Origin of the sequence: Mesorhizobium loti R88b (assembly GCF_013170845.1) — a bacterium.
Lineage (GTDB): Bacteria > Pseudomonadota > Alphaproteobacteria > Rhizobiales > Rhizobiaceae > Mesorhizobium > Mesorhizobium loti_B.
Map to the genome: position 1 here is coordinate 6,848,354 of NZ_CP033367.1, position 115,343 is coordinate 6,963,696.

At 58.5% G+C, this 115,343-nt stretch carries 96 protein-coding genes and 9 pseudogenes (2 of these 105 running past the window's edge); 31 read left to right on the forward strand and 74 right to left on the reverse strand.

The genetic code is table 11. From position 1 onward, the window contains the following. The 3 genes in view from EB235_RS33060 to EB235_RS33070 are tightly spaced (at most 18 nt apart) and all read right to left on the reverse strand, a layout consistent with a single transcriptional unit that may run on beyond the window. Positions 1 to 2,924, reverse strand: the 5' portion of a protein-coding gene (locus EB235_RS33060) for a sarcosine oxidase subunit alpha family protein (RefSeq protein WP_027033260.1). 43 nt of this gene lie to the left of the window's left edge; the window shows 2,924 of its 2,967 coding nt (coding positions 1-2,924); it begins with the start codon at positions 2,922 to 2,924; its stop codon lies off the left edge, out of view. Continuing rightward, positions 2,924 to 3,199 (reverse strand): sarcosine oxidase subunit delta, encoded by a 276-nt coding sequence (locus EB235_RS33065; RefSeq protein WP_027033259.1) that lies wholly within the window; start codon positions 3,197 to 3,199, stop codon positions 2,924 to 2,926. Before EB235_RS33065 ends, EB235_RS33060 begins: the two co-directional genes overlap by 1 nt. An 18-nt stretch (positions 3,200 to 3,217) precedes the next feature. Continuing rightward, the gene (locus EB235_RS33070) at positions 3,218 to 4,468 is read right to left on the reverse strand and encodes a sarcosine oxidase subunit beta family protein (RefSeq protein WP_027033258.1); all 1,251 of its coding nucleotides are present in this window, start codon (positions 4,466 to 4,468) and stop codon (positions 3,218 to 3,220) included. A 95-nt stretch (positions 4,469 to 4,563) separates the two neighbouring features. Between EB235_RS33070 and EB235_RS33075 the strand changes: the two genes are divergently transcribed. The 3 genes and pseudogenes from EB235_RS33075 to EB235_RS33085 all read left to right on the forward strand — a co-directional run bounded on the left by EB235_RS33075 (position 4,564) and on the right by EB235_RS33085 (position 8,144). Continuing rightward, entirely contained in the window at positions 4,564 to 5,520 is a 957-nt protein-coding gene (locus EB235_RS33075) for a GlxA family transcriptional regulator (RefSeq protein ID WP_027033257.1), read from the forward strand. 45 nt (positions 5,521 to 5,565) lie between these two features. Next, positions 5,566 to 6,212: pseudogene (locus tag EB235_RS33080) on the forward strand (IS30 family transposase); the annotation flags it as partial. A gap of 742 nt (positions 6,213 to 6,954) precedes the next feature. Next, positions 6,955 to 8,144, forward strand: a protein-coding gene (locus tag EB235_RS33085; RefSeq protein WP_106406554.1) for an IS3 family transposase whose coding sequence is annotated in 2 segments (ribosomal slippage) — positions 6,955 to 7,207 and positions 7,207 to 8,144 — 1,191 coding nt in all. Because the reading frame shifts where the segments join, the coding sequence is not laid out codon by codon here. A gap of 115 nt (positions 8,145 to 8,259) precedes the next feature. Here EB235_RS33085 and EB235_RS33090 read toward each other — a convergent pair. The 3 genes from EB235_RS33090 to EB235_RS33100 all read right to left on the reverse strand — a co-directional run bounded on the left by EB235_RS33090 (position 8,260) and on the right by EB235_RS33100 (position 10,992). Next, positions 8,260 to 9,003, reverse strand: coding sequence for an amino acid ABC transporter ATP-binding protein (locus EB235_RS33090; protein WP_027033253.1), 744 nt, complete (start codon positions 9,001 to 9,003; stop codon positions 8,260 to 8,262). Between the two features lie 119 nt (positions 9,004 to 9,122). Continuing rightward, on the reverse strand, positions 9,123 to 10,097 hold the full coding sequence (locus EB235_RS33095) for an amino acid ABC transporter permease (RefSeq protein WP_027033252.1): 975 nt from the start codon (positions 10,095 to 10,097) through the stop codon (positions 9,123 to 9,125). Between the two features lie 61 nt (positions 10,098 to 10,158). Next, positions 10,159 to 10,992 (reverse strand): ABC transporter substrate-binding protein, encoded by an 834-nt coding sequence (locus EB235_RS33100; protein ID WP_027033251.1) that lies wholly within the window; start codon positions 10,990 to 10,992, stop codon positions 10,159 to 10,161. A 597-nt stretch (positions 10,993 to 11,589) separates the two neighbouring features. Here EB235_RS33100 and EB235_RS33105 point away from each other — a divergent pair. Next, positions 11,590 to 12,924, forward strand: coding sequence for an ISNCY-like element ISMlo5 family transposase (locus EB235_RS33105; RefSeq protein ID WP_027033250.1), 1,335 nt, complete (start codon positions 11,590 to 11,592; stop codon positions 12,922 to 12,924). Positions 12,925 to 13,790: 866 nt separating this feature from the next. Here the strand turns inward: EB235_RS33105 and EB235_RS33110 are convergent. The 3 genes from EB235_RS33110 to EB235_RS33120 form a co-directional block, all read right to left on the reverse strand. Beyond that, the gene (locus EB235_RS33110) at positions 13,791 to 15,020 is read right to left on the reverse strand and encodes a glycine C-acetyltransferase (RefSeq protein ID WP_051371477.1); all 1,230 of its coding nucleotides are present in this window, start codon (positions 15,018 to 15,020) and stop codon (positions 13,791 to 13,793) included. A gap of 69 nt (positions 15,021 to 15,089) precedes the next feature. Next, on the reverse strand, positions 15,090 to 16,049 hold the full coding sequence (locus tag EB235_RS33115) for an aminotransferase class IV (protein ID WP_027033249.1): 960 nt from the start codon (positions 16,047 to 16,049) through the stop codon (positions 15,090 to 15,092). 322 nt (positions 16,050 to 16,371) lie between these two features. Further along, complete coding sequence (locus tag EB235_RS33120) at positions 16,372 to 16,827, reverse strand: Lrp/AsnC family transcriptional regulator (protein WP_027033248.1); 456 nt, start codon at positions 16,825 to 16,827, stop codon at positions 16,372 to 16,374. Positions 16,828 to 17,250: 423 nt separating this feature from the next. Between EB235_RS33120 and EB235_RS33125 the strand changes: the two are divergent. Next, positions 17,251 to 17,468 (forward strand): annotated as a pseudogene (locus tag EB235_RS33125) (D-amino acid dehydrogenase); the annotation flags it as partial. A 107-nt stretch (positions 17,469 to 17,575) separates the two neighbouring features. Here the strand turns inward: EB235_RS33125 and EB235_RS33130 are convergent. Continuing rightward, positions 17,576 to 18,733, reverse strand: coding sequence for a M24 family metallopeptidase (locus tag EB235_RS33130; protein ID WP_158673669.1), 1,158 nt, complete (start codon positions 18,731 to 18,733; stop codon positions 17,576 to 17,578). 266 nt (positions 18,734 to 18,999) lie between these two features. Between EB235_RS33130 and EB235_RS35035 the strand changes: the two are divergent. Beyond that, positions 19,000 to 19,313: pseudogene (locus tag EB235_RS35035) on the forward strand (glycine C-acetyltransferase); the annotation flags it as partial. Between the two features lie 152 nt (positions 19,314 to 19,465). Here EB235_RS35035 and EB235_RS33135 read toward each other — a convergent pair. The 3 genes from EB235_RS33135 to EB235_RS33145 all read right to left on the reverse strand — a co-directional run bounded on the left by EB235_RS33135 (position 19,466) and on the right by EB235_RS33145 (position 22,882). Continuing rightward, positions 19,466 to 20,866, reverse strand: a complete 1,401-nt coding sequence (locus EB235_RS33135) for an MmgE/PrpD family protein (RefSeq protein WP_080680520.1) — start codon at positions 20,864 to 20,866, stop codon at positions 19,466 to 19,468. A gap of 201 nt (positions 20,867 to 21,067) precedes the next feature. After that, a complete protein-coding gene (locus EB235_RS33140; RefSeq protein WP_080680393.1) occupies positions 21,068 to 21,778 on the reverse strand; it encodes a gamma-glutamyl-gamma-aminobutyrate hydrolase family protein in 711 nt (236 codons plus the stop codon). 21 nt (positions 21,779 to 21,799) lie between these two features. Beyond that, positions 21,800 to 22,882, reverse strand: coding sequence for a M24 family metallopeptidase (locus tag EB235_RS33145; RefSeq protein WP_246741407.1), 1,083 nt, complete (start codon positions 22,880 to 22,882; stop codon positions 21,800 to 21,802). 606 nt (positions 22,883 to 23,488) lie between these two features. Here EB235_RS33145 and EB235_RS35040 point away from each other — a divergent pair. After that, entirely contained in the window at positions 23,489 to 23,881 is a 393-nt protein-coding gene (locus tag EB235_RS35040) for an IS630 transposase-related protein (protein WP_152536278.1), read from the forward strand. A gap of 84 nt (positions 23,882 to 23,965) precedes the next feature. Beyond that, a complete protein-coding gene (locus EB235_RS35045) occupies positions 23,966 to 24,439 on the forward strand; it encodes an IS630 family transposase (protein ID WP_051371482.1) in 474 nt (157 codons plus the stop codon). Positions 24,440 to 24,949: 510 nt separating this feature from the next. Here the strand turns inward: EB235_RS35045 and EB235_RS33155 are convergent. Genes EB235_RS33155 through EB235_RS33170 form a run of 4 tightly spaced genes read right to left on the reverse strand, consistent with a single transcriptional unit; the run spans position 24,950 to position 29,975 of the window. Further along, positions 24,950 to 25,504, reverse strand: a complete 555-nt coding sequence (locus tag EB235_RS33155; RefSeq protein WP_027033242.1) for a sarcosine oxidase subunit gamma — start codon at positions 25,502 to 25,504, stop codon at positions 24,950 to 24,952. Next, positions 25,497 to 28,430, reverse strand: a complete 2,934-nt coding sequence (locus tag EB235_RS33160; RefSeq protein WP_027033241.1) for a sarcosine oxidase subunit alpha family protein — start codon at positions 28,428 to 28,430, stop codon at positions 25,497 to 25,499. Before EB235_RS33160 ends, EB235_RS33155 begins: the two co-directional genes overlap by 8 nt. Then, positions 28,427 to 28,717: a sarcosine oxidase subunit delta gene (locus EB235_RS33165; RefSeq protein ID WP_027033240.1), complete on the reverse strand. Its 291-nt coding sequence runs from the start codon at positions 28,715 to 28,717 to the stop codon at positions 28,427 to 28,429. The genes EB235_RS33160 and EB235_RS33165 overlap by 4 nt, the downstream gene beginning before the upstream one ends. A gap of 7 nt (positions 28,718 to 28,724) precedes the next feature. Then, entirely contained in the window at positions 28,725 to 29,975 is a 1,251-nt protein-coding gene (locus EB235_RS33170; protein ID WP_027033239.1) for a sarcosine oxidase subunit beta family protein, read from the reverse strand. Positions 29,976 to 31,069: 1,094 nt separating this feature from the next. Here EB235_RS33170 and EB235_RS33175 point away from each other — a divergent pair. Beyond that, entirely contained in the window at positions 31,070 to 32,107 is a 1,038-nt protein-coding gene (locus EB235_RS33175; protein WP_027033238.1) for an IS110 family transposase, read from the forward strand. Between the two features lie 476 nt (positions 32,108 to 32,583). Here the strand turns inward: EB235_RS33175 and EB235_RS33180 are convergent, their stop codons facing one another. Continuing rightward, positions 32,584 to 33,426: a hypothetical protein gene (locus EB235_RS33180; RefSeq protein ID WP_027033237.1), complete on the reverse strand. Its 843-nt coding sequence runs from the start codon at positions 33,424 to 33,426 to the stop codon at positions 32,584 to 32,586. Then, positions 33,416 to 34,675: a diaminobutyrate--2-oxoglutarate transaminase gene (gene ectB / locus EB235_RS33185; protein WP_027033236.1), complete on the reverse strand. Its 1,260-nt coding sequence runs from the start codon at positions 34,673 to 34,675 to the stop codon at positions 33,416 to 33,418. Before ectB ends, EB235_RS33180 begins: the two co-directional genes overlap by 11 nt. Positions 34,676 to 35,291: 616 nt before the next feature. Here ectB and EB235_RS33190 point away from each other — a divergent pair. The 7 genes from EB235_RS33190 to EB235_RS33220 all read left to right on the forward strand — a co-directional run bounded on the left by EB235_RS33190 (position 35,292) and on the right by EB235_RS33220 (position 39,992). Then, positions 35,292 to 35,525 (forward strand): hypothetical protein, encoded by a 234-nt coding sequence (locus EB235_RS33190; protein ID WP_152536176.1) that lies wholly within the window; start codon positions 35,292 to 35,294, stop codon positions 35,523 to 35,525. 168 nt (positions 35,526 to 35,693) lie between these two features. Then, the gene (locus tag EB235_RS33195; RefSeq protein WP_027033235.1) at positions 35,694 to 36,014 is read left to right on the forward strand and encodes an iron-sulfur cluster assembly accessory protein; all 321 of its coding nucleotides are present in this window, start codon (positions 35,694 to 35,696) and stop codon (positions 36,012 to 36,014) included. A gap of 26 nt (positions 36,015 to 36,040) precedes the next feature. Continuing rightward, the gene (locus EB235_RS33200; protein WP_027033234.1) at positions 36,041 to 36,502 is read left to right on the forward strand and encodes an iron-sulfur cluster assembly scaffold protein; all 462 of its coding nucleotides are present in this window, start codon (positions 36,041 to 36,043) and stop codon (positions 36,500 to 36,502) included. 236 nt (positions 36,503 to 36,738) lie between these two features. After that, the gene (queE, locus tag EB235_RS33205; RefSeq protein WP_027033232.1) at positions 36,739 to 37,374 is read left to right on the forward strand and encodes a 7-carboxy-7-deazaguanine synthase; all 636 of its coding nucleotides are present in this window, start codon (positions 36,739 to 36,741) and stop codon (positions 37,372 to 37,374) included. Further along, positions 37,371 to 37,724: a 6-carboxytetrahydropterin synthase QueD gene (gene queD, locus EB235_RS33210; protein ID WP_027033231.1), complete on the forward strand. Its 354-nt coding sequence runs from the start codon at positions 37,371 to 37,373 to the stop codon at positions 37,722 to 37,724. Before queE ends, queD begins: the two co-directional genes overlap by 4 nt. A gap of 4 nt (positions 37,725 to 37,728) precedes the next feature. Continuing rightward, the gene (queC, locus tag EB235_RS33215; protein ID WP_027033230.1) at positions 37,729 to 38,466 is read left to right on the forward strand and encodes a 7-cyano-7-deazaguanine synthase QueC; all 738 of its coding nucleotides are present in this window, start codon (positions 37,729 to 37,731) and stop codon (positions 38,464 to 38,466) included. A 485-nt stretch (positions 38,467 to 38,951) separates the two neighbouring features. After that, a complete protein-coding gene (locus tag EB235_RS33220) occupies positions 38,952 to 39,992 on the forward strand; it encodes a LacI family DNA-binding transcriptional regulator (protein ID WP_027033229.1) in 1,041 nt (346 codons plus the stop codon). Between the two features lie 303 nt (positions 39,993 to 40,295). Here the strand turns inward: EB235_RS33220 and EB235_RS33225 are convergent, their stop codons facing one another. Then, complete coding sequence (locus tag EB235_RS33225) at positions 40,296 to 40,493, reverse strand: XRE family transcriptional regulator (RefSeq protein ID WP_027033227.1); 198 nt, start codon at positions 40,491 to 40,493, stop codon at positions 40,296 to 40,298. Positions 40,494 to 41,039: 546 nt separating this feature from the next. Between EB235_RS33225 and EB235_RS35340 the strand changes: the two genes are divergently transcribed. Beyond that, positions 41,040 to 41,459 carry a hypothetical protein gene (locus EB235_RS35340; protein WP_167334839.1) on the forward strand — a complete coding sequence of 140 codons (420 nt, stop codon included), beginning with the start codon at positions 41,040 to 41,042 and terminating at the stop codon, positions 41,457 to 41,459. A gap of 869 nt (positions 41,460 to 42,328) precedes the next feature. On the opposite strand, the gene EB235_RS33235 is transcribed toward EB235_RS35340, so the two are convergent. From EB235_RS33235 to EB235_RS33270, 8 genes and pseudogenes are all read right to left on the reverse strand, one after another. After that, positions 42,329 to 43,342 carry a 1-aminocyclopropane-1-carboxylate deaminase gene (locus EB235_RS33235; RefSeq protein ID WP_027033225.1) on the reverse strand — a complete coding sequence of 338 codons (1,014 nt, stop codon included), beginning with the start codon at positions 43,340 to 43,342 and terminating at the stop codon, positions 42,329 to 42,331. A gap of 1,292 nt (positions 43,343 to 44,634) precedes the next feature. Next, on the reverse strand, positions 44,635 to 44,955 hold the full coding sequence (locus EB235_RS33240) for an exopolysaccharide production repressor protein (protein ID WP_027033224.1): 321 nt from the start codon (positions 44,953 to 44,955) through the stop codon (positions 44,635 to 44,637). 37 nt (positions 44,956 to 44,992) lie between these two features. Beyond that, the gene (gene fdxB, locus EB235_RS33245) at positions 44,993 to 45,310 is read right to left on the reverse strand and encodes a ferredoxin III, nif-specific (protein WP_027033223.1); all 318 of its coding nucleotides are present in this window, start codon (positions 45,308 to 45,310) and stop codon (positions 44,993 to 44,995) included. Continuing rightward, positions 45,307 to 45,510, reverse strand: coding sequence for a CCE_0567 family metalloprotein (locus tag EB235_RS33250; RefSeq protein WP_027033222.1), 204 nt, complete (start codon positions 45,508 to 45,510; stop codon positions 45,307 to 45,309). Before EB235_RS33250 ends, fdxB (EB235_RS33245) begins: the two co-directional genes overlap by 4 nt. A gap of 25 nt (positions 45,511 to 45,535) precedes the next feature. Continuing rightward, a pseudogene (locus tag EB235_RS33255) lies at positions 45,536 to 45,942 on the reverse strand (DUF269 domain-containing protein). 1,127 nt (positions 45,943 to 47,069) lie between these two features. Beyond that, a complete protein-coding gene (locus EB235_RS33260) occupies positions 47,070 to 49,070 on the reverse strand; it encodes a class I tRNA ligase family protein (protein WP_027033221.1) in 2,001 nt (666 codons plus the stop codon). Positions 49,071 to 49,397: 327 nt separating this feature from the next. After that, positions 49,398 to 50,177, reverse strand: a complete 780-nt coding sequence (locus tag EB235_RS33265) for a phytanoyl-CoA dioxygenase family protein (protein ID WP_027033220.1) — start codon at positions 50,175 to 50,177, stop codon at positions 49,398 to 49,400. 761 nt (positions 50,178 to 50,938) lie between these two features. Then, entirely contained in the window at positions 50,939 to 52,243 is a 1,305-nt protein-coding gene (locus tag EB235_RS33270) for a lysine N(6)-hydroxylase/L-ornithine N(5)-oxygenase family protein (RefSeq protein ID WP_027033219.1), read from the reverse strand. A 720-nt stretch (positions 52,244 to 52,963) separates the two neighbouring features. Here EB235_RS33270 and EB235_RS33275 point away from each other — a divergent pair. Beyond that, positions 52,964 to 53,510 (forward strand): annotated as a pseudogene (locus EB235_RS33275) (GDP-mannose 4,6-dehydratase); the annotation flags it as partial. 108 nt (positions 53,511 to 53,618) lie between these two features. Here the strand turns inward: EB235_RS33275 and EB235_RS33280 are convergent. Then, positions 53,619 to 54,464 carry an SPASM domain-containing protein gene (locus EB235_RS33280; protein ID WP_032926733.1) on the reverse strand — a complete coding sequence of 282 codons (846 nt, stop codon included), beginning with the start codon at positions 54,462 to 54,464 and terminating at the stop codon, positions 53,619 to 53,621. Positions 54,465 to 55,673: 1,209 nt separating this feature from the next. Here EB235_RS33280 and EB235_RS33285 point away from each other — a divergent pair. Both EB235_RS33285 and EB235_RS33290 read left to right on the forward strand, forming a co-directional pair. Further along, the gene (locus EB235_RS33285; RefSeq protein WP_027033217.1) at positions 55,674 to 56,417 is read left to right on the forward strand and encodes an acetoacetate decarboxylase; all 744 of its coding nucleotides are present in this window, start codon (positions 55,674 to 55,676) and stop codon (positions 56,415 to 56,417) included. 24 nt (positions 56,418 to 56,441) lie between these two features. Further along, the gene (locus tag EB235_RS33290) at positions 56,442 to 56,843 is read left to right on the forward strand and encodes a hypothetical protein (RefSeq protein ID WP_027033216.1); all 402 of its coding nucleotides are present in this window, start codon (positions 56,442 to 56,444) and stop codon (positions 56,841 to 56,843) included. Between the two features lie 718 nt (positions 56,844 to 57,561). Here the strand turns inward: EB235_RS33290 and EB235_RS33295 are convergent. The 10 genes and pseudogenes from EB235_RS33295 to nifH (EB235_RS33340) form a co-directional block, all read right to left on the reverse strand. Then, positions 57,562 to 58,185 (reverse strand): annotated as a pseudogene (locus tag EB235_RS33295) (NAD(P)/FAD-dependent oxidoreductase); the annotation flags it as partial. 176 nt (positions 58,186 to 58,361) lie between these two features. Then, positions 58,362 to 59,249, reverse strand: a complete 888-nt coding sequence (locus tag EB235_RS33300; protein ID WP_027033215.1) for a universal stress protein — start codon at positions 59,247 to 59,249, stop codon at positions 58,362 to 58,364. Positions 59,250 to 59,347: 98 nt separating this feature from the next. Next, the gene (locus EB235_RS33305; RefSeq protein ID WP_027033214.1) at positions 59,348 to 60,133 is read right to left on the reverse strand and encodes a response regulator transcription factor; all 786 of its coding nucleotides are present in this window, start codon (positions 60,131 to 60,133) and stop codon (positions 59,348 to 59,350) included. A gap of 24 nt (positions 60,134 to 60,157) precedes the next feature. After that, the gene (locus tag EB235_RS33310; protein WP_027033213.1) at positions 60,158 to 60,637 is read right to left on the reverse strand and encodes a NifX-associated nitrogen fixation protein; all 480 of its coding nucleotides are present in this window, start codon (positions 60,635 to 60,637) and stop codon (positions 60,158 to 60,160) included. 17 nt (positions 60,638 to 60,654) lie between these two features. After that, positions 60,655 to 61,152, reverse strand: coding sequence for a nitrogen fixation protein NifX (gene nifX / locus EB235_RS33315; protein ID WP_027033212.1), 498 nt, complete (start codon positions 61,150 to 61,152; stop codon positions 60,655 to 60,657). Then, positions 61,118 to 62,500, reverse strand: a complete 1,383-nt coding sequence (nifN, locus tag EB235_RS33320; RefSeq protein WP_027033211.1) for a nitrogenase iron-molybdenum cofactor biosynthesis protein NifN — start codon at positions 62,498 to 62,500, stop codon at positions 61,118 to 61,120. Before nifN ends, nifX begins: the two co-directional genes overlap by 35 nt. A gap of 9 nt (positions 62,501 to 62,509) precedes the next feature. After that, entirely contained in the window at positions 62,510 to 64,000 is a 1,491-nt protein-coding gene (gene nifE, locus EB235_RS33325; protein ID WP_027033210.1) for a nitrogenase iron-molybdenum cofactor biosynthesis protein NifE, read from the reverse strand. 60 nt (positions 64,001 to 64,060) lie between these two features. Then, on the reverse strand, positions 64,061 to 65,602 hold the full coding sequence (gene nifK, locus EB235_RS33330; RefSeq protein ID WP_027033209.1) for a nitrogenase molybdenum-iron protein subunit beta: 1,542 nt from the start codon (positions 65,600 to 65,602) through the stop codon (positions 64,061 to 64,063). A 127-nt stretch (positions 65,603 to 65,729) separates the two neighbouring features. After that, complete coding sequence (gene nifD, locus EB235_RS33335; protein ID WP_027033208.1) at positions 65,730 to 67,235, reverse strand: nitrogenase molybdenum-iron protein alpha chain; 1,506 nt, start codon at positions 67,233 to 67,235, stop codon at positions 65,730 to 65,732. 104 nt (positions 67,236 to 67,339) lie between these two features. Beyond that, a complete protein-coding gene (gene nifH, locus EB235_RS33340) occupies positions 67,340 to 68,233 on the reverse strand; it encodes a nitrogenase iron protein (RefSeq protein ID WP_006331760.1) in 894 nt (297 codons plus the stop codon). Positions 68,234 to 69,252: 1,019 nt separating this feature from the next. Between nifH (EB235_RS33340) and EB235_RS33345 the strand changes: the two genes are divergently transcribed. The 7 genes and pseudogenes from EB235_RS33345 to EB235_RS33375 form a co-directional block, all read left to right on the forward strand. After that, positions 69,253 to 69,558 (forward strand): hypothetical protein, encoded by a 306-nt coding sequence (locus EB235_RS33345; protein ID WP_152536177.1) that lies wholly within the window; start codon positions 69,253 to 69,255, stop codon positions 69,556 to 69,558. 20 nt (positions 69,559 to 69,578) lie between these two features. Further along, positions 69,579 to 70,109, forward strand: a complete 531-nt coding sequence (locus EB235_RS33350) for a hypothetical protein (RefSeq protein WP_152536178.1) — start codon at positions 69,579 to 69,581, stop codon at positions 70,107 to 70,109. 233 nt (positions 70,110 to 70,342) lie between these two features. Next, a pseudogene (locus tag EB235_RS33355) lies at positions 70,343 to 71,154 on the forward strand (IS1595 family transposase); the annotation flags it as partial. 77 nt (positions 71,155 to 71,231) lie between these two features. Continuing rightward, a complete protein-coding gene (tnpA, locus tag EB235_RS33360) occupies positions 71,232 to 71,678 on the forward strand; it encodes an IS66-like element accessory protein TnpA (protein ID WP_027033206.1) in 447 nt (148 codons plus the stop codon). Positions 71,679 to 71,704: 26 nt separating this feature from the next. Further along, a complete protein-coding gene (gene tnpB, locus EB235_RS33365) occupies positions 71,705 to 72,031 on the forward strand; it encodes an IS66 family insertion sequence element accessory protein TnpB (protein ID WP_224690299.1) in 327 nt (108 codons plus the stop codon). Between the two features lie 109 nt (positions 72,032 to 72,140). After that, complete coding sequence (tnpC, locus tag EB235_RS33370; protein WP_106406564.1) at positions 72,141 to 73,619, forward strand: IS66 family transposase; 1,479 nt, start codon at positions 72,141 to 72,143, stop codon at positions 73,617 to 73,619. A 14-nt stretch (positions 73,620 to 73,633) separates the two neighbouring features. Then, positions 73,634 to 73,765, forward strand: a pseudogene (locus tag EB235_RS33375) (IS1595 family transposase); the annotation flags it as partial. Between the two features lie 51 nt (positions 73,766 to 73,816). Here the strand turns inward: EB235_RS33375 and EB235_RS33380 are convergent. Further along, entirely contained in the window at positions 73,817 to 74,701 is an 885-nt protein-coding gene (locus tag EB235_RS33380; protein WP_027033204.1) for a DNA adenine methylase, read from the reverse strand. Between the two features lie 67 nt (positions 74,702 to 74,768). Then, positions 74,769 to 76,037, reverse strand: a complete 1,269-nt coding sequence (locus EB235_RS33385) for a hypothetical protein (protein ID WP_152536179.1) — start codon at positions 76,035 to 76,037, stop codon at positions 74,769 to 74,771. An 82-nt stretch (positions 76,038 to 76,119) separates the two neighbouring features. Here EB235_RS33385 and EB235_RS33390 point away from each other — a divergent pair, with 82 nt between their 5' ends. Next, positions 76,120 to 76,296 (forward strand): hypothetical protein, encoded by a 177-nt coding sequence (locus EB235_RS33390; RefSeq protein WP_167334892.1) that lies wholly within the window; start codon positions 76,120 to 76,122, stop codon positions 76,294 to 76,296. Between the two features lie 498 nt (positions 76,297 to 76,794). On the opposite strand, the gene phnL is transcribed toward EB235_RS33390, so the two are convergent. The 29 genes and pseudogenes from phnL to EB235_RS33535 form a co-directional block, all read right to left on the reverse strand. After that, positions 76,795 to 77,490: a phosphonate C-P lyase system protein PhnL gene (gene phnL, locus EB235_RS33395; protein WP_224713126.1), complete on the reverse strand. Its 696-nt coding sequence runs from the start codon at positions 77,488 to 77,490 to the stop codon at positions 76,795 to 76,797. A gap of 53 nt (positions 77,491 to 77,543) precedes the next feature. Continuing rightward, complete coding sequence (gene phnM, locus EB235_RS33400; protein ID WP_080680392.1) at positions 77,544 to 78,749, reverse strand: phosphonate metabolism protein PhnM; 1,206 nt, start codon at positions 78,747 to 78,749, stop codon at positions 77,544 to 77,546. Further along, positions 78,750 to 79,547, reverse strand: a complete 798-nt coding sequence (gene phnK / locus EB235_RS33405) for a phosphonate C-P lyase system protein PhnK (RefSeq protein WP_051371143.1) — start codon at positions 79,545 to 79,547, stop codon at positions 78,750 to 78,752. It abuts the gene before it with no gap. Continuing rightward, positions 79,544 to 80,494 (reverse strand): alpha-D-ribose 1-methylphosphonate 5-phosphate C-P-lyase PhnJ, encoded by a 951-nt coding sequence (locus EB235_RS33410; RefSeq protein WP_051371145.1) that lies wholly within the window; start codon positions 80,492 to 80,494, stop codon positions 79,544 to 79,546. The genes phnK and EB235_RS33410 overlap by 4 nt, the downstream gene beginning before the upstream one ends. Continuing rightward, positions 80,491 to 81,597: a carbon-phosphorus lyase complex subunit PhnI gene (locus tag EB235_RS33415; protein WP_027033200.1), complete on the reverse strand. Its 1,107-nt coding sequence runs from the start codon at positions 81,595 to 81,597 to the stop codon at positions 80,491 to 80,493. Before EB235_RS33415 ends, EB235_RS33410 begins: the two co-directional genes overlap by 4 nt. Continuing rightward, complete coding sequence (phnH, locus tag EB235_RS33420) at positions 81,598 to 82,203, reverse strand: phosphonate C-P lyase system protein PhnH (protein WP_027033199.1); 606 nt, start codon at positions 82,201 to 82,203, stop codon at positions 81,598 to 81,600. After that, positions 82,200 to 82,655, reverse strand: coding sequence for a phosphonate C-P lyase system protein PhnG (gene phnG, locus EB235_RS33425; RefSeq protein WP_027033198.1), 456 nt, complete (start codon positions 82,653 to 82,655; stop codon positions 82,200 to 82,202). The genes phnH and phnG overlap by 4 nt, the downstream gene beginning before the upstream one ends. Before the next feature lie 237 nt (positions 82,656 to 82,892). Next, complete coding sequence (gene phnF, locus EB235_RS33430; protein ID WP_080680390.1) at positions 82,893 to 83,594, reverse strand: phosphonate metabolism transcriptional regulator PhnF; 702 nt, start codon at positions 83,592 to 83,594, stop codon at positions 82,893 to 82,895. Positions 83,595 to 83,662: 68 nt separating this feature from the next. Next, entirely contained in the window at positions 83,663 to 84,892 is a 1,230-nt protein-coding gene (locus tag EB235_RS33435) for an alkaline phosphatase family protein (RefSeq protein ID WP_051402054.1), read from the reverse strand. A 25-nt stretch (positions 84,893 to 84,917) separates the two neighbouring features. Then, the gene (locus tag EB235_RS33440; RefSeq protein ID WP_080680389.1) at positions 84,918 to 85,946 is read right to left on the reverse strand and encodes an ABC transporter ATP-binding protein; all 1,029 of its coding nucleotides are present in this window, start codon (positions 85,944 to 85,946) and stop codon (positions 84,918 to 84,920) included. Next, positions 85,943 to 86,959 carry an ABC transporter ATP-binding protein gene (locus EB235_RS33445; protein WP_027033197.1) on the reverse strand — a complete coding sequence of 339 codons (1,017 nt, stop codon included), beginning with the start codon at positions 86,957 to 86,959 and terminating at the stop codon, positions 85,943 to 85,945. The genes EB235_RS33440 and EB235_RS33445 overlap by 4 nt, the downstream gene beginning before the upstream one ends. A gap of 35 nt (positions 86,960 to 86,994) precedes the next feature. Further along, positions 86,995 to 88,509, reverse strand: coding sequence for an ABC transporter substrate-binding protein (locus tag EB235_RS33450; protein ID WP_027033196.1), 1,515 nt, complete (start codon positions 88,507 to 88,509; stop codon positions 86,995 to 86,997). A 70-nt stretch (positions 88,510 to 88,579) separates the two neighbouring features. Beyond that, positions 88,580 to 89,482, reverse strand: a complete 903-nt coding sequence (locus tag EB235_RS33455) for an ABC transporter permease (protein WP_027061207.1) — start codon at positions 89,480 to 89,482, stop codon at positions 88,580 to 88,582. A gap of 2 nt (positions 89,483 to 89,484) precedes the next feature. Further along, positions 89,485 to 90,396, reverse strand: a complete 912-nt coding sequence (locus EB235_RS33460; RefSeq protein WP_027033194.1) for an ABC transporter permease — start codon at positions 90,394 to 90,396, stop codon at positions 89,485 to 89,487. Between the two features lie 713 nt (positions 90,397 to 91,109). After that, positions 91,110 to 91,811 (reverse strand): phosphonate metabolism transcriptional regulator PhnF, encoded by a 702-nt coding sequence (gene phnF / locus EB235_RS33465; RefSeq protein ID WP_027033193.1) that lies wholly within the window; start codon positions 91,809 to 91,811, stop codon positions 91,110 to 91,112. A 399-nt stretch (positions 91,812 to 92,210) separates the two neighbouring features. Next, a complete protein-coding gene (locus EB235_RS33470) occupies positions 92,211 to 92,987 on the reverse strand; it encodes a class I SAM-dependent methyltransferase (RefSeq protein ID WP_051371149.1) in 777 nt (258 codons plus the stop codon). A gap of 344 nt (positions 92,988 to 93,331) precedes the next feature. Continuing rightward, a pseudogene (gene nifH / locus EB235_RS33475) lies at positions 93,332 to 93,531 on the reverse strand (nitrogenase reductase); the annotation flags it as partial. Positions 93,532 to 94,151: 620 nt separating this feature from the next. Beyond that, on the reverse strand, positions 94,152 to 95,861 hold the full coding sequence (locus EB235_RS33480) for an aminotransferase class I/II-fold pyridoxal phosphate-dependent enzyme (RefSeq protein ID WP_027033191.1): 1,710 nt from the start codon (positions 95,859 to 95,861) through the stop codon (positions 94,152 to 94,154). A 143-nt stretch (positions 95,862 to 96,004) separates the two neighbouring features. Beyond that, on the reverse strand, positions 96,005 to 97,897 hold the full coding sequence (gene asnB / locus EB235_RS33485) for an asparagine synthase (glutamine-hydrolyzing) (protein WP_027033190.1): 1,893 nt from the start codon (positions 97,895 to 97,897) through the stop codon (positions 96,005 to 96,007). Between the two features lie 32 nt (positions 97,898 to 97,929). Further along, complete coding sequence (locus EB235_RS33490) at positions 97,930 to 98,844, reverse strand: class I SAM-dependent methyltransferase (RefSeq protein ID WP_006333821.1); 915 nt, start codon at positions 98,842 to 98,844, stop codon at positions 97,930 to 97,932. 12 nt (positions 98,845 to 98,856) lie between these two features. Beyond that, positions 98,857 to 99,459, reverse strand: coding sequence for a phosphatidylcholine/phosphatidylserine synthase (locus EB235_RS33495; RefSeq protein WP_006333822.1), 603 nt, complete (start codon positions 99,457 to 99,459; stop codon positions 98,857 to 98,859). Then, positions 99,456 to 100,274, reverse strand: a complete 819-nt coding sequence (locus EB235_RS33500) for a phosphocholine cytidylyltransferase family protein (protein WP_006333828.1) — start codon at positions 100,272 to 100,274, stop codon at positions 99,456 to 99,458. The genes EB235_RS33495 and EB235_RS33500 overlap by 4 nt, the downstream gene beginning before the upstream one ends. A 30-nt stretch (positions 100,275 to 100,304) precedes the next feature. After that, positions 100,305 to 101,495, reverse strand: coding sequence for an aminotransferase class I/II-fold pyridoxal phosphate-dependent enzyme (locus EB235_RS33505; protein ID WP_006333830.1), 1,191 nt, complete (start codon positions 101,493 to 101,495; stop codon positions 100,305 to 100,307). Positions 101,496 to 101,542: 47 nt separating this feature from the next. Beyond that, positions 101,543 to 102,451, reverse strand: a complete 909-nt coding sequence (gene aepX, locus EB235_RS33510; protein ID WP_027033189.1) for a phosphoenolpyruvate mutase — start codon at positions 102,449 to 102,451, stop codon at positions 101,543 to 101,545. A gap of 508 nt (positions 102,452 to 102,959) precedes the next feature. Further along, a complete protein-coding gene (locus EB235_RS33515) occupies positions 102,960 to 104,003 on the reverse strand; it encodes an LLM class flavin-dependent oxidoreductase (RefSeq protein WP_027033188.1) in 1,044 nt (347 codons plus the stop codon). Positions 104,004 to 104,253: 250 nt separating this feature from the next. Then, positions 104,254 to 105,894, reverse strand: a complete 1,641-nt coding sequence (locus EB235_RS33520) for an SDR family oxidoreductase (protein WP_027033187.1) — start codon at positions 105,892 to 105,894, stop codon at positions 104,254 to 104,256. 183 nt (positions 105,895 to 106,077) lie between these two features. After that, positions 106,078 to 106,617 carry a nuclear transport factor 2 family protein gene (locus EB235_RS33525; RefSeq protein ID WP_027033186.1) on the reverse strand — a complete coding sequence of 180 codons (540 nt, stop codon included), beginning with the start codon at positions 106,615 to 106,617 and terminating at the stop codon, positions 106,078 to 106,080. A 211-nt stretch (positions 106,618 to 106,828) separates the two neighbouring features. Next, positions 106,829 to 107,074 (reverse strand): ferredoxin, encoded by a 246-nt coding sequence (locus EB235_RS33530; protein WP_027033185.1) that lies wholly within the window; start codon positions 107,072 to 107,074, stop codon positions 106,829 to 106,831. Between the two features lie 38 nt (positions 107,075 to 107,112). Beyond that, positions 107,113 to 108,330 carry a cytochrome P450 gene (locus tag EB235_RS33535; RefSeq protein ID WP_027033184.1) on the reverse strand — a complete coding sequence of 406 codons (1,218 nt, stop codon included), beginning with the start codon at positions 108,328 to 108,330 and terminating at the stop codon, positions 107,113 to 107,115. A gap of 166 nt (positions 108,331 to 108,496) precedes the next feature. Here EB235_RS33535 and EB235_RS33540 point away from each other — a divergent pair, with 166 nt between their 5' ends. The 3 genes from EB235_RS33540 to rpoN all read left to right on the forward strand — a co-directional run bounded on the left by EB235_RS33540 (position 108,497) and on the right by rpoN (position 111,892). Then, positions 108,497 to 108,697 carry a hypothetical protein gene (locus EB235_RS33540; RefSeq protein ID WP_027033183.1) on the forward strand — a complete coding sequence of 67 codons (201 nt, stop codon included), beginning with the start codon at positions 108,497 to 108,499 and terminating at the stop codon, positions 108,695 to 108,697. Positions 108,698 to 109,814: 1,117 nt separating this feature from the next. After that, on the forward strand, positions 109,815 to 110,363 hold the full coding sequence (locus EB235_RS33545) for a peroxiredoxin (protein ID WP_027033182.1): 549 nt from the start codon (positions 109,815 to 109,817) through the stop codon (positions 110,361 to 110,363). Between the two features lie 74 nt (positions 110,364 to 110,437). Further along, complete coding sequence (gene rpoN / locus EB235_RS33550; RefSeq protein WP_051371151.1) at positions 110,438 to 111,892, forward strand: RNA polymerase factor sigma-54; 1,455 nt, start codon at positions 110,438 to 110,440, stop codon at positions 111,890 to 111,892. Here rpoN and EB235_RS33555 read toward each other — a convergent pair. From EB235_RS33555 to EB235_RS33570, 4 genes are all read right to left on the reverse strand, one after another. Continuing rightward, positions 111,889 to 112,542, reverse strand: coding sequence for a nitrogen fixation protein NifQ (locus tag EB235_RS33555; protein ID WP_027033181.1), 654 nt, complete (start codon positions 112,540 to 112,542; stop codon positions 111,889 to 111,891). The genes rpoN and EB235_RS33555 overlap by 4 nt on opposite strands. Beyond that, positions 112,539 to 112,856: a ferredoxin III, nif-specific gene (gene fdxB / locus EB235_RS33560; RefSeq protein WP_006333844.1), complete on the reverse strand. Its 318-nt coding sequence runs from the start codon at positions 112,854 to 112,856 to the stop codon at positions 112,539 to 112,541. Before fdxB (EB235_RS33560) ends, EB235_RS33555 begins: the two co-directional genes overlap by 4 nt. Then, entirely contained in the window at positions 112,853 to 113,056 is a 204-nt protein-coding gene (locus EB235_RS33565) for a CCE_0567 family metalloprotein (protein ID WP_027033180.1), read from the reverse strand. Before EB235_RS33565 ends, fdxB (EB235_RS33560) begins: the two co-directional genes overlap by 4 nt. Before the next feature lie 631 nt (positions 113,057 to 113,687). After that, a protein-coding gene (locus EB235_RS33570) for an ABC transporter ATP-binding protein (RefSeq protein WP_161634538.1) crosses the window boundary here: on the reverse strand, positions 113,688 to 115,343 show its 3' portion. 240 nt of this gene lie beyond the right edge of the window; the window shows 1,656 of its 1,896 coding nt (coding positions 241-1,896); its start codon lies off the right edge, out of view — the gene reads right to left on this strand; its stop codon occupies positions 113,688 to 113,690.

Sequence of the window (115,343 nt, forward strand, 5' to 3'; positions counted from 1 at the left end):
TTGCAAAGACGTGCGACGGTAAATTCCTTGCTCAGGCCGTTCCACACCACCACCTCTTCGCCATGCCTGGCATGGCCACTCTTCACCAGCGCCAACCCGATAGTCGAGCCGACGTGGGGTGAAAAGGCACTCGACGAGACATAGCCCTGGTCGTTCTCGAGCGTCTGCGCGGCCCCCTTGGCGAGAATGTGCGAGCCGGTGCGGAATGTGGTCGTTGGATCGAGCGGGACGACGCCGACAAGGCTCGGGCGATCCTGGGCCACCAGTCCCTCGCGGCCGAGCATCGCCTTGCCGATGAAATCCGGCTTGGCTGTCGACACCATCTTTGCGAAACCGAGATCCGAGGGGATCACAGTACCGTTGATCTCGTTATGCGTCACATGGCCCTTCTCGATGCGCAGTACGCTGAGCGCCTCCACGCCATAAGGCTGGATGCCATGTTCCTTGCCTGCCTGGAGAACGCCGTCGGCGACGCTCTCGCAATAGCCGGCCGGCACGGCAAGCTCATAAGCCAGTTCGCCCGAGAACGAGATACGAAACAGGCGGCCATGCAGCCGGCCGCCGAAGAGCGAGACCTCCTTTGCGGCAAGAAAGGGGAAGGCAGTGTCGGAAATATCACCATCGACGATCGCCTGCAGCGTCGCGCGCGCCTTGGGCCCGACCACGGACATCTGTCCCCATTGGTCCGTCACCGAGGCGAGTCGTACGTCGAGCTCCGGCCACAGCCCCTGGGCGCAGAATTCGAGATGCGTCATGACGCCGGCGGCATAGGCCGTGGTCGTGGTCATGAAGAAGCGGTCGTCAGCCAGGCGGCTCGTCGTGCCGTCATCATAGATGAAGCCGTCCTCGCGCAGCATCAGACCATAGCGCGCCTTGCCGACTGGCAGTTTCAGGAAGGCGTTCGAATAGACCCGATTGAGGAACTCCGCCGCATCCTTGCCGCAGACCTCGATCTTGCCGAGCATCGACACATCACAAATCCCGACATTCGTTCGAACGTTCAGGACCTCGCGATCGACGCTCTGTCGCCAGCTGGTTTCACCCGCGCGCGGGAACCAGGATGAGCGATACCAGAGACCGGTCTCGACGAAGACCGCGCCGTGCTTCTTGGCCCAGTCATGCAGAGGCGACTTGCGCACCGGCTGGAAATGATGGCCGTGATGCGGGCCGGTCAGCGCGCCGAAGCTGATCGGCGTATAGAAGGGCCGGAAGGTCGTCGTGCCGACTTCGGCGGGAGAGACGCCACGCGCTTCGGCCAGCAGGCCAATTGCGGTGACATTGGAGAGCTTGCCCTGGTCAGTGGCCATGCCCGATGTCGTGTAGCGCTTGGCAAGTTCGACATCGCCATAGCCTTCCTGCACGGCAAGGCCGAGATCCTTGCGGCCGACATCGTTCTGGAAGTCGACGAAGGCCTTGCCCTTCACGCCACGGATATTCCAGAGCGGGCTGGCCGGCGAAGCAACGATGTCGCCATCGACAGGACCGGCGTCGAATGGTTGGGCGGCGAACCCGAGATCTTGGGCCATGGTAGCGCCGCGCGCAGCGCCCTCTGCAAAGCTTGCCGACAATCCGGTTGTGCCCGTGACTGCGCCTGCGAGCACGAGGCCCCTGGTTTCCGACGGGGCCATGAAGGCGCCATGCACATCCGACCATTGCGGCTTGCCGCCGCGATGGCAGGCAAGGTGAATAATCGGGCTGAAGCCGCCGGACATGGCGAGCGCATCCACAGCAATGGCTTCGGTCGCGCCGTTTGCGGCCGTGACGTTGACGCTGGAGAGCGCTTTGCCGCCCTTGGCATCAGACACGACGGCGCCCTTGAGAAGGCGAGCCTTGCCGGTATACACGAACTGGGATTCGGCGCGGCTGTCGATGATTGCGGTAAGCTGGACACCCGCCGCCTCGAGGTCGCGGGCGAGTGCATATCCGCTGTCATTGGTGGTGAAGATGGCGGTGCGCTGGCCGGGGGCCACGGCAAAGCGGTTGAGATAGCAGCGCATCGCACCCGCGATCATCACACCGGGAATATCGTTGCCGCCGAACACGAGCGGCCGCTCCTCGGTACCGGTGGCGAGAAGCGCCTTTTTGGCGACGATGCGCCACATGCGCTCGACCGGCTTGTTCGGATCGGGGTGGCGCACATGCTTCTGGGCGCGCTCCACAGCGCCAACGACATTGCCGTCATACCAGCCGAAAGCGGTTGTGCGGGTCAGTACGCGTACATTCGGCAGCGTTTCCAGCTCGTCGGCGAGCCGCTTGGCAAATGCCGGCGCGCTTTCCCCGCCGATGGTCGCGGCCTCCGACAGCAACGATCCGCCCGCCAGGCTGTGTTCGTCGAGGATGATGACACGTGCCCCTGCACGGCCGGCGGACAGCGCGGCGGCCAGCCCGGCTGGGCCGGCGCCGATCACCAGCAGGTCGCAATGCGCCCAGCGCTTCTCGTAGCGGTCGGGATCGGCTTCGTAGGTCGCCTTGCCGAGACCGGCGGCGCGGCGGATAAAGGGCTCGTAGAGACCTTCCCAGAGCTTCGCCGGCCACATGAAGGTCTTGTAGTAGAAGCCCGCGGCGAGGAAGGGTGAGAGCAGGCCGTTCAGCGAACCGATATCGAAATCGAGCGAAGGCCAGCGGTTCTGGCTGCGGGCTTCGAGACCGTCGTAAAGGTCCTGCATCGTAGCCCGGGTATTGGCCTCCGTGCGCCCTCCGCTGCCGATGGTCATCAATGCATTCGGTTCCGCCGCGCCCGCGGTTAGGATGCCGCGCGGCCGATGGTATTTAAAGCTGCGGCCCACTAGCTGGCGGCCATTGGCGAGCAAGGCGGAGGCCAGCGTATCGCCGGCATGGCCCGTGACCGACTGGCCGTCGAAGCTGAAGCCGAGGCGTGACTGGCGATCGATCAGGCCACCCTTGGGCAGTCGATAGGAGGTCATCAGAGCGCCTCCGCCGATAGCTTGAGTACCACGTCGCGGGAGCCCGAGATTTCATGCGTTGCCGTATTGCGGCTCACCACCAGCCAGCGCCGGCAGCCGGACGTATGATGCCAATATTCCTCATAGGCGCCGCGCGGATTGTCGCGCAGATAGACATAGTCGATCCACGCCGCCGTGCCGGCATCAGGTGCGGGTCGGGCGAGTGCCGCCCCCTTCACAGTGAACTCTTCTTTCGGTCGAGAGCCGCAATGGGGACACGGGATCAGGCTTGCCATGTTCAGGTACCCTGCAAATTAGTGGAGGTTGGGCTGGGCGCCCTGGCCCTTTTCGTCGAGGATATGGCCGCGCGCGAAACGGTCGAGCCGGAAGGCGCGAGCGGTCTCGTGCGGCGTGCCGCGTGCGATGAGATGCGCAAAGCAGAGGCCCGATGCGGGGGTTGCCTTAAAGCCGCCGTAGCACCAGCCGGCATTGAGGTAGAGATTGTTGATGTGGGTGCGGTCGATGATCGGCGAGCCGTCCATCGACATGTCCATGATTCCGCCCCAGGACCGCAGCACGCGGACGCGGGAAATGCCGGGGATCATCGCCTTACCCGCCTCGGCGACATGCTCGACGGTGGCGAGATTGCCGCGTTGGGCATAGGAATTGTAGCCATCGATGTCTCCGCCGAAGACGAGCCCGCCCTTGTCGGACTGCGAGACGTAGAAATGGCCCGCGCCGAAAGTCACGACGCAATCGATGAAGGGCTTCAGGCCCTCGGAGACGAAGGCCTGCAGCACATGGCTTTCCAGCGGCAGCTTGATATCGGCCATCTCGGCAACGCGCGAGGAATTGCCGGCGGCCGCAAGCGCCAGCTTGCCGCAGCCGATGAAGCCGCGCGTGGTCTCGACGCCGAGGACCTTGCCGTTTTCGCGGCGAATGCCGGTCACTTCGCAATGCTGGATGATGTCGACGCCGCGCATGTCGGCGCCGCGCGCATAGCCCCAGGCCACCGCGTCATGCCGCACAGTACCGCCGCGCCTCTGCAGCAGACCGCCCTGGATCGGGAAGCGTGCATTGTCGAAATCGAGGAATGGCAGCTTGGCGCGCACCGCCTCGCGGTCGAGCAGTTCCGCATCGACGCCATGCAGCAGCATCGCATTGCCGCGCCGCGTATAGGCGTCGCGTTGCGCGTCGGAATGATAGAGATTCAGTACGCCGCGCTGAGAGACCATCGCGTTGAAATTGAAATCCTGCTCCAGTCCTTCCCAGAGTTTCATCGACAATTCGTAGAAGGGGTTGTTGCCCGGCAGCAGGTAGTTGGAGCGGATGATCGTCGTGTTGCGGCCGACGTTTCCGCTGCCGATGTAGCTTTTTTCCAGCACTGCGACATTGGCGACGCCAAATTCCTTAGCGAGATAATAGGCCGTCGATAGGCCATGCCCGCCACCGCCAACGATAATCACGTCGTAGTGGGATTTGGGCTGCGGCGCGCGCCAGGCCGGACCCCAGCCGGTATTGCCGCGAAGGCCGTTGAGAAAAATCGAGAGAGCGGAGTATCGCATCGCTGGCCATGTCCAAGCTGGGGAGTCGGTGCAACCTATGCCCGTCGACAACAATTTAGTTCCAAAAATGGGACGATTAGTTATATAGATCGGACATGACGGTTGAATTGGATCGACAAACTCAGCGGTTTGGTTTTCTCCTGCTACCGAATTTCGCGCTCATGTCCTACGCATCGGCGACCGAACCCTTACGCGCCGCCAATCTGCTCGCGGGCCGCAGCCTTTACACTATCAGGCAGCTTTCGCAGGGTGGCCTGCCTGTGCAGAGCTCCGGCGGCATCGACATTGCCTGCGATGATCTCTCGTCCGCGGGTGCGGAATTTCATACAGTGTTCATCTGTGCGGGCGGCGATCCAAGCAACTGGGCGGAAGCGGACAGGCTGTTCAGGGCGTTGCGGCGGCTGTCTCGTCTCGGCGTCCGTCTCGGCGCGATCTCGAGCGGCGCGTATATCCTGGCCGCCGCCGGTCTGCTCGACAACAGGGACTTCACCATTCATTGGGAGCATGCCCCGATCTTGCGCGAGGCCTATCCGGCTCTAGCGCTTAGGCAAGCCCGCTACGTCATCGACGGCGATCGTATAACCTGTGGCGGCGGCGTGGCTCCGCTCGACATGATGCATGCGCTGATCGCCGAACGCATGGGCGCGCATTTCGCGAGCCGCGTCAGCGACTGGTACCTTCACACTGCGATTGCCGACCCATCCGACCCGCAACGCGGTTCTGCGGCTGAGCGATTTGGCACTCACAATCCGATCCTGCTGGCCGCGCTTGAAAAGATGGAAGCGACGATCGAAAATCCGCTCGATCGCGAAGCAATGGCGCATTTCCTCTCGATCAGCTCCCGCCATCTGGATCGCCTCTTCACCCAGCATCTGAGCGCCGGCTTCTTGCAAACCTACCGCCGGATCCGGCTGGATCACGCGCGGCGGCTGATCGAACAGAGCCCGCTTGCGATCGCCGAAATTGCCTTTGCCACCGGGTTCTCCAGCACCGGACACTTTTCCCAGGCATTCAAGGCCCATTACGGCAGGGCTCCTAGCTCTTTGCGATAAACTCCTCCGAATGCACAGGTCTCCTTCGGAATAGATGCATCGCCTCGCCACGAACTGTCGGCCTGCTTGCGAACGGGGCGCGTGTTGCGGGTCCCCAGGGCACGGGTACGCAGGCGAGGCAAGAGCTTTGTCTCGCCGGAGATCATGATTAGTCAACGCCCCGCCGAAGCGGCCGATCGCGGAGTGCCGGGCCACTGGGAGCGAGACCTCATCCTTGGTCTTGGCAGCTCGGCGATCGGCACGCTGGTTGAGCGTACGACACGCTTCACGATGTTGCCGCATCTTCCGCGGCTTGCGGGGCATGGCGAAGCTCCGCGCATGAAGAATGGCCCTGCTCTCGCGGGACACGGGGCCGAAGCCGTGCGCGACGCGATTACGCGCACCATCATCACCTTGCCCGAAGAGATGCGTCGTTCGCTGACCTGGATCAGGGAGCCGAAATGGCTCAGCACGATCGTCTCAAGATCGACGCGGGTGTCCAAGTCTATTTCTGCGATCCGCAAAGCCCCTGGCAGCGTGGCACCAACGAGAACACCAATGGGCTGCTGCGTCAGTACTTCCCGAAAGGCACCGACCTGAGCGTCCACAGCGCCGACGAGATCGCCGCCGTGGCCGCGGCCCTCAATGCTCGACCGAGAAAAACTTTGGGTTGGAAAACGCCAGCAGAGACGCTTGACGAGTTGCTGTCATGAGTGAACACAATCGGTGTTGCGACGATCGCTTGAATCCGCCCAATACGCCTGCGGGGCCTACTCCGAACTTCTGCATCGTCACGGTATCCAGGCGAGCATGAGACGCTCAAACCGACCGAGGAAATCGCTGTCGGGTGAGATACTGCGCAGATCGCGCCTTGCAAAAGGACATCAGAGCGATGCGCCACGGCACCTTGCAATAGCTCGATGAACATGGAGCTTACGCGCAATGACATTGGAACATGCAGACGGCGATGTGGTCCCCGAGAGCAGCGGCGCTGCGGCGTGCGACGACGGTGTAACGATGCCCGGCCGCGCGGCAACAAATGCATTAGCTCGGGTGAGGTGGATTACGAAGGCCATATCTCCCGCCGTGGAAATACACACATGTGCGTTCACTTCTCTATGAAGGCTGCAGTTGTGAGCCTGACTGGGAAAAGATCGGCTTCAGAGGTACCGCCGTCGCTGTCGCCCCCTAACTCGCTGTGGCATGCGATGCTTCGATCCGCCGAATTCCTTGAGGCGACAGCCATCAGCTATCGTTCGAGCTCTGCAGCACCCATACCGTGCGGATACGTCCCTGCCGGGGCCGAAGCTGGTTCATTCCGTTAAGACGGTTGCGCCACGAATTTACCTGGAACGTGCGAGACATACACCGGAAGGACTTCCCCACGAAGTGACCTGCCACTGAGTTTTTCCTCCACTTGGAGTTAGAGTCCGGCCTCATTTGAAGGACGGACAGATGAAGCGGAAGCGGTTCACGGAAGAACAGATCATTGCGGTTCTGCGCGAGCACGAGGCGGGTGCGAAGGCGGGCGATCTTGCGCGCAAGCACGCGATCAGCGAGGCGACGCTGTATAACTGGAAGGCGAAGTATGGCGGGATGGACGTGTCCGACGCCAAGCGCCTGAAGGCCCTGGAAGACGAGAACGCGAAGCTGAAGAAGCTGCTCGCCGACCAGATGCTGGAGGCGGCGGCGCTGAAGGAGCTCCTGTCAAAAAAATGGTAGGGCCCGCCGCCAGGCGCGAAGCCGTCGCGCATCTGCAGGCCGTCATGGGTCTGTCGGAACGCCGGGCCTGTTCCATCGTCGGCGCCGATCGGAAGATGGTGCGCTACCGGTCCTGCCGGCCGCCGGAGACAGAGCTGCGCGGCAGGCTTCGCGAGCTCGCCAACGAACGCCGCCGCTTGGGCTATCGGCGGCTGTTCATTCTGCTCCGGCGGGAGGGCGAGGCATCAGGGGTCAACCGCATCTACCGGCTCTACCGCGAGGAGGGACTGACGGTGCGCAAGCGCCGGGCACGGCGACGAGCGGTCGGAACGCGGGCACCGATCCTGGTCGAGGCGAGGCCGAATGCCCGCTGGTCGCTGGACTTCGTGCATGATCAGTTCGCCTGCGGCAGGCGGTTCCGGGTGATGAACATAGTTGATGACGTGACCCGGGAGTGCCTGGCCGCGATCCCCGACACCTCGATCTCCGGTCGCCGAGTGGCACGCGAGCTGACCGATCTGATCAGCCTTCGCGGCAAGCCCGACATGATCGTTTCCGACCATGGCACCGAGTTCACCTCGAACGCCATCCTGGCCTGGTCGAAGGATCACCGTGTCGAATGGCATTACATCGCGCCGGGAAAGCCGATGCAGAACGGCTACATCGAGAGCTTCAACGGCCGGATGCGCGATGAGCTCCTGAACGAGAGCCTGTTCTTTGGCCTCGATCACGCCCGCTGCGCCATAACCGAATGGGTGGAGGACTACAACACCGCGAGGCCTCACTCCTCGCTCGGCTACCAGACCCCGGCGGCGTTCGCCGAGGTCCTCACCGCAACCGGCTCCAACGCTGCGCTCGATGTGGGCTTCGCGTCTCCGCCGGTTGCTCAACCCGCGCCCTACGGCGTAACTGAAACGGTCGAGGCTCTAATCGCCGCTGGATGACAGTTCAGGGGCAGGTCAGAAGCAGCACGTGGCCATGTTCGCGGCAATCAGCCAACCGTAGCTAAAAGGCGCCTGCTCAATCAGCTCCGATATGTCCTACCTTAAGAAATACTATCTAATGCGACAAGATCTGGCTAAGGAACAGCCTGGTCCGTTCATGGTGGGGGTTGGTGAAGAAGTCGTTCGGATTGGCCTCCTCAACAATCCGGCCTTTATCCATAAAGATAATCCTATCGGCGACGGCACGTGCAAAGCCCATCTCGTGGGTAACGCAGACCATGGTCATGCCATCGCGTGCCAAGCTCGTCATGGTTTCCAACACTTCCGACACCATCTCAGGATCAAGTGCCGATGTAGGTTCATCGAATAACATGACCGCGGGCTCCATGCACAGCGAGCGGGCAATGGCCACGCGCTGCTGCTGTCCGCCCGAGAGTTGAACCGGGTATTTATTTGCCTGTTCTGGAATTCGCACGCGTTCGAGATATTTTAGCGCAGTCTGTTTAGCTTGGGCTTCGGGTACCCCCTTGATCCACATTGGGCCCGCCATGCAGTTCATCAGCACAGTCATGTGAGGGAACAGATTGAAATGCTGGAATACCATTCCTACGTTCTTGCGAACTTCGGTCACATTCCGCATCTTGTTGTGCAATAGCATCCCATTCACCCTGATCTCGCCCTCCTGATTCGCTTCGAGCCGGTTGAAGCAGCGGATCAAGGTGGACTTGCCCGAGCCGGAGGGACCACAGATGACGATGCGTTCGCCTTTGCGGACGGTAAGGTTGACATCAGTTAATGCTCTGAAGCTGCCGTACCATTTAGAGACGTGCGTCGCTTCGATAATTTTGTCAGCACTCATTGGCACCTGCTTCTGGCCGGATAACGCCTGCGATGATACTGGTATGCGCCGCACATTGCCTGTCGCCATCGAGGAATCGCCTCCATTGAGGCCTATCAAATGATCTATGTCGGTAGCGGTCATCGCACTTTACTCCTTGCGAAGTGGTGCTCAAGCCGTGATTGGAGCACCTCGAGGCAGGCGGACAGGATCCAATAGATCATCGCCGCTGTTATCAGCATCTCCATATGATGAAAGGTCGGCTGGCCGATCGTGCGAGCAAGGAATGTCAACTCCCATACGCCGAGGACCGAGACAAGCGAGCTGTCTTTCAGCATTGCAATGAACGTGTTGCCCATGGGGGGAATGATGACTGGAAGCGCCTGCGGCAGGATTATCTTGCGTATGGTAAGGCCGAAGCCAAAGCCGATCGAACGGGATGCTTCCCATTGGCCGCGGTCAATGCTCTGGATACCCGCGCGGAAGATTTCCGTCATATAAGCTCCTACGCAAAGCGACAGTGCCAATATACCCGAAGGAACTGCATTGATCACGATACCCAGCTGCGGCAGCCCCAGGTAAATCAGGTAAATCTGGATAAGAAGCGGCAGACCGCGGAAAAACGAGGTGTAAAAGCTGGCGAGGGCATAGGCGAAGCCATTGCTTGAAAGCTTTGCAATAGCAGCGATCATCGCGATGATTGATGCGAAAATAAGTGAAACTGCCGAAACATAAATCGTGGTCACCACACCCTGCGTGATCAGGTATGGCAGATGCTCCCAGATGAACGGCATGTTAAGGTTAAATGCGTTGAAGAAGCCGAGAAACAGCAGCAGCAGCTCGGCCCATACAATGCCGATCTGCACCCTCAAGGGGGCAAACCCGATCAGCACGATGTTGACGCAGAACATCACCGCAATGACGAAGGCGATTGCGACACGCCCATAAATGCCGCTCTGCAGCGGGTCGCCGATAACAGGCCGCATAAGGTCGCCGAACGCTGTGCCCGAAAGGTTGAACATCAGAGAAACTGCGAGCACGGCGGCGAAGATCGACGCAACAAACCAAGGTCGATGGACTAGTACCTCGGAATCAACAGTATCTTGGTAAAGCAAGAGAGATCCTCCAACCAGGCGGCTCGGTTTGACCCGAGCCGCACAATGTTCACGAAGCTACTTACTTCGCGACAGAGTGGTCCGATCCATACCACTTCACTGATAGCTTCGACAGTGTCCCGTCATCCCTCATGCTTTTGATCGCGGCAGAGACCTTTTCTACCAGTTCTTTATCGCCCTTCATCATCGGGATTGCCGCAGGCAAGGCAAAGAGCCTATCGATAATCTTGATTGGATAACCTGACTTGATTGCACCTTCCGTGAAGGTTTCGTCTGTAATGACAGCGTCGAGACGGACGCCATCGCCCAGTCGAAGATCATCAAAGGCGATAGTCGAATTGCCATACGTTTTGACCTCGCCAGCTTTGAAATCGTAGGGAACGGGCGCCGCATTGGGGTCATCCGGCGTGTAGGTTTGGTTTGCATAAGCTTCTGCAACAGTTCCACCGTTTACGCCAATCTTCTTGCCCTCAAGATCGGAACCTTTTGTTGCCTTGCTATCCTTGTGGACGACAATCACCGTGCGGTCGTAGAAGTATGGCACAGAGAAATCGAACTTATCCGCGCGAGCCTTGGTAGGTGCCATTTGTCCTGTACCAATGTCCCACCGACCTGCCCAGTTACCGGCCGCAATCAAGTCCCAGCCGGGCGTTACAAATTCAGCGTTTACGCCCAAATACTTCGCAATTCCTTTGGCAACATCGATATCGTAGCCGACTAGTTCGTTCTTTTCGTCCAGGTGAGCAATTAGCCCCCAATCGGCACCCGCAGCAACCCTGAGGGTTTTAGAGGTAAGGATGCGATCCAGAACCTCTCCCGCGTGAGCCGAAGGGCCAAAAGCCACTGACGTGAGAGCGATTAACACCGCTGTTACAGCCATCTTAATCTTTTTCATGCTCGTTCCCCTTGTTAGGTTAGTTTTTTCGATCTCCGGCCGACATTCTACTACTCAGATTTCTGAGCCGGCCTCCTCATGGTACGAGGTCTCAGAATCGTGTGGGTAAACACTAAGCCAATGGCTACCTATGCTGACGAGGTCCCAGGCGAGATGTGAACGCACGGTATCGAGCCGTTCACACATCGCCCCGGAAGTTTTTGTCTCCAGTCCCAACAGGCTTTCGTTGGCCGTCGTCATATGGCCATGAATAGTACATGATGGCATGGGATGTGCGCCAGAATGTGCCCGAGGCCGAAATGGCCATTTCAAAAGGCGCCTTTGTTTGAAATCCGTTGATGTCACTGTTCAAGAACTTGGATAGGCGGTCATTCTCCCGCTTCCACGTTGCAGGCCTTAGATGTCCAAGTCATTTTGCATCCCCAGGAATGGCGGAATGGCAGCCACCTAGTCTAGACTAGGCGCGTCCATAAACGGCAAGCTGCTGATATTATTGAATGAATCCTGATTTTGGGTAGGCAAGGCCCGGCGGGTTCAGATACACTTCGAGATCAAGCCACTGATTCCAAAGCGTTTCTGCCACCGCCGGAGCCGACAATGCGCCAAGAACGCACCGTCCAATCCAGTGTATTTGATCTTTTCGCCGGACACGAGATCGGCTGTGAATTGAAAGCCATGTCGCAATGGCTGGACGGGCATCGCGAGCTTTTGAGCCTGGTGACGCGGGACCTGCGCCGGCACGATCTCAAGGAGACCGGCCGCGAGGGCCTGCCGGCGGAGGCTGTGCTGCGCTGCGCGCTGCTCAAGCAGCACCGCCAACTAAGCTATCAGGAACTGGCCTTTCACTTGGAGGATTCCGCCTCGTTCCGGGCTTTTGCCCGGCTGCCATGGGGGTGGAGCCCAAAGAAATCAGTCCTGCACAAGACGATCAGCGCGATCCAAGCGCCGACCTGGGAAGAAATCAACAAAGTACTGCTGGCAAGCGCCGGGCGAGAGAAGCTGGAAGGCGGCAAGGTCGTGCGCGTGGACAGCACCGTCACCGCCGCACTCGTCCACGAGCCGAGCGACAGCAGCCTGTTATGGGACGCTGTGCGGGTGATGGTGCGGCTGTTGCAGCACGCGGATGCACTGGGCAGCGCCATCCCATGGCACGATCACTGCCGCGCGGCGAAGAAGCGGTCCCGGTCGATCGAATATACCCGCGGCCGCCCGAAACGGGTGAAGCACTACCGCGAGCTGCTCAGGATCACACGCACCACCTTGGGCTATCTCCAGCAGGCGGCTGAGCAGCTGACCCTGGCGGCGTGCCCGGCCGTTGAACTGTGGCAGGCCCAAGTCCGCCATTACCGGCCGCTGATCGAGCGGATCATCGCCCAGACCGAACGGCGGGTCCTGGCAGGCGAACCGGTCCCGGCCGGCGAGAAGCTGGTGAGCCTGTTCGAGCCGCATGCCGATATCATCGTCAAGGGCAGCCGCGACGTCGATTATGGTCACAAGATCAATCTGACGACCGGTCGCAGCGGACTGATCCTCGATCTCGTCATCGAAGCGGGCAACCCAGCCGACAGCGAGCGTCTGCTGCTAATGCTGGAGCGCCACATCGCGTTTTACGGCGAGCCGCCGCGTCAGGCGGCGGCCGACGGCGGCTATGCCAGCCGCCCCAATCTGCGCCAGGCCAAGGCTTGGGGCGTGCGCGATATGGCGTTCCACAAGAAGAGCGCCCTCAGGATCGAAGACATGGTCAGCAGCCGCTGGGTCTATCGCAAGCTGCGCAACTTCCGCGCTGGTATCGAGGCCAGCATCTCCTGCCTGAAGCGCGCCTATGGCTTGGCCCGCTGCACCTGGCGCGGGCTCAACCACTTCAAGGCTTACGTCTGGTCCTCGGTGGTCGCTTACAATCTCGCCCTCTTCACCCGCCTCAGATCGAACTGACCCCAGTCATCGGGCTGCGTTCAGGAGCACGCCGGCGAGCGCCGGCCGATACCCCTATGACCCCATTGCCGCCAGATCGACCCCCGGCCGCAACCTCCATGCCCTTGTACCATCACGCCTCCCCAAAACATCGCTTCAGCAGGCCAAAGACCACTGAAAACTCCGGAAAAACAGCCGTTTATGGACGCGCACTAGACTAGACTAGAGGCTGGATCGATTTTCTCACATGGCGCCCAACAACCTATTGAATTCCGAGTCTCAAAGGCTCAAGCACAGGCTTATGTCTTTGATGTTACCCGCAAGCCATTAATAAGAGGGAGTAGCGGCTGCCGTGGATTCAGATGAACGTGTCGGCAGCAATTCTGAGCTTAGGACGCTTGAGGACCGCCTTCGCGTGCTCCGCCGCTAGACGATGGAGGTTGAGGTGCTCCGCGGCGCCCTTTCAACTTTCAAAGCAGGCCGAAAACAGATATCGTGGCCTGTCTTTTTTGCCGAAGGGCGGTCGCCGATGAAGACCGCGGCCGACGTTCTGGGAGTCTCTCGTTCCAAATTCGCTGAGAGCCTGAGGAGCGTATTAAACTCGCGCGGTGATTGTCATAGGCCGAGGATGCTGAATTCCCGCAGCTTTCGCACATTGATAGAACGGTATGTCCTCCGGCTCGCCCTCGAGGACGGCAACGAAATCTCTCCGATACCTCGCTCAAGATGGCTCCCAGGGCAGTTCCTACTGGCAATATCAACCTGGCTGACTTTCCCCCGGTGAAACAAGGAGCATTCCAGTCAGAGACGCCACCTGCCGATCTGGATAGCGGAACTATGGCTGACAAATCTCATACAGAACATCCATCTAGTCCTGCCAACTCTCCTTAGACAGTGCCGGGATTCTGATCGAGGTGCGGCAGTCTTAGTGGGATGACTCCCAGTTCTTTACCGACCTCCACAAAGCATTCCACCGCGAAATCGACATCCGCCAGAGTATGTGCTGCTGACATCTGAGTGCGGATGCGCGCTTGGCCTTTCGGAACGACAGGAAAGGAGAAGCCTATCACATAGATGCCCCGGAGGAGCATCATTTCGGCCATCTGCTGCGCTACGCTCGCATCGCCCAGCATCACCGGTATTATGGGATGGTCCGCGCCGACCAACGTAAAGCCCGCCTTGGTCATTTCGGACCGAAAACGACGGCCATTATCGTAAAGCTTCTGGCGCAAAACCCCCGCACGATCGACAATGTCGAATACCTTCAGCGAGGCAGCGGCGATCACCGGCGCCAGCGTGTTGGAGAAGAGATAGGGCCGAGAACGCTGGCGCAGCCAATCAATCACTTCTGAATTGCCGGACGTGTAGCCGCCGGAAGCACCGCCGAGCGCCTTGCCGAGCGTGCCCGTGATAATGTCCACCCGACCCTCCACGCCGCAGTATTCGGCAGAGCCGCGCCCATGCTCCCCGACGAGGCCGACGGCGTGGCTATCGTCCACCATGACCATCGCATCGTACCGGTCCGCGAGGTCGCAAACGCCCCTCAGATTTGCGATGATGCCATCCATCGAGAACACGCCATCAGTCGCGATCAACTTGAAGCGCGCACCGTCCGCCTTTTTCAGTTCTTCCTCCAGCGCCTTCATATCGTTGTTGGCGTAACGAAAGCGCCTTGCCTTCGAAAGGCGCGCGCCATCGATGATCGAGGCGTGGTTCAAGGCGTCGGAAATGATAGCGTCCTCCTCACCAAGCAGCGTCTCGAAGAGGCCTCCGTTCGCATCGAAGCAGGAGGAATAAAGGATCGTATCCTCCATGCCGAGAAAGCCGGAGATGCGCGCTTCCAGTTGTTTGTGCTCTTCCTGTGTGCCGCAGATGAAGCGTACCGAGGCCATGCCAAAACCATAACGGTCAAGCGCCTTTTTGGCGGCGTCAGCAATCTCTTCGTTGTCCGCCAGGCCTAGATAGTTGTTCGCACAAAAATTCAGTACACTATTCCCGTTGGCAACCCTGATCTCTCGAGACTGCCGCGAGCTAATCACCCGTTCGGATTTGTAGAGACCGCCGGACTTAAGATCCGCCAGTTCACGTCGAAGATGCGCAAGAAAGGTTTGGGTCATCGATGTATCCGACGTTCAGCCTTGCGCAACTCCCCCGAGATCGGAGCCGTCTGCTTAACGCTCGACTAGTTACGCATATTTAACGGGGGTAGACCAAGCATCATCGGAATGCTTTTGCCAGTAGAGGTCCATCAGCTGCCGGGTCACGACGCCAACTTTACCGCTGCCGATGGATGAACCATCAACGCGCGTCACGGGCATGATCCCCCCTGCGGTGGAGGTGATGAACACCTCATCGGCTTCGCCCAGTTCAAGACGAGGTAGGTCTGCAGCCGTCACCGCAAGTCCCACTTCCCCACACAGGTCGAAAACGGACTGCCGCGTTATTCCTGGAAGCACCCCAAAGGCTGGTGTCTTCAGCTGACGGTTCTTAACGGTGAAGACATTAAAGCCGGGACCTTCCGCAATATTGCCGTTGGTGTCCATTATGAGCGCCGTTTCCGCCCCCACATCGTAAGCATCGTAAAGACCTCTGACCAAGTCAAGCCAGTGGTAATTCTTGATCGTCGGATCCACTGACTTCGGCGGAATTCGGACAGTTTCGCTTACGCCAACGTGGAGACCACGCTCCAACTGTTCTTTGTTGGCAACCGAACCAAACGGCACAGCAAAGGCAATGAACCGATTCTCGGCCTCGCGCGGATCGCGGCTAAATGTCGGCGAACCTCCCCGCGTGCAGATCATCTCAACATAGGCTGATTTATGTCCAGACAGAGCGACGCAGTTTGAAAGAACCCGTTCGACCTCTCGGCGATGATAGGGCAGCTTCATTCGGAGACGATCCATCCCCCTGAAGAAGCGATCAAGATGAAGGTCCAGTCTGAAGAATCGCCCTTCCCAGACGTGCACGGTATCGTAAGTAGCGTCAGAGTGCAGGAAACCCCAGTCAAGGACAGAGATCTTCGCTTCAGACATTGGGAGGTACTGTCCGTCCATGAAGGCGACACCGTGAGGATAACGCCGGGTATCCTTATGGGTAGTTTCGACTTCCGGAACTCCCACCGTCGCGTCTGTCGTGGCAAGTGTCATGTTTTCTTCCTCTAAACGTGGCTACGCCAAGATCTCTGCGCGCGTCTGACCTCATGCCGTCCCAAGGGACCTCATGTACTTTCCACGCGAAACCTTGTTGCTGCTAATGGGTCGCTCTAAGATCCCGTTAGGTCTGGAATGTCTAACGTTCGCGTGACGAACAAGAGGACCGAAGCCGCTAGTTCATACATGCTGGCAAAACGCCAGTGCACCTATTCATTGCATCAAATTATGCGCACGCACGATCAAATCGGCACCGCAAGCGCAATAGGCGCTTCAAAAAACACCGTCTGCTGGCAAAAAAAATCAGCGTAAATAAGCCTTAGACCAAAATGCGAGGTTCGAACTTCACACGGTCGAGCGTGATCATACTTCTAAACTTGCGAACGTTTGGATTAGTATAGAGCTTGGTCTTCACAAACACATCGAACGCTTCTACGTCCTCCACTGTGACGATCAGAACGAAATCTGCCTCGCCCGTTACCATGTAACATTGAGTTACCTCCTTTGCGGCGCGCATGGCGCGCTTGAACTCGTCGACAAGATCTAAGCGTTCCCGGTCTAGTTCCACATTTACAACAACGGTCAGGGATTTCCCAAGCGCTTTCGGATCGACTAGCGCTATATCGGCTATTATCACTCCGTCCGCTCGGAGCTTATTGACGCGCCGCATGCACGAGGCTGCCGAAGAACCTACGAGCTCAGCCAGTTCCGCAAAGGACAATCTATTGTTCTTCTGAAGTGCGGCGATGAGGCGTCGATCGAGATCATCCAACATGTTCGTGCAGCTCCGGCATTATACTCGGCAAACTATCGACAGCGCCGAGGTACCGCAAACTATCTTAACGCATGGTTTTCTACAAAGCACGCGCCACCTTTTGCCAGGCGATGCAATGTAGGTTTCAAGTCGACTGGAATCATGCAACGATGTCAGCGAGTGCTTTCGACAGGGTGGTTGAATACCAGCTGCCGGTTTGGCTACCAACCTTGGAGTTTGGTCAGCTAGGCGTATCGGCGAAATTCTCACCTCGCGCCGCTTCCGAGTGTGGCTGGTCGCCTCGGAGTGAGGATATTGGCCAAGTTAAGGGCGTTGCGGGACACGTCGGCAATAACTGACAGTCGCATTTTGGAGTCTGCTCCTGTTTATGGAGAAGGGTAGTGGTTTTGAATCGGATGCCATGAGGTGACGATCATCGGCCAGCAAAAGGTCCGGCGCTGGAACCCTGCTTTGCCCATGCCGGCGTAGTTTCGTGCGGCTATTGTTCACCCTAGGCCGCCCCTGGTACTCCGCAGAAAGCCATCAAGTGGCTATTCATGGAACATGCACCGATCATCCAGCGGCCCAAGATCGTCCACGCCATGCTCTCCTGGCTGGTGAAGATATTGTTCAACTGCACGTCCGGACGGTATGCCATCAACTTGCCGCTCTCCGGCAAGCAGAGCGCTCAACTTAGACACTCTGCCTCCGTGAAGTCGACCCCGGCGCGGGTCACAGAAGGCACGCCCGTATCGTCAACCAATCGAGGTCAGTAATTCACGAGCAGTTTACGCGACATGTTGCTCAGCGACTTCGCACCAGTCTCAGTGACGCGGACGGTCTCACTGAAGATGTAGCCGTCTTCTTTCTCCCAAATGCCAATAAGGACATGGAAGGTCATGTTAGCTTCGATCACGGTGTGATCGTCGGGATTGAAGCTGAGATCACCACTCCAGTCGATACCCGTGGAGTAACCGCTCCTGGACTCTTTACGCACGCCATAGGGTTCGAATGCTCGCTTAAACGCGTGGGAGACATCGGAGCACTTAACGCCCGGCCGAATTGCGTCGAACTCCGAGAGAAAGCCGTCCAGCGCTGCTCGATGTAGATGTTGTGCGCGAGCGCTTGGCTCACCCAAGAAAATCGTCCTCGACAATGCGCATGCATAACGGTGTCGAAAGGCGCCAATCTCAAAATTTGTCTGACATCCCAACCTGTAGGTGGCATCGGACCACTTGAGATGAGGTGCATTGGCCGGGGAGCCAACGGGCATGGTGAGAGCGCCATAGCAAGGCCCGCCAGGGAATTCTGGAGTTCCTCTAATGAGAGCACTTTGAACTGCGGCAGCCACGTCACACTCGCGCGCGCCCACAGAAATCTCAAGCCGACCGGCTTGCAAGGCCCTGTCGGCAATCTTCCCAGCCTGTTCCATGTAGGCGAGTTCTGCCGGCGATTTTACTCGATGCAGCGTGGCAACCATGCCATCCGCATCAATCGCTTTCGACATGTCAAGATTGTTGGCAAGAGCGGCATAAGATTTCATGCCAAGAATTTTCGCCCCCATTTCAACGCCGAGCCGATTAGATTTGGAACGCTCCCTGATAAGATCGGCTATCGGTTGCCACGGCGTGCGCTCGCTGGAACCAATATATTGCTCGGGATAGCTTAGGACGCGCGACTCCGGCAGGTAGGAGGTCGGTGTCGCGCAAAATGTATCAATCTCGCGCAAGATGAGCCACGGATCTTCTTCGTCTTGAGACACCAGAGCGAGTTGCGGAACGTAATCTGAATACCCCTCATAGCCAGTGAGATAGTTCATATTTGACTCGTTCAGGACGAGCAGCGTGTCAATGCCGCGCTCGGCCATCCGCTGGCGAAGTCGACGTGTGCGTTGGCGATATTCTTCTCGAGTGAATGCGGCGGACATCAATGGTTCTCCTAGTTGTGTCTGATAGCGATTCGCCAAACTGCGCCACCCTGACATGCGTGGCGGCAGGGTCATTGCCGGGCGCCGACCGGATCGAGGTTGTCAGCGCGAATAGGCGCCGCGTGGTCGTGGACCACGATGTCCAGTTGAAGCGCTGCTTGGGATCATGTGCCAATTGGATGCGCTGCGGTGAATCCGTTTTCCGATGGGAACAAGGCGGGCGAATCGAGGTCGCCTCGGGCGATAGCGCCTAACACTCTTAGGCTGCCGAGAACGGCCAGTTGGCCGAACCGGCAAAAGGCTCTCAACCGTTACAGCTATGGTATTTGCGTCGGTCCGCTTCACATGCGGCACATAGGTCGCGCATAAGCAGCTCGAGGCGCGCTCGTCGTTCCTTCGTGTGGGAGACACGATCCTCTACTCCTCTTGCTTCGACGCGAACGGCAGCCTATTCGAAGCGATTTTCATCTCCGACTCGCTCAACTGTGCCGCGATCATAGACAGCGTGCGCATCTCTAAGGCCAAGGGCTTTCGCTATGCCAATAACGACATGGGCCGCTGCAAGTTGAACTGCAGAAAGCCAAGGAGCGGAGTTGCAGGAAGCGAGGCGAAGCCGTCCGACATCCCCAATCGGGAAGTTCGGAATCCTTCAGGCATGTGAAGGCCCAAGGAGCGGCTGGTGGAAATGGACCGTCAATCCAACACGCCAAGGTTCGGCTCGCCGACGACCTCTCAAGTTCTGTAGCCGGCTGTCCTTTCCAGCATCAATAGGTCGCTCGGATCGCCACGGCTCCCCCGCGCCGTCGGATAGGCATGTTGCCTGGGAGCGGCCAGGGATGAAACGAGATATGACAGTCCCCCCTCCTCGAAATTCAATGCTGCGGCAACAAGGTCCTCCTGCCATTCGCGCCCGAGATTTTCGGTGATGTTCATGAACTTGTGAATGACTTGCTCTCTCGACATCGGATTTGCCACATCTCCAAGCGGATGCAGTACAAGCATTTCTTGAACCCCATCACCCTGATCGAGGAAGACCCTAGCCGGTGTACCAAAAGGAAATGCCGTGGCGAATTCCGGCGACGGGACGAGTTCGATGAGGTTAGCAATTTCGAGAACCCTCTCGTCAGTGAGTCTCTCTAAGGCGACCGGTTGAAGTTCCTCAGCGCCGTAAAGAGAAGCGAGCGCGCAATTGAAATAGAAGCTGTACTGAGCCCCCTCTAGGTTGGTTGGGGCGCGCTCGTTTGCCAAGCGCATTGCTTGGGGAAACGTGTTGATTCGAAGCGTCTTGATCTCAGTTCCACGTCTACGCATCGAGATGATAGCGTCAACGGCTGCATGCATGTATCGGCAACACGCGTAAGGTTTCAGATAGCAATTTTGCGCCTCCCAAGACGATCCCAGACCGCCCAAAAGAACGTTGCGATCAAAACGAACCTCGTCGTTGAAGAGGTCGAGCGGGCCGGTCGCTCCCTCTCGAGCCCGATAAGCAGCAGTAATACCTGCCACGACGGCAGGAGGAATACCTTCTTTGATCGTGCTGCCTTCGAACTTTGGAGACGGGGCCGTGAAGACGATTGGGCCTTCGCCGCCCGCGATACCAAGCGCATGAGCGGTCTCGTTAGCGGTTAACTTGAGCAGGCGGGCTGCAGCGGCTGCAGCGCCATAGTTTACCCATCGCCCACTAGCATAGGTATCCACCGATTCCGCGGGGCGGGAACTTGCGACGCGCAAAGCGATCTCGTAACCGAGCGCAATTGCTTCCGATACTTCCGATGATGATCCACCAACGGCTTCGGCGACTGCCAGAGCAGCAGGTATAACGCCGGCGCCAGCGTGACCCGCAGCGCCGCGGTGACCGTCATCGATATCAAGCGCGCTGGCGGCAGCGCTGTTGGCCATGGCAGCGCCTACAACACTTGATGTCCGATTAGTCAGCCAAATCCTCACAGACCCTTCACCATATGCATTAAGGGCGGATGCTCTGGCAGCCCTCGCAAGCGGCGAATGTAAGCCCGCTCCTGCAGCACCGATCAGATCGAGCATCAGGGTGGAGATCGTCTGCGTGGTTGGCACAGGCAAACTTTTCGGCGGAAAGGTAGCCACGAAGTCGGCGAGTTTTAAAAGGGGCTGCACGATGTGCTCCAATATTCATGATAAGCCGCCTTAGCAGTCGTAAGAAAAAGTATCTTGCGCTCAACCCATAGTCATTACTCGCGCGGCTATTGATGTGAGTGAGCGGGTTGCCATCCTAAAGGAAGCTGAGCGTTTTGCAACATGCGTCTACCTGCCGCTATAGTGAAACGACGATACTGCTGCTCTTTGGCCTTATGGATTTTACTTGACCCCGCAAGCTTTGGCGAAGTTCTGAATCAGTGACCGGCACGCAGGCTCGCTCTCGAACATCGCCTCGGGATGCCACTGCACACCGATGACAAAGGGCCGATCCGGCGCCTCGATTGCCTCGACGATACCGTCGTCGGCTCGTGCCGAAACGACGAAACCAGGTGCCAGCCTGTCAATAGCCTGGTGATGCGAGCTGTTGACCCGGAATGACAAATTTGGGCTTTCGACAAGTCGCGAGAGGTATGTATTTGGCTCAATGTTAATCCCATGGACTGTCTGTTCAAGCGGGGTCCCATCACGATGGTCGCCGACTTCAGGGAGAGCGTCCCGAGTATGGGGATAGATAGTTCCTCCCGCGACAACATTCAGTATCTGCATGCCACGGCAAATACCGAGTACCGGCACCGGCCGTTCAAACGCTGCCCGGGCGAGAGCGAACTCGAATCGATCACGCTCGGGGATCATTCGCTGTACAGTTGGGTGTGGATCCGCACCGTAGAACTCGGTTGGAAAGTCCCCACCGCCGGTCAGAACTATTCCCGACAATGTGTCGAGCAACTGCCCAACATCGCCTTCACTAACATAAGGCAGGATGATTGGAAGCGCTCCGGATTGCTCGATCGCACGAACATAATTTTCTAAACAGAAGTAACCCTTCTTATCGACTTCAAAGTTGCTGACAATTCCAACAAGTGGTCGCATTTTGTTCCCCAGGGTAAGCCGTCAGGCACTCTCAAAAAGTCTACGGTCCAAGCCCGTCAGGCGTTCAGGCCCATCTTCCGTTACCAGAACAGTCTCGCTGAATCCCATGCCGCCGGCGATCGCCACCATATGGAACACCATTCCGGGCTGCAGCACCCATTTCACATCCGGCAGGAACTCTCGGATCAATTCGGCGGTGGAGGGCCGTTGATTGAGCCCCAGCGAATAGCCAGTACGGTTGGTGTAGGTCTGGCGAAGACCCGCCACTAAGATCGGTTCGCGGCAAGCTTGATCGACTACGCTGGCCGGTATGCCCGGGCGCATCAGCGCGATAGCCTCGTCTTGAATGCCGATGATTTTCTCCGCTACACGGCGCTGCTGCGCAGTCGCCGGGCCAACGACCGCGGTACGCATCAAGCGCGCCCAGTATCCTTTGTGAATTCCGTTGAGCTCAAAATAAACAGGATCGCCGCGTTCCAAGCGTCGGTCAGTGGACCACCCGTGTATGAGATTTGTTCGGTCACCAGAGGTGATTTGACAGCCGTCTGGCACCTGTGTGCAAGCGCGTGTCAATTCGCTATAGACTGCGACAGCCAACTCTCGCTCCGACACGCCGCCCTTGATCGCATCAAGACCCACTCGCATCCCCGCGTCAACGCTCCGAGCAGCGCCACGTAGATAATCTATTTCCCGCTGTGACTTGATCAGGCGGAGGTGATCGACAATCAGCGGTTCTGCGACTAAGTTTGCATGAGGCAGCACCGTTTGAAGCATTTTCCAACGTTCTGCGGTCAAGAACCACGAGTGGTCATCTAGACCAATCCGTCCGCCTGCCAAACCTAGGCCATGTAGGGCCTTGTGTGCTGCATCGAGAGAAACACGGAGCGGATCGATAGCAGCATCTGGATATACCACGTAGTCTTTTACCCACGATGTGTTTTGTGCTGCCGGAACTTCCATGTCGCGAATGACAAGCACCGGGTTTCCGCGGCTGGGAACAACTAAGGCAAGATAGGAGACGTACATAACGTCATCCAAACCGGTAAGATAGTTGATGTTTTCTGGTTGGTGCAGCAAGAGGACAGGAAGATGGTATTTCGCCATTTCCTCCTGGGTACGGTGCAACCGTGCACGATACTCCTCGAGTGGGAAATCCATCCTGCTATTCGCCGCCTCAGTCACTGTTCTCAGCTCCGTTGAAAGTTAGTGCCAGTTTGTGGTTCCGGGACCGATGGTTCAGCCAACCCTCATATGTTAATATCGAAACAAGACGCGTTTCCGTCAAAACTTAGTGCTTGTTGAAATTCGGTTGCAGAAGTTGGCCCAATTTGAAATCGGCGCTCAACGTACGAGGTTTCGCTGGTGAAGATCGCTCACACGCACATGCCCAAGCTATGGAGTTTTGACGGCCCGACAGCGATCTTCTGTCACGACTGCAGCCGAGTATCCCGGCGACCCCGACAAACAGCGCTACTTTGTCGGAAGAGTTTTTAAGTCCTCCTAGTCTAATAGCCGCTTCGTACGCCCTCGGGTGAAGGGCACGCGGCGTCAGCCGTATAAAGTCGAGCCCAGCCAGAAGCGCGCCCGCCGTGCATTTCTGCAATCTCGAACATTGCCTCCGTCCGCCGCCTAAAGCGTGTCGCGATTTAAGGGATTCAGGATTCCCCTTGATTTGAGATCGTGATTCATTGCGGTTGAAAGGAGACCGCGATGGGCAAGCCGCTACCGCTTGAGTTGCGTCGTCGTGTTGTTGCGTATGTCGATGAGGGACATGGTCACCGTGAGGCTGCGCGCCATTTCCGCGTTTCGCCTCGCTTTGTGAACAATCTGATCAACCTGCGCAGGCAGACCGGTTCGCTTGAAGCGCGCCGGCAGGGCCATGTGGGCGGCGGGAAGCTTGAGCCGCATGCCGAGTTTGTCCGCTTGCGGTTGGCCGAGGCCGGCGAACTGACGCTGGATGAGCTTTGCGTCGAACTGGAAGTGCGCGGGGTGAGCGTGCACCGCTCCAATGTCGGGCGCCTGCTCAATCGCCTGGGGCTCAGTCATAAAAAAAACTCTGCAGGCCAGCGAGCAGCAGCGAGCCGACGTGCGCCAGGCGCGTGAGCTGTGGATCGGACGGCGAAAGCGCTTCTTCAACAAGGCTTTGGCGCGGCTGATCTTCATTGATGAGACGTCGACCACACCAAGCTGACCAAACGCACCGGCTGGGCGCCGAAGGGCGAGCGCTTCAGGACGCATGCGCCATTCGGCAAATGGCAGACGCAGACCTTCATCGCCGGGCTGCGATGCCACGGTCTTGTCGCGCCATGGATCGTCAACGCGCCGATGAATGCCGCCATCTTCGAACGCTACGTCGAAACTCAGCTCGCTCCCGAACTGTCGCCCGGCGATGTCGTCATTCTCGACAATGTCGGCTTCCACAAGAACGAGCGCGCCGCGCAACTGGTTCGCCAAAGGGGCGCATGGCTCCTGTTCCTGCCGCCATACTCGCCAGACCTCAACCCGATCGAGATGGCCTATTCAAAACTCAAGGCGAGGCTGCGAAAGAAGGCGGCCAGAAGCTTCGATGCCCTCTGCGAGGCTCTCGGCGATATCTGCCATCTGTTCCAGCCAGCCGAATGCAGAAACTTCTTCAAAGCTGCCGGATATGAGGCCAATTAATCGCGACACGCTTTAAGGCCTAAGGTCTTTGCGCCGCCAGCGCACCATGCCGTTTGCGCCCAGGATCGTGGCCCTGTTCCACCAACGCGCCAACGCGACCTTCTGCGTCGGCGTCACTGCGCCTGGAGCTCCAGCGATTTGCGGCTGCAAAGGCCGCTCAATCCGCCCGCATTGTAGCGAAGCATGCAGTGGCGCGGCGTCTGCCGATGCATGCCCAGTGTCCGCCGCTATCTTGCGGTCGCGGGCGATCGCCCGTGTCCGGGGTGCCGCCCGTGCATCCCGCGTCTTCGCCGGCGCAGCCCGAACTCGCGCTGCCGTCAGGTCCATCCGCGTGATTGCCATCTCGCCAAGCCGCGTTCGGCTCGCGACAGCCGTGAGTAAGGCTCGTCGCCTTTTGGCGACCCCGTACGAGTCATCCGCAAATGCTGTTGCTATAAAAGCGCGTGAACGTCCGAGCCTTTTCTGGCTTGGCAACCATTCGGCGAATTGGAAAGCCTGCACTAAGCTACCTTACTCTATCCTCCTTGAGGCAATTTCTAGCGCGTGCCAGAGCGAAGCGCCAAACGAGCGCGCGCCAAGCACGGCGACATGGGTTTCGCTGCGGCGGATTACGAAACAGGTCATGTGATCAAGGACTGTACGCGTCGCGCGACCCGGACCGAAACCGGCAAGATCGATGTTGATTAGCTTCGCCAGCAATGCGTCGAGGGGGCCTGTGCCGGCCCGAGATAAAATTTCGACAGCCACCCACCCACCAGTTTGCTCGGTCACCGAACAACCGCGGGCAGCCTCTTTCAGATCTGCGGCAAAGTCCTCTTCGGCGCGGCCTTCGGCTTCAACCATCCACTGACCTGGTCCAGTCCAGAAAGCTGCCACTTCCTGATCTGCTACCCAGCGTCCCGGCCTCGGCAAATTCAAACCGAACGGTTGGGGTGCAACGGTTTTCCGGCGCAGCGCTAGAGAGGCAAGCGCCAAATCTAGGTTCTCACGAATCTCCAGCGCTGCAAACGATGCGTAACGAGGATTTTCGGCGCCCAGCGCCTTGAGCGGTCTCAGGTTAGCCACGCAGACGTACTCCTTCAGCATCAACGAAATGGGACGAAACGACGCGCAGGCGTGCGCTTTCCCCTTCGACCGGGTTCGCAGCCATGATCACCTCGCCCAACCGTTCATAGCCATTCTCGAGGAAAGCCAGCCCGATCATTGAGCCGACATGGGGCGAATAGCAGGCTGACGTGATCCAGCCCTGATCGGTATCGTGGTTCAATGCTGCTCCTTCGGCGAAGAGATGTGAGCCGACAACGATCTTGCTCCCAGGCTCGACGGGCTGAAGACCCATCAGTCGGCGCTTATTTCCCGCCAGCCCCTCGCGCCGAGACATGATCGCGCCGATTGCGTCTTTCTTCTGCGACACCATTTTGCCGAGTCCGAGCATTTCGGCAGTGGTTTGGCCGTTAAGCTGGGCTCCACCGACGTGACCCTTTTCCATCCCTAGGACAGATAGCGCTTCGACTCCAAAAGGTGTCACTTCCAGATCTTCACCCATCTCCATCAGCCGATTCATCAGTGCATGCCCGTAGCGGGCGGGAACCGCAAGCTCGTAGCCAAGTTCTCCCACGAATGAGACGCGGAAGAGCCGCGCCCGCAGACCGCCGCAAACCGTTAGTTCCGCGCAAGCCATAAAAGCAAACGCGTAGTTCGATAAGTCGAACCCGTCGACGACCCGCTCGAGCAGCGCACGCGATCTCGGACCTGCGACAGCAATTTGCGCCCAGGCCTCCGTCGTGGATATGAGCTGTACGTCAAGCTCGGGCCAGAGGCATTGCCTGGCGAAATCCATATTTCGGAAAACCAGGCCCGCATTGCCCGTCGTTGTGGTGACCACATAGTGGTCATCGGCGAGTCGCGCGCAGGTACCATCGTCATAGGGAAAGCCGTCCTCGCGCAGCATCAGCCCATAGCGAACGCGGCCGACCTTCAGCGTCGACATCATGTTGCTGTAAAGACGATCGAGAAACTGCCCCGCATCGGTGCCCTGCACGTCGATCTTTCCGAGCGTGGAGACGTCACACAAGCCAACGGCGCTACGCACGGCCTGCGCCTCGCGATCTACACTCTGGCGCCAGTGCGTTTCCCCCTTACGGCGAAAATAATCGGCTCGCCGCCAGGGGCTAGACTCGTCAAATACCGCGCCTTGGGCTTCGGCCCACCGATGGGTCGGCGTCAAGTGGGGAGGGTGGAAATGCGGCCCTATATCGCCGCCCCCCAGGACCGCCAGTGCCACGGGAGTATAGGGCGGGCGGAAGATTGTAGTTCCGGTTTCCCGGATTGTTTTTCCAGTGAGCTCCGCCATTACGGCGAGCCCGATCACATTGGCGGTCTTGCCCTGATCCGTCGCCATGCCCAAAGTCGTATAGCGTTTCAAATGCTCTACCGACCGCATGTTCTCGGCATGGGCGAGCTTGATGTCCTTCACCGTCACGTCGTTCTGGAAATCGACCCAGGCGCGTCTCCTACCCGGCACGTGAAAGACGGGTGCGATTTTATATGCATCCTCTTCCGGGGTCGGAAAATTAAGAGATTTCGCCGTGATCCCTATGTCTGCCAACGCACATCTCGCCGTTTCCGCACCCGAACGCAGCGCTTCCGCGGTCGAGAAGCGGCCCGCTGCAGCGCCCGCCGCCCGCAACCCAGAAGGCCCGTACTCGCCAGGCAGGAACGCCAGCAGCAGCTCATTCCAGGTCGGCTTACCCCGATGGTGCGAAGCCAGATGCACGTTCGGGTTCCAGCCGCCCGCGACCCCAAGGGCGCCGCAATCGATCCATTCGGACCTGCCCTTTGTTTGAAACTCAATCGAGGTTAGGCCAAGACGGCCGCGCGAGCCGGTCACAACCCCGCCGGCGATTAAACGGTAATCACCACGAGCCTTCGCCTCTGGGCGCGCGTCGATGACAGCGGCGATCTCGACGCCCTTGGCGGCGAGGTCGCAGGCGGTACGGTGACCGTTCTCGTTGTTGGTGAAGACGGCGACCCTTTCGGATGGGCACGCTGCCCAGCGATTCGCGTAAGCTCGCATCGCGCCGGCCAGCATGATGCCGGGACGGTCATTGTCCGCAAAAGCGACGGGTCGCTCTATCGCGCCTGCAGCCAAGATGGCACGTTTCGCCGTTATGCGCCAAAGTGTCTGGCGTACGCGGCCTCTTGGCTGCGCAAGATGATCCGAAACCCTTTCCACCGCACCATAGATGCCGTGGTCATAGACGCCGAAAACCGTGGTTCGGCTCATCACCCGAAGACGTGGCAGGCTCTCGAATTCTGACTCCAGCGCTGAAATCCAATCGAGGGGCGGGGCCTCGCCCAGTGTTTCCGTCTCGCATAACAGCCGCCCGCCCAGGCGGAAATCCTCCTCCGCCAGGATCACACGTGCGCCTGAGCGAGCGGCCGTCAGCGCCGCAGCAAGTCCGGCTGGCCCCCCGCCGATCACCAGCAAGTCGCAATGCAGGAAGCCCCTGTCATAGGCATCGGGATCGGCCTGCATTGAGATGCTGCCGAGTCCTGCCGCCCTACGGATGGCTGGCTCGTAGACTTTTTCCCAGAAACTTTTCGGCCACATAAAGGTCTTGTAGTAGAACCCGGCTGTGAACAGCGGTGAGAACAGGTCATTGATAGCCATTGCGTCGAAACCAAGCGAGGGCCAGCGATTCTGGCTTCGCGCCTCCAGTCCCTCGAACAGCTCGACCGTTGTCGCGCGTGTGTTAGGCTCCTGTCGCGGGCCGGTGCGCAGCTCGACCAAGGCATTTGGCTCCTCCGAACCGGCGGACAACACCCCGCGGGGACGATGATATTTGAAGCTGCGCCCAATCAGGCGAACGCCGTTGGCTAACAGCGCCGAGGCAAGCGTGTCGCCGGGATGCCCCTGGTAGCGTTTTCCGTCAAACTTGAAGTTCAGTGTTTGTGTACGGTCGATTAATCCGCCTGAGAGCCGCGTCATTTTACGCTCCTCTTGCGCGCAAGGGCCACGTCGTGGGCCAACTCGGCGCCGAGAATTTCGTGGGTGATCGTATTGCGCGTAACGACCAGCCAGGAGTGGTCGCCGTGCTCGTGGAACCACAATTCCCGGTGCGCGCCCGCTGGATTGTCGCGCAAGTATACATAGTCGCAAAAGGCGGCCTCGGCATCGGGTGCAGATGGGTCTGGACGGTCGATAAGCCGGGCGTCTCCGAGATAGGCAAATTCTCTTGCATCGCGCAAACCCAGAACTGGATGGGGAATGAGCATTTTGACCTCACTGTAGGTTCGGCTGCGCACCAGCGCCGCTTTCATCGATTAAGTATCCTCTTGCGAAGCGATCGAGTCGGTAAGCGCGCGCAGTCTCATGAGGCGTATCGGTCGCAAGAAGATGGGCGAAGGCGTGGCCGCTGGCGGGCGTCGCCTTGAAACCCCCAACGCACCAGCCCCCGTTAAAATAAAGGCCTTCGATGCCCGTGCGGTCGATGATTGGCGAGCCGTCCATCGACATGTCCATAACGCCGCCCCATTGCCGCAGGAGCCGCACCCGACCGATCATCGGCATCACGGCCATGGCGCCTTCGCAGACATCCTCCACCATCGGCAAGTTCCCACGCTGCGCATAGGAATTGTAGCCGTCGATTTCGCCACAGAAGACGAGGCCGCCCTTATCGGATTGGCTTATATAGAAGTGCCCCGCGCCGAACATGATAACACAAGGAATAATGGGCTTGAGACCTTCCGTGACGAACGCCTGCAGGACATGGCTCTCGATCGGAAGGCGCATCCCCGCCATCGCCATGACGCGGCTCGAGGAGCCCGCCACTGCCACGCCGACCTTGTTGGCACCGATGAAGCCACGCGAGGTCTCCACACCACGGATGTTGCCATCAACGATGCGAAAACCTGTCACCTCGCAATTCTGGATAAGGTCCACACCGTACAGATCGGCGCCACGAGCGTAGCCCCAAGCGACAGCGTCATGCCGTGCCGTCCCCGCGCGTGGCTGCATAAAGCCGCCATGGATCGGAAAGCGCGCATTGTCGTAGTTCAAGAAAGGAAGCATCGCCTTGAGATCCTCGCGGCTTAACAGGCGCGCGTCCGCACCGGCGAGCGCCATCGAATTGGCGCGGCGTCGATACGCATCTCGCTGCCAATCCGAGTGAAAGAGGTAAATGACGCCGCGCTGGGAGACCATCGAGTTGAAGTTCAGTTCCTGCTCCAGCCCCTCCCAGAGCTTCAGTGAAAACTCGTAGAACGGCCCGTTACCGGGCAGTAGGTAGTTCGAACGGATGACTGTCGTGTTTCGGCCAACATTCCCGGATCCCAACCAACCCTTTTCCAAAACGGCGATACGGGATTGCCGGAAGGTCTTGGCCAGGTAATAAGCCGTCGCGAGGCCGTGCCCGCCGCCGCCAACGATGACGTAATCGTAAAACGGCTGCGGATCAGGATTGCGCCATAAAGGTTTCCATCCAGAATGACCTTTGAGCGCTTCAGAAAGAACGCGAAAGCCTGAAAATCTCACAGCGGGATTCCTCGATAGCAACGTCAGAACTACAACTCCGTCACCCAAGACACGCAGTTTCGAGATGTCCGAATGTGGCAGAAAAGGTGTACCACTGCGAAAATGGCGGGGGTATCGCAAAAAATCTGAGGATCTGTTCGTGACGTGTCAAAAAAGGGCGTCGAATGACGAATTGCGCCACGCGGACCGCACTTGGCGCATTGAATGTTGCGATGGGTTAGGCGATCTCTTTTGGGCTACCTTGATGAGGATACCCTAAGGCTTTGTCATGACAGGCGAATAATGCCAGTCAAGCGCGGCAGTTTGCCGGCGATCGGTTCGAGCTATGATGTGGCTCTGGTGAAGATGCAGCGCTGCCCCGCAGGGCCACGGTGCGGCTCAAGCAGGACTAGGTGGTGCAGGTCAATAAGTGCGGTTCCAATGGGTTAAGTAACGGCAGAATCTCCGGTTAAGCCGCCGCTGTTGAATGACAATCAAGGCTCGGCATTGTCGCAAGCAATCGACCTCGACGGGGCCATGTGCTGATGGCTGTGTGACCTGGCCTGGTGGCTTTGGGGGGAATTACGTCTCAGTAAGCGAGCAGACCTTGGGGGGCGCGGAGTGCGCCAGACGGGCTACCGCACCCCTCGTCCCGCCCGAGGCATCATGCGGAGGATGCCTCGGGCGCTTTCGATCGAATATAGAGCCACCCAGTATTGGCGGACATTGACATCTCACCGTCGCGAGCCGCCGACATGTTCAGCAGCCTCTCAGGTTTTGCCGAGGCGATGCTCCGCCTTTACAGCGCGTACAAAGAGGAGCAATTCGCTGCTGCCGATCCGCGGAAGTCGCGATGGTCGGTTGCGTGGGTGCGAAGGTTCCTTGCCACATGACGCGACTGCGTTCTTGGCTTAGGAGGCTGAAAAAAGAGCGGAGATACCCGTTTTGAATTTGCTTTGTGCTTGATCTGATTCCGACACGTTCCGTAAACAAAACAGTTGTTCAACAGATGGGGTGATTGGGGTCTCGCCCGAGCCAAATTGAGGGCGGCTGCTCCTATCGAGATGTGAGAACGTGGTCGATGTAGATCGCCACAAACATCAGGAGGAGCAGCCATGAAGTATTTTGCCGGACTTGACGTGTCTTTGGAAGAGACCGCCATCTGCGTCGTCGACGAGAGCGGCCGGATTGTGAAGGAAGGGCGGGCGGCGAGTGAGCCGAGGGCGCTTTATGAGGTCTTGCGGAAAATCGATCTGCCGCTGGACCGCATCGGGCTCGAAGCCTGCTCGCTGGCGGCCTGGCTTTATGACGGTATTCGCGCCGAAGGATTGCCGGCCATTTGCATCGAGACCCGACTGGCCAATGCGGCGATGAAGACGATGCCGAACAAGACGGACCGGAATGATGCCCGCGCCTTGGCGCAGATCATGCGCACCGGCTGGTATCGACAGGTGCATGTGAAGAGCCAGCAGTGTCGGCGCTGGCGGTCCCTCCTCGTCGCACGACGCACGGTCCTCAATGAAATGCGATCCATCGAGAACGTGATCAGAGCGATTCTGCGGGAGGCCGGCATCAAGCTCGGCACGCCAAGTCGTGCAGCTTTCGCCGATCGCGTGCGCGAACTGATTGGCGCAGATACGGTCGTCATGGCGCTTGTCGAGCCGCTTCTGGCGATCGTGGCCACGATGCTCCGCGAGTTCGGGCGACTGACAAAGCAAGTCCTCAATATCGCCCGCAAGGAGCAAGTCTGCCGGCGACTCATGTCCGGGCCCGGTGTGGGACCCATCACCGCGCTCGCCTTTCGTGCCACGGTCGATCAGCCGGACCGCTTTCGCCGATCGAGCGATGTCGGAGCGCATCTGGGTCTGACCCCGGCACGCTATCAATCAGGCGAGACGGACATTCAGGGCAAGGTAAGCCGATGCGGTGACGAGCTCGCCCGCACGGCTCTCTATGAAGCGGCTCATTCGCTGCTTGTGCTCAGCAAGAAATGGTCGTGCCTCAGAGCGTGGGGTATGAACGTCGCCAAGCGGCGCGGTATGGCCCGAGCCCGAGTTGCTGTTGCCCGCAAGCTCGCTGTCATTCTGCATCGCATGTGGAGCGACGGGACAGAATTCCGCTTCGGCAAGGCACCCGGCCCCGTATCGGCATGAAATAGGGACAACAGACCAACGAAGGAGGAGTTGATTCCGCCCGAAAGGGCGTGATCCGGATCGTTCCCGCGGGGACGATGGGCAAGGCGATCTCGTTAGCAGGCACGATCCTGGGACGAACTCTCTCAAGGTCGTTCAACAGATTGAGACGCCTCGCCCTACTGACCCCATCATGCGGCGGCCTAACGTCGACCGCGAAGAGAAGCGAGTGACCCGCGGGGCGACATGGTCCGGAAAAAAATATCAGGAGGAGCTTGACCCCAAGGACCCCAATCAGAGAAGCCTGCTAGATCACCTCTCGCGTTGCGTCTGCCTTGCTTAACATCACCTCGCGATGCCTGTTCAGCTTGGCACCGCGAACAGTGGAGCGCCGGGTAATGCGGACAGGGCGGCTGTGACTAAAGGCTCCCCTCGGGTTGCGACCGATGTGATACCTGTCGGCGGAAGCGCAGTCAGTCGCTGCGACATCCTTAACTTCAAGTCCACCAGAGAACAAGATCTGGCCGGGCAAATCCGAAAAAGCTGTTTAGCAGCACGCGACGCTTTCCGTTGCCTGCTTGACCAGTGACCCCATGAACGAAACCGCCGTCAAGTAAGGCGATGTCCCCGGCCTTGAGCCGGATGTCGCGACAAGGCACATCCTTTAGATAGACTGCAGAATAGGGATAGCCCGTTGTCTCCACCCCCTGCGACTTTCGGTCGTCAACTGTCGGCTTGTGGCTCCAGAGCCGCAGATTGCCGCCTTCCTCGGACATGCTGGGGTAGAAGTTGAGCGCGGCGACGGTATTGTGCGCCACCGCAGATAGCTCGTAATCGTTCCCGGCACGTAGCACTTGAGCGACATCGTCGTGGGGGTCCAAGGAAAACGTGCCGCTGCCGGTCCAACTGAGAGCCCGACAAACGTTAGCCTGACCGTGTTCTGAGCGCGCCAGCCGCAATTCAATGCCTTGTTTGTGAAGCTCGCGCTTCAACGCGTCGAAGAGGGCTCGGACCGGATCAACTAAATTGCCAAAAAGAGCGTCAACGTGCGGCCGCGCAGTTTCTGCCTCCGCGAAATAGGTGGCTGCATCCTTCCTGTAGTGGGATGCGCCCACATATTGTCCGGGGACGCCATCTTTGCGCTCCCTGAGACCGGGACTGCCAAAAAACTTCGCGGTGATCTCCTCGGCTATTTCGGTGCTGAAAGCTTGGCTGATATGCAGAGCCGTGATCTCACCTTTTAGGACCGAGATGATCTCCGCAGTGCTGATCGAGCCGGTTCGTTCCTCGATCGTAAGAGGCGAGATGGCCGGCGTTTGACGTGCTTGGTTAGTCGCCATTTGTTTTCTCCTGTAGTGCCTGATCGAGGATGGCAATTCCGTGATCAAGTTCGTCATCTGAGATGGTTATCGGCGGAAGGACTTTAATGACGTCGCGATTTGGCCCCGACGATTCGATCAGCAGGCCGTTTTCGAACGCGACATCGTGCACACGGCCAACAACGGCCTGTGATCGGCACTTGAGGCCGGCCATCAGACCACGGCCGCGCTTTTGTTCGATGCACTTAGGGAATTTCGCAACGAGGCGATCAAGGTGTTCTTGCAGTTTGACGGCCGTCCCCTCAACGGCTTTAGTAAACTGCCTATCGGACCACATTTTGCACATGGCCGCGGAAGTCACAAAGGCGAGATTATTGCCTCTAAAGGTCCCGCTATGTTCTCCCGGTTTCCATATGTCCATCTCGGGGCGAATCAGAACTATGGACAACGGATTACCTGAACCGCTTAGGGACTTCGAAAGACACACGATGTCGGGCTCGACTTTCGCGAACTCGAATGAGAAGAAATCGCCCGTTCGTCCCGAACCTGCCTGAATGTCGTCGACGATGAAAACGACGTCGTGCTTACGGCAAATGCGCTGAATTTCTGCAAGCCATGGTGCGGATGCGGTGTTCATGCCGCCTTCTGCCTGGATGGGCTCCAGGATGATTGCGGCCGGCTTTTCTATGCCGCTGCCCGGGTCGCCCAACACGTGATCAATGTAACTCGCGGAATCGAAAGTTTGGTTCGGATAGTTCTCGTAAGGGACACGGATCACGTCGTGGCGAGCAACGCCGCCAAGCTGTCTGGTTGACGCTGAACCCGATACAGCCAAGGAGCCGAGTGACATGCCATGGTACGAATTTGTGAAGGCCATAACACTCGAGCGGCCGGTATATTTTCGCGCCAGCGCCAACGCCGCTTCGTTAGCGTTTGTCCCGGTTGGCCCAGGAAACTGTATCTTGTAAGAAAGGCCCCGGGGCTTCAGGATCGAATTGACGAACACTTCGATGAAATCACGCTTTGCAGTTGTGTACATATCAAGCGACAAGACGATATTTTGGTTGGCGAGATATTGAATTGCCGGCGCCATAATATCTTGATTGTTATGACCGTAATTGAGCGCACCTGACCCAACAATGAAATCAATATAAGGTTTTCCGGACTCGTCCCAGATTGTCGCCCCAAGAGACTTTGTAAAGACTGTTGGGAAGGATCGTCCATAGCGACGAACGTTAGACTCGTAAGCTTCAAAAATGTCGATATCCATTAAAGGGCCTCTCTGTATGCGGCTTGCGATTCAACGCTGCAGGTTCTATGTTCACGCATTCCAAACCAATTATTTCGACGATCAGCTACGGCAAATCTCTGCCTTAAAGCGAACGTATCATGGTCAGCGACTTGAGTTCGCAAAGAGTCTGTAAACTTGTTTGACGAATCTGTTGCAACGCATTGGATAGCGATAGCGTGACAGTCAGTACCCGCCTTGCGGCAGCGCTAATCGGCGGCGTTGTTGGCGGGGGCACTGACCACCGGTTTTTCCAAGCATGACTGCAACCACGATGCTTGGGTATTTCCCTATGTCGGCCGTGACGGGATCCTTGCCGACGAGTAGCTGTGACAGATAGCGATTTCTCTCCTTCGATGTGACGGCGAGACCGGTGGCCGCTCGAGTTTCGTTTTGGACGCGGACGAGCCAGACCGCGGTTTGCGATAGAACTGGAACTGTCCGCGGCCTCTAATCGCGGCCGTGGCCGCCGTGGCGGTGATTGCGCTGTTGCCTGGGCGGCGTGTTGGCCCACCTCCTGGCTTCACGGCATATTGAACGCCTCAGTCGGCCCTCGCGAGATGGCGGCCGCACTACAGTCCATGGACCGAGCACGCGAGTGGTGTTCGGCACCCACGAGCCGACGCAGAATCGACTGCGCCCTCGAGGAAGCGCGATCGATGCGGCTATCGACCACCCGGTGTTCGCCACCGCACTGCGTGGTCACGATGGCGCGGCTTTTGGAGCGCAGCACGACTTAAGAGTTCCCACCCTTACACTGGTCAACATTCATGTGATCGAAAACGCTGGCTCAGGCGACGCCACTGGCGATGTGTCCGATGCCGCTTTTTGAACGCAAGGTTCACTCTGTCCGACATCCGACAATTGTTAGATGTCAGACAGGGCGCAAAATCAGCTAACCCGTTGTTTAATTGAATTTTCCTCTCTGGCACGTTCTGTGCAGCGTAGCTTGCGAAGCATCAGCAAGAAACTTGCGAAGCATCAGCAAGAAAATAGTCCCATGATCACACTTACTGAAAACGCCGTCGCTGCCATCAAGACCGCGCTTTCCCGCGCCGACGAACCGGCGGAAGGCTTTCGCATCATGGTCGAGGCGGGCGGCTGCGCCGGCCTCAAATACCTGTTGGGTCTGGAAAGCGTCTCGCGCGAGGGCGATGCCATCATGGAGACGGACGGGTTCAAGGTGTTCGTCGACGCAAACTCCCAGCCCCATCTCGCCGGCATGACCGTTGACTTCGTCACGGACCTGGAGTCCTCGGGCTTTGTCTTCGACAATCCCAATGCGCGGGACAAATGCGCCTGCGGCAAGTCCTTCGGCTAGCCGCCATCACGACAAGGATCGGCGCCGTGCGGGATAATACCGACAACGTCTACCTCTTCAACGACAAGCTCTATCTCATCAACCCGCACAATGTCGGCGCTTTGGACACCCCCAATGCGGCCGGCGAGGTCGGCGCCGTCGCCTGCGGCGACGGGCTTAAATTGATAATGGGTTTCGACCCCAAGACCGAGACGATTACTGCCGCAACGTTCCAGACCTTCGGCCGCGGCTCGGCCATAACCGCTTCCTCGACATTTACCGAATTCATCGTCGGCAAGACCATCGATGAAGCCCTTCAGATCACCGATCAGGACATGGCGGATTTTCTCGGCGCCCTGCCGCCGCACACGACCTACTCATCGCTCGACCGCCTCATCCTGGAGCGCGGCTTGCGGCTGATGAGCGAGTTCTTCCGTGCTGTGAGGCAGGCTTTCGAGGAGACACCAGGATTCTCACGCCTCGTCGTCGTCAAGGCATCATCGCCATGACCGGCGTGATAGCGGCGTTTTTCGAGGTGATAGGTTTCAAGGAGGGAGAGGCCCTTCCCCGCAGCCTCCGCCCGCTGAAACCTAATTCTGCGTGGAGTTCGGGTGAGTGGGTTTTCGGCAATCAGCCTCGATGGTGGAACGAACTGCAAAACCTGCAGTGGGACATTTCCCACCGATTGCCGCGTCTCCTAAGCCAGCAGAGATGCTCCCTTGCTCACTCGAAGGCCGCTTAAGCCATGCCATATGCGGTCAAAGAAATTTTCTACACCCTTCAAGGTGAAGGACGAAATGCCGGGCGGGCTGCCGTATTTTGTCGTTTCGCCGGCTGTAACCTTTGGTCGGGACGTGAAGGCGACCGGGCAAGAGCATTCTGCGAATTCTGCGACACGGATTTCGTTGGGGTAGATGGCCCCGGTGGCGGACATTTTGCCACCGCACAAGAGTTTGCGTTGGCGGTCGAACAAGCCTGGCGCGGGTCGGGAACTAGGCAGCGTCTTGTCGTGCTCACCGGAGGGGAACCCCTCCTCCAGATCGATGAAGAACTCCTGGAAGCTCTGCATTCCTTGGCGTTTGAAATTGCCGTGGAGACCAACGGTACCATTCCCACACTCGCCGGCATCGACTGGCTGTGCGTCAGTCCGAAATGCAATGCACGCCTCGTGGTCATGGCAGGGGACGAGCTAAAGCTTGTATATCCTCGGATTGGCGCGGAGCCCGAACATTTCGAAGTTCTCGCGTTTGAGCACCTTCTGCTTCAGCCGATGGATGGGCCCGAACGCGAGGCGAATACGGCCGCCGCAGTGGCCTATTGTCTTGCCAACCCACGTTGGCGCTTGAGCCTTCAAACCCACAAGTTTCTCGGGATCCCATGAAAATTACGCAAGCTTTCACCTTCGAGGCAGCGCACTGTCTTCCGCGCGTGCCAGAGACCCACCGCTGTCACCGCATGCATGGCCACTCATACCGTGTGGAACTGCGTCTGGAAGGGCCCGTCGATCCAGACACGGGCTTTGTCATCGACTTCTTCGATGTCGGGGCTGTGTTCGGACCGCTTCTGCAACGTCTCGACCATCAGCATCTGAATGAGGTTGAGGGTCTCGACAATCCGACAGCGGAAAACATTGCGGTCTGGATCTGGAACCAAACCAAGCCGCTTCTTGGCCAAATGTGCTCGGTAACGGTCTATGAGACGCCGCTGTGCTGGGCTGAATACGAGGGTTGACCCGATGCAACGAGATCCGGGAACCGCACTCGTCCTTTTCTCCGGCGGCCAGGATTCGACAACCTGCCTGGCTTGGGCGCTCGAGAACTTCGAGCGCGTCGAGACAATCGGCTTCGACTATGGGCAGCGGCACCGGATCGAGCTCGATGTGCGGCCCTACCTGCTCGGGCGCATTCGAACAGACTTTCCGGCCTGGCGTGGGCGACTAGGCGAGGACCACATGATCGACATGGCCGTGCTCGGTCAAATCAGTGATACCGCGCTCACGCGCGACGTCGAGGTCGCACTGAACGCGAACGGTCTAACAAATACCTTCGTGCCTGGCCGCAACCTTCTGTTCCTCGGCTTTGCGGCCGCGATAGCTTACCGGATGGGCGCGAAACACCTCGTGATCGGCGTGTCCGAGACGGATCGTTTCAGCTACCCGGATTGTCGGGATGACGCAGTCAAAGCGATGCAACTTGCCCTTAACCTTGGAATGGAGACGCATCTCGTCATTCACACACCCCTCATGCGGCGCGACAAGGCGCAGACCTGGGCGCTGGCGGGTTGGCTGGGCGGCGAGGTGCTGGTGAAGCTCATCTGCGAGGGAAGCCACACCTGCTATAGCGGAGACCGCGAACATAGACATAGCTGGGGTTTCGGTTGCGGGACCTGCATCGAGTGTAATCTTCGCGCAGCGGGATGGGAGCAATTCCGGTGCTGCAAAGAGGCACCCGTGGCCGCCCATGAAATGACGTGAGCGCCCCAGGTCCGGGCCGACGGTGGCAATCTGTTCCATAGATCGTTTCCTTCTCTTTGTGGTGTTCAGCACGACCAGGGTGGGTGCCTTCGATGCCGTTTCGAAGGGCTGTTCCATAGGATTGAAAAGGCGGCTGCCGTCACGAACGATACGCGTGACCGCATCAAGCGCCGGGGCAAAGCCATCCCAATGAATTAGAATGGCGAAAGTGTTGTCGAGGTCCAGAAAGCACTGTCCGTTGACGTCAGCCAGATTGGCGCCTTCGCGTTGCAGCGCGCCGCGTGGCTTCGGATCGCACAGCCGCAGCGCGCGTGGTGCCATCGGGAAAAATGGCGGCCGCGGGCGAACAATCGTGCCGATTGGCGTCAGGCGGCGCGAAGCTTTGTGCAATATGTCAGACCTCTCCTTGGGCCTACTCCGCCTTCGTCGCTGACTAGATGGCGTTTGCACTTGGTAGACGTCATTCACGAAATGAGAGGCGGCTGATGAACAGGCCAACGATCGCCGATCTGGCGAAAGCCGCGGGCGTAAGTGTTTCCACGGTCAATAGGCTCTTGCACGGAACTGGCACACTGCGACCGCAGACGGCCGACCTCATTTTGAGCGCAGCGCAGCAGATCGGCTTCCGCAGTTCGGGGCCGCTGCACGAACGCAGGCGGGACAATCTCCCGCATCGGCACTTGAGCTTTCTCATGCAGCAATCGCACCGGCCGCTCTGCCGGATCTGGGCCGAGGCGCTTCTAGGTGCCTGCGCGCGACGCACAGATGCGGTTATTGAGCCAGACGTGCTCTTCGAGGACGACCCTTCCCCCGAAGCGGTTGCTGCCAATCTGCTGAAGATAGGCGGAAGCGCCGACGCAATCGCGGTAATCTCGGCCGATCACCCGCTCGTCGGCCAGGCGATTGATGAGTTGCGCCTCAAAGGCGTTCCAGTGATCGCCTACGTCACTGACCTGTCCGCCGCCAGCCGGGCCGGCTTTGTGGGAACCGACAACTGGAAGGCCGGCCGCACCGCAGCATGGTTTATCAGCCAGACGTCCGGTCGGCCCGGCAAGATCTTTCCTCTCATCGGCAGCAACCGTTATCAGTTCCAAGACATCTCGGATGCGAGCTTTCGCTCCTACATGCGCGAGCACGCGCCCAAGTTCCACGTCAGCGAAACCCTGCTGACCCATGAGGCGCCGAAGAACGCCTATGCAATCGTTCGCAGGCTGATAGCGGAGGAGCCGGAGCTCCGGGGCATCTTCGTTAATGGCGGCGGCATTTCCGGCGTTCTGCGTGCTATGCGCGAGCTCGCTGCGGAGCAGCAGTGCAAAATCCGGGTCGTCTGCCGCGACATCGGGCCCGAGGCACGCAAGGGATTGAGCGAAGGCCTGATTACTGCTTCCTTGTGCCATCCCGTCGACAGGATGCCTGAAGAACTCATCAATGTGATGCTGCGCATGATCGAACGCACGGACACACGGTTAATCGAACAGCGGATTGTTCCGTTCGAGATCCTCACGCCAGAGAGCATTTGGACTTAAGAATCGGAAGAACCATCGTCGTCCGGATAAGGTCGTCCGTGCCGCTGCGAAGCGAACCGCTTCGTGGGTTAAACTGGGGCGCAAAGGGCAGCTCGGCACTCATGATCCTCGTTGCAACCGAAATTGGCCAGGAGGACGAGGAGATGGAAATCTCCGAGGAAGCCGATCTTGTCGAGAGCTGGACCCCACGCTCGCGCCAATGATTAGGCTGCTTCGGCCGTCCGTGCCGATTTGCGCGGCTTGTGGCGCACCACAACGTCCACCTTATAAGCGCGCGTCGATCGAGGCAGCGCACCGGGCGATCTATAGAGAACTTGCCTGTTCGCCCATGACTACGGCGGATATGTCGAGCTGTTTCATAACAAGCAATTGAGCTGATTTGGCTTGAGTGAGGCGCCGACGCATAATGATGGCGCGGATCTCACGGGCGAGCTTGGCTTTCCGCAATTCCTCTTCGGAATTATCAAAGCCAAAATCCGCAAACACGTTGCCGCTGGTCATTCGGCCGGTGATTCTTCGTCATAACTTTGTTCCTTCCCATAGTTTTCGCGATCGTGCGTCTCGGCCGCCTTCAATCGCGCCTAACGAGATCGATTTCGCACTTGGGCGTGTCCCTGCCTTTCTTCTGGAAGCAAGGATGTAGATCACGCCAGCGAAGCGACGGCATGGACGGCGCGATAAGTATCCCTGTCTAAGTCGTCGACCCCCGCAAGGATGCGGCCGCCAAATCCCTTGAGGGCTTTGACCGCCAGATGCTGTTCGCCATTTGGGCATCGTTGATTGCAACACCCATCACGCTGCAGATATCGACCAATCTGACTCCGCTCAGCCACTGAAAAGAAAGATTCGGGTCAAACAGCCGTTTTCGCCAAGTGATCATATTTCCTATGAACGCATTTTGGACTGCACGGACCGTTCCAGCTCGGCGCAAAACCCTCCCAGATATTCGTCAATCGCGCTCTGCAAATGCACCCAGTAGAGCACTTTGGCGGTGCTACATCGATAATGAGCCCAGTTTTGCTTTTTTTGAGAAGATGTCCCTCTTGCTTGGCCGCAGCCAATATCCCGGTAAAAATTGGCGGCAGCGCATCGCGTTTAGCGCTCGCCGGGCGGAGCTGGTCCGGGTTGCGAAGCCCGGCGAGCGCGGATCGTCTTGGGCGATGTGTTGATCAGGCGCGGTTCTTGGAGCGCCAGGATTCATGTCCGGTTTCGATGATCTCGCAATCATGCGTGAGAGGATCGAGCAGTGCGGTCAGTTGTTCCGTCGAAGTAGCCGCGCCCGCTGACGCGGATGAGCGCCCGGGCGATGGCAATGGCCAGATGCCGCTTCCCGTTCCGGGCCACCAATCAACACGCCATTGGACAAATGCCATCAAGGGCATCTCACCGCCGGTCGGCGGCGAACAAGAAGGAGAGGAAGACATGGAACGCAGGCTTGATGACGTGATCGCAGCCCTCCCTGAGTAGCGTCGGGAGCGTGTCGATGCACGTTTCGAAGAGCTAAGGACGGAGGTCGAGTGCCTCGGCGGTCTGCGCCGTGCGGCTGGGAAGGCCCAGGCGGAGATTGCCTTGCCCCTCAAGATCAACCAGCCCTCTGTCTCGAAGATCGAGCAACAGGCCAATACGTATCTGTCGACACTTTAGAGCTACGTAGAGGCGATCGGGGGACAACTCGACCTCATCGTCGCCTCGCCGCGCGCGCCCCTCCGTATAGAGCGGCTCTGCGACGTCGTAGCCCAACCCCCTCCGCACGTAGTGCTGAAAGAGCGCCAGGTGGATGAACCCGCCCGAAGGCAACGCGCCGGCTGAACGCGCCGTTTCGGTCAAAATTGCCGAAGGGACGACAGTCTCGTCGACGCTCGCAATAGGTATGAGCAAGGCCTCGTTAAACCGGATACCGACTGCCCGCGGTCACGTCGCGGGGGACGCCTCTTCCCCTCCCCCATGCTGGCCCAGCTCACCGCCGCGCTGGGGGTGTCCGGCGATGTGCTCGCCGACGACGACCCCGCTCGAGCACGCTTGGTCACAGCTTCCATACCTGCTCAAGTAGATACCACGCGCCTGCGGATATCTTCGGTGGCTTACAATTTATAAAATTTACGGCGATTATCGCCGCACCGCAAAATGACAAAAAAGTCAAACGGACACGTCTTCTCCCTTCTTATGCGGCTTCAGGACACATTGAGCACAGGCAAATGCTGCCAAGCATGCCAGCACCACGACCCCACGTCGTGGCGGCAGTTAACAACTGCCCGCTGAAGTTTGCCAACGGGCCTTCGGTCAAACCTGGCGGAGCGCTGTTACGGCAGGCACAGCACGTGGAGAGCTGTCGAGCATCAGCCATTGCGAAAGGTGTAGCCATAACCGTTGATGGCCGGCGCGCCGCCGAGATGCGCGTAGAGTATCCTCGAGCCCTCAGGAAAAAAGCCTTTTTGAACGAGGTCAATCATCCCTTGCATCGATTTGCCCTCATAGACGGGATCGGTAATCATACCCTCGAGCCGCGCACACAGACGGATCGCCTCCTTGGTTTCCTCGGATGGAATGCCGTACCGCGGGTGCGCGTAGTCCTCCAGCAACACCACGTCATCCTCGGCAAGTTCCGATCCGAGCTCGACGAGGGTCGCTGTATGTCGGGCAATGCTAAGCACCTGCGCCTTGGTCTTGGCCGGGGTAGCAGAGGCATCGATACCGATCACGTTGCGCTGCCGACCGTCCTTGGCAAATCCGACGAGCATGCCGGCGTGCGTTGAACCGGTGACCGTGCAAACGACCATGTAGTCGAAGGCAAACCCGAGCTGTTCCTCCTGGGCGCGCACTTCCTCCGCGAACCCCACATAGCCGAGGCCTCCATTCGGGTGAACAGACGCCCCGGCCGGTATCGCATAGGGCCTGCCGCCCCTTGCCTTGACCTCATAGAGCGCTTTTTCCCAGCTGCGGCGGATACCGATGTCAAAGCCATCGTCGACCAGACGCACCTCTGCGCCCAAGATGCGGCTCAAGAGAATGTTGCCGGCCCGGTCGTAGACGACATCCTCATGTGGAACCCAGCTCTCCTGGACCAGGAGACATTTCATGCCGATCTTGGCGGCAACGGCGGCGACCATCCGCGTGTGGTTGGACTGCACGCCGCCGATGGTGACAAGGGTATCGGCATCTGACGCGATCGCGTCAGGGATGATGTATTCGAGCTTGCGCAGCTTGTTGCCGCCGAACGCCAGACCGGAGTTGCAGTCCTCGCGTTTGGCGTAGATCTCCACGTTGCCGCCCAGATGCTTGCCGAGCCGGTCGAGCTTCTCGATGGGTGTGGGTCCAAAGGTGAGCGGGTAACGCTCGAATTTTTCCAGCATATTCTCTCCGGCGATGATCATTCAGCTGAAATAGCCACGCAAAACTCGTTCCATAAGCGCTGCTTGGATTGGTCGGCCGCGCTCTCCGACCACCCATCAGAGCTTTGGGGATTTCCAGCGCTCTCCTTGCGATTGAGACGAAGCGATCCACATGTCGCCATGCTGCGATGAGGCGACCATCGCCTAGGAAACCTAGGACGACACGCGGTCGACATCTGCGTTTTTGCCAGCTTTGCAAGTGCAGCCAGACTGCCAAACCAACAGACTTCGATAAAAACGCAGTGGCTCTTGTTTGCGATTGGACCGGCAGGAACTGCACGGTTGCCGAGCCGGATTCCGCGAGGCGATTTTTGTGGCGCTCAACGCGTCACAGAGGTTTCAGCTGCTCGATCGAAGTGCTCGTCTACCTGATCGAAACGGGTGCCAATGCCCTCGAAAGGCTGGGCTCGCCGCGGCCGTAAGTCGTCGGATTGTAGTTGACGAGCGTGTGGGTCCTAGCGGTATCCAGCAACTGATTAGTAATCTGTGTCGGTGTTGCTGACGTGAACTTGCTGCTCTTCTGAACGCGAGTCGTCTGAAAGGCATGCCCGGCAGAGACGGAGCTCCCTGCCGGGCCGGGTTCGCCTTGGGAGGTGGCGTAAGCTAGCGACTTTCGTGGCGGTGGAACCACTCAATCCGTGCGTTTTGCGCAATAACGAGCATGTACCGTGCCAAGCCAAAAAGCATTTAAAAAACACCCAAGAGTCAGCTTCCTCTACGTTGCATACCCGACATTGTCGGTTATCGGACAATGCCGAACGTGCCTCTCGGCATCGACCTACGCCTGAACCCGAGCGCCCCCGCAAGGTCGTTCGCTGCCATTTCGACCTGGTGGTGACCGGGTTTTAGCTCCGACTGTTCTCCGCTGACGGACAGGGCGGATGTCGCTTTTAAAAGAGGAACTGTCTGTACCTTCAATTCAAGAGGGCGCGGCCACGAGAGACGGCGCGGCGAATGCGGTCGCGCAGATGATCGCGAGGATCAACACATCCGGCAGACTGGCAAATCAGCAGCCTGATATCTGTCCACCCTCAGGGGCGCACTCCAAACCGGGGTCAAAATTGGACGCCGATTCCCCGCCTCAGGTGTCAAAATCGCACGCCGAAACACAGGACCGTCATCGGCGAATCCGCCCGGAGAACCGAAACTGCATTCCCCTGGGCGGTAGAACGATGAGAATGCCGTCGCCTTCGACCCTACCAGGGAACCACAGCCTGAATAATGAATCTGCGCTCTGATCTTGTTACGGCGCCTCAAGGGAGGAGCAGCGATATGCCGAGCGTTTGATTGCGCTGGGGCACATCTTGAGTTTCATTCCTATGCTCATCGTCGCGCGACTGGTACCGAACTTCCTGGGACCCATCGAAAAGCTCAGCCCCTTGGCCGGCTTTGCCAGCGCAGCTGGATCGCCAAATCAGAAAGAGCACACTTACGAAATAGCCCAGCTGAAGAAGTAGCGAGCAGCCCAGCGTCGTGACGACTGCTAGACGGAAAGAATGCGAGGCGAAGTAAACCGCCACAGCGTTGCCGCACAGGACCAGCCCGAGGAGCCGACAAAAGATGATGAAGCGCATGCCGTTCTCCTGATTTTGTCTCGTCAAATCATGCAGCTCATGCTGCGATCTGGTCGGCCGCGAGATGGGTCTGGCAGTTCTTTGGGCAGACGCGGCCGCAGGCTCCGCAGCCAATGCAGCGGCCGGCATGGTCGACAACCATGATCATACGATTGAGCTCACCGTCGAAATCGTCGTCATCGGCGCCGCAGGCGCCGAGGATTTCACCCGCGTCATCGACGCCGTAAAGATGCATGACCTCCCGCGAGCAGACTTTGAAGCAGCGGCCGCAGCCGATACAGATCTTGCCATCGATAGCGATCAGATATTCCGGCACCCATATTGAGCCGTCGCGGCTGATGAATTTGCTCCTCATCGCAAAGTCTTCATTTTGGCAAGCTCTCTCCTGGCACCATCCAACTCGGCATAAACGGCATGCGTTTTCTCGGCGACTTCCTCTATCTCAATCCATTTGACCGGGAGACCCTCGGCAAGGTCGCGCAAGTTCGTCTTGGCAATTGCCGCGCGCAGTTGAAGCTTTCGGACTTTCTTCGCCATCTCATCCAGGTTTGACATGATCCTTCCTCGAAAATGGGTTTCTTCACGCCCGCGCCACTTCGGGATAGGCAATAGCTGCAGTCTCATCGCCGACCAGTTTCGCGCCGGTATCCGCGAGTTTCCGGAGAGTCTCGAAGCCGAATCGGAGACGTCTCGACAGCCGTTTGATTTCTGTTGTTGACAATGTCATCACGCCTGAGCGCTCCTCGATCGCCAGCTCCGACATGTCGAGCCTCCACAGCACGTCCGGATCCGGATTGCCAATGAGTGGATATTCCGGCGCAGTTCCTCGGTGATAATGAAATCGGCCAGCAGCCAAGTGTCCGATTTCCGTTGGCATGAGCCGTGGAAATCCTGAGCACGGATCAGCCGCAGGAGGCATTTGACGAACGGGCGGGAAAGGGCCTCGCCATTCTTGTTGACGGCAGGGCCAAGCGCTGCGTGAGACATTTCGTTTCGTTTCCTCAATTTCAGGTCTCGTCCTCAACGGAGGATTTCTGCTTTCGGTTACGCTGACTTCGGGCTCGCTTCCGCAGCCGACGTCCGGCCTCGCCAGGCCGATTCCACGTAAATGCTGCCCCTGTGGCCGACCTTGAACAGGTCCTGGACTGTGACGTCTTCAACGGCGGGCCAAATTCGCTTCGAATATCGCCGCCGCGGCTATTCGGTTGGAAGTCTAAGGTCCGAGCCCTGAGCTGGAGCAAACCGTCGACCCTGTGCTCCATGGACACAGTTACTGCGGGCGCGCCGCAGAAAATGGGCGAATTGACCAGGGTTCCATTCCACTTGTCATCCCGACACCTTGCCGGGCTGAAAGTTCGTGAGAGGATCGCCACGCAGCCAGTCGTCCACTTTGATCAGAGGAGCCGGTGACTCTCTACGCAACATGTTGTTCTCCATTCCCACACCTTTCCTGACGTTTATGCGCGAGCTGGTTCTCTCAGAACGGAACATTAGGAGACCATCAAAGTCTTGCGTGTTCTCATGCGATCAGCCCTCACTCAGTATTTCCGATCTCAACCAGCAAACGTCATGCCAGCGCGTTGCCCGCAGTAAATGCATGATTCTGCCTGGAAACCTTACAGGCCCAAGACGGCCGGTTGTTTTGAACCCAACATGTTTTCTGCTGCTGTCAGCTTTTGGACACGCATCATGCGTCAGACGCTTGAGGGCGAGAACGGCTTGGCTGTCTGCCCTGCGGCAATGTTGGCGTCGGCTCATCTAGCATCATTCGCCGCTGGCGATGCGCGGGCGCGCTAGGCTGACCCAGCGCCCCGAACCGCATGACCTTCTTGATCGGCTGGCTACAGGTCGGAAATTCCGCGATTCCGAAAAAGTTGGTCAGCGCAGTGCAGCCCGCTCGGCATTTGCCGCACGAATGGCAAGCGCCCGAAAGCTGTCAACCGAGGGATCCTCCAAGGCGCGGGCCGGCATCTCGACGATATGTTGGTTAAGGCCGGCCAGTGTTTGTGCCTATGGTCTGGGAGTGGCCTTCGGGCAGCCAGTGGTAGCGAGTAAAGCTTTGGCATCCTCGGCTTTGATTGCCGCCCAAATCTGGTCGAAATCACGATAGGCTATTATGCCTCCTCCTCATGGAGAACAGGAAGCTCTGCTCTGGCGTAGAAGCCTAGCACGGGTCCGAGATCAAAGGTCGTTCCTGGCGCAAGGCGCCGGACGGACGTGGGCCATGTTTCGGTCGAGACGCCATCGATAGCTCGCGCCAGCGTGCTGGCGAATCGGGGCATCAGCGGTGCGAGTGTCTGCGCCAGGATCGCAGCGGCCGTCGTCTGAAGGGCGAGCGAAGTGCGGGTGCGGGCGGGATAGAGACGTCGCGCCGCTTCATAGTCTTGCGCCTGTCGGTAGACTACACAATCGCTCACGAAATCGCAGGCCTGCGCGGCCGCGCGCCGGACCGAGAAGCCATCGTCCGAATAGGCGCGTTCCATCGCCGCGCGATGGATCTCTATCCGAGCAAAGAAAGCGCGATCGGCGGGAGCCCAGTCGCCTGCATCGGGCACACAGCCGCCAAAGTCCTGCTTGATTTCCCGGTGCAGCGCATCAAGCCAATTCAGCCAGATCCCTTGGAACACCTCGTTCTTGGTGCGGCGTAGCGCGTCCAGCGTGAAGTTCGTTCGCTCACCTTCCGGGCGTGTCAGGCCCAAATGAAGACGGACGACATCGACTGTCTTTGGGCCCAGAACCTCTTTGCCCCAGACCGCATGACCGCGGCTGGTCGAGAACTTCTGGCCGTCGAGCAGGTAGAACTCGTTCACATGATACCGGATGCGCGGGGTCCAGTGGGAGAAGACCTCAGCATAAAGCGCCGGATAAAGCAGGGCGTGATAGAAGGAATTATCGAAGCCGAAGAAATGGACAATTTGCCAGTCCTTGCTGGGCAGGGCCGCATTCCAGTCTCGGCCGAGCGATGTAGCTAGCGCCTGGATGTTGTAAAGAAAACCAAACGCCATCTCTGGCCAGACCCAGATCACCTGCCCCGGGAGCCCCTCGGCCGGCAGGCCCCAGTCCGAGGGGTGGGTGATGGGCACGGAAAAGTCGCCACGTTGGCGTAGACGCGCGAAGAGGTCCATGATCCGAACGGGGGCGCCCGACGCCCTTAAATGCCGGTCGATAGTGTCGTAGCACCGTTCCAGCGCAAGTTCGGGACGGCGCACGGAGCCGACCACCGGCGCCTCGGCCGAGTGCCGCGACCGGACTGCACCTAGGTCGTGGCATAGGTTCGGTGCGCCGCATTCCTCGCAGATGTTGCCACCAGCGGAGCTGCCGCAATAGGGGCAGAGGCCGATTACATCCGGTTCGTAAAGGTAGTCGCCTGTCACAGCATCGAAGAGCGCAGGGCTCCGGCGCAGATCTACCGCCGTGCTGCTCAGAAGACTACGGAAACACGCGGCTTGAAACTCTGCGTAAGCGCTATCGCCCAAAGTCGGGAGGAAGCTATGGACCTCACAGTCGAGAAGCGCAAGCGTGGCTCGAATCTCGTCGGCGTAGTTGCGCGCCACCTTTGCGGGCGTCGATTGATCGGCATCGGCACGCGTGGCGACGTAGCTCTGGTAATCGTCGCTTCCAGTCAGGTGATAGGCTTCGACCCCTTTCATGCGCAGGAAACGCGTGTAGACATCGGCGCCAAAATAAGGGCCAGAAAGATGCCCCAGATGCAGATCGCCATTAGGTGTCGGCGGCGTGGAGAAGACGAAGATCGGTCCGCGCGGAGTCGCGACCTGTGCAGCAGCTTCGAGGGCGGCCTTGCCGTCGCGCCAGTAGACATCGACGAAATTTAGCTCTTCGTCCCCATCGTTGTGCAGCACATGCGCTTCAAAAGGGTGGAACAGAACGACGTCGCCGGCTTTGACCGAGATTTCCCCAAGGTCGGTCCTGACCTTGCCCGCTCCTGACAGGACCACGAAGGCCTCGATTTCGTCGTGCCGATGGGGCTCGGATGTGACGCCTGGTGCCACCTTGCCAAATGAAAACCCGGTGCCCGCGCTTCCCGTCCCAAGCGCAGCCATGTCGATACCGAACACCCGCGACAGCTGCGTTCGAGAAAACGTGGATTTCCGCATGACGAACCTCAGCTGTCGAAACAGTGGTCTCTTCGGCTGCCGACGCAACAGCATCTGCTGCAAGTTGCGAAGAGAGCGGCAGCCCGACACGTTGGCCCCCCGTCAGAATAGTCCGGCTCTGGGCCCCAGGCGGGCGAAACTACGGGCGCCAGGAGGGCTTTAGGCGTCACAGAAGAGCGCCCGGCGACACCTCTTCACATCGACATACCGAAGCGTCGTGACGGACTGCAGGCGATGCTCCAGTAGCCGGCAATCAAAACCATGCTCTCCGCGCATTTTTTTGGCGGCCGATCAGTTTCGTTTGCATTCCCGCCTGGTTCCGTGAGCTCAATCGCGATAGAAAATGCCGTTTGGGAGCTTGAGGTTGTCGAGATCAGCCACTTTGCCCTCTGGCGGATTAAGGGCGCGCTTAAGCACGTTATACTCAGCGCGGGTCGGTCCACCGGTTGAAGCACGCTGGAACACCAAGTAGAGCGTCCGCCGCGAACGATTGCTTTTATTCGGCTTCGAGTAATGCGGTGCATAATCGTCGAAGATGAAGATGTCGCCAGCCTTCCATACTACGGGTTCCCAGGAGAATGTTTCGGCGACCTCAGGATCAATCACCCCGCCGGCATCCATGGGAAATACCCCCTTCTTGTGGTTGCCGGGGCTGAAGAAAAGGCCACCATTGTCCGGGTCGGAATCGTCAATGCCTATGGCAACGATCGCATGGACCATCCGGTCGGGCAGCCTGTGTGGAATGTGATAAATGTCCTGATGCGGGCGATAACCGCCGCTATCGGGATAGTGGAAGATCAGCAACTCCTTGAGTCTGCGCGAATCTTCGCCAAGCAAATCCTCGACCGCAGAGTTTATGCGCTGATCTTCTAGGAGGAGCAGACGCAATGGGTCATGGAAGTCCAGAAAATTCTCGGCCTTAGACGTGATCTTTCGATCATCAGTCGTCTTCTCGAACCACATGAGCCATTTATCATCGCTGACATCCCAGCGTGATATGTCTTCAACAAAGCTAGACATACCTTCCACAGCCGCGGGATCGAAGAACCTTTCGAGCCTGATGTATCCGTCTTTCTGCCACTTTTCTCTTTGTGCATCGGTCAACATGCGAAAAGCCTCCTGTTGGAAAGAGTGGTTGGTCAAACATTCCGGTTAGAGGCAGTCGGGCGCCGTCAGGGTGTGGGCCGGAGACGATACTCCACGGCATGCAGACGGCGACGCTAAGTGCGTTGCGCTCCGGGTGGATTGCAAGGCTTTGTTGTCCCTCCTCAATGGAGAGATCGCCCAGGCCCGTAAAGATCTATCGATCCGGTACGTCTGCATAGTAGTCACGGCCGAGCATGCTGTTGATGGTGCGACTGCCCGATAAGAGGACCTTTCGTGCAGCCTGACGCAACGCAAGTCGTGCGCCGCGCAAATCTTTGCGACAAGTTCCCGTTCGGGTCGGGCGATCAGGGAGGCACGTCGCTGGCATCGGGTCCATCGATGCTCCAAAAACGAGTATTGTCCGCACAAGTTCGGCGCCAGACTGCCCATCCGAGGCCACGCAGGGTCCAGGGATTCCCGAAGCTGGTGCCGATCACTTACCTCACCCGGTCCAGCCACCACACGCATCGCTACGAGCCGGAAGCCTCCGCTGACGGCCGACGCAGCCATGGTCGCCAGGGCCACTGCGCACTTTCGAGTGAGCGACCTAGTACGGTTTCGACGACCCTGGGGCAAATGGACGCCCGCAGAATAAAGCGATGCGCCCATAGATCCAAGGGCATGTTCAGTGACGATGAGTTCGGAGCGGACTCCGGCCGTCGCCGCGGCGGAGGCGGATAAAATTCCTTGGATGCCACCGCCGATGATCAGTAGTCGCTGAGTCATATCCCGCTGCCCATTTCTTCGGCTACCGGGTCGGGCCAGCTCTCGACGGTGGTACGGCTGATAAAGCCAGGATGCTCAGGGTTCGCGCACGGCGCGCGCTGTAGAAGGCTGTCAAGAATGCGGCGAGCTCGCCACGCCAGCAGGCTTAGGTTCGGATCGGCCAGCCCGCGCTGGCCGGGATTGGCGTTCTGTACGAAGATGCGTCTGTCACGCGGTCCGTCCCAGCACACCGAAAAATCCTCGTTGATGACCAACTCATTGTCGGTCTGTTGCAGCTGATCCGCCATCGGTTCCAAAAAGCTTGGCACGGCGTTCTCGTAACCGGTGGCCAGGATGACGATGTCGGCCGTGACTTCTTCGACGTCGCCCAAGCCGCGCTGCAGCGTCAAGTTGTGACCCGCGCCGGCGTTGATGCAGCGCGAAACGTTGCAACCCGGCCGCAGTGCGATGTCACATAGGTCTGGCTCAAGAAATTCGTGGCGATACAGCGCCTGGTAGACGGCGCGCAAAGTGCGATCCGAAATCCCATCCGAGGCGAGCACGAAACGCCGCAGGAACAGCTTGCGCTGCGGCTCGCTCATGGCCGCGAAACGATCCGAAAAACAGGGCATGAACAACTCGTTTGTGAACGGGCTGTTGTCGAGGGGCAGGTAGTTTTCGCGCTGCGAGACCCAGGTGATCGAGGCAGGCCGCCGTTCTCTTGGCCCACCGACCAAATGCAACAGCACCTCGGCTCCCGACTGGCCTCCACCAACGACACAAACATGTTTATGTCGCACCTCAGGATGGATGTGCAGCAAATCGGATGAATGGAACAGGTTGCGTCCGATCCAGCCCTGAAATTGAGGTGGAATCCGCGCTTGCTTGCCGATGCCGACCACCAGGTCTCTTGCACCGAGAACTGCATCGTCCGTCCGCACCCGAAACTCGCCATCATAGCGTATTTCGCGGACGGTCTCGCCGCCGCGCACAAGTGGGTTTCTGCGGAACGCCCAGTTCAGGTATTGTTCGAACTCAGCCCTGAGCACAGCATCGAACTGTGCATTCAGAAAGTGGTATAGACGCCCGTTCTCGTGCAGGTAGTTTATGAACGTGTAGGCGGATCGCGGATTCACCAGCGTGACCAGATCCTTGATGTGGCTGACCTGGAGTTCTGAGGACTCGAATGCGCTGCCTGGATGCCAGCGGAAGTCGACTTGCCGATCCAAGAACAGTGCCCCGTGCCCAACCTGCTCATGGATCTGACACGCGAGGCTCAAATTGGACGGGCCAGCACCGATCCCAATGCAAGAGAGCTCCAGGTGCCTTGCTCCTGCTGACGCCTCCCAATCAGGCGCTGTACGCGGCGAATGTCGGCCATAGCCGGTCGGCTTGCCCTCCCCGCACGCATCATCGACACCACAGGACTTGCAACAGTTTGTCCGGGCGTTCGTAGTATCGGGTGTGACGCCCGCAGATGCCGGCTCCGTGATGAGATCTGAACTCATGCCGACGACATGTTGCGCGTGGCTGGCATCAAGACTCCCGCCTCGATGACCCGGAGTGGTCAGTGACATGCTTTCGCAGCCTATCCCTCATTGCAATTGGGCTCGGTTGCCCGCCTCGACCGTGATGAGCCGACCTTCGGCCTGCTTGGCGACCAGCGAGGGCACGATCATGAGTGCGGCGACAGCATTTTTCCGTGGGTTTGATCATAGAAGACCTCCGCTGCTGCTTTCGGGAGGTCCCCTGCATCGAACGTGCCAGAGCAAAACATCAGCAAAGGGAACGGAAGGCAGGTTCGCAATCCTGTCGAGTATCCGACATTGAGGCCGAAACCTTGCACCGGCGCCGATTTTTGCACGCAATCGTACTCTTCGACTTCATAGCGTTGCAGGCTCTCTTGGCACTTTCCACACGGCCGTCATCGAGGACTGGCCCGGCGCCGAGTGTCGATCCCTGAAAAGGAATTTCCGTTATCAAGGTCCTCATGAGGACTATCCCGACATGGTCCTGCATTACGGCGACACGACGGATGCGGCTATGCGGTGGCGAAGCTCTACGGCTACTGGAGCACCATGAACTACCGCGAGGTATACGGGCTCTATGGCATCCTGTTCAATCACGAAGGGCCGACGCGCGGCGAAACTTTCATCACGCGCAAGGTGACGCGTGCGGTGGCTCGATCATGGCCGGCAAACAGGACTGTCTCTATCTCGGAAACCTGGAAGCAAAGCGCGACTGGGGCTCGGCGCGCGCCTATGTCGAGGGCATGTGGCGCATCTTGCAGCATCAACCTGACGATTTCGTGCTGGCAACCGGCGAGACACACACGGTCCGCACCTTTGTCGGGGCTTGCCTTCAGGCGAGTCGAAAAGGAAATCGTCTGGGAGGGCGAAGGCGTTGACGAGGTGGGCCGTGAACGCATGAGTAATCAAGCGCTGATCCGGATCGACAAACGCTGTTTCGGGCCAATCGAGGTTGACCTGCTGATCGGCGATGGCTCCAAGGCAGCCGACAAAACTCGATTGGAAGCCGAAGACCACTTTCGATGAGTTCGTCTCGGAAATGGTCGAGGCTGACTGCCGCGCCTACGGGATCGTGTTAGCGTGGCGTGAAAACACGATGACTTCGCGGCATGTGCATCTTGCCGTTTCAGGGACGTCGGCATTTCAGGCCCGCCGCGGTCAGCCGGCGTCAGTCAGTTCTATCGTTTGGATCGGCAAATTCACACATCCTGCAAAGCAGAAAACCAGCCGCTCCATTCATGCGATCGACGATTTCGCAAAAAACTTGGCTTTTAAAGAGATCGCCATATTCGTCGCATAGAAGGTTGCCCAATACGTGACGCCGCTCAAAATCCATGGAGCAGAGAGTGACCTCGCCGTTTGGAAGTAGTACATTCCGATACTGCCGTTCGTCCACGCATATCAGCGCTCCGACGACTGGCTGCCGTGGTTCTACAATCTTAGGGTCTACGCTTCCACCCCTGCTGCTCACCGGTCGCGCGCGAACTAGGGCTTGGGCAGGGATAATGTCGGCGATATCGGGATGGGGCTCACCCAAAACCACGAATCGGATCGAAGGGATGTCGGCGTCGACGAGTTGACCAACCAAATCGCGATACTTGGCTCCGACAAGGCGGCTATTCATGTGGGCGCCATCATCAAAAACATGAACCACGAATACCCCCAACCGCAGCGCCTGCAAGCGTTGTAGATCCTGCCCCTTCATTCCCACAAGCGTCGTGAAAATCCTGATGCCGTGGCCTTTGGCGGAAGCGTGCTCGACCATTTCGGTGCAATCGGGATTGAGCCATGGCTCAGAATACCCGGCAAAACTAATGTCGACGGAGGCTGGTACGCGCGCCAGACAGCGCTTGAAATCTCCAAGACTAAGATGCTTCGTATCAGATACTTTTCTTTGCCGGTCAGCGAACTTGTCCTGCGGACAATATGAACATCCCACGATGCATCCGGTGGTCGTCGTTATCTCCAAAACTCTGCCGGCTGGGATAGCAGAGCGCAGTTCCGGTAAAATCATTCGTTGTGACTCCCACTCGTCTTGGTCATGCATAACGTCCAGCATGGTGTCGTTGGCTTCATGACACCGACGGTCAAGACAGTCCGAATGAGCCCAGCCATCTCCGCCTGGGCAGCAGTCAACAGCCGGTTTCCTCAATCTGCCGGGCGGACTATCAACGAACTTTGGGCGCATCGGCGCGGCAGGGCGGCGCAACCGCAAAGTCGCGCGTCAGCCATTGCCAAGGTGTAGCCGTGACCGTTGAGCGGGCGCGCCGCCGAGATGGCGCAGCAGAAAATCAATCGTCTCGCGTTCTTATGCGGTCAGCCCCCACTCAACATTGCCGCATCTCCAGCAAAGGCCGTGCCAGCGCGCTTAGCCGCAGCAACTGCACGAGTAGGCTTCGAGAAACCTCACGCCCAAGGCGGCCGGTGGTTTTGGACCAGACAGTTTTTTGTCGCTGTCAGCTTTTGGACATGCATTTCAGACGCTTGAGGACAGACTTGGCTGTCTCCCCTGCGGTAATGTTGGCGTCGGCTCATCATCTAGCATCATTTCGGCACCGGCTGTGTGCGCGGAAGATCTACACGACCTGACCGCCGCGTGCAGCGACTGCCTGCCGGCTCATAGCTGATCTTTTCTCCTGAAGCCGGCGATGGGGCCAGGCCGTCGAGTGCGTGCTGCCGGATGCTGCGTATGCTGTCTGGCTAGACGGCGGATACCGCGTCACCTCCATATTTTCGCGACAGAGGTTTGGTGGCGTCGCAGGCCTTCCTGCTACATCACCGCAGTGCTCGGGAATTCGTATCTGATCCCCGTGAGGCGAAGACCTTCTCTCTCGACTGGCTCGCCGAGGCCGTCTGTCCTGCGGGCACCGAATGATTTCTCATTTGGCATGGCGCATGCGCGTCGATCCGCAAACCCCGTCTGGACAAATCGGAGCTGGCCGCCACTCCACCTCCTCCTACCACGAGGGCAGACGGGAAGCAGCGCCTTCAAATAAGGAACAAAATCACTTTACCTCGAATCTTGCCTCTCGATCACAACCGGAGCCATGGAACCGCGTCCGCGACCATCGCCTCGCGCCCCAAGGCAATTGCCCAGCGCAAATGGCTACGCGCGATTACGCCATGCATCCCTTACGAGGCTATGACAGCACCTCGGAGAGCCTCGCCGCCATCATGCAGACCGATCTAAGCCCACCTGATCCAGCACAAAGGAATTTCAAACATGCACCAAGATACCGTCCGTGGGAAAGCTTTCGCCATGCCCCTGACCAGCCCGGCCTACCCGGCCGGCCCATATCGCTTCCGCAACCGGGAGTATCTGATCATCACATATCGCACCGATCCGCAGAAACTGCGCGACCTTGTGCCGGAGCCGCTTCAGGTGTGCGAGCCTATGGTCAAGTTCGAGTTCATTCGCATGCCGGACTCGACGGGCTTCGGCGACTACACGGAAGGCGGACAGGTCATCCCTGTCTCCTTCTGTGGCCGCAGGGGGAGCTATACCCACTGCATGTTTCTCGACGACCATCCGCCGATAGCGGGCGGACGCGAGTTGTGGGGCTTTCCCAAGAAGCTCGCTAGCCCAACGCTCCGAACGGAGACGGATACCCTTGTTGGCACGCTGGACTACGGGCCGGTCCGCGTCGCGACGGGTACCATGGGCTACAAGCACCGAGCCGCCGACCTCGCGAGCGTGAGGGCCTCGCTCGCTGAACCGAACTTCCTCCTCAAAATTATCCCGCATGTCGACGGCACGCCGCGCATCTGTGAGCTCGTGGAATATCATCTAGAGGACGCCCATTTGAGGGGCGCCTGGACCGGCCCGGCAGCCCTGAACCTCTGGTCGCATGCGCTTGCCCCCGTCGCCGAACTGCCGGTGCTGGAAGTAGTCTCGGCAGTACACCTCGTCGCAGATCTCACGCTCGCGCTCGGGAAGGTCGTCCACGACTATCTCCCGGAAGCCTAGCCTCGCCATCGGAAAGGAAGAACCATGAACTTTTACAGTGATATCTCATTGAACCAACGCGATGGGGAGCTGCTGGACGGCTTCTCGACAAGGAACGCCACTGACAATCTCATACAACGTCTTTCCAGCTACCTAGCCTTAGAGGACATTCCGCCGCTTTGCAGCGAGTGCAGGCGCCTCGCGAGTAAGAGCGATTGCCCTTGCCCATCCTCCCTGCTTTTGGTGCAACATATGCTCGCTGCCGTTTACCAGCGGCTTGACGCCATTGACTGCCTCTCAGAGCAAGGCCCCATAAGACTGAAGGCTTTTACCGATTATCTGGCGGCGGTCGTTCGAATAGCTTCAGAGAGCGGCGACGCGGCACCCTGGATTGATCTAGCAACCCGGTTTAGCGCTCTTTTCGATCCCGACGAGGTTGCCCATTGATCTCGCGCTTATCGCTTTTTCGTGGAACGAGCAGCCTCGTCGGCAGATGCGTCATCGATCGCCAGCGGCGTGCCGGCGCATATGCGAGCGTAAAAGTGCCGAGCAGCCGGTGATGTATCTCGAACGTGACGACGCCGATTGGCGCGATGCGCGTTGGCTCGGGGCCTCGTGCCCAAGCATGGGTGCGTTCCCATTCCGCTGCATCGTACTCGCGATCCCGTCTGTGCCGTGCTCAAGCAAACGAGCTCGAGCGAACCGCCCCAGGTTGCGGATTTAGACAGTCGTTGATGGAGTTGGCTGGCGAATTGGCGCGTTCGGCCTTCGGTTGGAAGACCGGCTTGAGGGGGGCCAACGAGACGGAATTGGCGAAGCCACGCTGGAGTATGCCTTCACTGGGGTCGCGTCCCTGCACGTGCTGTAGCGCAGCGTTCGCGAAGCCGCTCGCGAGCGCGCCCTCATAGCGCTGAGCGGGCGAGCGGCTTCGGGGCGGGCGCAGAGGCTGGGTAGACGGGCCGGACTCACCTCACCTGGTCCAGCCACGACATGCATCGCCAAAGGCAAGGACCCCGCTGACCGCGCCCGCAAGGGGGGAGATTGGCCGTCATCGCTGCCTTCGCCAATCTCCAAGGCTAGAAGTTTGGAGCCGCCAGGGAAGCTGCCGGTCTCCCCCTTGCGGGGGAGATGGCCGGCAGGCCAGAGGGGGGCTGTCCCGCCAGCGTTAGATCACATTCAATTCCCTGAACGCCCGCCCTTCAGCGACACGGCTGTACCCAAACGCCGAGCAGTCCACCGTGCGGTAGCCGCCGTGCACGATCAGCTCGGCCAGCGCCTTGCCGACCGCCGGGGCCTGCTGCAGGCCGTGACCGGAAAAACCATTGGCGAAGAGGAAACTCTTAACCTGCGGATGCGGGCCGATCACCGCGTTCTGGTCGAGCGTGTTGTAGTCGTAATGGCCGGCCCAGGCGCGTGTCGGCTTGATCGCCTCGAAGGCCGGAATGCGGGTCGCCAGCACCGGCCAGATCACCTCTTCGAACAGCGGCCAGTCGACCTCGAAATCGGTGGGGTCGGCCGAGCCGTCGCCTTCTTCCGGTTCGGCGCCGCCAGTGAGATAGACCGAGCCTTCCGGCCGGACATAGATGCCGGAGGGATCGACCAGCAGCGGCATATCAGAATATTTGTCGCGCGCCTCGAAGACGAAGACGTTGCGCTTGCGCGGCTCGACCGGCAACACCAGCCCCGCCATGGCAGCCACCGTGCCGGCATTCGGCCCGGCTGAGTTGACGACGATGCCGACTTCCAGCCTGTCGCCATTGTCGAGGCTGACACTGGTCACGCTCTGGCCGTTCCACCTCCGCCTTGCGCATGACTGGAGAGATTTCCGGCGGGCGTCGCCTCCCGAGCAATGCTTTTCATGTTCGTTACTCTTCGTAAGATCGATTATTTCGATGGAGCCCATCTACGTATGAATGCAGGCGTCACAGTAGAGCTTTGAACAGCATCGGTGCGGGTCCGGAACCGTCATCGAGCCAAAAACAGCGGCAATGTCGGCTTTTCAAAGATCCATCTGGTCACACCGCCAAAGAGCCGCTCACGCAGCCGACGGCTGCCATAGGCGCCCATGACGATCATGTCCGCAGAAATGTCGATTGCGTGCTGCGCAAGCACCGTGGCCGCCGATTTGCCGGCACTTGGCAGGAGGTCAACCGACACCCGAGCACCGTGCCGAGTGAGATAGGCAGCGATGTCGGCTCCAGGCTCCGCGCCGTTCCCGTTGTAGTTGGCCTTCGGATCGACCAGGGCGACACGAACTTCCTCAGCAGCGCATAGGAGACCCAGCGCTTCTCGAGCCGCACGGGACGCCTCGACTCGGGAATCCCAACCGACCAGGACGCGCCGTGGCCACAGTGTCGCCTCAGCCCCCTTCGGCACAACGAGCACCGGCTTTCCCGTATCGAACAAGCAGCCGTTGACCACAGGAGGTCCGAGATTCTCGTCGTTGAGGAGCCCCGGTCCGATGATCGTGAGGTCGGCGCAGAGCGCCCGCTGTCGTGCCACTTCACCGAGGCTGGCCGGATCGCAATAGTCGGTGTCAACGTCATAGGCGAGCGACATAGATTCCAGCAGTTTCTGGATATCTTTGGAGCGTTTTTCCAGTCTGACCACGTCCTGTGTAAATCGATCGATTTGCCGAAACCGATCGTTCAATCTGGCAATTGCCTGTCCACGCCCTACCGGCCACTCGGGGACACCATCTCCGATCCGCCGATGCGACATAAGGAGCATCGGAGGGGGTATGATCAGTACGGAAAGGTGCGCGCCGACTTCCGCACACAAGCCGGCAGCGGTTCTGACGTCCTGATCGGAATGGTCAGCGCCGGTCAAACAGAGTACCGTTTTAAAGCCCATTTTCCTGCTTCTTCCTGAGTGTTCGATGAGGGCGTTTCAGGCCGCGAGACCGGCTCACAGCGCGAGGAAAGGGAGTGGAACCACACCCGGCACTCGATTCAGCCGTCCAGCTTCTCGAGCGAGTAGCCGGCCGACCTGACGGTACGGATGACAATACCGGTCGAGGCCGCCTCCAGAGCCCTTCTGAGCCGACTGATGTGGACGTCGACTGTGCGTACACCGACATGGATATTGGCCGGCCAGGCCCCCCCGATCAGCTCGTCCCTACTGAAGACCTTGCCGGGAGCCTCAAGCAAATGCCGAAGCACGTTGAACTCGATCGGTCCGAGATGGATGTCATGGCCATTGCCGCAAACCCGGTGGGCATCGAGCTTCATCTCAAGGCTGCCATAGGAAAGCCAGCTGTTGTTTTCAATCGCGTTTGAACCCGGCTTCGGCAGCGCCAGCCTCGTCCGCAGATAATCGAGCAGCTTGGCCGGCGCCATTGGCCGCACAAAGCTCTCGTCAATCCCGGCCTTCAACAGATCAAGGTGCTGGTTCTCGGCGCCGGGCGCGATCAGGGCAATGATGGGCAGGCCGCCGGTCCGGGGTTCCCGCTTGAGCCGGGCGCAGATTGCGGACCCGGTAAGGCTCGTTGGACCGCAGTCCAGCACCACGGCCTGGAATTCCCGTTCGTCGGCCTTTGCAAGTGCTTCCTTGGCGCCGCCTGCCGGCTCACTGACGAAGCCATCCACCTCCAGTATGTGGCTGAGGAACAGATAGAACTCCGCATCTTGCGAACAGATCAGGACGAGTGGCTTCATCAGCGCTACCCCGAGAACCACATTGGCCTCGACCGCGTCGGCCGCGTGGGCTGGCCATCGCGGCTCCTCAAGGCCTGACATGATCCTCTTGCTCCAAAATTGGTTTCATGCCCGTGCCACCTCGGGATAGGCGTCGATGGCTGCGATGGCATCGTCGACCAGTTTCGTACCGGCCGCGGCGAGTTTGCAAAACGTCTCGAAGCCGAAGCGATGGGCGTCGCGCAGGGTCCTGGACAGAACGACCAGCCGCCCGGCGGTGAAAAGCACGCGCCCGAACCCCTCATGGCTCATTTCGATCATCGGCGATGCCATCAGGCCGGAGCGCTCCTCGATCGCAAGGGCGACGGCAGTGTAAAACTTGTCGAGCCTCCACAGCACGTCCGGATCGGGATCGCCGATGATTGGAATCGTACGCCGCTGTTCCTTGCTGACGATGAAGTCGGCCAGCAACTCACCGTCCGCTGTGCCGTCCCATGACCCGTGGGAATCCTGAGCACGGATCAGCCGCACGAGGCATTTGACGAACGGGCTGGCAAGGGCCGCCTCGTCATCGTTGACAGCAGGGCTAATCGCGACTTCAAACATTTTGCTCTTTCCTCGTTTTAGTCCTCGTCCTCGAAGGAGGGTTTCTTTTCGGCGACACCAGCTTCGGCCAGCACCTTGCGCAGCCAGGGCGGAGGACACGTTCTCAGCATCATCTGCGTGCGCAACAGCACCTCTTGGATGGTTTGTGGCTGCGGCACCTTGATTGGATGGATTTTTGCCGAAATAACCTTGGCTGCCGAAGGCCCGCCGATGGCCAGACAGAACAGCAGATGGCAGCCCTTCAGCGCCTCCACCTTCGGCGTGACGCGGTCATCGCCCTCGGTCCGACGCTTCCCGCTCTCATCGGAAACGTCATCGAAGGCCACGGCTTCCACGAGATGCCACTCCTCGCGCGTCACGTCGTAGACAGCAAAGCGCTTGGCCGACCCGAAATGAGCATTGAGATTCTTCATGTCTTGCGTGGCGATGGCTACGCGCAATGCGCCTACTCGTCGTTCCGGCATTGGTGCGTGAACCTCGTCAGTGACGAGTGAGAGGCGACGAACGGAGCTCATCTGGCATTTCTCGTTTCCGGAATGGATCAAGCGCCTCAGGCGTCGGCGCGTGCTGATTGGCCTGGAAGATGTTGGCAACATCGAAGATCAGGTCGCGCGTCCCCCGATAGAGGATTGTGAGCTTGTGCTGGCTGCCGAGCCGGTCGAAGATCGGGAAGCCGACGCGCATGAGCGGAATGCCAAGGCGTCGCGACGCCTGGCGACCGTGGGAATGCGTAACGAGAAGATCCGCGCCCGCTGCAAGAACTTCCAAATCGCCGAGATCGCCGATCTGAACCCAGTCCGCCGGTACTTTTTGCAGAATCTTCGACATATCGGTCGTCGTGACCGCCGCTGCGATTTCGCAGCCCATGCCGGTGAAGAAGGTTGCGAGTTGATAGAGTTGGTCTGGTTCCGCAGCGATCGCAATTCTCTTGCCTCCGAAATGGAAATGTCCGTCGAGCAATGCATCCTCCAATTGCGCCCGGCGACGGCGAACCCGGGCCGGCACCGCCGCGCCCGAAACCGCCGATAGCAGCGAGACGAACCGGTCGACGGCCTTCAATCCGGTCAGCGACTGGAACACCGCGTAAGGCACGCCGGTCAACCCGTGCAGCGTTTTCGCCGGGTGGCGCATGTGCTCGCCGATGACGATGCATTGCGCGGCCGTGCCAAGCTCGCGGATTTCCTCGACGCTGGTGCCGCCATAGGTAGTGGTTACCCAGCGGTCAGGAACCGTGCCGTCGAGTGAGCCGGAGACGTCCGGCAGGATAACCGGCTTGAGCCCAAAACTTTCAACCATGTCACGCAAATGCTCGACGTCAGCGACAGTGAGATTGCATCCGGGCAGGATCGCGATCTTCTTCGGCTGCCGGGTCCGTGCGCCCGACCGTGTAATCCCTTCGATCATCGCCGCGACAGCCTTGGCCCAGCCTTCTTCGATAGCGCCGCCGAAATCAGGCGTGTTGGCCAGCACAACCTCCGTACCCGCGAGCTCTTCCGCATGCTTCAGCTTGACGTTGGCGATATCACTCGCGCAGTCTTCGCCACGGGTCTCCACCAGCGCGGTCGTGCACACTCCTATCAGCTTTGGCTTAGTGCGGGTTTTGAGGTTGAGGATCGCCTCTTCCAGATGGTCCGCTCCGCCGAGTATGGTTGCCACCTCATCCATCGCCGTTGTCTGCAAGGGGATCGCTTCCTTGAAATGCCGCACGAAGAGCACGAGCGCGAAGCTGGTGCAGCCTTGGCTGCCATGGAACAGGGGCATCGCACCCTCGACTCCAAGAAAAGCGAAGGCGGCACCCAGCGGCTGCGACGACTTCAGCGGGTTGACCGCCGCTGATTTGATTTTGCGAAGGATGCGGACCATCGAATTTCCTCAACGGTTGCCGAAGCGGTGAGCCGTCGCGCCAGCAAATTCATTGAAGGCGTTCACAGTCGCGGTCCCGTTCTTCATGCTCGCCAGATTGTCCTCCACAGCAGGCTGGCGATCCCACGGCGCCGGCTCCCGCACCTGGTCCCAGATCGGGCTATGAATGGCGAGGTCGATCTGCCGGACAAGTTCCACCATGCCGTCATAGCCGGCATAAGGATGTTGGCGCTCCTGGTTGATATCGAGCCAGGGTGTCTTGGCCTTCAGCGCGATGAATTGCGTGCGCCCGCCCGACAGCATGATGTCGGCCTTGTGTTTTGAGAGCATGGCGTAAAGATCGAGCGCTGCCATCTGCTCGAACATGTGGTTTTCGTCCTTGAGGATCCGCTTGATCCGCTCCTTGTCTTCGACTGTGGATTTCTTGACCGAGGTGCCGACGATCTCCATGCCGATCTCCATCAGCGCGTGGACGACTGACCAGGACTTCACACCGCCCGTATTGAGCAGCACGCGCTTGCCTTGAAGCCGCTGGCGGTAGGCCTCGAGCTTCTTCCACGCAATCGCCTCCTGCTCAGCGATCAGCGTGTCCGTGCGCTCGAGGATCTCCGCATCGGCGCCCTTCCTCACCAGCAGCTCAGCAATGTTGCGAAGTGCCTCCGAGGTATCGGTTATGCCGTAGAAGGAGCCCTCGAAGAACGGGATGTCCCAGCGCCCCGCCATCTTGCGGGCCAGATTGATCAGTGCGCTCGAGCACACCAACATAGCCGCCTGGGAGCGGTGCGCGGATGCAACGTCGATGTAACGCGCATCGCCCGGAATGCAGGCGCGCACCCGGATGCCGAGCCGATCAAGCAGCGGCTTCACCAGCCAGAATTCGCCGGAGAGGTTGAATTCGCCAAGGATGTTGATGTCGTAGGGCCCGGCGTCGTCGGGTTCCACCGTGCCGATGACATGATCGAGCAACGCTTCGGCGGCGAGTTTGTTGCCGAGGTTCTTGGAGCCGGCCAAGCCCGGCGCATTGATCGGCACCACGGCCAAGCCGAATTTTTCGGCCGCGCGTTTGCACACGGCCTCAATGTCGTCGCCGATCAGCGCCGTCACGCAGGTCGAATAGACGAAGACTGCCGGCGGCGCATATGTTTCCTTGATCTCGCGGATCGCCCTGAACAGCTTCCGCTCGCCCTGCCCCATCACGACGTCGAGTTCGGTGAGGTCGGTTGTGAAGCTTGTCCGCCACAGGGTTGGCCCGGACGAGGCTGCGCCTCTGTTGTCCCATGAATTGCCCTCGCAGGCGAGCGGTGCATGGACCAGGTGCGCAACGTCGGTGATCGGCTGCAGGACGATCTTGGCGCCGTCAAAGGCGCAGCCGCCGGCTGCCGCCCCGGGGGTCAGCGGCTTCGAGCAGCCCTGCTTGCGCGCCTTGGCATCCTTGCCGCGGTTGTTATCGCAGGCGGGCTCGTCGAAAACGTCCTGGATCTTGGCACTGAGCGAGGTCATTGCGTCAGTCTCCGAAGTCCATTGGGCGATTGGCGGCCTCGGCGAAAAGCCGGCACGGGCTTAGCGGGTGAGGTCATAGGAATAGTCCGTCACGCCCGTTTCGCTCGTCTCGCGATCGAGCTTGTCGAATATCTTGTCGAGGATCGTCGTCAGCACGCGTAATCCACCCTGGTAGCCCATGAGGGGAAAGCGATGGTGATGGTGCCGGTCGAAGATTGGAAACATCAGCCGGATCAGCGGCGTGCCGGTGTCGCGCTCCAGATACTTGCCATAGGAATTGCCGATCAGCAGGTCCACCGGCTCTGTAAAAAGCAGCGAACGCATCGCCCAGAGATCCTTGCCCGCCCAGACCTGGGCATCCTGGCCGAAGGACGAGGATGCAAGCAACTCCTTCATCTCGGCCTCCCAGGCCGATGTGCCGTTGGTCGCGAGGCAATGTGTCGGCTCGCCGCCGGTCTCCATGACGAAGCGGGCCATGGCGTAGACGAAGTCCGGATCCCCATAGATTGCGTACTTCTTGCCGTGCAGCCATGACTGGCTGTCCGCCATGGCGTCAACCAGTCGGCCGCGCTCCATCCGGATCGTCTCGGGGATCTCCTGGCCGGAAATCGCTGAGACCTTCATCAGGAATTCGTCGGTCGCCTGGACTCCCAGCGGATAGTGGAAGGATGCCGTCGCCTGCCCGACCTCGTTGCAATATTCCAGCGTCTTGCGGGTGTTGTAATGCTGCAGCGACAGTGTCGCCTCCGCGTTGAGTGCCCCTTTCACGTCTTCGATCTTCGTGCCACCGTCATACATGCGGTATTCACCGTCCGACGGCGTGTCGAACTGGTCTGAGGCGTCTTGAATGACGGTATAAATGACACCCATCAGGTCGAGGAGGCGCTTGAGTTCCCGGTTGTTTCCGACGCAGAATCCGTCGAAGCCTGGAATGATGTTGATGGTCCCAGCGGCTTGCGAGCGCTCGCTGCCCTTCCAGAAATGCTCCAGCACGCCCTTCACCATGCCGTCGTAGCCATCGACATGGCTGCCGACGAAGGCAGGCGTATGAGCGAAAGGCACGTCGAAGTCGCACGGGACCGAGCCTTCGTTCTTGGCGTTCTCTATGAAGCTCCGCAGGTCGTCGCCAATGACCTCGGCCATGCAGGTGGTCGAGACGGCGATCATCTTGGGGTCGTAGAGCTTGTATGTATTGGCGAGCCCGTCGACCATGTTCTTGAGGCCGCCAAACACTGCCGCGTCCTCGGTCATCGAGGAGGAAACCGCTGACGAAGGCTCCTTGAAATGTCGCGACAGATGCGAGCGGTAGTAGGCAACGCAGCCCTGGCTACCGTGGACGAAAGACATGGTGCGCTCGAAGCCCGCGGCCGCGAACACCGCACCGAGCGGCTGGCAGGCCTTGGCGGGGTTTATGACAAGCGCCTCGCGAGCGAGGTTCTTTTCGCGGTATTCCCAAGTCTTGGTCAATTCGCGTTGATCGGTGACGATCTGATCAGGGTGCGGACATTCGAAATTCAGTTTCTTCTCGGCAAGCATTTGTCTGTATTCCGGCTCGCGGAACAATGGAGCATGGTCGAGAACTTTTTCGGCCGATTGCGGCATGGTGGTTACCTTTTCCATCTGGCTGCGGCAAGCGGCAGCACAGGGACATCGAAACTTGAAGGGCCTCTCGCGGATCGAGTGCCCCCGAGCATTTATCGGCCTCCCTGCCTGGCAGGGAGGCCAGTCCTCATTCGGCGGCGACGGCCCTCAGCGGTGCGTCCTTCATCTTCTTCCACGGCGCGCGGTAGAGACCCCAGACCGGGTTGTTGATGGCCAGATCCATGTCGCGGGCGAAAATGGCGAAGCCGTCATAGCCGTGATACGGGCCGGAATAGTCCCAGGAGTGCATCTGGCGGAACGGGATGCCCATCTTCTGCACCGGGTACTTCTCCTTGATACCGGAGCCAACGAGATCAGGGCGGATGCCTTCGATGAACTTCTCCAGCTCGTAACCGGTGACGTCGTCATAGATGAGCGTGCCATTTTTCACGTAATGGCCGGTGCGCTGATAGTCGTCGTTGTGGGCGAACTCATAGCCGGTGCCGACGATCACCATAGCGAGGTCCTCGTAAGCAGTGATGACGTGACGAGGACGTAGCCCGCCGACATAGAGCATCACCGTCCTGCCTTCGAGGCGCGGTTGGTACTTGGCGATGACGGCATCGACCAAGGGCCGGTATTTGGCGATGACCTTTTCGGTCTTCTCCTCGATTTCCGGGCCGAAATGCTTGGCGATGTTGCGCAGAGAGGCCTCGATCTGGGAGGGGCCGAAGAAATTGTATTCCATCCAGGCGATGCCGTACTTTTCCTCCATGTGCCGGCAGATGTAATTCATCGACCGGTAGCAGTGGATCAGGTTGAGCTTGGCCTTGGGAGCGCGCTCTATTTCGGCGAGTGTGGCGTCGCCCGACCAGTTGCCGACCACCCGAAGCCCAATCTCTTCGAGCAGGATTCGCGAGGCCCAGGCATCGCCGCCAATGTTGTAGTCGCCGACGACGTTGACGTCGTATGGGCCGGACTCGAACGCGACATCGTCCTTGTCGAAGACCCAATCGCGGATCGCATCATTGGCAATGTGGTGGCCGAGCGATTGTGAAACGCCGCGGAAACCTTCGCAGCGCACCGGTACAATCGTCTTTTCGTGCTCCTTGGCTTTCTTGCGCGACACGGCCTCGATATCGTCCCCGATCAGGCCGATCGGGCATTCGGACTGCACCGAGATGCCGCCACTGAGCGGAAACAGGTCCTCGATCTCGTCGATGATCTTTTCCAGCTTCTTGTCGCCGCCGAAAACGATGTCCTTCTCCTGGAAGTCGGAGGTGAACTGCATTGTCACGAACGTGTCGATACCCGTCGTGCCGACGTAATAGTTGCGGCGTTGCGACCAGGAATATTGCCCACAGCCGACCGGCCCGTGCGAGATGTGGACCATATCCTTGACTGGACCCCACACCACGCCCTTGGAGCCGGCATAGGCGCAGCCGCGGATTGTCATCACGCCCGGAATGGATTTGATGTTCGATTTGACGTCGCATTCGGAAAGGCCCTTGTCCTCCCCGCCGGCCTCGTCCTTGCTCGTTGCGACACTGAGGTGCTTCTTGCGACGCTTCGCCGCCTTGTCTGGATATTGGGACAGCACGTCTTCGATAAGCTTCGCATGCAAAGCGCCGTCATTCTCATAGTCGAGGCCCATGGGACCTGCCCCTTTCAAGGTTCGGGTAACGCCTCGCCAACGAGGCCTTGTTTCGTACAAAGGGGCGCCAGGTCACGGTCGGCGCCCCCTGTCGGTAGCGGCGGCTACTGAGCGACGGCCAATTTCGCTTCCTTGGCCTGAAGCTCGGCAAGCATTTGCTCGTCCGTCTTCATGATGCCGAAGTCGAGCAGCATGTCCTCGAGCTCCTCCATGGTGATTGGGGTCGGGATGGTGCCCTGGCCCGAATTGACATGGATCTTCTCGGCCAACGCGCGGTACTCCCCTGCCTGTTTGGAGTCCGGCGCATACTGGATTACCGTCATCTTTCTCAGTTCGGCGTGCTGGACGATGTTGTCGCGCGGCACGAAGTGGATGAGCTTGGAATTGAGTCTGGCGGCCAGCGCCTCGGAGAGGTCGAGCTCGCGGTCGGTCTGTCGCTCATTGCAGATCAGCCCGCCGAGCCGCACGCCGCCCGAATGGGCGTATTTCAGGATACCCTTGGCGATGTTGTTGGCGGCATAGAGCGCCATCATCTCGCCGGACATGACGATGTAGATTTCCTGGGCCTTGTTTTCGCGGATCGGCATCGCAAAGCCGCCGCACACCACATCGCCCAGCACGTCGTAGGAGACATAGTCGACATTATCATAGGCGCCGTTCTCCTCGAGGAAGTTGATCGAGGTGATGACGCCGCGGCCGGCGCAGCCGACACCCGGCTCGGGGCCGCCGGACTCCACGCACTTGATGTCTTTGTAGCCGATCTTGAGCACGTCCTGGAGTTCAAGGTCTTCCACAGAACCTTCTTGGGCGGCGAGATGCAGAACGGTATCCTGCGCCTTTGCGTTCAGGATCAGCCGGGTGGAGTCGGCTTTGGGGTCGCAGCCGACGATCAGGATTTTCTGTCCGAGGTCGACCAGGGCGGCTAGCGTATTTTGAGAGGTGGTGGACTTGCCGATGCCCCCCTTTCCGTAGAATGCGATCTGACGCAGACCTGACATGTTGCTTCCTTCCTTCTTTCCATCCATAGCGGTTACCGCGACTTCAATGCCGGTCGGCAGATCCCGCCGCCTCGCACCGATCGTTTCAAAACTCGTGCCAATTCGGCCAGTTAGATCGAAGAAGAAATTTTATGATTGCTTTTCAGCTATTTAACATTTGGCAAAAATATTAAATTGGCTAAATAGACTTGTGTCGCGGGCCCGACAAAGGCGACAGGAGATGTCGGATGAGGCCGGCAATCGCCTCGAGATGACGTTGCTCCGGGCCGGCGTCGGGAAGCCTCCACGGAAAGAACCCGCGGGCATGCAGAGCGGTGAAGAGCGGTTGTGGTCGTGACGCCCTCGTCCATGGCGGCGCGGGCGTAACCGGTTAGCCGATCCGACTTGTAGAACTCGGTGAACATAGAGATTCGTCAGCGTCACGAGGCTCGCCACGCACTTCCGAATGGCCCATGTTCTTCGTCTTCGAGCCAACCGACTGGATCAGTTTCTGGTAGGCAACGTTCGCGACCCGCAACGCTGTCTCCGCAGCCTTGTTCGCTCGCCTGCGAACTTCAGGCGTCGACCAAGCTTGGACACTAGGTCAGGCAGGCTTTCGCCAACGTCGTCGTCGGCAAGCTCTGGCGTTCGCTTGATGAGACCGTAGATTGCGTGGACGACCTCCTGCGGTGTGGGGAAGGACGCACCACGAGAGAAAAGCGCTCATAGGTATCGAGGAGCGCCGCTTCGTAGAGGAACCGGAATTTGCGGGATAAGATCAAAAGAGCGTCATCATTAAGATAACGGAAGAGTGTCATTCGTGGCATTTACCCGAGGTGCCCACGAATTGTATGCCACCGCTTAGCGAGCCAACTTTTTCATGAACTTAGCGACACAGCGAAAGTTGCGATTTTGGCGATAGGTACGGTACGCCTGGCGCTCTTGCTTGCCGTGGAACCATCATCGCGGTCACAACGAAGTCGTGCGCTTCAATTGCGGTGCCAACTCTTTCCTGCGATTATTGGCGGGGGGAGCGGGCGATGATTAAAGGCTCAATTGCTGGATGCTTGTTGGTTCTGACACCGCTGCCGGCATTGGCCGGCGATTTCGGTGGTCTGACGTTAACTTCGACGTGCGACCAATATAACAAGTCATCAGGTTCGAACCGCGCCGGCTTCGTCCACGACTTGATCGTCGGAACAAGTGCCGCAACGGGCAAAGACTACCAATCCCACCGCGTTGACATTCAAGCGTGTGTTGCAGCGACGTTCGCCCCACCCTGCGTGACGGGAACAACATCCATCCGCGAAGTGTTGGCCGCTTGCATGCTGATGGTAGGCAACTAAATCGATGAGAGCAGTATCCCGTGCCTGTGGCTGTTGAAGCGGTTTGGACGAGCAAAGAGATCATCCTCGCGATCATCGCGACAGGGCTAATTTCGGCTTTGGCAGGCTGGGTAGCCGATTTCGTTAAGGAGCGTTGGTCCGAAAAGCGGTCAGCGCGATACGCGGCGATGCGGTGCGCGATCGCCTTTGAAAGCTACGCCGCAGATTGCTGGAACAATGCCAATATGAGCGAGGGCCATTTTCATATGGCCGAGGAGGCCTATTCGGAGTCCCTTCCACCGGCGCCTGTCATTCCGGAGGATATTGATTGGCGTTCAGTGGATCCGATTTTGGCGGATGCGGTCTTGTCCTTTATGACGTCCAGCAAGATCGCGGAATCAGAGGCGGCTTACGCACGCGTCTACGAAGGCAACCCCTTCGACTTCGACGATGCTACTCGGATGCTGGGACGTCGGGCGCTGGAAATATCGTCCAAACTCCGCTCACGATATGGCATGCGACCAAGTGCAGAGTACGAGAAGATGCATAAGCGGTTGAAAGGCAGCGGCTAGCCTGTCTGGCTGGATTGACAAGACCCGCCACCGTAGCAGCGGGCCAAATTCCAATCCGGTGGGGATTTCACTCGTACCGGAAATCCTGCAGCGAGGCGTGACGCAAATCCTCCTCGCCTCGCCCGATCAGCCCAGGCTTGGCCCATATACTCCAGCGCACCCAATTTTTTGGCGATTATGTACTTTACAAACCAAGCCTCAATAGGTATCGTGAACTATATATCAGGGTTGCCATGTCTATCTTTTCCAAGCCTTATTTTCATGATGAAGCAGCCGCTTTCGAGCACCTTGAGGAGGTGCTCTGGAGGGGCGAGCCGGTATGTCCGCACTGCGGCACGATCAACAACGCTACCAAGTTGCAAGGTCAGGCTACCCGAGTTGGCGTTTGGAAGTGCAAAGACCGCCATTGCCGGAAGCAGTTCACGGCAAAGGTCGGGACTGTGTTCGAGAACGGCCGCATTCCTTTGAACAAAATGTTGCAGGCGGTGCACCTGATGGTCTCCTCCAAGAAGGGGATCAGCTCGCACCAACTGCACCGCATCCTTGAGATCCAGTACAAGAGCGCATGGTTTCTGGCGCACCGTATCCGTGAGGCAATGCGTGACGGTTCACTGGCGCGGATTGGCGGCGGTGGCGGCTTTGTGGAGGCTGACGAGACTTTCATCGGTCGCGAGCCCGGAAAAGCAAAGAAGCGCGCCTACCATCACAAGATGAAAGTGCTTTCGCTGCTCGACCGCGAGACCGGCCAAACGCGCAGTATGGTCGTGGACGACCTGAAGCCGGCGACCATAACTCCAAACTTGGAAGAGAACATCGCCAAGGAAGCCCGCGTCATGACCGAAGGCCGGACACTATTTCCACCTCAACAAGAGCTTTGCTGAACACAGCATCGTTCGGCATGGACAGGAGGAGTATGTTCGCTACGACGCTCGCCATATCCACCCACACCAACACGATTGAAGGCTATTTTTCGATCTTCAAGCGCGGCATGAAAGGCGTTTACCAGCACTGCGGCAAGAAGCACCTGCACCGCTATCTGGCGGAATGTGAGCGCTGTACCGGCACCACCTTTCGCGCGTGGTCGTGAGCAGCGATGTTCGGAGCCTTTGAGGGCTTCGACACATGACGATTTCAGAGCTTACGCTTAAGTCCAAGGATTCTGAGCCGGCGCGACGTTTCGAGGTGTTCACGGGTTCTGGACGGCGGCGCGATTGGTTGCCGGAGGAGAAAGCGCGGATCGTGGCGGAAAGCTACGATGCTGGCGAGACCGTGAGCGCAGTGGCCCGGCGACATGCATTGTCCCCGCAGCAGCTGTTCGCCTGGCGCCGGTCCGCGCGGGTGCCGTTGGCGAATGCGCCAGCACCGGAGCCGTTGTTTGTTCCAGCGGTGGTCGCGGCACAGGAGCCCGAACCGGCGGGGAAGCGCGCGAGATCGACACGGAAGCGGAAGGCCGCGCGAGAAACCGGCGTGATAGAGCTGGAGATTGACGGCGTCGCCATGCGGGTCGGTCGTGGCGCCGACGCCAGGACAGTGGCGGCGGTGATCCGTGCGCTGAAGGCGCCGTCGTGATCGGGCCGACGGGTGTGGTCAAGGTGATGGTCGCGACGAAGCCGGTGGACTTCCGCAAGGGGGCCGAGGGCCTGGCGGCGCTGGTGCGCGAGACGATGGGCGCCGATCCGTTCTCTGGCGCGGTCTACGTCTTCAGGGCCAAGCGCGCCGACCGGGTCAAGCTGGTGTACTTCGACGGCACCGGCGTGTGCCTGCTGGCGAAGCGTCTGGAAGACGGGAAGTTCTGCTGGCCTGCCATCACCGATGGCGTGGTGAGGTTGTCGGCGGCGCAATTGCAGGCGCTCCTGGAAGGGTTGGATTGGCGGCGCGTGCATGACGCCCGCGAGACGCGCGCGCCGGTCGCGGCAAGTTGATTCCATGGGAGGCTAGAGGCGCTGGCAAAGCATTGGAATGCATGATTGAATCGGCCTTGTGAGCAACCCGGCCGAGCCTCAGACCAACGATCCGATCGCGCTTCAGGCGATGCTGGCGGCGGAGCGCGCCGAGAACGAGCGGCTGCGCCAGATCATCAAGGAACTGCAGCGCCACCGCTTCGGCCGCAGAGCAGAGAGCCTGCCGGTCGACCAGCTGCTGCTGGGCCTTGAAGAGGCCGAGCAGATCGAGGCTGAAGGCTTCGCCGCGGAGGACACCGCCGATACTGCCAAGCGCGAGGCTCGCGCCAGGAAGCGCCGCGCCAACCGTGGATCACTGCCCGCGCATCTGCCGCGTATCGAGCAGATCATCGACATTCCCGACTATATCTGCCCGTGCTGCAAGGGGATGCTGCACGTCATGGGCGAGGATCGTTCCGAGCGCCTCGACATCGTGCCGGCCCAATTCCGCGTCATCGTCACGCGCCGGCCGAAGTATGCCTGTCGGAGCTGCGAGGAGATTGTAGTGCAGGCGCCGGCTCCGTCGCGGCTCGTCGAGGGCGGCATCCCGACTGAGGCGACCGTCGCCCATGTGCTGGTCTCCAAGTACGCCGACCATCTTCCCCTGTATCGCCAGGCGCAAATCTACGCCCGCCAAGGCGTGAACCTGGATCGCTCAACGCTTGCCGATTGGGTCGGCAAGGCGGCTTTCCTGCTCCGCCCCATCCACGAGCGGTTGTTCGAGCGGCTGAAGGCGTCCGGGAAGCTCTTCGCCGACGAGACCACGGCGCCGGTGCTCGATCCCGGGCGCGGCCGCACCAAGACGGGCCAACTGTTCGCCTATGCACGCGACGATCGCCCCTGGGGCGGGATCGATCCGCCCGGCGTCGCCTATCTCTATGCGCCCGATCGAAAGGCCGAGCAGCCACTGCGGCACCTTCAGGGCTTCGTCGGGATTCTGCAAGTCGACGGCTACGCGGGATACCGGGCGTTGGCCGAGCGCAATGCCGTGAGCCTGGCCTTCTGCTGGGCCCATGTCCGTCGCCGCTTCTACGAACTGGCCCAGTCCGGGCCCGCGCCGATCGCGACAGAGGCGCTCCAGCGCATCGGCGAGCTCTACAAGATCGAGAGCGAGATCCGGGGCCGCCCGGCGGAGGAGCGCTGCGCTGCTCGCCAGCAGAGAAGCCGACCCATCATCGACGCCCTCGAGCCGTGGCTGCGCGGGAAACTCGCGCTGGTCAGCCAGAAGAGCAAGCTCGCCGAAGCAATCCGCTACCCGCTGTCGCGCTGGGCTGGGCTTGGTCGCTTCCTCGACGACGGCCGCGTCGAGATCGACTCCAACGTCGTCGAACGCTCGATCAGGCCAATCGCCCTCAATCGGAAGAATGCGCTCTTCGCCGGTTCCGACGGCGGTGGAGAGCACTGGGCGACGATCGCCTCGCTCGTAGAAACCGCGAAACTCAACGGCCTCGACCCGTACGCCTACCTCGCCGACGTCATCACCCGCATCGTCGCAGGCCATCCGCAAAGCCAGCTCGACTACCTGCTGCCCTGGGCGTATGCCCCCGCGCCACTCAAGGCCGTGGCCTGAGAACAGCGGTTACGGCGGAATTTGACTTCCGCTACAACAACCGCGTGGCGTTGGGCGTTGACGATGTTGCCCGGGCTGAAAAGCTCGCCAAGGGGCTCGGCGGAAAGCGCCTGACCTATCGCAGGCCTGACGTCACCACAGCCTAAGCGCCGGCTCACACCGCGCGAGCTTTGGGAGGCGATGAAGCGGAAGCACCGCTAGGCGGCGCTTCGGTATTGAGGTTTGTGAACCTGTGCGTCTCGAAGCTCGTCGGGCACTTTAAGGCCCTTGGATACGACGAGAAGTTCCGAGCCAACGCGCTTTACCTGAGCCGAGTAGTTGAGAGAAATCTCATACTGCCTGCGCGTCTTGTAGAGAGCGCTTATTTCGTCGCAGCGGTCGTAGGTGATTATCCAAGGCCTATCGAGGCCCAGGATTTTCGTCGCGACCGCTGCATGGTCCTCGGGATCGTAGAAGCTCGTATAGAGGGTCGAGCCTTTTTTGAAGTACGGCGGATCGATGCAAAGGAATGTGCGTTCGGGGAGGTTTCGTTCGACGTGCTTGAGGAAGTCTAGCGCGTCCTTTCTGTGCAGGTGGATGTGGTCCCGGTATCTTTGCACTCGCCTAATTCGCCGCTCTAATTCGCTCTTGGTGAAGCGGCAATCAATCTTGTAGTCGCCTACCTGACCGAGGCCACCGATAACCCCTGCGTTCTTGATGATTCCGGAGCGATTTGTTCGATTCAGGAAGAACGTGGTGAAGGCTATTTCTAGTGGTGATAGGCCGCGCTGATTTCGTTGCATTTCACGTCTTCGACGCCATTCGTCGAGCGTGACAGGCGTTCGATTCATCAAGTCGATGAAATCGTCTGTTTGGTTGAGGACGACATTCCAAAACGCCCATATTCCGCGGTCGATGTCGTTGATGTGAATGTCGCTGACGTAGCCGCCGTAAAGCAAGCCGAGCGCCAGCCCGCATCCCCCGGCATAGGGTTCCGCATAGTGCCCGTACTGCAATTTGTTCAGACGGATGATTTGGGACACAAGTCCCGTCAGTGGAGCTTTTCCGCCCGGATAGCGCAGCGGTGAGGTTGCCAAAGGCATATCGCAAACGACCCTTCACTTTGAAATGATGGGGGATTTTAGCGAGTTCGTTTCGCCACGGCCATAGCTATTTTCGCGGCTTTATGGATTCGGCCGTTTTGGTCAACAATGGCGTAATCGTCGCCAGATCGTTCGCGAGTTGCAACCTGTCAAAATTCGCCGATGTCTGATGATGCTTGGTTGCGTTTCCGTTGCGGGCAATACGCATCAACGCATCGCGGATCGGATTGAGTGCCCTGCCGCTTGCGAGGCCCAAGTCTGACATCCTTTGATTGCTGAAGAATGCGTTGAAATCAGTGTCCGCATTCTTGCCTGCGAGGGCCGCCAGCGATTCAACAAATGCCCACACGCCAATCGTCAGGAGCAACGTATGTTCGACGTGCACCGCGCAAATCGAATAGTAGAGTGCCTCAAGCTTGGAATTTGTGTTGTCCTCAAGAGCCTTTGCAAGGCCCTTTTCGTATTCCAGATGGGATACGGGCCGCGGCTTCTGGGGCTGGGCTTTCCGGCGGCTTTTCACCACGGCCGGCGTGATTGTTTTCAGCGAAATGGGCTCGGTGCGCTCGCCGGTGATATCCGAACTGGCCGCCAGCTTGCGGCCGTAGGTATCGATCTGCGCACGATTCCGACGTGAATTTATCTTTTCGCCTTCTTTGAGATCATCAACGAACCGAGCGAGCTGCTTCTTTATGTCGTCGGACGGTCGAGTGTACGTCACATCGTCAGGGCTGCTTGAGTCGATGCCGATCGCCTCTCGCACAATGCTGCTGTTCAGGAAACGTTGCGCTGTCGTCAGCTTGCCTTGGCGTTCGTCCTTCGAGATGAAGCCTAGGCTTTCGGCGGCATCCAATACCGCGAGGGCAACCCTGTTGCGACTTGACCCGAAGTGGCGCGCTTTCTGCGCGGCATCCCAGTCAAGCAGACCAACGCCGCCCTGCGCGCCATCGTGGATGATCCCCATCCAATATTTGAGGTCGTCATGGTCGCCGAAAACAACAGCGCTTAGCTTCTTGATCGGAACATGGCCCGAGGTTGACGATAGCCGGGCAAAATCCTTCCGGAGATGCGGCGGCGCAAGGTCCGGATCATTAAGCAGTTTGATCGCGCATACCCGTCGGTTGCCTTCCCAAACCTGGTAGGTCTTTTTTGTGGCGGCCGATCCGGAACCGGGAATCTGAACGAGTCCAACCAATTGCAGCGGATTTGGCCCGGCTTCCGCAATGCTTCTGGCGAGATTGAAAACTTGTTCATCCTTGCACAGATACTCTATAATCTCGTCTTGAGATTCCATAGGCTCATGGCGAGGGTTTTCCTCATACAGGTAGATTCGATTCACCTCAATAGAATCCGGCTGTCGAGTTGTTGCCACTGCGTTTCCCCCCAAGAATTGTCCGTCATCGGAACAGGACATTTTTAGTATGACGGATGAGAAACACCTAACGCAATCTCAGAAGTTTGAACAGGCAGCCCGCGAATTGGGCTGTGATGATTCAGAGGAAGTGTTCGACGCTAAATTGCGGGCGATTGCCAAGCAGAAACCAAAAGATGAGCACCCGCGCCAGAAAGCCGGCAAGCCTCGGTCGCACTCAAAGTAGGGGCGACGCCGGTCATGCGTGTAGCCCGTATCTAGCGGTTGGTGCGAAAAGTACATAATCGCAGTTTTTTCGCAAGCGGGGGTGTATGGCGAGTTGTCACTGGACGGATACGATTCAAAACTCGTGCTGCATGACGTCGAGCATGAGCTTTACCCAGGATCGTTGGACTTAACCATTCACGGCGTTGTCGACCATACAGTTAAGATCTCTCTGGTCGATTGCATCCGGATGGGCAGCAACAGAAAAGCAGATGCTAAATGGACTATTTCAAAACATTTCGTCACCATATAATATTTGGTGGTATTAATTTCAACGACATAGATAGATATATTAACTTCTATTCTTCCCCGTCTGACTGACTCCTCCAAACTGTTCTGTGACTCCGATACATTTTGAACTATTATCGACCTCGATCTTGTCAAAGCGACCTTGGCTGCTAATGCTGATTTTTTCAAGGCGTACGATACACATGCTGATCGACAGAGCCGTGTCACGCAATCAGGCGACCGCAAACAACCGGTCAGCGACAGCTCGGCGTACCTCTTCGTCATGGAAGATGCCGACGATCGCTGCCCCGCGCGCCTTAGCTTCGGTGATGAGGTCGACGACGGTGGCCCGGTTGGCGGCGTCGAGGGATGCAGTCGGTTCGTCGAGGAGTATGATGGGATAGTCGACGACGAAGCCGCGGGCTATATTGACACGCTGCTGCTCGCCACCGGAGAAGGTGGCTGGTGCGAGCGGCCAGAGCCGTTCGGGAATGTTGAGGCGCGTGAGCAGCGTTTTGGAGAGCGCCTTGGCCTGGTCGGCCGGGATGCCCTTGGCGATGGCGGGGCCCGCGACGACGTCGAGGGCGGGCACCCGCGGGATGACGCGCAGGAACTGGCTAACGTAGCCGATCGCGCTGCGGCGGATTTCGACGACCTCCCAAGGTTCGGCGGCGAGGAGATCGACGGTTTCGTTCCTATGTACGACGAGGATCTTGCCGGCATCCGGCTTATAATTGGCGTAAAGCGAGCGCAGGAGCGTCGACTTGCCGGCGCCGGAAGGACCGACGAGGCAGACGCACTCACCGGCGTTGACCGTGAGTTCGATATTGTCGAAGACAGGCAGGACAATGCCGCCCTGGGCGTGCAGCGTGAAGGTCTTGGCAAGGCCAACGGCGCGAAGTGCGGGGTCCGTTGCTGAGGATATCACCAGACAATTCTCCTTGAGGGTCATCGGACCGTATGCTTGCGGTCCGCTTTCTATCAAAATACTTGACGACCTTGCCTCCACACTCCGCGAACAACGGGAATGTCGGCGATTTCAACGATGTGGCAGAGATCGGCGCGGCCGCCGATTCCAATCATCCCTCTGTCGCAAAAGCCGGTCACCGAGGCAGGGACCGAACTAACCGTGGAAATGGCCTTCGTAAGACTCATCCCGATCGGATCCCTTGTCAGTTGAAAGGCTCCATGCAACAGGCTCGCCGGAACGTAATCCGAGGCAAGGATGTCGAGGTGACCGGTTGTCGCCAGCTCACGGGCGCTTATGTTTCCCGAGTGCGAGCTGCCGCGAACGATATTCGGTGCGCCCATTAAGATGCAAATGCCAAGGGAGCGCGCAATCTCCGCAGCAGCCCGGGTTGTCGGAAATTCAGAGATCAAAACTCCAGCGTCATTCGCTTCTCGAACATGTTCAGGTGTTTGATCATCATGGCTGGCGAGCGGCAGTTGCCGAGCGCGCGCAAGGGCAATAATTCGGCTTCGGTTTTGAGGTCCTATCGTCCGTGAGGCATCGATCCATGCTTCGATTCGACGGTCGGCGTCCTCTGCCGACCAGCCATACTGCTTGATCTGCATTTCACGGAAGCGGTCGAGTTGGGGCGATTGGCGATGACCAGGGGCATGGTCCATCACCGATACGAGTTTCACAAGCGGATCGCCGACCAAAGGCGTGAACACGGACATCACCTCTTCGTCGGTCACCTCGCAACGCAAATGCAGAAAATGATCCGCTCGAAGCAGTCCATGGGCCCTGGCTTCACGAATCCCGTCGATGAGAACGGGCAGGATGCGAGCTCGATCAGCTTGTCTGGTATGATCCCGGGTCGTTGATCCTATGCAAAGGGAATCAAAAACTGTCGTGATGCCGGCTGCTATGACCAGCGCATCGTGTGCCATGACCGCCGAAAGATGATTCCACACCACGCCGGCGCGCGGCAGTGCATGCTTCTCCGAATTGTCGGTATGGAGATCGATGAGGCCTGGCGTCACATAGCCGCCTTCGAGGTCGATCGCGCCAGGCACTGTGCTTCTGCCGGCGGCGATGTCGTCGATGTAGCCATCGATGATGTGGACTGTTCCATCATAAACTTCATCCGGCAAAACAAGTCGCGCGCCGGTTAATGTCAGTTCGTTCGGGGAGAGCTTTGCCGCTGCACGGTGCGGTGAAGTATCCGTTCTTATGATCATTCAGAGCACCGAGGAAACGAGAAGCTGCGTGTAGGGATGATGCGGATCGTCCAGAACCTGGTCGGCGAGGCCGGTCTCCACCATGTTTCCTCGCCACATCACGATGATGCGGTCCGCCAATAGTCGGGCAACAGACAGGTCGTGGGTGACTATCACGACAGCCACTCCGATATTCATGACCAGGCACCGCAGCAGGTCGAGCAGCCGGGCTTGAACCGATACATCGAGGCCGCCCGTCGGTTCGTCCATAAAGACGAGGCGCGGCTTGGTAACGAGAATTCTGGCAATTTGCAGACGTTGCTGCATGCCACCGGAAAACGTTTTCGGTCGATGATCTGTGCGCAGCAGGTCAATCTCAACCTGGGCAAGCCAATTCTGAGCTTCCTCTCGTATGCGACCATAGTGGCGTGCACCGACTGCCATTGGCCGCTCCCCTATATTGCCACCAGCGGTGACTTCCATTCTAAGGCCATCTCGCGGGTTTTGGTGGACGAGTCCCCAGTCCGTCCGCATCAGCTTGCGGCGTTCCGGCTCCGATAAGGTCAAAATGTCCGTCGGTCCTTTATGATTCAGATCGTAAATGACGGAACCCTGATCAGGCATCAAACGTCCCGACAGGCAGCTGAGCAACGTCGACTTTCCGGATCCGGATTCCCCGACAATCGCGATGATTTCCCCTGGAAAGAGATCGAACGAAAGGTCCCGGCAGCCTACCGTCTTTCCATACATTTTCGTGAGCTGCCGGACGGAAAGCAGCGGCTGGCGGCGGGCGGGCTGGAACTGAGCCGCTGCTCTCATCGTGATTCCGATCCCGTTGCGATTTTCGAGGGTAAGAGCAATTCGATGTCGGCGGGATCGCCACGATCCGGTCCAAGGTGACCATGGTTCCGGCGAGTAGTGCAGTAGTCGGTGTCCGAGCAAACGAACATCCGACGACCCTTGTCACTCATCACGATCTCATCAAGATAACTGTCAGTCGCCCCACAAAGGGAGCAGCATTGCCTCCATCGCTGCACACGAAACGGATGGTCTTCGAAATCCAGGCTCTGCACCTGTGTGTAGGGGGGGACGGCGTAAATCCGCTTTTCACGGCCCGCGCCGAAAAGCTGAATGGCTGGATTGTTCGCTATCTTCGGGTTGTCAAATTTGGGAATAGGTGAAGGCGACATCAAATATCGCCCGTTTGTCATAACTGGATAGCTGTTGGTCGTCGCAATATGACCAAAGCGCGCGATATCTTCGTAAAGCTCGACACTCATCAGACCATATTCTGCATAGGCATGCATCTTACGGGTTTCGGAGTCCCTCGGTTCCAGCCGGCGCAACGGTTCGGGCGACGGCACTTGGTAGACGATAATTTGTCCCTCCTTGAGAGGCGTTTCGGGCACCCGATGACGCGTCTGAATGATTGTGGCAGCCTCTGTTATTTCGGTCGTAGCGATGCCGGCCACACGCTTGAAAAAACGCCGGATGGAGACGGCATTCGTTGCGTCGTCCGCGCCCTGGTCAATCACCTTCAGCGTGTCGTTTGGTCCAATGACACTGGCTGTGACTTGAATGCCGCCGGTCCCCCACCCGTACGCCAGCGGCATTTCGCGGCTGCCAAACGGAACCTGAAGGCCTGGAACGGCCATGGACTTCAAAATGCATCGCCGGATCATCCTTTTGGACTGTTCGTCCAGATACGCAAAATTGTAGGGTTGGCGGAAGCTGCGGCCGGCTGCGTTGTCATGAGGTCCCGTCATTCCGCGGCCTCCTTGCTTGAACGGCGGCGGTTATGCTCCTCCCGCAACTGTCTTATGAATTGCAGGTCGCCCTGGAAATCGACATAGTGAGGCAAAGTGAGATGCGAGACGAAACCGGCCGCCTCGAGATTGTCGGTATGGGACAGAACGAACTCTTCATCCTGAACAGGGTATTTTGCTTCCTCGCCGTATTCGCGACAGCGCAACGATCGGTCAACGATTGCCATTGCCATCGCCTTGCGCTCACTCTTTCCAAATGAGAGACCATATCCGCGGGTGAAGCGCGCAGGCTCGTCTTCCGAGCCCCCAAAGAAATCCAGCATCTGGCATTCCGTGACGATGATGTCGCCAATAGAAACAGAAAAGCCCAATTCCTCGGGTAGGATTTCTATCGTGACATCCCCAACCCTTGTTTCCCCTACGTAGGGATGGGCAGCGCCATAGCCACGCAGCGCTGAATACGCCAAACCCACGACAAATCCCTCATCGCCACGGGCCAGATTTTGCAAGCGCTGATCGCGACCGGCGGGCATGGCAAGAGGATCTCGGGTGAGATCGAAAACCGGTGACTGGTCGGGTTCCGGCAACTCGGCTTCAATCAGGTCTTCGTCGGAAATGCTGTCGAAGGCACGCGGAAAAGTTGGATCCAGCGGATCATCCGCGACCTTCGCTTTCGGCATATCGCAATCAACAATATCGAGATGATCAAAATCAAGCAGCCTATGTGTGTACTCATAGGTCGAACCGAGAATCTGCCCTCCGGGAATGTCCTTGAAGGTTGCTGAGACGCGTCGCTGAATGGCCATCCGGGCTGTATCGAGCGCGTTTGACACTGCCAAGCGCGGTAGAGTCGTGCGAAACGCCCGGAGAAGGAAGATCGCCTCAACGGCGTCGCCTTGGGCTTGTTTCAATGCCAATGCCGCAAGCTCTCTATCGTAGACAGAGCCCTCACACATCACTCGGTCGACAGCGAGACCGAACTGCTCGGCAATCTGCCGGACCGTAAGTTCGGGAACTGCTGGGTCTCCCCGCCGATCCTCCGCAACCAAACCATGTGAGTTGAGGATAGCCTCCTCCCCACCTTTTACGGCAACATAAGCCATCTAGATCTCCCCGGATATGCTGCGAGGAAGAGCGATAATTGCATTTCCGGAGGTAAAGAGAACATCGACTCCACTCGGATAAAGCTCATGATTGAGCTCCCAGTCCTCCCAAAACCAAGATGCAAGCCCATCAACGTCCACCGAAACTTCGCGCTGGATGCCCGGTCCACGCCACCGAACAGGCGGACCGCCGTTTAAAGATGGCACCTGGACAACAATCGTCGTCGAGACCTGAGGCTCCAATTCTGTTCCGGGATTGAACTCGGCCAGGCGCGGCATCGTCATCGGATTGGCCACAATGGCAAATGTCGATCTTTCAACGCTGTCCACAAACGGCACCCCGCAGTGAAACCCAAGGTACTTGCGAACCGAAGGTAGATTCGACCGGGAATCGAGCCAGACCGGTGTTTCGCAATCCGCAAGCGTGAGGCAGACGGCGGCGGTCGCCGGATCAAGGGGACCGACTGCCGCAGTGGCAGAGACCAGCGTTTGCGGCCTGCCGACATATGCATACGCATCTAACACGCGGCGGAATGTGTCCTGGCTATCGAAGACAGGATTTGCGAATCCGGGCTCAAGCCCGGCAGTATCCAAAACGCTGATCATTCCGGACTGATGCCTCGAGCCATTGCGAAAAAGTGGACCTTAGTCGAAGCCGCTTTGCGGCTCTTGATCTCACGGCGGGCGGATTGCGCGATTCCAAATTCGGTAACGAACCGAAGTACGCCGCTCGCACTGTCATCTGTTCCTTGCAACAGCGCATCGAAAACTGCCGCCAGTTGTGCATGACGCTGGTCGCGCCCGAGGACGAAGGCGAAGCCCGTCATGCCATCGGCCAACCTAACGGCACATCGGGTCATCGTGACCTCACCAAGGTTGAATAGGGCGCCGGTACCCCCGGCGCGTCCACGCACAAGCACGAGGCCGGTTTCCGGTCGGCGAAGCCAATCAAATTGCGGCTGGATGGCCAGGTTGTCCCAGGCCCGCTCAAGTTCATCGCATCGGGCTCGCGCGAGAACCGCCATCCATCGCTGCCGCTTTTCAACTTCAATCCGCACCGGTGTTCGCCGCTTCGATTAAACGCCCGGCTCAGGTCCGGGCTCATCAGGGTGTTGGACATTGATGCCTAGATGTCTAGGTATCTCCGGATAGACATAGTTCCTTTTTGCAACGATTTGATGACAGGGCATCGGCCCATCAAGTATTATTGCGATCCCGACTGGCAGAGCGGCCGCCTGATCCGCCAGAGGTGGTCTCGCGAATAAGCCGCCGTGTTCACACGCGACTCTTCGCGCTTATTCGTTCGTTTCAATAAGATATTCGTACCGGTCGCTTCGTATGACGCTGAAAGCGTATTTGATCGGTAAGCCATCCGGCGTTACGTCGACATTGGTCTCAAAAAGTACCGGGCTGGACGAAGATATTCGCAGGAGCTGCGCTTCTTGCGGGCTAGGTCTTCGGGCCGTGATCCGTGTCCATTTCCGCTTATATTCCGCGATGCCGCAGCGCTTCAAGGCGGCAGTGGGAGAGTTCATTCCCTCGAATGCGGTGGCGAGGCCAGGAACGCGCGCTGCCGGATAGTAGCTCGTTCCGGTCGCCAAAGGCCAATCATTGATGAATGAGGTCGACCTGACCTCGGTAACCAGTGCTGAGGGAGCGATGTTCAAATGACTTGCAATATCAGGTTCGACAGAAGTTTCGTTGATCGACAGTATCTCCCGCTTCACGGACTTGTTCTGACCAAGGAGCTTATAAGTGAACCTGGGATCGCTGTTCAGTTTGTGTGAAACGAAATCATCAGCAACAAAGGTTCCGACACCATGCTGAACTCGCAAGGCGCCTTCAGATTCCAAAACCTTGATGGCATTGCGCACGGTATGCCGATTGACGCCAAATCGGTCTGCCAAGACAAAATCGCCAGGCAGGCGGCCATCCTGGAAGGCTCCCGCATCAATATCATTGAGTAGAGCGGACCGAACCAGTTCCCAACGCTTCATTGAACACCATTTTCTTTTCGGTTCGAATCAATATCGTCTCCTGGAGCGATATAACTGCTCATTGTGTATTATCGGAAAAGCGGGCAATCGGAAAATGTATCGCCGGGCAGTCCAAGGACGCATGAAAGCGTTGGAGTTAAGCGCGTCGCTTCAGCCCCTTCCGCGACCTCATTCGGAACAGCCGGCCCGGAAATAATGCAAACACGATCATCCGCAGCAGAGCCAGGTCGAAAACCATGGGTAGATTTGTATTTCGGACAGCCGACCGGTTGGTCTGCCGGATGGTGTGCCGGGGTCTCTTCGAAATCACATTCTGGCGGCGCCGTGAAAGTGGCAATTCTGTTGCGGAGTTCAATTGGTAGATGATCGCTATTCCAGGCCTCTGCGCCATACTGGAGCAATTTCTTGGTTACCTCTCGGCGGTCCATATCGCTTTCAACCAAAACGTGCAGCGTTGCACCTTCGGACTGCCACACCTTTCCCGGAATGATCAGGTCCGGCAAGATTGATGTTTTGATGTTACGGTGGCCATGATCGCTGACGATCGCAATCGTGTAATCATCACGCCGACCTGCCCGGCGCAGACTATCCAAACAACGACCAACGAGAGAATCCGCGAAAGCGATCGCGAAATGAGCTTCGTCGCTCCCATAGCCGAAGTCATGCTGGAAGGCGTCCGTGGCATTGATCTCCGTAATGAGAAGATCAGGTGCCTCTTCTGACTCGAGCAGACTGGCGGCCGCGGCGATCGTAAGCTGGTCACCGATAAGCGTCCTGGTAATGCTGGATACGCCGTCCGGCCCGCTGAATTCAGGTACGTAAGAGGGCAGCGGGATGGCCCCCAGTCGGCCGCGTGGATCCTTTATCTTCAGCAGTGACGGCGTACTCCCATCGCTGGGGATCTTGATGAAGCCCGGGCCACGCAGCCAGCAAGGTGGAACATAGATGGACGTATCTTCCGGCTTAATGAGGGCGTGCCCGATGCAAGCCACGTCGAGGCCGGCACGCGAGGCAAGAGTCGCAATCGTCGGAACGAGGAGGTGTTCTGCTTCAGCTGCAACAAAGGCGCCGTCACTCAGGATGCGATTGCCAAAGATACCATGTATCTCGGCTCCGACACCTGTGAGTATGGAAGCCCGACCCGGCATGGAGGTCGCTGGTACCGCAGAGCGCATGCGGCGTACGAGATATCCATCGGCTGCCAGTGACGATAAGTTTGGCAGACGGTTGGCATGTGCTTGGAAATAGTCGGCGCTCACGCCATCGATCATTATGAGAAGAAGTTTTCGATGCGTCATTGCAATCTAGCTCACTCAAAAGAGATTAACGTTTTATACATGCTATCCAGTGGCCTGCGCCGACTTGCCGAAGATCTGGCGTGACCTTGGCACATTCTGCGCTGGCAATTGAGCACCTCGTTCTAAAGACGCAGCCTGATGGAGGTGTAACAGCGCTCGGAACTTCGCCTTTCAGAACTACCCGTGCTCGGCGAAGACTTGGATGGGGAACGGGAAGCGCTGAAACCAGGGCTTCGGTATAAGGATGAGCGGGCGCATTTCGAAATATTTCGGCCGGTGCGATTTCCACGACCTTACCGAGATACATTACGATTACCCGATCTGCTATATGGCTAACCACTCGCAGATCATGCGAGATGAACAGGATCGTAAGAGCATGCCTTTCCTTCAGATCAAGAAGTAGATTAACGATCTGAGCCTGGACCGAAACATCGAGCGCCGATACGGGCTCATCGGCGACGACGAAATCCGGCTCGGTGGCCAGGGCCCTGGCGATGGCAATCCTTTGGCGTTGCCCCCCACTAAAAGCGTGAGGGTGACGCGAGCCGTGTGCTGGGGATATTCCGACTTGAGATAAGAGTTCGGCGATCCGTACCTGCCGCGCCTGCGTTGTCAGATGAGCTTTGTGGATTGACAGCGGGTCACCAACAATTTCCGCCACAGTCATGCGCGGGTTGAGGCTGCTATACGGGTCCTGGAACACCATCTGCATTTGCCGCCGAAAAGAATACATCTCTTTGGACGACAGAGCTGTCAGATCGGTCCCTTTAAATCGGATCCGACCGGAACTCGGCGTGACAAGCCGCAGCAAGCTCCGACCTAATGTCGTCTTGCCTGAGCCGGATTCGCCGACCACGCCCACGATTTCGCCAGGAGCAATGCAAAACGATATTCCATCGACGGCTTTTATGGATCGTTTCAACCTGAACGGTGAGATGTTGCGGAGTGGCAGATGGACGCGAAGGCTGTCAACTTCAAGCAAGGGCTTGCCACCATAGGTGATCGGGACTGCACCGGTTTCGGGCGTTTCAATATCGCTAATATTAGCATTCATAGGACAGCCTCCGGCTCCCCAGCGGCCTCCACGATTTGACGCCAATGCATGCAACGCACGCTGTGCCCGCGGACTGTTTCGAGGTCCGGTGGGCGGTAGGCGCAATCAGCGGCTGCATGGCAGCATCGTGGGCGAAAGGAGCAGCCAATTGACAGGTTTGCGAGGTCCGGAGGATCGCCGGGCACGGCAGAAAGCCGCCGGGAAGATCCGTCTCCGGAGTGGAGGCCCGGCCGCGCTTTTAGTAGACCGCGAGTGTAGGGCATCCACGGATCGTCGAATATCTGCATGACATCGCCTTCTTCGACAATTCGGCCGGCGTACATCACCAGAACCCGGTCAGCGATCTCGGCGACGACGCTGAGGTCATGCGTGATGAACAGCAGTGCCATGCCAGTGTCCGCCTGCAACTCGTGAAGGAGGCCGAGAATTTGCGATTGAACTGTCGCGTCGAGCGCTGTGGTCGGTTCATCGGCGATGAGTAACTTAGGGCGACACGAGAGTGCGATCGCGATCATTGCTCTTTGTCGCATGCCACCGGACAGCTGGTGCGGGTAATCGTCCAGGCGGCGTTGAGCGTCGGGAATACCGACGCGATCAAGCATTGCCTTTGCTTGCCGGCGCGCCTCACGAGCACTGCACTGTTTATGGGTTCGAAGAACCTCCGCGATCTGCTCGCCTACGGTGCAGACGGGATTAAGCGCCGCCGCGGGTTCTTGAAATATCATGGCAATTTCGTTGCCCAAGATCGTGCGTTGACGTCGTTGAGAAATCCGGAGAAGGTCCTCCCCTCCATAGAGGACCTTCCCCGCAACTACGCGCCCCATCGACTTTGGGATAAGGTTCAGGATAGAAAAGGCAGTTGCCGATTTGCCCGATCCGGATTCTCCGACAAGGCACACAGTACTCCCTTGCTGAACCGAGAACGACACATCTTCGACTGCTCTGACAGTGCGACCTTGGGAGTAGAAATAGGTGCGTAGATTTTCGACACGGAGAAGCTCGCTCTGTTTCATCCTAGACTTACCTAGTTGCTGGGAGGTCTAGCTTTTCACTTCGTGAAGTGAATGTTGTCGGGGCGAAAGTCCATTGTGTATTCGGTGTTCGGGAGCCACTGAATACCTGATCGGACCCCGTAGAATTCCGGTGCGCGGTACAAATACGTGCCCGGAGCTTCCTCCTCAAAAAGGTCGATCATCTTCTGGTAGATGTCGTGACGACGTCTCCTGTCGAGGGTCGTCTCGCCCTCCTCGGCCAGTTCGTCGAAGTGCGCCTCGTCTTTCCAAAGGTCCTTCGACCAAGTCATGTAGAGGGTGACCGCAGGATCCGTTGGCACGACCCAGTCAGAGCTGTTTCGTGCGGTAAGTACCGGATTGTCCTTGGTGAGTTGGGTCCATCCTTCATCGACGCGGACACTGGCATTTACGCCAATCGCCTTCCACATCTGCACGACGGCTTCCGCAACAGCGACGCCATTGGTGTAGTACACTGGGTGCGTCACGTAGAAGATCGGCTGCCCTTTGTACGATGATTCCTTAAGCAGCTGACGAGCTCGATCCGGGTCGAACGGCGGAGTCGGGCGATTGGGGTCATAAAGCTCGGGTCCCCATGCCTCGTATTGCGCCGAATGCGGAAGCGTGGCCTTGCCATCCCATAGGGCATCGACGAGCAACTGGCGATTGATCGCCAGATTGAGGGCCTGTCGGAGCTTCACATCGGCCATCACCGGATTATAGGTGTTGTATTGAATGAAGTGGTGGTTCATCAAGACACTGCGAACTTTGCAGCAACCCAGACTTTCCACGGCTTTTAATTGATCCGGAGGTATGCTGTTGACAATGTCGACTTCACCATTTGCAAGTGCAGTTATTCTTGCCGACACCTCTGGTATGGACCTGAACGTCAATCTGGAGATCGTGGGGCGTCCACGGAAGTAGGAGTCATTTGCTTTGAGATCGATGCTTTCATCAGGCTGGAGCTTGACGAAATCGAATGGACCTGTGCCCACTGGCTTTTGCCCAAAACCGCTTTCTCCGACCGACTCGAAATATGCCTTCGGCACGATTTCGCTGGTGTGATAGGCCAGCAGCTGAAGCAGGATCGGGCTTGGTGCCTTCGTCGTGATCCTCACAGTTAGGTCATCGACGGCGTCGATTCGCTCGATAACCTTGAGAAGATTCCTGGCTTCGACATAATCGGAAGCCGGATCCAGGATGCGGTCGAACGTGAATTTCACATCAGCACTGGTGAGAGGCTGACCATTGTGGAAATGAACATCGGGCCGGAGTGAAAACTCCATGGTGCGGTCATCGATCTGCTTCCAGCTCTCTGCCAAGCCGGGCACGAGTTCATAGGACGTCCGGTCTTTGCTTTTGGAAAAGTCCCTCGCGACCAGCGTATCAAACATGTTGTAGGTGATGGGTAAGTCCACATTCCCGAGAGCTAGCCCAGGATCGAAATTGGCGCGAACCGTGTTGACGCCAACGGTGAGTGGCGGCCTCGTATCCTCCTGCGCGACAGCGAAGGTCGGCAGCAGCATGGCGATGGCCAAGAGTAGTTTTCGCATATGGGGTCTCCAAGATTAAGGTGATGGTGGCTAGTCTTTCCTGCAGGAAATGGGATTGGAGCTGCGGCTCTTACGTGCGGCTCCGGGGATCGAGGGAGGCACGCAGCCAATCACCGATCGTGGCTGCCGCGACGGTGATCATAACGATCACGACACACGGAAATATCGCGAGCCAAGGTGTGGAGATCAGGTAGTTTCTGGCCTCGCCGAGTAGCGATCCGAGGGAAACATTTGGCGGCTGAACACCTACGCCGAGGAAAGAAAGTGAAGACTCCAGCACGACGATCTCGGCAAAGCTCAAGCTGGCCAGAACGACGACGGGCGAGAACGTGTTAGGAAGAACGTGACGCATCGCGATACGCCAAGGCGACGCCCCTGAACATCGAGCCGCTTCGATGAAACTGCGTCCTTGGAGGGCCACGACCTGCCCGCGGACGATGCGGGCATACCTATAGTAATCCGAAAAGCCGATGATCAGCACCAAAACGAGTGGATGCGTACCAGCTAATGCGACTGCTGTCAGAGCCACCAAAGTGGTTGGCACAGCGGCCTGCGCGTCAACCACAGCCGACAGGCATTGGTCGGCCCATCCTCCTAACGTTCCGGAAATCAATCCGCCCAGCGTGCCCGCGACGACGCCAATAAAGACACCGGCAAAAGCGATGAATAGCGTGGTGCGCGTCGCGAAAAGGAGGCGAGAAAAAACATCGCGCCCAAGATGATCAGTTCCTAACGGATGGTCGTCTGTGCCGCCTGCGAAAACAGGCGGCTGGAGACGACTCAACAGGCTTTGCTCGGAGATATCGTGTGGAGTGATTGCGGGAGCAGCTAAAGCCAACAAGATCATAAGAAACAGAATGGAGAGCGAAATGATCCTCGCTGCCGGCGGGCGGCCACGCCGGGGCGGAGCCAGAACAAGCTTGTCTTCGGTTTCGCCAACAATTGGTTCCGACACGCGGATATCAATGCTCATGATCACCTCTCACGTATCCTGGGATCCAGCAGGCCGTAGGCAACATCGACAAGAAGGTTGGCGAAGATAATCGCTGCCGAGAAAACCAGAATTCCGAATTGAAGCAGGGCGAAGTCGCGTTTCATGACAGCATCGATCACGAGACGCCCTGCGCCAGGCCAGGCAAAGACTGACTCCGTCACGACCGCGCCCGCAACTAGGCCGCCGAATTGCAAACCCATAATAGTCAAGACAGGGAGTATTGCGTTCCTCAGCCCGTGCTTCAGCACGACAACAGCTGGGCTCAATCCTTTGCTGCGGGCATAGCGCATGTAATCCTGCGCTAAGACCTCAAGCATGCAGGTTCGGACGAGGTGAGCTGTGTTCGCGCACGTCGCAAGAGCGAGCGTGATCACGGGCAGAATAAAATGTTTCCACGTCCCCATGCCGCCACTCGGCAGAAGCCTGAGGGAGAGGCTGAAGATTAAGATGGTGGCGATGCCGACCACGAAATTTGGGATAGCCTGCATCACAACTGTTGCAGTCGTGAGCGAACGATCGAAGAGACTATTGTGACGGAGCGCAGCCCATAGGCCGCCGCACAAGCCGATGGCGACAGACAACACAAACGCTGGAACGGTTAAAAGAAGAGTGTTGGGGACCCGCTCCATAAAAAGTTCGACAACTGGTCTTTTGGAGAAGAAACTTTGCCCAAAATCTCCCCGAAGGAGCGCTTCGCCATACCTTAGATATTGTGTTGCGATGTCATCATTCAGTCCAAGCTTTGCCCTAAGCTCAATTCGTTGTGCTTCGGGCATCTCTGGCGGCATAAGGAAGCCTGTTGGATCTCCCGTCAACCGTGTCGCAAAAAACACGATGGTAAGAATTGCCCATAAGGTAAGTGCGCTGCGTAAAGCTCTAGAGATGAAGAACACAGGTCTTGCTCCACGCAACAGCCTGAAGGGCTATGAGTGATGTACAGATGTCTAGGTATCTTAGGAACCTTCGTGTAACGCTTTGATGACAATGGGACCAAGGAATTTGGTTTTCCTGCAAACGGGGAGAGCTTTGGTCGATGTACCGCCTCAGCCAGAGCCGGTTACGCAGCCAGCGTTGTTTGCGTCCCTCCGGCTTCAGCTAGCCCTGCTCCATCGCTGGCCATGAGACCGAACCCTCAGAATTTGGTCAGCCGGCGGGTCGTTTGCGGGTGATCGAACGTTGACTCTATCGGGTCGGTCACAAAAAAGCCGACTGCCAGCCACCCGGCTGCCGCGTCTTCGAATTCGCGCACCTTAGTCCGGCAGCTCGGTGTGAGTGGAGGCGGGCAATGGGTGAGCGCGATGGCACGGCGCTACCGGCGGCATTCGAGCCAGCTTTCACTTGGCAGCGCGTGGCGGGAGCGGCGTGAGCCCGGCCCGCATGGAGCACATCGGATCGATGGAGCACCGCTCGTCACGACCAAACCTGGCGAGTCCCTTCTGAGCTTCTTCTTGTATGCGGCCATAAAGCCGCGCGCCGATCGCCCTTGGCTCTGTCGTAATTCCCCACAGGCGCTAACTTCATCGTGACACCATCCCCTGCAAAGCGGGCCGGCTAATCCGCGGGTGCATCAGCGAATTAGCCACGGTTTCGCGCCGAATTCTCCGTGCTAATCATTGATTTCGATAAGATATTCATATCTGTCGCTTCGTATGACGCTGAATTCATATTTGATCGGCAACCCATCGGGGGTTACATCGACATTGGTCTCAACCAGTACCGGGCTGGACGACGATATCCGTAAGTGTTGTGCCTCCTGCTGGGTGGGTCTTCGTGCCGTTATCCGTGTCCATTTCCGCTTGTATTCCAGAATACCGCAGCGCCTCAAGGCGACAGTGAAGGAGCTTACTCCTTCGAACGCAACTGCAAGACCCGGAGCTCGGCTGATTGGAACGTGGCTCGATCCGGTGGCCAAGGGCCAGTCATTGAGGAACGAAACCCACCTGACCTCAGTAACCAACACTAACGGAACGATCCTCAAACGCTTTGCGATATCGGGTTCAACGGAAGTCTCGTAGACCGACAGTATCTCTCGCTTCACCGATTTGTTCTGACCGAGGACTTTGTAAGTGACCCTGCGATCGCTGTTCAGCCTAGGTGAAACGAAATCATCCGCAACAAAAGTCCCGACACCGTGCTGAACCCGCAAAGCGCCTTCAGATTCCAGGGCCTTGATCGCATTGCGTACCGTGTGGCGATTTACACCAAATCGTTCTGCTAAGACGAAGTCGCCAGGCAAGCGCCCATCCTCGAACGCACCAGCATCGATGTCACTGAGGATAGCAGATCGAACCACTTCCCAGCGCTTCATACCTCACGACCTTCCTTTCCGACTTGCGTCAACAACCTTCTCCGAAGGAAAAAGGACTGGGGAAGACCCGACGAGCGGACCACCGGCAGCCAGCGGTTGACGTCTACTGATTTGCGCGAACAGCCCTGGTCATGCGTAAGGCCGGAGGGTGGCTGGAGCGAAGTGCCGAGGGGCCGTTAGGCACATGCGTCGTCATGCGCTCGGCGGATTTCGTCGTGATGATTTTGTTTGGGGCACCATCTCGCCAGACATCGCAAGCAACCATATGGTCGATGGAATAATAACCGACCGGGGCGACGCCAGCGGCAAGCAACCCGTCGATCCGGTTCAGCCCCAACATCAGCCGCGACCGAAGCTGCGTGGCGAGCGCACGGCGTTTTCGATGGCGACACACAATTCTCATGGTGTTTTGCGAAATACCGACATGTACTGCCAAGATGCGTTGTCAAACGGGCGCCTATGCCAGTCTCCGTAACGCTCGAGAAGCTCAAGTCCGCTGATCTTTGCGAGCAAGTCGAGTTCCGTTGGATAAACATATCGCATTTTAATCGGCATCGTCCGGCTTCCGCCCGGTGTGATCCAAAGGTCTTGAGAAACAAAAAGTTGTCTAGGTCTGTCATGCCTGGTAAATCGCACCATCGCGCGCCGTTCATCGATATGAATAACGGTCGTTCTTTGGTCACCATAGAAGCCTGCGCCTGAAAAATTCTCAGTATCTGGATAGTACAAGTGCACCACAAAGCGACCGTCAGGCTTTAACGACTTCGCGACCGATTCAAAGCAGCCAATTTGTTGACCGACGGTCACCATAAGTGAAAAAGTGCTATTAACGCAGTAGACGAGATCATATTGAGTGCCCAGGTCAAACTCTGCCATGTCGCCAAGGTGCGTTGTGACCAAATCGCCACCGGCTTTGGCACGAAGCGATGCAAGCATCCTTTGCGAGTTATCGAGACCGTGAACCGAAGCTCCCGTCGCCGAAAGGGGCAAGGCGATGTGGCCGTTTCCTACGCCCAGTTCGAGCGTGGTTCCGTTCCTTGCGAAGGGCGTGAGAAAATTGACTGCCCGCGCGTTCTCGACGGACTCATTGAGCGCTTCCACATATTCATCGTAGACATCGCCCCATATTTCACCATAGGCGGTGTAAGCGTCCTTCACTTGCGCATGATCTTTCATGACGTCTTCCTCAATTGCCTGTCCAGCCAGTATGTTGATACAGGCCCTTCGGAAATCGCCCGCCAGAGTTGCGCATACTGGTTTCGTGTTGCCACAGGTCACACTGCCTCGGGCTCGCGAGTACGGGCCTTATCTTTGCCGGCCATGGGTGCTTTCGTGAGCTATTCTTCATCCAAAAATCTGACTTCAGCTCGAACAATGATGAAGTGCGGCGGAAAGTCCGTTTTGTAGAATTTCGCTTGGTGTTTCGGCGGATAATTTTGATGCATGTCGTTTCGAAAGCTCTTGCCAGCAACAGCTTGGCTCGAAGAGGGTGAGCTCGGGGGCGAGAGGACAGCCGACCTTGAGCATGACTTTGCCGCGAGATGCAGGGCCGTATCCTGCGTGCTTTCGAGTTCATTATCAGACGGCTGTCGGCTTCGGGTCACAGCCGACGATGCGGATCTTCTGCCCGAGGTCGACAAGGGCCGCGAGATTTTTTTTGGGAGGCGGTGAACTGCCGATGCCCCCTGCCGTAGAATGCGATCTGACGCAGACCTAACATGTTGCTTCACTTCCTCCGTTCCCATCCATCACGACTGCCCGCGACATGAACGCTGGTCGACAGCTCTCGCTGCCTGTGCCGAAGCGATTCAAAACTCGTGCCAACTCTGGCCGATCGAGCCGAACGAAACTTTGTGGCTGCTTTTCATCGATTTAGCCTGAGCAAAACAGGAGATCGGCTAAGGCTGTGTTGCGAATCCGACAAAGGCGACAAGCGATGTCGGATGGCGTGTTTGAGACGACGGCCTCGGAGGCCGGAAGGAAGTCAGGGGGCCTCGGGTGGCGAGACTAGGCGATTTTGATCGGAAGACCGCGGCAGGGAAGGCGGTTTACGCAAACTTGCGTATCGCTCCAGGTGCGTTTTGGCTCAGCGTCGACCCTACTTGTGCGGCCGCCATCGGGACGCTTTGCCGCCAATGGGGCACGTAGTCTACCAAGTATCCTATGTCGCGGGCGACCTACCTTCGGAAATATTGAATCGCGCCGTCAAATCTCGGATGCACACTTCGCCATTGGCCTGATGATTTCGACGAGCCTTTTATGACGGTTATAAATAAGACAACGTGCTTTCCTCTCGCGGAATATGAAAAGGACCAGTCAGTTCGAAGCGTACATGTCACGTCAGACATTGGTCTCAGAGACGGTAGATGAGTGGCTTAAAGTGCGCCGCAGGGTTTTTGCCAGCCTCTCGTTCTCCGCCCGACTTCGAACCGTCAGGCGAAGATATCGATCTGCGTCGTCCATCGCTTGGTAGCCGCATTCTCTTACAAGGACGGATTCAAAGAGAACGAGGCGGCGCTTGAGCTCAGCGGCGGATACCGAATTTTCAGGCAGCCGGCATAGGATGAAATTCGTTTGCGAAGGAACTACGTCGAGACCCGGTACCGTCTGCAGCTCCTGGATCAACAGCTCTCTATCCTTTCTTAACAGTCTCAGACTGTCTTCCAGTTCCTCTGCGAATTCGGGCAGCAGGAACAGTGTGTATTCCGCAATGCCGTTGATGTTCCACAACGGCAGTTTCCGGCGCACGGCCGCAACCAGGGCGGGATCGCCAGCCAAGAGGTAGGCGAGCCGGATTCCGCCGAGTCCGAAGACCTTTCCAAGGCTCTTCACCACGATCAGATTGCCACAGGACTGCACCAGATTCTCAACGCTGTTTGATCGGCCGTCGGCGGGAAAATCAATAAACGATTCATCCACGATCAGCCGCAGCCCGCGAGACCCTAGACCCTCGGCCAGCCATGCCACGTCAGCATAATCAACAAGTCGACCGGTCGGATTGTTTGGATTTACAACGATTGCCGTATCTGCGCCTGTCGCCGTTGCGAATTCCAAGAAAGCTCGAACGTCGAGATCGAAATAGGGCGGAGCGAGGACGAAGTTGTTCTTTCGTTCGTCATCGAGTGGCGTTTGAAAGCCGGCGAACGTGGGCGTGGGAATCGCGATTGTGGGGTTCAGCACTGAATAGAGCGCCTGGATGAGATCGGTCACCCCGTTTCCGACTGCAATAAAGTCCGGCTGCTGCGACGTCATCGCGCCAACAACTGAAACGATATCGATCTGCTGAGAAGGATAACATGTTAACACGCCTTCAAGCCTCGTCGCCAGCCGGTCGTAAAAAGCCGTCGGAGGGAAACGGGTATTGCAAAGAAGCATGTGCTCGGCGATTGGCTTACGCCAATAACCTCCGACGCTCGTTTCCAGACGCCGCAGCAAGTTCTCCTTGTCACATCGAAATTCCGCTATGGATGCGTCGACACCGTCGCGAATATCGAGCAGTTCGGAGCCAGCATTCAACTCATCTGCAGGGAGCGCCATCTCCAGCCCGGACAGACCCACGGCTAACGTGCTCAAGGTCTGACGTCGAACGTCAGATGCCGCGCCGTGGCTTTCAGGTAAAAAATTGCGTAGAACATCCGCACTCAATCGATAAATCCCGGTCGGTGCGTCGGGCCGCCAGGCAGAGCCGCGCAATCCGCTGTCGGTATCGATTCCGTCAAGAACCTCGCTGTCGAAAAACGGCGTTCCCCATATTAGGAGAGTGTCACCCTCATGATCCCGTAGCCTCTCAATGAGGTCGCTGTGATGCGCAGCGCGCCACGAAAGGGTATTTGTGCTGTCCTGTAGGCAAAACCTCTCGGATATGCCGCTGCTTAAATTTTCAACGAGAGCGACATCTTCAATGCCGTTTTCGGAACAGGCGTTGACGAGACGGTCCAAGAGCGGCTGACCGCTGATCGGGACCAATGGTGCATCGTAACTGCCGCTCCACAGATGTATTTTTGGCGTTCTGAAATCGAGGATAAAAACGGCACGAGTTGTACCTACCATTTCGGGGCTCCTTTCTTACAAGACGCAAAAAGTACGAATGGAAGCCCCTCCATCCCCAAATGAAAACGACGAACAGGCGATCGAAATGTCCGTATGCGTTCATATCGGCGTCATCCGGAGCTTATAGGGGGCTCGGATATTCGTCATGAGAATACCTCTTTGAAGAATATCCCAAGGTTGGCCAGCAGCCAGAACTTCCGGCCAAACGAATCTGAAGGATTTCGTCGTCCGGCCTTGAACCAACGCCGCAAAGCAGCAGGGTCGAACAAATCTCCCAGCGGAGAGTCCTTATCAAACAACAGCCTTCGATATTCCGTTGCTCCCTCGCCCACGGCCCACTGGCCCAATGGAAGCGGAAATCCCATCTTTTTGCGAGATAGAACAGATTTGGGCAAGACGCTCCGGTATTCCCTTCGCAAGGGGTATTTTGAGACGTCGAGACGTTCACTGAAGGAAGCAACCGGATGCCAAAGTGCCTGGGCCGAAGCGATTGGAGACCTCCACCTCAACCGCTGGGAGCCGGGCATCGCCATTGCGGCGGTGACGAGCTGGTGATCGGTATAGGGGACGCGAGCTTCAAGCCCAGCTGCCATTGTGGTGTTGTCAACCATTTCCAGCAACGCGGGCAAATGCGTAGAGACGAGAACATATGAGATCTTGCTAAAGAAATCTCCGCCCGCCTCCGCAAATTGAGTCGAGAAATGATCGAAGAGCTCCATCTCGTGCTCGGTTCGCATCTGGCCATCGATAGCAAGTGAACGGATCTCATCAGCCGGGAAGTAGCTATAGCGCTCCAGGAAGAACTGCAGCTGACTGCAATGGACGCCGAGTCCAAGGCGTCGACGTGCGATCTGAGCAAGAGCAGGTGGCAATGCGGTGATGATTTTGCTTCGGTTGTAATCATACGGTGTACGGAACAATCGGCTGTAACCAGCAAAAATCTCATCGGCGCCCTCGCCCGTGAGTACGACTTTGTGCTCCTTCGAAATCGCCTTTGCGAGCGTGAACATGGCGGTTTCGTTATGCATTCCAAGCGGATGTCCACGCAGGCGAACCAGCTCCGCTACAGCGTTGATATCGGAAGGTTCTCCAATTGGGACGACCCGGTGAGTGAGCCCGAATTCGGCGGCGACCTCCATCGCATAGGCCGTTTCGTCATAATCGGGGGTCTCGACCTTGCCGGTATAGCAGACCGGACGGATTTGGGAGCGAGCGGATGCCTCATAGGCCAGGATGCTCGAGTCAAGTCCACCGGACAACAATGCGGCGACCGGTACGTCAGCCACCAGCTGACGTTCGACGGCGCTTCCAAATAGTCTCCTTATGTCGGAATAGTCCGGCTTCGATCGCGAAATTCGCGCGGACAGATTCCACCAACGTTCGGACGTGTGTCGCCCATTTCTTATTTCGAGGAGATGTCCGGGCTCTAACTTGGAGATCCCGGCGAACAGCGTTCTGGCGCCGACAACCGCGCGATAGGATAGAAAGCTGAGCGCGCCGATCATGTCAGGTCCGTGCATTACGCCCGGCCAGCGAATGAGAGCGTTCGGCTGCGACGCAAACAGAAGCCCAACATCGCAAATCGTGTAGTAGAGGGGTTTTACCCCCAAACGATCTCGGGCGATGAGAACAAGCGATTTCCGTGGATCGAAAAGCGCGAAGGCAAATATCCCGTCAAGGCGATTTAGGAATGACTTTCCCCAAGCAATATAGCTAAGAATTAGAACCTCGGTGTCGGACACCGTCGAAAAGGAAAAGCCCATATCCCTCAATTCAGCTTTAATTTCCCGATAGTTGAATATCTCGCCGTTGTACGTTACCACCACTCCGGTATTGGCATCGCGATAGGGCTGATTGGCTCGAGAATGAGCGTCGACAATCGATAGCCGTCGATGCGCGAATGCTACCGATTGATTAATGTATAGGCCGCTGGCATCAGGTCCGCGATGAGCGAGAGCGTCAGCGCAACGCTCAACGGCCGCAGCACAAACGGGTGTTCCCTCGTTTTTGAGGACTATCCCAAAGATTCCGCACATTGGGGTCGCTCTCTTGGCACGAATAACGCCGACTACGTGCTCGGCTTTTCGCCGATCATCTGGATGCAGCCATCGCCGAACCAGAAGCGGGCCAGCGGGTGGTCATAATGACGGTACATCGGAGCGAGAAAACGCCGAAGGTTATGGAAATTTCTCGTATATCTTGAGATCCTGCGGATTTTCTCGAAGCCGCACTCGCCATACCAACCTCGGATTTGAGCCTCTGTGAAGGCGAACTCGTGATAGGTCGGCGCCTGGAAGCGATCCCGGATCGTCACGAACAAATCATCATCAAAAAGACTCCGAAAGAATTCGTTTTCGCCAGGTATATATTCCTTCTCTTCGCCGTCCTTTATTCTCAAGATCCAGTTGATGGCTTCGCGTGCGGTGGATGCATCCAGATTGTCAATGGAACTGCGGAATTGCTCGTCGCTTTGGTAGAGTTCTCGCAAGTGATTGATGCATCGGTAAATGACGCCGTTGGCGGTACCCATAATCGTCAAAAAGAAGCTGCCGCCGGGGCGGGTTACACGGGCAAGCTCTTCAAAGCCTTTTTTCGGATTGCTGGTGTGCGGCAAAACCCCTGCGCAATGGACAAAATCAAAACTGAAGTCGTCAAACGGCAGATCGAGCACACTACCAGCGACCAGTTCCGAGCGCGGCCCAAATCGGCTGAGCCGTTTGCGCGCGCAATCCATCCAATCATTGCTCAATTCAAGCGAAACAACGTTTCGTGCCCCCTTGTCGAGAAACGCATAGGACGCATTCGCGTTGGAGCCGCAGCCCGCGTCCAGGACATCAAGGCCGCGGAAGCTGCCGGTTGGCAGGCCGAAATATTCCTCCTCGATTAGAGAGACCAACCTGTCGAATATGTGGTCGTCATTCTCCTGCTGGCGCTGGTAGCGATCAAAGACGGTGCGAGTTTCGATCTCGAAAGAGTTTTCCATGTATTCTCTTCCCTATAGCTTTGTGAGCAAGGCGACAGATCCGGCTGCGGCGAGTGTAAGGTTGCCCAAGCGCAACGCACTGCCGGTACCCGGAAATTTGAAGTTTGAAAGATGCAGGACCGACAGCACAAACCCTGCACCGATCAATAGGTTGCCCAGGCCCTTCACCGGCAAGTGACGGTCGGCGACGAACAGCAATGCCAACACGAAGAGGTTATTGTTCAACGGCAATCCTCTGCCGAATCCGTCAGCGTCCAGTCCGAACGTCGAAAAATAGCTGAGGCGCAGAGCCCCTGACAGGATGAGGCAATTGGCAGCCAACAATGCGGGAACGGAGAACGCGTTGAAGGACAAAATGAGAACCGCTGGAAAGACGGCTGCGTAGACCAAATCAAGCAGCCCGTCCAACGTGCCACCCAGCTGTGCCATCAAAGCGGACCGGTTCGGGGAACTCTTCGCAACCATGCCGTCGGCATCATCCGCCAAAAGAGCCCACAAGCCGAAACAGATGCCAATCTCGAAGCGCCCGATCAAAGCAAAGTAGATCGCCGTGGTGGCCAAGATCAGCCCAAGGGCCGTAATGGCATTTGCAGCATCGAACAGATAGCGGATCATCCTCCTACCCCCGCAACGGCGGCCGGCGCGCCGGCACTGTGTCTGTGAGGTCGCTCGAGGGCGAAAATTCTTTCCGCCACCCGCAGGTCCTGTTCACTGTCGATCTCGTACCATCGCAAATCGTCACATCGCGCCGCGGCGAGTTGCAGCCCGCGCTGCTCGATGAGATGCGCGAGCAACTCCTCCGTATAGGCTTTGATCGCGCCCGAGCCGATCAGGTCGTGGAGGACCGGGACGATCACCGTTTGGAGTTCGGCGCCAGAGAACCGGATGAGGTTCATCATCTTGAAGAGCACCGGGGTGCCTGATGCCAGATTTGCTGCCGTCTGCTTCAACCGGACTTCGGATATGAAGCCGTTGCCGGAAAGGACGGCCGCGGACCCTTCCATGGATGGATCGAACGGCGCGACCGCGGCGGCATTGGCCGCCTCCACCCTGATCAGGTGGCGCAGCGCATCTTCTTCGAAGAAGACGTCACCTTCGAGGAGATAACAGTCGCCGGAAAGAAGCGTGTCGCGTGCCAGCCAGAGCGAGTAGGCGCTCCCTGTCTTGTCGAAGACCGAGGACTCGACATAGTTGATTTCAAGTCTGCCGAAGCGTTTGCCACAGGCATGGCGTATGGCATCCTTGCGATAGCCGACAACAATCGTTACCTCTTCGACTCCCACCGCCTGAAGGTTCCACAGTGCATTGTGAAGTATCGGTGTGCCGTTGACTTCGACGAGGGGCTTGGGACACAGATCGGTCAGCGGACGCAGGCGGGAGCCGAAGCCGGCAGCGAGAATGACGGCTTTCCTGGGAGCAGCGGGAGGCATCTCATTCACCTCTTTCGTTGTGTTGCGGTGTCATTTCCAGGCGTTGAGGAATTCGACGAGCCGGGCCAGGCCGGTCGCGAGTTTTTCAGGTGGAATTCCATAGGACAGGCGCAGGCCGGCGGGGTCGCCGAACGCGGTGCCCGACACAGCTGCGACGCCAGCTTCGGCAAGCAGACCCGTCACGATATCGTCGGCTGTCGTTGAGGCGCCGTCTTCCGCTCCCGGTCGCAGCAGATGGGAAAGGTCGAGATAGAAATAAAAGCCCCCTTGCGCCCTGGCGACCGGGACACGCGTCAACGAAGAAAGCACGTCGAGACCGACCCGTCTGGCGCTTGTCAGGCGTGAACGCAGCTTGCCTTCATAGTCCGAGCCACCCCTTTGCAAATGGGCGAGCACCGCGTGCTGGGCAATTACGTTTGGATTCGAAGTGGTGTGCGATTGCAGGGCCTTGACGGCATTGATCACCCCTTTTGGACCCGCCAGATAACCGATGCGCCAGCCGGTCAATGCTAGCGATTTGCTGAAGGAGTTGACGATCAGCGCGCGTGCTCGAATTTCGGGAGCGACCGAGACGATCGGATGGTGGGTATGACCCCCATGCACGAAGTCACCATAGCACTCGTCGAAAATGATCCACAGGTTGCGGCTGACCGCCAATTCAGCGATGGCCATCAGAGTCTCAACATCGTAGACCGCACCGGCCGGATTGCTGGGCGTGTTGACGACGATCGCCCGCGTGCGTTCGGTGACCGCCTCCTTGATGTGTTCGGGGCGCGGGACGTAACCGTTGGACTTGGTGTCGACGAAGACCGGTGTGCCGCCGGCGATTAGCACCTGGGCCGGAAACGTTGTCCAGTAGGGCGCCGGGATGATGACCTCGTCGCCCGGATTTAGCAGCACCATTGCGGCATTGAACAAGGCCTGCTTCGCTCCGGACGTCACGGCAACTTCCTCGGCCTTCCAGATCTGTCCGGTATCGAGGGAGATCTTCCGCGCCAGTGCCTCGCGCAACTCCACCATGCCAACGCTATCAGTGTAGCGATTGACGCCCTTATTGATGGCGTCGATCGCGCCGTCGCGAATCGTGGGTGCAAGCTCGCTCCAGATCTCGCCGGCGGTCAGATCGATGATCTCCTTGCCAGCATCGGCCGCCGCTTTTGCGGCAGCGCGCGCCGCGGCGGTACCCGATGTACCGAACAGATTTGTCCGATGCGCAAGCATGTGCGCTCCTGTTTTCGTTTTGCTTTTCAAAAGACGGGCTGGGCCTGCTACCGCACGCTGGTCGCCGTCTGCGGCAGATATTTCTCTTCCGCCGCTGAGAGTTCCTGGTAGTTGAGGAGATCGAAGAGTTCGTCGAGCGTCGCCACCTCGTCCTCGATACCGGCGATACTTTCTTCGCGGAGGATGCGGTCGCAGACCTGGCGCATGGCCGAGATCGCCGCGCGCATGTTATGGTTCGCCCATATGACCGTGGAGATTCCGGCCGCCCGATACGCGGAGACCGGTGTGCGGTAATATTTCGTAGGCACGATCACGACCGGAAGGTGGTTCTGCCAGGCGCGCGTGAAGGCGAAAATCTGCTCAGCGTTGGACTTGCGGGAATGAATCAGAATAGCATCGGCGCCGGCCTCAGCGTAGGCTTGTGCTCGCGCCAGCGCCTCATCCTCTCCGCGGCCGGCGATGAGCGCCTCGATCCGGGCGACCAGAACGAACTCCGCATCCGGCACTTGGTCCTTCACCGCCTTAAGCCGGCCGCAGAACTCGGGAATATCGGCCAACGGGTGCCGATCACCGATGAACGAGTTCATTTTCGGGAACGCCGTGTCCTCGAGACATATGCCGCTCGCGCCATGTTGGCGCAGCTTGCGGGCGACCAAACGGGCATTGTTGAAGTTCCCGAACCCGCTGTCCCCGTCGACGAGGACTGGAATGTCCACCGTGTCGGAAATTCGCTCAACGACATCGACGAGTTGGGACCAGGAAGCTTCGTTCGCATCTCGATATCCGAGACTGGATGAAATCGAGAGGCCGGACGCCCAGAGCGCCTTGAAGCCAGCGCGCTCGGCAATCGCCGCCGAAAGGCCGTCATGAGCCTCCATTGCGAAGGCGAGTTCACTGGACGCGATCATTCGGCGCAAGCTCTCTCGCGTCTGCGCACCAGACTGCCTCTCCACCATGCGGTCTCACCTCCACCAACGCTATCCAGCCGACAAGCCTGTCATCGCTGCCGCACGAAGTACTTTCAGTGACGCACGCTCTGCCCGCCGATTGGCGATCCGCCACTGTCGTGCACCCATACAGAATCAATGAAGCAAGGCGCGTGCCGAATTGGCGAACCACCTGCGCCGCACCAGTTCTCCATACCGGCGCGCCAGGTCCCCTCTCGACCATTTGTCGGGCTTCCGACATCCTCGTCCAACTTCGGACACAAGAAGGGTCGCGGGAGTGGCTATTCGTCTACGCCATGGCGGCCGTTCCGGGCTGCCGATCAACGGTCTCAAGCGAGATGGCCAGGGAGCGGAAGACCGGCGGTCCGTGCAGGCAAGGACGGACGACGTTGGTCTTCGATCCCGGCAATCGCCAGTCGGCTTGATTATTTACCCATGCCTCATGGACGAAGTGTCGAGCATCGGCATACGAGATTTCAACACCCCCAGGGGCCCGCCCCAAGCTTCAAGCCTTGACCTAACCAAGCGACTTGTTGATCGCTGGAATGATCTTGTCTCCCCAGAGCTCAATCTGGCGTAGCATCGTCTTTTGGTCGAAATCTCCCAATTGGGTCTGAATTGCGATCTGGTCCGGCTTCAGGATACTTATCTCTTCCAGCAGGCGATCGATGACGCGACTTACGCTGCCGATCGGCAGGTTCTGGCGCATGGTCTCGAACGACAGATCCTGCTTCGTCGGTGTTTCCTGCAGCAGATAGCCGTCCCGGCTCTGCTGGCGGCGCTGATGAAGTGCTTCAGATAGCCGGCGCTGGAAGCGGGCGTTGTCGAGATAGCTGTCGAACTCCGCCTGATCGTCGCTGGCATAGCAGCAGCGCAGAAGCCCTACCTTGGCGGCAGTGACATCCTTACCCCGCGAGGCCGCTGCTGCCTCGATGGTCTCACGCAGCGTTCTCAAGTTTTCCAAGCCGTTGTGGAACGCCGTGACGAAAAGATTGTGGCCCTCACGATAGGCCCGGCACATGCTTCGCGCGGACCCGCAGGCGATCCAGATCGGTGGGGCTGGCCTTTGGATGGTGCGCAGCGAAATCGCCGTTAAAGGTATTTTCTCATACTGGCCATTGTGCTCGAAGACCTTCTGGTTAAGGCCCTTGAGAAGGATATCCAGGTATTCCGCAAACACGGCCGGCGCCTGATCGACATCGACGCCGAAGCGCTCGAACTCGAACTGCTGGTATCCCGAGCCGACGCCGAGTTCGAGGCGGCCGTTCGAAACGATATCGGCAAAGCCGATCTCGGAGAGCAGGCGCTGCGGTTGATATAGCGGCAGCACACACACACCGGTGCCAAGGCGAATGGTGCTCGTAAGGCCAGCACAGTGCGCCACCATCATCAAGGGCGAGGGAACCAGGCTGTAATTGTTGAAGTGGTGCTCGGCGAACCAAGCGGTGTTGAAGCCAGCCTGCTCCGAAGCGATTGTCTGTTCTATGGAATTACCGATGACGCTGTCGCACGATTGATGATAGCCTCGCTGGGCCGCCAAGATGAACGTCGCGAATTCCATGGCGTGTCCCTCGTTTACACAAAGTGGCCAATCAAGCCTTCGACTTGTGCCGATTGCGGGTGGGCCGCGGTATCGATCCGGCCTGGCGGCGACGTAGTCGACGATCTTGCGCAAAGCCGCTTATCGTTCGGCGGCCGCAGGCAAGCGCCAAAACCTGGCTAGTGATTCGACCCTGATGACGAGTTTTCCGTCACCGATGAAGACGATCACTTGGCAAGCCGTGCTTGGCACGTGCCTTGCAGCCGCAGTCTCAATCCTCGAACCTCGTCGGCTTCGACGAACCGCAACCGGTCGCCGGCGAACATTCGGTTGGATTTTCTTGATCGGTTGGCTGGGCGTTTCGCGCGTCAGCCAACGAGGTCAAGCCGCCGTCCACGTAGAGGGTCGAGCCGTTTACGTATGAGGCATCAGGCGAGGCCAGAAAGAACACTGCCTCGGCGACGTCTTCGGGCTCTCCCATCCGCCCCATCGGGATGCGCCGTTTGATCGCTACGGAATCGATGCAGCCGGACTCGATCAGCTGAGCAATGTCAGGCGTACGGATATAGCCAAGAGCGACGGTGGCCGTTCGGATGCCGACCGACCCGAGTTCGGCCGCCATGCACCGGGTCAGAATGTTCATACCCGCCCTGGACGCCCCATAGGCATGGCGCGGCACGAAGGGCAGGAAACTATTGATCGATCCAAGATTGAGGATTACGCCGCCGGCGTCCATCGACTTGATCGCCTCGCGCGCGCAGGTGAAGGTGCCGGTGAGATTGACGTCCAGTACCCGCTCGATCTGTCGCGGGATTTCGATCCCTCGCACAAACGTATCGGCAATAGCAGCACAGTTGACGAGGATCTCGATGCGACCGAAGCGCCCCCGTATTTCCTCGAACAGGGCCACCACCTCGCTCTCGACCGCCAAGTCGGCGGATTTCGCCACGTGCCTGCCGCCCAGCAAACCAGCGAGTTCTGCCGCCCCAGCACCATCTTTATCAGCAATCACGACTGTGTCGGAGTTCGCGGCAAAGCGGCGAACGACGGCGGCGCCTATACCGTTCGCGCCGCCCGTCACGACCACTGTGCGCGCGCCAGTTCGTTCGGCCGGCCGGAAGAGTTCGGCTCGAGGCGTCTCGTCGACCGGCGGGTGCGCGTCGCCCGGCTGGTTGAACGACATCCAACCGCCGTCGACCGTCAGCACCGATCCTGTGATGTAGCCCGTCTGTGCGCTGGCCAAAAAACGCACGGCCCGAGCGATCTCGTCGGGGCGCGCCATTCGCCCCATGGGCACGCGGCGGCGCACGGCCGCGAGGTCCATCTTGCCCGCACGTTCCAGTTCCGCCACCATCGGCGTGCGCACGTATCCTGGCGCTACCGCCGTTACGCGGATGCCGCGCGAGGCCCACTCGCATGCAAGCGATCTCGTGAGAGCGATCAAGCCTGCCTTCGAGCTGGCATAGGCGTTGCGCTTGGGATTGCCGAGCACGCCCGCCAGCGAAGCGACGTTGACAATGGCAGCGCCGGGCTGCATGCGGCTCGCCGCTTCGCCGGCCATGATGAAAGGCCCGATCAGATTTGTTGCCAGCACGCGTCGGAAGGCCTCGAAACCGGTGTCGATAGTCGCAGCCATGGCGGGTCCTATCGCCGCGTTGTTGACGAGAACATCGATTTTCGCGAACTGCGCTTCGATGTGGCCGTATAGGGCGACAATGTCCTCTTCTCGTGAGACATCGCATTCGAGGCCCAGATGCGGATGGCCGAGACCGCCGGCCAGTTCAAGAACGCCGCTGCCAGGAAGGTCCACCGCAACGACGATGTCTCCATCGGCGGCAACGATCTCGACCAGCGCACGGCCGATTCCGCCTGCCGCTCCCGTTATGATGACGACCCGTCCTGCCTGCTTCATATGAACCTCTCCGCAGCCAGCGTCAGAGATATCGACGCGAGTCAGCCGCAAGACCGGTCGCGGACGTCCTGGTGACGGCGAGTTTCCATACCGGGTAGACGTGTTGCGTTCCGCGACCGCTCCCGCGACGCGGCTCCGCAATTGGGAGCCTTGGAAAGCATTGTGGTGACATGCATGGCATTTTCATTTTGATGACGAGCTGCGGCGCTTCCTGAGCGCGTAAACCGGGTCATTGGGATGCGCTGCTCCGATCGGTTGCCGCAAGCCGAACCGTTCTGCCTCGGGGACCGCTGGTGGGGTCTGCTCTTCGATCCAATCGTAAACGACGGTCCGTTCGGCGATGCGCCACGCCCCTTCCCTCTTCTGAAAAAGATCGCAGTAACGGCCGCAGAGAAGCACCTGGCGTGCTTCTCCGTCATTGTCTGGTCCGCGTTGCAGCGCGGTGAAATAGCTTTCGACCACTGCCTCCGGCGGGTCGATGAATTCGATCAAGACGTTCGTGATCTGGTGGATTAAGCGCGGTCCGGTTTTGAAGAGACCAAGCGCAAACTCAAAGAAGCCCTCGGCTGAGCCGCGATAGGCACCGTGATTGTCATGCGCATCGGGCCAATATGCACTGCGCAGCGCAGCCTCATCCGCGCGGTCTATGCCGCGGCAGTACCGATAAAGGCAGTCGCGGATCGCCTCGCGGTCGCGCAGTTCGGTGATTTTTGCCTGGCCCATCGCTCTGTCGCAAATTTGAGATTGGAAGAGGCGTTTCGTGCCTCTAGGTGCGTGCAAGGTCGAACCGATCGGCAACTGAAGAAGCCAGAACGGAGACGAACTTCACGTGTTGCGTGCGTGTCATTGAGGTCTCGACGCCGGAGAGAAGGTAGGCAGGGAAGCGGCCGGACATCTTGCTTTGCGGTGTGGGGCCACGTCTCGTCGATTCCACCTAAGCTTCCCCAGTTCTTGGTTGCATGGCGGCTGGTCCGAACCGCGCTGCCGATGTGCGATCGACTTCCAGCGCACGTTCGGGGCAGGATCGCGCGCCTTGTGACGCAAGCAGTTGCTCCCCCTCCGCAACCTGAATGTCACCGGGCAGGATGTAGCCATCGTCATCAAGCTTGAAGATGTCCGGCGCTTGCGCCCAGCATCGCGCGTGACCCTGGCATTTGGCATTGTGGACGATAATGCGCATAGCGCTGCCTCCATTGTCTTGGCATGGCTCGGCGATGGTCATGACCAGTCCAAGATCAGATTTTCGATCCCGAACACATGGCCGCCACAGGTGATGGGCGCTGTACCCTCCTTGATCCGGAAGGTCGGTATGCGCGCCAGCCACTCCTCCAGGCCAATGACAATCTCGCGCCGGGCAAGGTGTGAGCCAAGGCAACGGTGGGGACCATAGCCAAAGGCGGCGTGGCGGTTGTGCTCTCGCGCCAGATCGACCGTGTTGGGGGATTCGAATTCCTCCGGGTCGCGATTTGCAATCATCGTGGCGCACGAAACATAGTCTCCCTTTCGGATCGGCGCGCCTTCGAAGTCGATATCTTTCGTAGCCACGCGGATCAACTGAATGGGCGGATAGGCCCGCAGCAACTCTTCGGTTGCGAGCAGGATGCGGTCCGGTTCGCTGCGCAGCAGTTCCTGATCCTTGAGGTTGCGCGCTAGATAAGCCAGGTCAAAGCCAATAGCTGCTGCGACAGTGTCAAGTCCCGCGACGAACACAAGCACGCCGATGCCACGGATCTCCCCGTCGGTTAGCCGGCGGCCTTCGATCTGTGCCTGCACGATGAAGGTCATGAGATCGTCGACCGGATCCTTGCGGCGATTGGTTGCAAGTTCATCGATGAAAGCCACAATCTTGCGGGCAGCCACAGGTCGTTCCACATCGTCGCCGTGGAGCAGATCTTTCGCCCAGCCGACAAATGTATCGAGTCCCTGATCCGGCAACCCCAGAAAGCGAAGGAAGATGCTGACAGTGAACGGAAAGGCAAAATCCTTCATGACGTCGCAGCTCGTGGCCGATGCGGTGATCCGGTCGATCAGGGCTATCGCTCGCTCACGGACAGCCGGTTCCAGTGCCGTCACCCGCTTGGGCGAAAGCAGCGGACTGAGCAGTGAGCGAAATGCGCCATGGGCCGGTGGATCGAGCTCAAGCGGGATCGTCGGCCAGGTTTCGCCCAGTATGGAGGAGAAGATGCTGCGATGGCTGGAAAAAGTTTCAGTGTCCTGCAGCACCTTACGCTGGTCTGCGGCGCGGGTGATGACCCAGGTGCCCCGGCCATCTTGCGTGTTGTAGGGGGAATAGAAGATCGGAGGCCCGTCATGGGCGCAAGCGACGGCTGCGTGTGGATCCCCGTTGGGCGTTGGTGGCATGCCTGGCGATGTGAACAGGCTGAAGTCTCTCACCATTTCGGGCGGGACATGATCTGGAACCGGGTTGATCGCCATTGCATTTCTCCTGCCGTCTAACCACTAACCAGGCCGCGCACCATGGCATCTTGGCCATCCAGCAAGCTTGTTGCCCTCTTGGCCAGACCGCTGCCTGTCCGCCAAAGAGCCGACGAGCGAAATCGTCGGAGACGCGGCGTTTTCCAGCTTCGAACGGCGAACCGGAATGAAGCTCTTGCTCCACAGCGGTTCGGGGTCGATCATCTCTTCGAGGATATCCGCAGCGCGGCACGCGAAAGACCGGCTGGCCGCCGAAGTGCTCGCCGGTCTCCTCAAGCGCCGGCGAGAGGACAGGAGCAAGCACATTCTGGTCGAACCGTATCTGCAGGTCGATCGGTGGCCATTGGCCGGTGCCGGGCGGTTGTGACGGTGACGCCAGTCACGCCGGTCGATATTGCATTCCGCGGGCAATGCCCGTTTCGGATAGAAACTGAACTGACGCTGACCTGACATGTCGTCTTCCTTCATTGCATTGAGCACTCACGAATGGACGCCAGTCGGTATCTCCTGCCGTCTCACATGAGAGCTTCAAAAGTCGTGCCAACGGCGCGGAAAGAGCCCTGCAGGAGATTTTCTACATATCATTCAACAGCTTGAACGAATGCGCAGCCGCAAGCCTGGCGGAGCAAAGCCGTGTCCCGGACATGACAAACCCGACGGCAAAGTCGCGGCAGCTTCAAAATGCTCCGAGAGCACAAGGCGGTCTTCCCGTCACTTCAGGACCGTGCCCGCCTCACGCAAGCGCAGTTCAGGAAGATGGGCATGGCCAGCTTGCTAATGGACGTGCTGGCTTTTTTGTACCCGTTGTCGATTTCGAAGCGGTCTCGCGGGCGTCGGTAGGGCGAAGCGCGTGGGCCTGTCAGCCGTCTCAATCCTGAGAACGGAGGCCATAGGGACCCTCGTCAGGTTAACCCCGATCGACTCCTGTCCCTCGTTCCGAGTTTGAGCCCAGATTTTCGCTTCGAATACGAGCCACGTGTTCGCCGACCCGGCGACCCGGCGACCCTCCGGTCCGACTTCCGACATTTTTGTCCAGCTTCGGACAAAGAGGGGGCGCGGCTTGATACGCATAAACGGGATCTCCTCTGCCCAGAGCTCACGATCAGATGATTATGGGCGCGCTCGCTCTCGGCGAAGGCACGGTCTTGGCCGCTCAAGGCAAAGAGTGTCGCTGCAAAAAACAGTGTGAACCCCCAGCCTAAAATCAAATGGCACGGCGCTTGCGTCGTACTCGGCAGAACCCATCACAAGGTGGCCAGGAGTAAGACCATTGCTGACATCGCGACGCCCCGTACAAGCGCGTAGTGAAACCGTTCTCGTGCCGCCACAAATCGAGAACGCCCGTGCTCGCGAGCGGTTTTGCCATGGCTGATCCAAGGTCGACGCAAAACGCGCGGCGCTCGACCGAATTGCCGGCCGCGGTCGATGCCGTGTCAGTTTCAACCGAAAAAGCAGCGCACCAGTTTTCCTCCAGGAGCACATTGATGACGGTCAAAAAAAAGGTTCCTTTTGTCACCTTTCGCACGCGTGTTCGCGATGAGTCCATCGAGGGGCCAAACCCGTACCGCTGGGAAGACAAGACATCCGACGACTATTTCAGCGGCAAGCGCATCATCCTGTTCTCGCTGCCCGGTGCCTTCACCCCGACCTGCTCGACCTTGCAGTTGCCCGATTTCGAAATGCTCTACGACGAGTTCGAGAAGGAGGGAATTGACGCGATCTACTGCGTTTCCGTCAACGATGCGTTCGTCATGAATGCGTGGGGCAAGGCCCTGGGGCTGAAGAAAGTCCAGCTCATACCAGACGGCTCGGGCGAATTCACCCGCAAGATGGGCATGCTGGTTGCCAAGGACAATCTCGGCTTCGGCATGCGCTCCTGGCGCTACGCTGCCGTGATCAACAATGGCGTAGTGGAGCAGTGCTTCGAGGAGAACGGTTTCTGCGACAACAGCGAGGCCGACCCCTATGGCGTATCGTCGCCGCAGAACGTCCTTGAAACGCTGAGAGCCGCCAAAGCCGTGACGGCTGCATGATCTAGACGAGTCAACGTCTCGAAAATCCCCTTGCACAAGGCGAAGGGTCGCTCGGTAGGAGTTTCACGCTAACCATGGAGTCCTCAGCAAGCCTGCTTCAGCGTCAGAAGCAATCGTTGGTTTTGACGCCGCAAATGATGGAATCCATTCGCCTGTTGCAACTGGCGCATCCCGAACTGCATCAGTTCGTCGAGCAGGAAATCGAGAAGAACCCCTTTCTGGAACGGGCATCAAACCGGGCGCCGAAGGACATTCCGTCGATTTCGGCCGGGAAGCCGCGCATCGGGCCGACCACGGGCGGAATATCGGATCAGGCCTCGCAGTGGAAATCAATCCGCGGCAAAAACAATGTCCAACCGGGGGGAAACCATGCGTTCGAAGATACCTGGACGTCCATCGAAACATTGCACGACCATGTCGCTCGTCAGATCGCTCTCAGCGCATTCGCGCCGCTGGAGCGGCGAATAGCTGGCGAGCTTGCCGGTCATCTGGAAGACACCGGATACCTTCCGGTGAACCTTGCGGAACTGGCCCGCAGCCTGAATGTCCGGGAGGCTGTTGTGGAACGGGTTCTCGGAACCTTGCAGCAGTTCGATCCACCGGGTATTTTTGCGCGAACTCTCAGCGAATGCCTTGAGATACAATTGCGGCAGCTAGACAGATTCGACCCGGCAATGGCAGCGCTGGTCGCCAATCTTGAAGCGCTGGCGCGACGCGATTTTCAATCATTGAAGCGCCATTGCGGTGTCGATGAAGACGACCTTCTCGACATGTTGCACGAAATCCGCGCGCTCGATCCCAAGCCTGGAAATCGATTCCAATCCGGAGGGCCTGAATCGATCATTCCCGACGTCTTGGTCCAGCCCTCTCCCGGAGGTGGGTGGCAAATCGAACTCAATCCAGACACGCTGCCCAGGCTGCTGATGAACCAAAACTATTTTGCCCAGGTCTCCCGCCTAAGCGCCCAAAATTCGAAAGACCAGTCATTTCTCAACGAATGCCTCCAAAACGCGAACTGGCTAATCCGCAGCCTTGATCAGCGCGCCAAGACGATCCTCAAGGTAGCGGCTGAAATCATCCGCCAGCAGGACGCCTTTTTTGAACATGGGGTCGCCCACCTGCGGCCTCTCAATCTCAGGACTGTCGCGGATGCGATCAACGTGCACCAGTCGACGGTAAGCCGGGTAACGTCGAACAAGTACATGCTGACCCCGCGCGGCGTGTTCGAACTGAAGTATTTTTTCACTGTCGCGATCGGCTCCTCCGAAGGCGGCGACGCGTACTCCGCCGAAGCTGTGCGCCATCAAATCAAGGCGATGGTTGCCGTGGAATTGCCCGACGAAGTGCTTTCCGACGACGACATCGCCACGCGGCTCAAGGAAACCGGGATCGACATTGCTCGCCGCACCGTTGCGAAATATCGTGAGGCGCTGAACATCCCGTCCTCCGCGCGACGTCGCCGGGAAAAGCGCGTGCGGCTTCGATGCCAATCAAGCCCGGACGGCGGCGGCGACGAAAGCAGCTCTTAATCCAAAGCGAACCCGTTCTTGATCCGTGCCAAATGGCTTTCGCCTTCCTCCGGGCCAAAACAGCTTTCGAAATCGCCGCATTCCTGACAACTGGGCGCGGTGCATAGCGAAAAGCCTTCAGCCTCGCAGAGCTTACGATAGAAATACTTCTTCCATTTCATGTTTTTGGTGTTGCCGGCCGCCAGCGCCGGGAAATGCCTGGCCATTAAGCGGCTGAGTTCGGCCCGATTGAAAAGGCCAAGGTCCTGCCACAGATGGTCATTGCGCAAACTGCGCCTGGCGATGATCTTGGCGAAGAGGGTGCTCGCCGGATCGCCTGGTCTGGCATGCCCAATAAGCAAGCCGCGCAGAAGCCCTTCCTCCATATCCGGCTCGGGATCGGTCAGCTTTTCCAGCGCGAAGGCGTTGACGGGAACAGCCGGGAAATAGCGTGTCATGACATCTCGCAGGTCGGCACGCGAAAGGCCGGTTGCTTCGGTCGCGGTCGCCTTGCCGGCCTCGACCTCCTCGAACGCGAGGTAGAAAACACAGGCAAGCACATGCCGGTCGAACGCCGCCGCCTGGTCTGTCGGCGGCCATTGGCTGGTGCTGAAACAGCCACGGTGATGGGCGAATGTGGCGCCGTTCTGCTGGTCTTGTCCCCAGCTCATGCAGCAAGCTTGTCGGCCGCAAGGTGGGTCTGGCAGTTCTTCGGGCAGACGCGGCCGCAGGCGCCGCAGCCGATGCAGCGGCCGGCATGGTCGACGATCATGACCATGCGGTTGAGCTCGCCGTCGAAGTCGTCGTCCTCGCCCGCGCAGATGCCGAGGATTTCGCCTGCGTCATCGACGCCATGAAGGTGCATGACCTCGCGCGAGCAGACCTTGAAGCAGCGGCCGCAGCCGATGCAGGTCGCGCCATCGATCGCCGTCAGATAGTGCGGCGTCCAGGGAGAGCCGTCGCGGGTGACGAAAGCGCCCGTCATTGTGAATTCTCCAACGCTGCGAGTTCTTCCTTTGCCGCATCCAACTCGGCAAAAACCTCGAAGGCTTTCCAGGCGACCGCCTCGATCTCGGTCCAGTTGACCGGAAGGTCCTCGGCAAGGTCGTGCAATTCCATCTTGGCGGCTCCCGCGCGCGACTGCAGCTTGCGGACCTTCTTCTGCAACAGCGCAAGGTCTGACATGATCCCCTTCCTCGCAAGCCGGTCGTTACGCCCGCGCCATGTCGGGACGCGCTTCGATGGCCACGACCGCATCGCCGGCGCGCCGGCCTCGGCGGGTTTCCGGAACGTCTCGAAGCCGAGCCGGTGATGCCGATGGTAGGCGAGACGCTGCAGCCAGCTTATGCAATCCCGCGCGGCGAGACGCAGGTCCGTATCCTGCACCTCGAGTTCGGCATAAGAGCGGTTGAGCGCAGACGACAATCAAGATCTTGTTCCCGACGTCGACGCGGGCGGTGAGCGCATATTGTGAGGGTGTCGATTTGGCGACACCCATATGCCAGAGAAGGCGGATCTCGCGTGGACCCGGCGCGTTGCTTTCCTTCGCTCCATTGATCGCATCAACCAGGATCTAAATGATCGCGCGGCGGCCGCCGCCTCAGGAGGAAGCCCCAAGCGCCGTGCCGGGAACGCAGGACGCAGCTCATAAAAAATTGTCTTCATCCCATTCATTGGTTTGCTCAAGAGCGCGTCAGGAAGACAGGCCGGCACCAAGCGTGTCGTGGATTGGACAAACCCGACGACAGGTTGGGGCCGCCCGTTCAGGAACGGCCCGACAGGATTGCTGGGGAGGCAAGCTGAATTCACGCCGCGTTCAACCGTGTTGCACATTGGTCTCATCCCACCCCTTTGTCAGTTCCAAGGCCTGCCGCTCGAACAGGCGGCGGTAGATGCCGTCGCGACGGATCAGCGCGTCATGGTCGCCCTGCTCGGTGATGCAACCACGGTCGAAGACAAGCAGCCGGTCGAGTGCCCGCACCGTCGAGAGCCGGTGCGCAATGACGAGCGTGGTGCGCCCGACCATGAGCCGCTCCATCGCCTTCTGGATCAGCACCTCCGATTCCGAGTCGAGGCTTGATGTCGCCTCGTCCAGAATGAGGATCGGGGCATCGGCGAGGAAGGCGCGCGCTATCGCCACACGCTGGCGCTCGCCGCCTGAGAGCTTCACGCCGCGTTCGCCGACCAGCGTACCGTAGCCGTTCGGCAGGCGCGCAATGAAGTCATGCGCGCTGGCGAGCCGCGCCGCCTGCTCGACATCGGACCGAGAAGCACCCGGCCGCCCATAGGCTATGTTCTCGGCCAGCGAGCGGTGGAACAGGAGGGGCTCCTGCTGTACGATCGCGATCTGCGAGCGTAGCGAACCCTGCGTCACCCGCGAAATGTCCTGCCCATCGATCAAGATTCGTCCAGCATCCAGGTCGTAAAGCCGCTGGATGAGCTTGACGAAGGTGGTCTTGCCGGAGCCAGAGGGGCCGACCAGACCGACCCGCGCGCCGGCCTCAATCGAAATCGACAAGTCGCTGTAAAAGGGCGACCAATGATTGCCGTAGTGGAAGTGGACGCTCTCAAAATCGATGTGACCCTTCGTGATCCGGATCGGCTTGGCGCCCGGATCATCGGCCACGTCGGGCGGCTGGCTGTAGGTTTGGACCAGTTCCTCCATCTCATTTACAGAGCGCTGGATGTTGCGCACGTGTATGGAAACATCACGCAAGTAGCCATATAGGACGGTGAAAGAGGCGAGCACCAAGGCGATGTCACCTGGGGTAGTCTGGCCGCGCGACCACAAAAATAAGGCATAGCCAATCAAAGCCGCTCTCATCGCAAGAAGCATGATCCCCTGGAATGCAGCACTGACCGTCCCGCGCACCCAGGTCCGGAGGGTGCGGTGCCGCCACTTGGAGATGACTTTCGCAAGGCGATGATCTTCCCGCACCTCGGCGCCGAAGCCTTTGACCACCGCGTTACAGCTGATCGCGTCCGCAAGCGAGCCGCCAAGCCTCGTATCCCAGTTGTTGGCGAGGTTTGCGGCTGGCGCCACATAGCCGAGCGACAGGATAATGATCAGCGCCACATAGCCAACCGAGCCGCAAGCGATGATCAGCCCCATCATCGGCCAATACCAGCCGAGCAGAACGCTCGACCCCACGAGCATGATAAGCGACGGGAACAAGGCAAGAAGGATCGTGTCGTTAAGGAGGCAGAACGCCCACATGCCGCGCGTGATCTTGCGCACCGTAGAGCCGGCGAAGGTTTTCGCATGCCAATCGGTCGAAAAGCGCTGGACGCGATGGAACGCGTCGCTGGCGATGTCCGACATCATCTTCAGAATGAAGTCATTGACGGCAATGAAGGCGATGTTGCGCATGACGACGGCGCCGAGTGCGAGCGCGATCAACATTGAAAAGGCCGCAAGAGCCGCATCCCACACGACGGCGTCGGCTGCCGCTCCTTGGGCGACCGCGTTTAC

What these genes read in the sequence shown, in the direction of transcription:
- EB235_RS33065 (WP_027033259.1), bottom strand. Translation starts at nt 3,199, where the DNA reads ATGGCAAGCCTGATCCCGTGTCCCCATTGCGGCTCTCGACCGAAAGAA.
- phnF (WP_080680390.1), bottom strand. Translation starts at nt 83,594, where the DNA reads ATGAAGCGTTGGGAACTGGTTCGGTCCGCTCTACTCAATGATATTGAT.
- EB235_RS33115 (WP_027033249.1), bottom strand. Translation starts at nt 16,049, where the DNA reads ATGACACTTGCCACGACAGACGCGACGGTGGGAGTTCCGGAAGTCGAA.
- EB235_RS33235 (WP_027033225.1), bottom strand. Translation starts at nt 43,342, where the DNA reads ATGCTGGAAAAATTCGAGCGTTACCCGCTCACCTTTGGACCCACACCC.
- EB235_RS33380 (WP_027033204.1), bottom strand. Translation starts at nt 74,701, where the DNA reads ATGCCTTTGGCAACCTCACCGCTGCGCTATCCGGGCGGAAAAGCTCCA.
- EB235_RS33110 (WP_051371477.1), bottom strand. Translation starts at nt 15,020, where the DNA reads ATGACCCAAACCTTTCTTGCGCATCTTCGACGTGAACTGGCGGATCTT.
- EB235_RS33180 (WP_027033237.1), bottom strand. Translation starts at nt 33,426, where the DNA reads ATGGCGACTAACCAAGCACGTCAAACGCCGGCCATCTCGCCTCTTACG.
- EB235_RS33530 (WP_027033185.1), bottom strand. Translation starts at nt 107,074, where the DNA reads ATGCGCATTATCGTCCACAATGCCAAATGCCAGGGTCACGCGCGATGC.
- EB235_RS33160 (WP_027033241.1), bottom strand. Translation starts at nt 28,430, where the DNA reads ATGACGCGGCTCTCAGGCGGATTAATCGACCGTACACAAACACTGAAC.
- EB235_RS33090 (WP_027033253.1), bottom strand. Translation starts at nt 9,003, where the DNA reads ATGAGTGCTGACAAAATTATCGAAGCGACGCACGTCTCTAAATGGTAC.
- EB235_RS33105 (WP_027033250.1), top strand. Translation starts at nt 11,590, where the DNA reads ATGCGCCAAGAACGCACCGTCCAATCCAGTGTATTTGATCTTTTCGCC.
- EB235_RS33140 (WP_080680393.1), bottom strand. Translation starts at nt 21,778, where the DNA reads ATGCGACCACTTGTTGGAATTGTCAGCAACTTTGAAGTCGATAAGAAG.
- queC (WP_027033230.1), top strand. Translation starts at nt 37,729, where the DNA reads ATGCAACGAGATCCGGGAACCGCACTCGTCCTTTTCTCCGGCGGCCAG.
- EB235_RS33250 (WP_027033222.1), bottom strand. Translation starts at nt 45,510, where the DNA reads ATGTCAAACCTGGATGAGATGGCGAAGAAAGTCCGAAAGCTTCAACTG.
- EB235_RS35040 (WP_152536278.1), top strand. Translation starts at nt 23,489, where the DNA reads ATGGGCAAGCCGCTACCGCTTGAGTTGCGTCGTCGTGTTGTTGCGTAT.
- EB235_RS33455 (WP_027061207.1), bottom strand. Translation starts at nt 89,482, where the DNA reads ATGAGCATTGATATCCGCGTGTCGGAACCAATTGTTGGCGAAACCGAA.
- tnpA (WP_027033206.1), top strand. Translation starts at nt 71,232, where the DNA reads ATGACGATTTCAGAGCTTACGCTTAAGTCCAAGGATTCTGAGCCGGCG.
- EB235_RS33220 (WP_027033229.1), top strand. Translation starts at nt 38,952, where the DNA reads ATGAACAGGCCAACGATCGCCGATCTGGCGAAAGCCGCGGGCGTAAGT.
- phnM (WP_080680392.1), bottom strand. Translation starts at nt 78,749, where the DNA reads ATGATCATAAGAACGGATACTTCACCGCACCGTGCAGCGGCAAAGCTC.
- rpoN (WP_051371151.1), top strand. Translation starts at nt 110,438, where the DNA reads ATGGAGTCCTCAGCAAGCCTGCTTCAGCGTCAGAAGCAATCGTTGGTT.
- EB235_RS33435 (WP_051402054.1), bottom strand. Translation starts at nt 84,892, where the DNA reads ATGACGCATCGAAAACTTCTTCTCATAATGATCGATGGCGTGAGCGCC.
- nifE (WP_027033210.1), bottom strand. Translation starts at nt 64,000, where the DNA reads ATGACCTCGCTCAGTGCCAAGATCCAGGACGTTTTCGACGAGCCCGCC.
- EB235_RS33240 (WP_027033224.1), bottom strand. Translation starts at nt 44,955, where the DNA reads ATGCGCTTCATCATCTTTTGTCGGCTCCTCGGGCTGGTCCTGTGCGGC.
- EB235_RS33070 (WP_027033258.1), bottom strand. Translation starts at nt 4,468, where the DNA reads ATGCGATACTCCGCTCTCTCGATTTTTCTCAACGGCCTTCGCGGCAAT.
- nifD (WP_027033208.1), bottom strand. Translation starts at nt 67,235, where the DNA reads ATGGGCCTCGACTATGAGAATGACGGCGCTTTGCATGCGAAGCTTATC.
- EB235_RS33285 (WP_027033217.1), top strand. Translation starts at nt 55,674, where the DNA reads ATGCACCAAGATACCGTCCGTGGGAAAGCTTTCGCCATGCCCCTGACC.
- EB235_RS33390 (WP_167334892.1), top strand. Translation starts at nt 76,120, where the DNA reads ATGACGGATGAGAAACACCTAACGCAATCTCAGAAGTTTGAACAGGCA.
- ectB (WP_027033236.1), bottom strand. Translation starts at nt 34,675, where the DNA reads ATGGATATCGACATTTTTGAAGCTTACGAGTCTAACGTTCGTCGCTAT.
- EB235_RS33265 (WP_027033220.1), bottom strand. Translation starts at nt 50,177, where the DNA reads ATGTTGACCGATGCACAAAGAGAAAAGTGGCAGAAAGACGGATACATC.
- EB235_RS33490 (WP_006333821.1), bottom strand. Translation starts at nt 98,844, where the DNA reads ATGGAAAACTCTTTCGAGATCGAAACTCGCACCGTCTTTGATCGCTAC.
- EB235_RS33280 (WP_032926733.1), bottom strand. Translation starts at nt 54,464, where the DNA reads ATGATTTTACCGGAACTGCGCTCTGCTATCCCAGCCGGCAGAGTTTTG.
- phnF (WP_027033193.1), bottom strand. Translation starts at nt 91,811, where the DNA reads ATGAAGCGCTGGGAAGTGGTTCGATCTGCTATCCTCAGTGACATCGAT.
- EB235_RS33300 (WP_027033215.1), bottom strand. Translation starts at nt 59,249, where the DNA reads ATGGGCTTTAAAACGGTACTCTGTTTGACCGGCGCTGACCATTCCGAT.
- EB235_RS33410 (WP_051371145.1), bottom strand. Translation starts at nt 80,494, where the DNA reads ATGACGGGACCTCATGACAACGCAGCCGGCCGCAGCTTCCGCCAACCC.
- EB235_RS33440 (WP_080680389.1), bottom strand. Translation starts at nt 85,946, where the DNA reads ATGAATGCTAATATTAGCGATATTGAAACGCCCGAAACCGGTGCAGTC.
- EB235_RS33075 (WP_027033257.1), top strand. Translation starts at nt 4,564, where the DNA reads ATGACGGTTGAATTGGATCGACAAACTCAGCGGTTTGGTTTTCTCCTG.
- fdxB (WP_006333844.1), bottom strand. Translation starts at nt 112,856, where the DNA reads ATGACGGGCGCTTTCGTCACCCGCGACGGCTCTCCCTGGACGCCGCAC.
- tnpB (WP_224690299.1), top strand. Translation starts at nt 71,705, where the DNA reads ATGGTCGCGACGAAGCCGGTGGACTTCCGCAAGGGGGCCGAGGGCCTG.
- EB235_RS33505 (WP_006333830.1), bottom strand. Translation starts at nt 101,495, where the DNA reads ATGCTTGCGCATCGGACAAATCTGTTCGGTACATCGGGTACCGCCGCG.
- phnK (WP_051371143.1), bottom strand. Translation starts at nt 79,547, where the DNA reads ATGAGAGCAGCGGCTCAGTTCCAGCCCGCCCGCCGCCAGCCGCTGCTT.
- tnpC (WP_106406564.1), top strand. Translation starts at nt 72,141, where the DNA reads ATGCTGGCGGCGGAGCGCGCCGAGAACGAGCGGCTGCGCCAGATCATC.
- EB235_RS33525 (WP_027033186.1), bottom strand. Translation starts at nt 106,617, where the DNA reads ATGGGCCAGGCAAAAATCACCGAACTGCGCGACCGCGAGGCGATCCGC.
- EB235_RS33450 (WP_027033196.1), bottom strand. Translation starts at nt 88,509, where the DNA reads ATGCGAAAACTACTCTTGGCCATCGCCATGCTGCTGCCGACCTTCGCT.
- fdxB (WP_027033223.1), bottom strand. Translation starts at nt 45,310, where the DNA reads ATGAGGAGCAAATTCATCAGCCGCGACGGCTCAATATGGGTGCCGGAA.
- EB235_RS33470 (WP_051371149.1), bottom strand. Translation starts at nt 92,987, where the DNA reads ATGAAAGATCATGCGCAAGTGAAGGACGCTTACACCGCCTATGGTGAA.
- EB235_RS33535 (WP_027033184.1), bottom strand. Translation starts at nt 108,330, where the DNA reads ATGGCGATCAACCCGGTTCCAGATCATGTCCCGCCCGAAATGGTGAGA.
- phnH (WP_027033199.1), bottom strand. Translation starts at nt 82,203, where the DNA reads ATGATCAGCGTTTTGGATACTGCCGGGCTTGAGCCCGGATTCGCAAAT.
- EB235_RS33540 (WP_027033183.1), top strand. Translation starts at nt 108,497, where the DNA reads ATGAAGCTCTTGCTCCACAGCGGTTCGGGGTCGATCATCTCTTCGAGG.
- EB235_RS33225 (WP_027033227.1), bottom strand. Translation starts at nt 40,493, where the DNA reads ATGACCAGCGGCAACGTGTTTGCGGATTTTGGCTTTGATAATTCCGAA.
- EB235_RS33545 (WP_027033182.1), top strand. Translation starts at nt 109,815, where the DNA reads ATGACGGTCAAAAAAAAGGTTCCTTTTGTCACCTTTCGCACGCGTGTT.
- EB235_RS33260 (WP_027033221.1), bottom strand. Translation starts at nt 49,070, where the DNA reads ATGCGGAAATCCACGTTTTCTCGAACGCAGCTGTCGCGGGTGTTCGGT.
- asnB (WP_027033190.1), bottom strand. Translation starts at nt 97,897, where the DNA reads ATGTGCGGAATCTTTGGGATAGTCCTCAAAAACGAGGGAACACCCGTT.
- EB235_RS33305 (WP_027033214.1), bottom strand. Translation starts at nt 60,133, where the DNA reads ATGTCAGGCCTTGAGGAGCCGCGATGGCCAGCCCACGCGGCCGACGCG.
- EB235_RS33145 (WP_246741407.1), bottom strand. Translation starts at nt 22,882, where the DNA reads ATGGCGAAATACCATCTTCCTGTCCTCTTGCTGCACCAACCAGAAAAC.
- aepX (WP_027033189.1), bottom strand. Translation starts at nt 102,451, where the DNA reads ATGGTGGAGAGGCAGTCTGGTGCGCAGACGCGAGAGAGCTTGCGCCGA.
- EB235_RS33500 (WP_006333828.1), bottom strand. Translation starts at nt 100,274, where the DNA reads ATGCCTCCCGCTGCTCCCAGGAAAGCCGTCATTCTCGCTGCCGGCTTC.
- EB235_RS33520 (WP_027033187.1), bottom strand. Translation starts at nt 105,894, where the DNA reads ATGAAGCAGGCAGGACGGGTCGTCATCATAACGGGAGCGGCAGGCGGA.
- EB235_RS33515 (WP_027033188.1), bottom strand. Translation starts at nt 104,003, where the DNA reads ATGGAATTCGCGACGTTCATCTTGGCGGCCCAGCGAGGCTATCATCAA.
- EB235_RS33555 (WP_027033181.1), bottom strand. Translation starts at nt 112,542, where the DNA reads ATGAGCTGGGGACAAGACCAGCAGAACGGCGCCACATTCGCCCATCAC.
- EB235_RS33445 (WP_027033197.1), bottom strand. Translation starts at nt 86,959, where the DNA reads ATGAAACAGAGCGAGCTTCTCCGTGTCGAAAATCTACGCACCTATTTC.
- nifN (WP_027033211.1), bottom strand. Translation starts at nt 62,500, where the DNA reads ATGGTCCGCATCCTTCGCAAAATCAAATCAGCGGCGGTCAACCCGCTG.
- nifX (WP_027033212.1), bottom strand. Translation starts at nt 61,152, where the DNA reads ATGAGCTCCGTTCGTCGCCTCTCACTCGTCACTGACGAGGTTCACGCA.
- EB235_RS33565 (WP_027033180.1), bottom strand. Translation starts at nt 113,056, where the DNA reads ATGTCAGACCTTGCGCTGTTGCAGAAGAAGGTCCGCAAGCTGCAGTCG.
- EB235_RS33310 (WP_027033213.1), bottom strand. Translation starts at nt 60,637, where the DNA reads ATGTTTGAAGTCGCGATTAGCCCTGCTGTCAACGATGACGAGGCGGCC.
- EB235_RS33100 (WP_027033251.1), bottom strand. Translation starts at nt 10,992, where the DNA reads ATGAAAAAGATTAAGATGGCTGTAACAGCGGTGTTAATCGCTCTCACG.
- EB235_RS33495 (WP_006333822.1), bottom strand. Translation starts at nt 99,459, where the DNA reads ATGATCCGCTATCTGTTCGATGCTGCAAATGCCATTACGGCCCTTGGG.
- EB235_RS33415 (WP_027033200.1), bottom strand. Translation starts at nt 81,597, where the DNA reads ATGGCTTATGTTGCCGTAAAAGGTGGGGAGGAGGCTATCCTCAACTCA.
- EB235_RS33130 (WP_158673669.1), bottom strand. Translation starts at nt 18,733, where the DNA reads ATGTCCGCCGCATTCACTCGAGAAGAATATCGCCAACGCACACGTCGA.
- queE (WP_027033232.1), top strand. Translation starts at nt 36,739, where the DNA reads ATGCCATATGCGGTCAAAGAAATTTTCTACACCCTTCAAGGTGAAGGA.
- nifK (WP_027033209.1), bottom strand. Translation starts at nt 65,602, where the DNA reads ATGCCGCAATCGGCCGAAAAAGTTCTCGACCATGCTCCATTGTTCCGC.
- queD (WP_027033231.1), top strand. Translation starts at nt 37,371, where the DNA reads ATGAAAATTACGCAAGCTTTCACCTTCGAGGCAGCGCACTGTCTTCCG.
- EB235_RS33175 (WP_027033238.1), top strand. Translation starts at nt 31,070, where the DNA reads ATGAAGTATTTTGCCGGACTTGACGTGTCTTTGGAAGAGACCGCCATC.
- EB235_RS33165 (WP_027033240.1), bottom strand. Translation starts at nt 28,717, where the DNA reads ATGCTCATTCCCCATCCAGTTCTGGGTTTGCGCGATGCAAGAGAATTT.
- EB235_RS33345 (WP_152536177.1), top strand. Translation starts at nt 69,253, where the DNA reads ATGATTAAAGGCTCAATTGCTGGATGCTTGTTGGTTCTGACACCGCTG.
- EB235_RS33290 (WP_027033216.1), top strand. Translation starts at nt 56,442, where the DNA reads ATGAACTTTTACAGTGATATCTCATTGAACCAACGCGATGGGGAGCTG.
- EB235_RS33195 (WP_027033235.1), top strand. Translation starts at nt 35,694, where the DNA reads ATGATCACACTTACTGAAAACGCCGTCGCTGCCATCAAGACCGCGCTT.
- EB235_RS33120 (WP_027033248.1), bottom strand. Translation starts at nt 16,827, where the DNA reads ATGTTGGATGATCTCGATCGACGCCTCATCGCCGCACTTCAGAAGAAC.
- nifH (WP_006331760.1), bottom strand. Translation starts at nt 68,233, where the DNA reads ATGTCAGGTCTGCGTCAGATCGCATTCTACGGAAAGGGGGGCATCGGC.
- EB235_RS33480 (WP_027033191.1), bottom strand. Translation starts at nt 95,861, where the DNA reads ATGGTAGGTACAACTCGTGCCGTTTTTATCCTCGATTTCAGAACGCCA.